Raw genomic sequence first — 115,343 nt, forward strand, 5'->3', positions numbered from 1 at the left:
TGCAGTAGGTGCTATGGTACCCACATCATTGGTTGGTGAACTGGCAGTATAACCACCTTGAATATCACTGGCGGTTAAGCCCCAGCAATTTTCGCCATAACCGTAATTGCCGAGGGGGTTAGCTTTGCAATAATTGTAATTGATTAAGGCATGTGCTTTGGTTTGGCTTTCGTAATTGGCATAGGCATCTGTCAGGCCGGTTGGATTAATACCCATAAAAGAGTAATGTGCAAAAAATAGAGGGCCACCATTTGCTGTTCCTAAAGGGAGTTGAACCCCATAGTAGCTGTTGCCGTTTTTCATGGCTCCGTTTTGCGCCCATCCGGCATCATAAACTGATTTCGGGATAGAGTAGGTAGGAGAGGATGCCGCCATTACATAGGTAATTAAACATTCGTTCCAGCCTTTAATGGGTAAATTCATGTCCCAGTTATAGTTGGGGCTCCAATGCCAATACAGCGTATTGCTATTGTCTTTTCGGTACCAGCTCCATTCTACACCATTGTAAATGGTATTAATGTCGGCTCTTAAAGCAGTTTCGGCAGCGTCAGTTCCATTAAAATATTGTCTGGCTGTTATTAAACCTGCCATTAAGAAAGAGGTTTCTACCAAATCACCACCATTATCTTTAACGCTAAATGGAATTACCTTTCCGGTATTCCCATCGAGCCAATGCGGATAAGCTCCATGAAAGCGATCAGCTGTTTTTAAGAAGGCTACAATTTTTTGCATCTGGGCCAAACCATCGGCTCTGCTGATAAAATTGCGGTTAATGCCGGTGATTAAAGCCATAATACCAAATCCTGATCCACCCGAAGTAACTGTATTGCCAGATGTATTACGCTCCCGGGCTAATCCGCTAACAGGATGACCAAAATCCCAGAAATATTTAAAAGTTTGTTTTTGAACCAGGGTGAGTAGTTCTTCGTCTGTGATGCGGGCAAATTTGTCGGTATCATCTACTGCAGTAATCAGGGTTACGGTTATAGCTGTTTGTAATTTGTTTCCGGATTTTGATAATAGTCCGGTATTGATGTTTAAAATATATTTTGTAATAGGTTGCAAAGCCGAAGGGCTGATTACAACGGTATTATCGTTATTTTCTAAAGCTGAGGTAAATGCTGCCGGGTTTCCGGTGGCATCGGTTAAGGTAATGTTTCCGCTAACAGAAGATAGGTTGATAGGGGAAGAGAAGGTAATTTTAACAACAGGCGTATTGTTTAAACCATAATAGGTAAAGCCGTTGTAAGTGCCATTTACTTTTAAATCGGCAAAGGCATAAGTTGATGGAGGGGCTACCGGGTCGATTACGGGATCGTTACTGCCTCCTTTTTTGCAGGCAAAGAAAAAAATGGAAAGGATTAGAATAAAGCAGTAGTTTTTTTTCATTTCGGGAGATTTTTAAAAAGGGCTGCCAGCCGGCAACCCCTTTTATTTGTGCCTGTTTTAAGGTGGGAATTTTATTTTCCTCTACCTTCTAGCTTAGAAAGCGCACTGATTTCATCTGCTGTTAAAGCTTTATTGTAAATACGAACTTCATCTAATTGACCAACGAGGTAACTTGCCCAATCTTGCTTGCCAGTTGATGTGGTCAAACTTGGTGTAGTTTGGAATTGAACTGTTCCAAAAACCATTTTACCTGCATCCTGGAAAGTTAACTGACCCAGGTTAGCAACAGTTTTTTCACCAATTTTAGATCCGTTGAAGTAAACTTTAAAGGTTGAGGTAGTAGCATCGTATGTGTATGCTATTTGGTTCCACTTGTTCCATGGATCTGTTAATTTTAAGAAATTATCACCTCCATTATTAACAACACCTGTATAAGTTCTTGCAACTAATTTCCCGGTAGTAGCATCGCCACCGTTTTCAAAGAAAAATGTAAGGTTGCCCCAGAAATCAGAAGATTTAGCTACATCAACCAAACCAACAATCCCTTTATCGTTTAAAGGCATTTTCTCCCAAAGGGTAAGCGTAAAACTTTTTAAGTTTTGAACCGCAGCAGGAGTATTAGATACTACGTAACCGTTTAAAGCACCTTGTAAGCCCTGTCCTTTAATCCCTTTGGCAAAAGAAGTTCCGGTATTAACCCCAGCGGTATTAGAAATACTATCAGTATAACCGCCATCAAAGGCCCAGTAAGCTACTAAGCTACTGGTAGCAATTTGCTTTGAGCTGGTGTAACCGCCAATGTTTAGTGGTGGGGCATAGCTTGCCGGATCAAATTCTTTTTGGCAGGATGATAACCCTAGTGTTACTGCCGCCATCAATAAAAAATATTTTGTTTTCATTTTTGTAAAATTTAAAGCGATTAATAACCTGGATTTTGTGTTAAAGTACCTGCACTTTTATCGATCTCGGTAGAAGGAATTGGCCAAACTTCGTTTTTACCAGCTTTCCAACCTTTAGCACCAAAAACTGCAGTACCACGACCTTGACGAATTACATCAAAGTAGCGATCAGATTCCATTGCTAATTCTACTTGTCTTTCTTTCCAGATGGCCTGGCGTAATGCTTCTTTATCGTTTGTGGTAACATCAGGTAAAACACCGGCCACGCCACCACGGGCACGGGCACGAACCCTGTTTAACGAGGTTTTAGCTAAAGTTGTATTGCCTAGCTCATTTGCGGCTTCTGCATTCATTAATAACACATCGGCAAAGCGAAGCACGCGTACATTCTGCTGAGAACCTTCAGTGTAACCAGAAACAATTAAGCTAAATGGCACATAAGATTTTTCATTATACATTGGGTTATCACCTGTTGGAGCAATTGCATCCCCTTGCGGAGTAGTTTCTCCCCTGAAGATAATTGTTCCATTTCTTCTCACATCGCCTGTTTCAAAAGCAGCAGCTAGTGCAGCTGTTGGTACGTTAAAGCCCCAACCTGCAACCGAACCACGAACACCTTGAACCTGGCTATACTGAGAGTTCGAAGCATCTTTATTGTTTAGCAATAATTCGCATTGAATTTCGAATACAGATTCGATATTATTTTCGCGTGTGGTACGGAATCCTTCCTGAAAGTTAGGATATAAATCGTAACCTAAAGTCATAACGGTATTGGTATAAGAAAGCACGGCATCCCATTTACCCAAATACATAGCCACTTTGGCGTGTAAGCCTAAAGCTGCACCTTTTGTTGCTCTACCTAAATCAGCTGCGGGATAAGTTTGAGGCAATACAGCTGCTGCATCATCTAAATCTTTCTCAATTGCGGCATAAACCTGAGCCTTAGGTGTTCTTGGAATGTTAAATTCTGATGCATCCTTTGGAACGTTTAAACGTAGTGGAACATCACCAAATGCACGCACTAGCCTGAAGTAAGAATAGGCACGAACAAATTTTGCTTCAGCAATATAGCGCGCTTTTAAGCTTGCATCCATACTAATAGCCGGAATGTTATCTAATACCTGGTTACACAGGTTGATATTTTGATACTGAGCTTCCCAAAAACCACCAAATTGGCCTTCAGTTGATGAAGCTGTATAGTTATCGAAATTGTTTAAATAACTGGCATCATTTGCAGAGCTTCCTTTCTCAGCGTCATCGCCGGGGATACTCTCAACTGCCAAAGCCGGGAAAGCGGTATTTCCCCAGGTTCTTAAATTGGCATAGATCGAGTTAACTGCTTTAGTTGCATCATCCTGGGTTTTCCAGAATGTTACCGCTGGTTGTTTGGCTTGAGGATCTACATTCAGGAAATCCTTTTTACATGCAGGTATTACTAATGTACTTGCGCATAAAGCAATAAGTCCAAACTTTTGAATATATGTTTTTTTATGATTTAATTTCATCGTCGTATGTATTAGAATTGCACCTGAAGACCTAATCTATAAATAGCAGAAAGTGGATACACGCTGGCATCAATACCTCTTGAGATCGGGCCAGTACCAGCATCATAACCAATTTCTGGTGTAAAACCTTTATAACCGAATAGGTTGATTGCATTTTGAGCATCCAGAAACACCCTTACTTTTTTCATTGTCCATTTGCTCATTAAGCTTGCAGGAAGTGCATAACCTAACTGAACTGTTCTTAAACGGATATATGAACCATCTTCAACATAGAAAGAGTTTGGCGCAGCATTAGTGGTTGAGCCAACGTTAGCTGATGGATAAGTGTTAGAGGTACCAGCTCCATGCCATCTGTTATCGTAAAAATCTTTGCTGAAGTTCTCATTACCGAAACGGTAAGCGATATTGGCATTGTAAACATCTACACCTGCAACACCTTGAATGTCGAATGATAAATCCCATCCTTTATAATTGAAAGTTGTATTTAAACCATAGCTGTATTTAGGATTTGGATTTCCTAAAACAACACGGTCTTTTCCATCAATAACACCGTCACCATTTTGATCTACATAACGGAAATCACCCGGTTTAGCACCCGTTTGTGCTGATGCTGCAACTTCTGCAGGGGTTTGGAAGATACCGGCTACGCTGTACCCATAAAATTCGCCAATAGCACCACCTTGAACAGTTCTGGTTGCCAAAGCTCCGTTAGCAATGCCTTGTCCGCCACCGTAAATTGGGTTTAAACCAGTAACAACCGATAATACTTTGTTGTTGTTAATTCCGATGTTTCCACTGATTGAGTAGCTAAAGTCGCTGTTTGGCTGATCCCTCCAGGTAGCTAAAAATTCAAAGCCACGGTTTTGTAAGTCGGCCTGGTTACCAATCATTTTGCTTGAAGCAGTACCAATTGAGCTTAAGATCGGAATTTCGAAAATAGCCTGTTCAGTTTTCTTATTGTAATAATTAGCTTCAATGTTTAAGCGATTTTTAAGGAAAGCTGCTTCAATACCGATATCAGTACCTGTAGTGCGTTCCCAATTAAGGAATGATGGTACTAATGAAGCAACGTTTGCGCCTGTATACGCTACTCCGTTAAAAATAGCAACATAACCAGCACTTTGAGTTACTGTTAAAGTGGTTGGATTTACAGGAACACCTGCATTACCTACTTTACCCCACGATCCCTTTAATTTTAAATTGTTAAATACAGTTTGGTCTTTCATGAAATCTTCATTCGAAATTACCCAACCAGCACCAATTGCAGGGAAATAACCCCAAAGATCGCCTCCGCCAAAAAATTGTGAAGCAGCATCGGCACGCAATGTAGCGTTCAGTAAGTATTTGTTTTTGAATGAATAATTTGCTCTACCAAAGTAAGACAAGTAAGTTGATAAGCTACCGCCATCAAGTACTTCACGATTTGATGCTGTACCTAAAGCGAGGTACAAATCGCCATCACTTGAATATGGAACATTTAATGCGCTAGAGTTGATGAAATAATTCTTTCTTCTTTGAGCCGTTGTACCAGCCAATAAAGTTAGACTGTGATCACCAAATGTGTTTTTGTAGGTTAAAGTGTTTTCAAGAATCCAGTTTCTGTTTTCATCTCTGTTAACTGTTAACTTACTGATGTCATTTCTCTGACCTTGAGTTGCCTGATAAGCAGGGGTATAGCCTCTTACTTCATTTTGACCGAAGTCGCCACCTGCACTTGTTCTAAAAGTAAAATTTTTGGCAAAAGTCAACTCAGCGAAAACATTACCATTAATACGGTAGTTTTTAGATTTTTGATTGAAGAAATCTAAAGTCACCTGAGGGTTGAAGTTGTTACCACCTCCTAAACTGAAATCATTTGCATCACCATAAGTTCCATCAGCATAGTAAACCGGTACAACCGGACCTGCAGCATATAACTGACGGAAAATACCACCATTGATATCATTTGAGTTAATAGCGGTACCTGAGATAGAATAGCCTAGTTTTAAAGATTTTAATACTTGAAAATCATTTGAAAATTTAGCGGTATAACGTTTCCAGTTTTGCGTTTTAACAATACCGTCTTCATCTGTATAACCGAGTGAGAAATTATAGGATGTTTTTTCCGTACCACCATTTATTGAAATCTGGTGATTGGTTTGCAATGCATTTCTAAAAGCCTGATTATACCAGTTGGTACCTTCGCCATAGCTAGAAGGGTTTGCAAATAATGCCGGAGCAGCGTTTGATGCAGACAATTCGTTAATAATTGTTGCATATTCCGTTGCATTAGCCATTTCAATTTGATTGGTTACTTTTTTGTACCCAACAGAACCGTTATAGTTAATTACAGGATTGCCGGTTTTACCTTTATTGGTAGTTACCAGGATAACACCGTTAGCCGCACGGATACCATAAATAGATTGAGATGATGCGTCTTTTAAGATACTCATATCAGCAATATCTGCAGGATTTAGAAAGCTGATATCGTCATACCACACACCATCTACAACATACAACACGCCGAGGTTACCATAAATTGTACCTGTACCGCGGATGGTTATTTGTGGAGTTGAACCTGGAGTACCAGAGTTGGTAATGTTAACGCCGGCAACTTTACCTTGTAATGCACTAACGGCATTTACTGAAGCTTGCTTTGAAATATCTTCACCTTTAACTGAAGCTACAGATCCGGTTACATCAATTTTTCTTTGTGTACCATAACCTACAACCACAACCTGCTCTAATTGTTGTGTTGATGAAGCTAATGATACATTGATTGTAGTTTGATTATTTACAGCCTGCTCTTGTGCTGTATAGCCAACAAAGTTGAATACCAGTGTGGCATTGGCCGGCACACTAATAGAGTAGTTGCCGTTTACATCTGTTTGTGTACCATTTTGTGTGCCCTTAATTAAGATAGATACGCCTGGCAGCGGAGTTTTATCACCGCCATCAATTACCTTACCTTTTACAGTAATGTTTTGCGCAAATGCTACGTTAATTGCGAGTAAACAAAATACGGCCAGAACAGAAATTCTCGTAAAGATTCTTTTCATGCTTATTAAAATTTAGTTTAATTGTTAGTTAAATGTGAGGTTGTTTTTGTGGATGTGCAAGTGGTTTTACCTCTACATTAATACATCAACAGGGGCTGTAAGGTTTCACAACCAAATAAACCGAATGCGATTTCAGGTCAAAAACGCAGTTTTTTTGAATTTTAACAAAACATTAACACTGAGGCAAGTGTATAAAGTACACCAAGTGTTTTGTGGGGTTTTAAAAAGTGCTATGAGAGGTAATGATGTAGTGCCTGATGGGGAAGAAAGTTCAAAAAAGCAATAAAAACCATTTTTTACGCAAACGTTTCCGTAATGATGATGTGATGATTTTACTCTGTAAATAGGGAAGCACGGAACCCTAAAGCTCCATCAAAAATTCGGTTAAATTTTTATCGTGTGGTACTTCCAGTTTTTTGCGCAAACGGTATCTGCGGATTTCTACACCTCGTAAACTGATGTTCAGTAACGACGACATTTCCTTACTGCTCATGTTCATCCTTAAATAGGCGCACAGCTTTAAATCGTTCGGAACCAAATCAGGATGTTGTGCCTTTAACTTTTTAAAGAAACTCTCGTGTGCTTCGTTAAAACTGTTTTCGAACAGGTGCCAGTCACGCTCATCGTTCATACCATCGTTAATAACCTTCTGTATTTTGCGGGTCTGCTCATCCGAAAGTTTTTTCCCGTTTTCGTCTTTTAACTTGGTAATATCATCTGCCAGTTTTTGAAGCAGCTCATTCTTGTAAACTAATGTCATCGCCGAATTAGCCAGCTCTCTGTTTTTTGATGCCAGTTCGGCCTGAAGTTTCTCGGTTTGCAACTTGATAATTTGCTTTTCGCTGATTTCGGCTTCCTGTCTTAGTTTTTCCTGTTGTTCGGCTTTTAAACGATCGGTAATCTTCTGACTATCGCGCTGCAATTTCCGTTCGTATATCTTTTTACCTAAAATTAAAACCACCACAAATAGAATGGTATAAAATAAAATGGCCCAATTGTTCAAATACCAGGGGCGCAGGACGGTAAAATTGTAAACTGTTTCCGCACTTACTGTACTGTCATCAATTTTTGCCCTCACTTTAAAAGTATAGGTGCCGGCGCTAAGGTTCGTGAAATCTTTTTGAGTGGCGTAAGTCCAGTCAGACCAGGTTCTGGAGTATCCTTCCAGGTAAAACTGATACTTCACCTTAGCTTGCCTGTAATAAGGAAGTGCGTAAGAAATGCGGATGTTATTCCTGCTGTTCTGTATTTCAGTAGCCTCTTCGCCATTGCCGGTTTCACTTATCAGCGAGAATTTGTCGGTAATATCTTCAACTCGTCTGATCAGCACTGCAGGTAACTTTTCTTTTTGGATATTCAGCGCTGCAGTAGGATTGTAAATTACGAAGCCATCATCAACACTAATCAGGTAAATAGAATCGCTTATACGGCTAATATTTTCATAATACTGTACCATCCGGCCATCCAGAATGCTGAACTGGTTCGAATCGATTTCAACCTTACCAGGCTCGCTAAAGTTAACCAATGCGGTTTTGCCATGGTTAATGAACCAGTATTTTTTACTGCCTGCAGGAATAATCTTATTAGAGGTTTCGAAAGAGCCCAGGCTTTTATTGAGTACCTCGTATTTGGTAAATTTATTGCTCAGCTCATCGTAGGTATAAAAACCCGCATCTGAAGAAAAGACAATCTTATTCTCCAGATTGAAGATGTTAATATTGTAATTACCCGGCAAACCGTTTTTCTCGTCGAAATATTTGGTGCTCGTTACTTTGGTATAATCCGGGTTAAGGCTCAATTTATATAATCCCTTGTAGGCGTGGCCAACCCAGATATCGCCTCTGTTATCCTGCTCAACATATCTTGATGGTGCATTAAAACCAGCTATTTTGGTCGCAAACTTTAATCCAGCACCCGGCGTTTTGGTAAATAAAGATAAACCCGTGTAAGTTCCCTGAACAAGATAATTTGGGTTAGAATTTAATTTCTTAATGGTCCAGCCACCAGATGATCTCGATATCCATTCTATTTGATCGCCCAGAACCTTAAAGGTACCGCTGTTATGACCGCAAATTAACTCGTTATCGATAATTGCCAGCTCCCAAACCTGCCCCTGCGAATTGGGTATTAAACGGAAATTGAATGGAAGGAGGTTGTAGGGCGACCATTCACTATAAAATAAACCCTGGTTAGTACCGAGGTAAATTTTGTTGTTAAAAATAATACTGGAATACACCGTACCAAACTGGCCAGTTTTATCAAAGTAAAAATAAAGCGGCGAATTAAGCTCAATTCGATCTATTCCATTGTCCAGTCCCGTCCAAAGGTTTTGCTCATTATCGGCGTATAAACTTAAAATGGTATTGTTTTGCAGCCCGCTCGATTTATTAATACGCTGCACAACTTTGCCGTTTTCATCGATAATGATTAAACCATTTAGAATAGTACCATAAGCATAATATTTACCTAACAAATTAACCCCATTGTTAAGCTGATAGGTTTTCAGGTAACTGTTTGCAGGAGTATTTAGCGGAGTGAAGCTTTTACCGTCATAAGTAAAAAGACCGTTTTTACTGGTTCCGATAATCAGTCCGTTGCCCCTGTAAGGCAAGATAGAAAGTATTCCTTCTTTGCCCATTTGCTCGCTTTGAGGAAGGTGTACCAGTTTATTGCCTATGAGTTCAAACAGACCCTGCTCCAATACTTCTATAAAATACCGTTGATTAACCTTATGCAGAAACAAAAAGGAAGATGGCGATTTTACGACTTCAATTTTATTGTTTTTGTAGATAAAGATTTTGGAAAAAGACTGGAAAATTACCCGATCGCGATCTACATAAATTTTCCAGACTTCATCATCTATTTTTATACCTTTCGGTAACAAATTTGTAAGTGAGTTATAGCTTAACTTGTTGTTTTTAATTGCCCAATAGCCAAATTCGCCAAAGCTACCGGTATAAACTCTTCCATTGTTATCAGTAGCAACTGCCCTCACAATCTGGCGGTTAGGCATCCGGTATTTCTGCCAGTAACGGCCATCAAAAGTGAGCAGACCTTCGGCATTGCCAAAGTACATTACACCATTTTTGTCTTTTGCTATGCTCCAGTTCTGGTTACCCGAAGCGTAAACAGATTTGGGGTAATTTTCAATATAAGGTACCCCGATGCTTTTGATATCGGCAGCATAGGTGTTTATGGTAAAGCATAGCAGCAGTAAAAGCAAGCGGGGATAGTTTAGCATAAAATGGATTTGGGATGAAGCCCTTGATACACAAAGTAAATGAAAAAAATTAAGAAGAGGCAATTGTTGATAGCTAGCAGCTAATAGTCAATGGTTAATAGCTTATTGTGCAAAAGCAATGAACGGCCAATTTGCTATAATGTACTTTTTAGCTTGGAAATCATTTTGCAAAGTTGCTCATATTCGGAATATAATCTTTTAAACTCTGGCTCGGTTATATGATTTCTTGATGAAGCCATGAATAAACAGCTTACAACCTCTAATCCAGAACGTACAGAATAAGTTAGAAATCGTGAAAATTCTGCTTTTGATTGACCAATACAGCCTTCAGCAATATTAAGATTTACTGAATCTGCTGCTTTTTTAATTTGATTGGCTAAACTGAAAAGCTCAATGCTGGGGAATTTTTTCGCGATGATGTCTATTTCATTGCTGAGTTTTAATGAAATCTGCCAGATCTTAAGTTCCTCAAATTTGAAAGCCATAACTTTGAATTTGAAATAAATATACTCATCTCTATTTCATTTTGTAGCGGTTATGTTTAAAACTTAGCCAATAGTCAATTTACCTTTATGTTAATCAACTATTGACTATCGACCGAATTACCCTTTCACCGCAACCGGCTGCGGTACCTTAACATAGTAACCCGTACCATCATACGGGCGTTTACGCGGATTGGTAGTGCATGCTTCAGAGCAACAACCTTGAAGCTGCTCGCCACAGGAATCACATTGTGTTACGTGTTCATTGCACTCCGGATTAGCACAGTTAATCATTTTTGGGGTAGTAACACCGCAATTGTAGCAAACTGACACTACTGTTGGGTTAACCTCGTTTACATCAACCGCAATCCTGTTATCAAACACATAACACTTGCCTTCAAAATCTTTTCCGCCAGCTTCTTTACCATATTTAATAATACCGCCATGCAATTGGTACACATCGTTAAAACCATGATGTAGCAATAGGGCAGATGCCTTTTCGCATTTAATACCACCAGTACAATAGGTTAAAATCTTCTTGTCTTTATATTGGGCAAGCTGGTTAATTTGCTCAGGGAAATCGCGGAAATTCTCGATATCAAGGGTTACTGCATTTTTAAATTTACCCAGGTTGTGCTCATAATTAGAACGTACATCCAGAATCACCACATCTTCATCATCTTTCATTTTCATGAAATCAACTGGTTCTAAGTGCTTGCCAGTTCTTTCGTTCGGATTGATGATCGAAGTATCTCTTAAACCTGAGTGTACAATTTCTGATTTGTAACGGCAGTGCATTTTCAAAAACGAAAGCTCTTCCACATCATCAATCTTAAACTCTGTTTTGGCAAACCTTTCATCGGCATGTATGGCTTTCATGTAAGCTTCGCAAGCTTCAGGAGTACCCGAAATGGTACCGTTTAAACCTTCATCGGCAACAATAATACGTCCAACAAGGTTTAAAGATTTACAAAATTTAAGGTGATCGGCAGCAAATTGTTCTGCCTCCGCTATGTAACTATAGCAATAGTAAAGTAGTGTCTGATATTTTTTCATAACGCTGTTGATACCGTTGCAAACGGCGTTTAAAGCGGTGCAAAAATAGGGAAATTATGTAAGATGTAAAAATGGAAAATGGATAGTGTGTTCTACCGGCCATCTTACATCAAACAGCTTCCATCCTAAAATCCGTATGATATCCTGAAACCTTGTGTCAGCTTGCGGCCGCCATCGTAGGCAAAACCATAGCTGGCCCTTAAAACCAAACGTTGTAAGCCAAAGTAAAACTCCTTGTAATTTCTTTTCTCGGGCGACGAAAGGTAACCACCACCAATAAACTCTTCCAGTTTGGCTTTACGGAGTAAAGGGATTTTATTCATGAAAAAGCCAGCAAAATTATGCTCCAGATGTGCTTCGAAATATTGCTGATTGGTGCTAAATTGGTAAAAATCCAGATATTGGAATTTCCTGATGTTGGGTGGAAAAATGGTAGATATGTTACCCGAAAAGTGTTTGAAATCGGGATAGTACATTTTTTTGTTGTTGACAAATTTGCCTACTCCTGCCAAAAATGAGGTATAGCCCAACAAACCTAATCCAATTCGCTCCTGAAACACCTCAGCTTTTATAAAGTCATAATCGATATCGCTGCTTAACACATTATTAAATCCTTTTTTATACAAAACGGTAATCTTTGGGTATTTCGATTCAGTATAAAATTTACCATCCGGACGGGTAATGTATTTTTGTCCGATGGTATAGGTTAAACTTGCTGTAGCACTAAACGAATTGTAGGTTGGGAAAAGTGGTACTTCTTCTGCCGGATTGAAAGGGTTGTTAGATGTAAATTCCCGGTCTTTGGCATCAATAAATTTAAAATTGCTATTGTTGGTAAGGCTTTTGTTTCTGCTGTAATCAACACTTACACTGCCCTGTAACCCGGTAGCCAGTTCTCTTGTGGTATTGATATTGGCAAAACTCTTTTCATAAAATTTCGGGAAATTCTTTTCGTAAAAGAGCGAGTTAATACTGTTACCCAATGCGGTCATTGATCCCAGGTTATTCAGATCGAAAATACCATTTCCGAATGAAGCACCAACACTTGCGCTTTTTAGCGGGTTGTAATAATAGCTTCCGGTTAAACTTCCGGTTAGTTTCTTGTTGGCAAAACCATATCTCAGTTCCGGACGGATGGAGTATGATCTCCTGTTTTCGAAAGTTTTGCGGTAAGTAACCCCATATTTTATGGCGAAGCCTTCTACCGTATTGTAAAAAATAGCCCGTAGTACCGGGTCAAAATACCAGTATTCTTTATCGTAACGATCGTTAATGCTGTGCCCGCGGAGTAATAGCTTGCCAATGCCGAATTTGTTATTGTCTTTTTCTAACGAATCGAGATATTTTTTCGATTCTTTTAGCTTGGCTATACTATCTTTCTTAATGTAATTTATCTTTTCGTCTTCTGTTAAAGGTATAGGCCGGTTGTTAGCCCAATAGGCAGAATCTTTTTTGTTAACCATTTCGGTTACTTTTAATATCTCTCCGCTAAAGAAGTTTTTAGAAAATTTAGGATCGATATTGTAATTGCTGTACACGCCTACATAATAACCGGCAATTTTAAACCCCAGTACATTACCGGCAAACTGGAAATTAATTGAGGTTGGCATGTACACCTCTTTTACCTTGGTAAACTGCTGATTGATGTTTAACGTATCGATGAAATTGATCCCTGCATTTTTGGTCAGGAAGAGATCGGTATTGTAAATCCGCCAGCTATTATCTATGATGTAAATTATGCCTCTGAATACCGGATCGTTTTCGCGGCGCGGAATTACCTGTATCTTGTGGATCAGTTCCCCGTTTTCGTTGCTTTCGCCAAGCAGTTTGTATTTGTAATAAAACAAGGCATTGTCGGCAATAGGAGATATAAAACCCCTTGCACTTAATTTATTTTCAAGCAGGTAATTGTCGTAAAAATTGATAATCAGATCTGAAGCTTTATTAAAGCTGAAAGCATTATTGCGCCCGGCCACTTTCGATGAAATCATTTCCTCATGGATATCGTTAGGGCGGCTGAAGTTAAATTTACTCTGAGATTCTGAAAGATAAATTATCCCTTTGCGGTTCGTATCAAGCTCTAAGACTTTTTGAATATCCTGTCCGAAAAACTTTTTGGGTGCACCTTTTAAACGCTGAACTCCTTTGATATAAACATCGCAACTAAAGCTTTTAACTTCGTTTAAATGTGTTTTACGCTCCTTAATGGCTTTACGAATGATGGCATAAGCGGGATCTTCGGCATTTGCCCTGATATTTATATTCTCTAAAGTATAACTTTCTGCTGTCAGCGTTACATTCAGGCTAATATCATCGCTAAGGTTAATAATGTGGTCTTGTTGCTTGTAGCCCACAGCCCTGAAACTCAGGGTTTGTTCGCCATTTTTTAATTTAATTGAATACTTACCATCTATATTGGCTGATGTGCCTGTAGTAGTGTTTTTTAAATATACTGATGCAAAGGGAACCGGCTGTCCGTTGGTGTCTTTAACTGTACCGGTTACCGAGAATTGCTGGGCGAATACGATGTTGGTTAGACCACAAAATAACAGGAGCGCGCAAATTCTTATCATATTTAGATTAGTAAACTATAAATATCGAATAACTTTTAAGACTATACACATAGGTATGTGTTAAAGTTTGTTAAGTTGATAAAAAAATAATAACAACACTAATTTTTATAAAAGAATACATTGCTGAGGTAATGGTTTCGCTTTATATCAAACGTTTGTCTCTTTAATGAAGGCGTTGAAATTGCGTTTTTGGTTCTGTAAGGCTTTTTTTTATAACTTTGGAGCCAACAATCAACCATATTAAAGGCCATGTATAAAACATTACAACCGGTTCTTCAAAAAGAACTAGAAGAAATTGAGAACGCTGGATTATTTAAGCGCGAACGGATTATTATTACCCCTCAGGGTGCCGACATTCAGGTAAGTGGCGGAACTGAAGTGGTTAACTTTTGTGCAAATAACTATTTGGGACTTTCTTCACACCCAAAGGTGATAGAAGCGGCTAAAAAAGCGATCGATGATCATGGTTATGGAATGTCGTCTGTTCGTTTCATCTGCGGAACACAAGATGTACATAAAGAGCTTGAAGCTAAAATTTCTAAGTTTTTAGGTACTGAAGATACCATTTTATATGCTGCTGCCTTTGATGCCAATGGTGGGGTTTTTGAGCCTTTGTTCAATGCAGAAGATGCTATTATTTCGGATGAGCTGAACCATGCTTCAATTATTGATGGGGTTCGTTTGTGTAAAGCACAACGTTTCCGTTATAAAAACGCCGATATGGAAGATCTGGAAAAGCAATTAATTGCAGCTAAAGATTGCAGGCACCGCATTATTGTTACCGATGGAGCTTTTTCTATGGATGGTTCTGTTGCGCCTTTAGATAAAATTGCCGATCTGGCCGATAAGTACGAAGCATTGATTATGATCGATGAATCGCACTGTACAGGTTTTATTGGTAAAAATGGTCGCGGAACACACGAACATTTTGATGTGATGGATCGTATCGATATCATTACCGGTACTTTAGGTAAAGCTTTAGGTGGTGCATCAGGTGGTTTTACTTCAGGTAAGAAAGAAATTATCGATATGTTGCGCCAGCGTTCACGTCCGTACCTATTCTCTAATACTTTGGCTCCGGCTATTGCAGGTGCCTCAATTGCTGTGTTGGATATGTTGAGCGAAACTACAGCCTTGAGAGATAAATTGGAATCAAATACAAAATATTTTCGCGAAAAAATGACAGCGGCAGGTTTCGATATCAAACCTGGTTTCCATCCAATCGTACCGGTTATGCTTTACGATGCCAAAATTGCACAAGAGTTTGCAGCTAAAATGCTTAACGAAGGTATTTATGTAATTGGGTTCTTCTATCCGGTTGTACCTCAGGGTAAAGCCAGGATCAGGGTGCAGTTATCGGCAGGTCATGAGCAACATCACCTAGATAAAGCAATTGCTGCCTTTACCAAAGTTGGCAAAGAATTGGGCGTAATTTAGTACAACTTAAATATTATATCATTCAAAAGCCGCTTCCTGCGGCTTTTTTTGTTTCGGGTTCATTTTCTTTTATAATGCTAGTGTAAACTCATTATTTGAACCCTGCAAGCATAAAAATATTAGATAATTTGCTGTATATTTGGAGCCATGTTACAGGATAAAATAACACAATATACCGAAAAAATCAATGCTTTTGTAACTGAAAAAGCAGATGAGTTAGAGCAGTTCCGTATTAAATATTTAGGAAGCAAAGGCATCATTAAAGAGATTTTCGAAGAATTTAAAACAGTTTCTGTCGAAGAAAAAAGATCTTTAGGTAAGGTGCTTAACGAATTTAAGCAACTTGCCGAATCGAAATATCAGGTGTTGAAAGAATCGACAGAAAGTTCGGAGCAGAAAACAGACAGCGCTCAGCTGGATATGACTTTGCCTGGAGAAGGTTTCGAGATTGGTTCCCGTCACCCACTGGCTTTGGTACGCAGAGAGATTGTGGAGATTTTCGCCAAGCTGGGCTTTACCGTTGCCGAAGGACCCGAAATTGAAGACGACTGGCATAACTTCTCGGCGTTGAACTTCCCTGAAGAGCACCCGGCAAGAGATATGCAGGATACTTTCTTCATTAAAAAAGGTGGCGAAAAAGGTGATATTGCCTTACGTACGCATACCTCTTCGGTACAGGTGCGTATGATGGAGCAGGGGCAGCCGCCTTTCAGGGCCATTATGCCGGGCCGTGTATATCGTAACGAAGCCATTTCGGCAAGAGCACATTGCTTTTTCCACCAGATAGAAGGTTTATATGTTGATGAAAATGTTTCATTTGCAGATTTAAAACAAACCCTTTTTTACTTTGTGCAGGAATTATATGGCGAAGGTACTAAGGTGCGTTTCCGTCCTTCATATTTCCCTTTTACAGAGCCTTCTGCAGAAATGGATATTTCTTGTACCATTTGTAAAGGTTCAGGTTGCCAGCTTTGTAAACACAGCGGATGGGTAGAGATTTTGGGTTGCGGTATGGTAGATCCGAATGTGTTGGAAAACTGTGGTATTGATTCGAAAAAATACAGTGGATTTGCCTTTGGAATGGGTATTGAACGCATTGCCAACCTGAAATACGTAATTAAAGATTTACGTTTATTTTCAGAAAACGATGCCCGTTTTTTAAAGCAGTTTAAATCAGCTTTAATCTAAACCATGAGGTACCTGTTCAGCATATTGTTCGTTTTGATCCTGACCACAGGTTGTGGTAAAGATCAGGGCTACATTCCTGAAGTTCCGGTGAACTACAATGTAACATTAACTGAATTTAGTATTAAGGCTGTTAATAACGTTTTGGTTGTATCTGGCTATGGCGTTGGTGGATTACTTGTTGTTAAAACACCACTGGGCACTTATGTTGCCTTTGATCGCTGTAGTACGGTAAATCCGGAGAAGATTTGTAAAGTAGCACCCGATGATAGTGGTGTAACGGCAACAGATCCTTGCTCTGGAGCAAAGTTTTCATTGCTCGATGGCAGCCCGCAAAAAGCCCCTGCTGAAAGAAGCTTAAAAAGCTACAATGTTTCGGTACAGGGTAATACATTAATACACGTAAGCAATTAGAATGGAAGCTGAAAAAATAAAAGAAACAGTAAAAAAGGCGGCCAAAGAACTTTTCAGAAAATACGGTTATCATAAAACCAGTGTAAACGAAATTGCTAAAAAAGCACGTATAGCTAAAGCAACCATTTATAAATATTTTGAAAGTAAAGAACAGGTTTTAGATAGTATCCTGATGGATTATCTGGATCAAAACCTTTACGAAATATTAAATAATAAAGTAAGTTACACTACTGAAGAAGAGCATTTAAAAGCCCTGGTAATGAAAACCAGCCGATTGTCTTTTACGGCTTGTAACGAGTTTATCGGTTGGGATTTTGTACGCGAAAATGCAAACTCGCAAGAGTTTTTAAAGCACTTGTCTGATCAGCTGGAGGCTTTATTACTAGCCGCTTACCTGCAGTTAGATAACTTTAAAAACAACCCAGCCCGCCGCGAAGGATTAGCTTTCTTGCTTAAAGCAAGTAAAAGCATTGTATTTTCGTTCGCTTTCACATCTGTTAGCGATTCGGATGTGCGCAAGAACTTCGTAAGTTTTCAAAAAGAAATATTGCCATTTTTGGTAAAAGCAGCACTTTAATGCTTAAAACCGTGCATAAATTCAGTGTTTATTGGTTGTAATAATCTTTAAACTTAAATTTTTGCACGGTTTTTTTCATCTTTCCATCAACCAGTTTTTGGGTAATTACAGTAACATAATCTGCAATGCTCGAATCTTCGATAACCGAAGAATCTTCATAAAGCCCCTGCTTTGCATCATATTTATAGTTGATAGTTTTATCAAAGCAACAGCCATTTTTGATATGAATAGAAAGCTGTTTGTTTTTCTTGTCAACATCAAACAATCCAAGATTTTCGCTGGCCAGTTTGGTTAAAGGCGCATTCAAAACAAATTTGTTGTTTACCGACAAATAAACATCGTATGACGGGCTGGCATAAGCACCGTTATTACCGTTTCTGATGGCAAGATCTTCGATGCCGTCAAAATTAAAGTCTCCAAAAATTAATGGTGTTTGGTATTTGCCCAGGTCGAGCCAACCCAGCTGGGCATTTTGCATTTCGGTTAAGCCGAAATCCAGGTCTTTTGAAGTAAAAGTTTGCATTTCCTGGTCTGTAATTTTATCGTACAAAATGATGGTCGCCTTTCCATTGCAATGCCCTGTGGTGCAGTTTTCTACAAATATTTTAGCTTTAAAATTGTTAGAGCTGTTATTTGCCGTAAATTTAAATTGCGCCTTTGCATAATGGCTAATCAATAAAAAAGCGCAAGCGAATATTAAGTTCTTCATTCAAAAAATTTCGATAAAATTACAGCAATATCCGCTCGCTAAAAGTTAAAAAAGGTTAACGTTTCCTTTTGCGGTTGGTTATGTACGATTTTACCGCTGATTTGGTAGTTAGCCAGTCTTTCCCTTCTTTATAGGCATCAATTTTACCCTGACGGGCCAGTAGGCTTACATATTCCTGGCCGTATGGTATATCAGGTTCAGAAACGATAAACGATATGGGTTCGTAATCCCCATAACTGTTTCCCGGCAGGGCATTAATGTACATATTTAAGGAACGCTCTAAAGCTTGCAGCATGAGCAGGCAGAGTTTACTGTAATTCCCCTTGTTGGCCTGGTTTAATGCTTCATAATACTTTTTACGATCTGCTTTTAAAATAATAGCAGGGGGAAAGCCTTTTCGCATTAACAGCAGATTCATAGCAAGCCTTACCGTACGCCCGTTCCCATCAAAAAATGGGTGGATCCAAACCAGTTTATGGTGGAAAATGGTACTCAATACAATATCATTTAAACCTAATGGGTTATCATTTACAAAGATGATCAGTTCATCCAATAAATCCGAAACTTTGTTTGCATTCGGAGGAGTAAAATTAGCCCCAACAATGCGTACTCCTCCGTTTCTTAAACGACCTGCGTAATCATCTTCTATGCTGCGCAATACAAGGCCATGAAGCGAAAGGATATCGATGCTTCTAAGGATATAATTTTCTTTTACCAGGGTGTAGAGGTAATCGATGGCTTTTTCGTGGTTAAATGCTTCGAAATGTTCCCGTAGCGATTTGCCTTTAACAGTAATGCCTTCCTGTAACACCATTTGGGTTTCTTGCAGGGTAAGGGTGTTCCCTTCAATACTGTTAGAGTTGTATGTCCACTCGAGGCTTAAATCTGTTTTAATGCGGTGTAGCGCGCTAGAGGGTAAGGGCCTTGATGAATCAAGCCTTGCTTTTTTCTCGTACAACCGATCTATAGTAGGTTGGAGTTCCGCTAAATTTTCTAAATTTAAATTCCACACAACCAAATTTACTAATATCGTTTCGGATTAAAAAGTATTTAATCCGATATTAAAAATTTTCTAAAAAAATACCGGATAATTTGTGGTTATCCGGTAGTTGATTATTTTTTTCTGATTATTCCCATTTGAAAACCTTTACGGCAACGGCATAAATACCTATTCCCCAGATTAACAGGATCATGATCTGGAATTTCACGTCCCAAAGTCCCAGGCCTTCAAAGGCTACTTTACGCATTGCATCGTTTAAATAGGTGAGTGGTAAAGCTCTGCTGATAGGCTGTAACCAGTTCGGGAAGGCTTCGATTGAAAAGAAGGTTCCCGATAATAAGAATTGCGGAAGGGTTACAATATTTGAAATAGGAGGGATCATGCTTTCGTTTTTTGCAATACCCGAAATAATGAAGCCGAAGCCCATAAAAACAATTACCCCTAATGTTGCCAACAGCAACATGTTGACGACCGTGACTGCCCCATGAATAAGCGTAAAACCAAAAAAGAAATGACCTAATAAGATGATAAACAAAGCGCCTATCAATGCAAAACCTATCCGTGCAATACCCTCGCCAATTACTATGCTCGATCGTTTTACGGGTGTAGCAAAAAAGCGTTTAATCACCAGTGTTTGGCGCAAGCTTAAAAACACAAAAGCTGTTCCGAATACGCCGGTACTTAGTAATGAGAAGCCTAACTGACCCGGCAGGATAAAATCGATCGTTTTATACTCGCGGCCGGTTATGGTACTTTCCCGTATTTCGGCAACAGAAGGTTTTAAGGTTTTATCGTAAAACAGGTTGTTTAATACCGATTTTAAAATGCCGCCTTTATCTCTTGATGCCGAAGTGTAAACTACATTTACCGAATAGGCTGGCGCATTTACTTTCCGGTGCACATCAATCATTGCATCAACATTTCCTTTTTCAAGGAGCTTATCAAACTCCGCTTTGGTTTTATCCTTTACCAAACGAATCATGCCTGTTTTCTCCATCATGCCAATAACCGGATTGTTAACATCCGATCCTGGAGTAATACCCACATCAATATGGGTACCGCCACCACCTAAAAAGCCGAAAACTAAAATGAATATCAAGGGGAAGGCAAGTGTAAAAACCACAGCCGAAGGGCTGCGCATAATTGAACGGAAGCTGGCTTTTGCCAAAGCCAGGGTAGCTGTGGTATTGCTGTATCCGTTTGCTCCTGATGGAGCATTTGAATTTTGTATATCTTTTTGCATATCTTTTTACTGGATGCTGTTTCGAATCAAATATTGTATTATAAGTTCCCATTTAAGGGGTGGAGGGTTATTCTCGCCATTCTTTTCCTGTTAGGTTGATGAAAACATCCTCCAGATTGGCTTTTTTAACCTCTTTTTTGCGCTCAAAGCCGCTGTTTACCAACTGATCGATCAGGTTATCGGGGGTGTCAAGCGCAATAATTTCACCGCGCTCTACAAAGGCTACACGATCGCAAAGCTGTTCGGCCTCATCCATGTAATGTGTGGTGATTACCACAGTTGTACCAGCATTACGGATTTCAGTAATCAAATCCCATAAATTTCTCCTGGCCTGTGGATCTAAGCCTGTTGTTGGCTCGTCAAGAAAGATAATTTTAGGCTGGTTAATAAGCGTGGTAGCAATAGAAAAGCGTTGTTTCTGTCCACCCGAAAGGGCTTTGTATTTGGCTTTGGCTTTATCCTGAAGGTTTACTTTCTCCAGCATTTCCATAGGCTTAATGTCTGCGCCATATAAACCCGCAAAAAGCTCAATAAGTTCTACAAGGTTAAGGTTAGGGTAATAGCCTGCAGCCTGCAGTTGTACGCCAATAATTTGTTTTATTTCCTGTGCCTGTTTATCTACCGAAAAGCCATCAACTGTAATTTCGCCCGATGTTTTATCTCTTAAAGTTTCAATAATTTCGAGGGTAGTGGTTTTGCCGGCACCATTTGGACCAAGCAGACCAAAAATTTCATGCTCGTAAACGTCAAAACTAAGGCCCTGAACGGCCACAAAATCATCGTACTTTTTCACCAGGTTTTTAACACTGATAATAGCTTTGGGTGTTTCCATGCTGCGAATGTAAGGAGCTTTAAATGAATTGAAAATGAATTTTATCAGTTATGACTTAAAATGTCGGTAAAATGATGTTTTATTCAGGTGAAACAGGTTAAAAAAAGAAATCTGCGGATCTCCAGCTTAAAATTTGCCGTAGATCCGCAGATTGTAAATATGGTGCTTTGGACTTTAGTCTTTAAGCTTTGGTCTGTTCTACCTTAATATTACCAGGTTAATTCGCCTTTAATTACTGATACGAAATCATCGAATAAATAGCGAGAATCGTGCGGACCCGGAGAAGATTCAGGGTGGTATTGAACCGAAAATGCTTTTTTACCTTTAACACGGATACCTTCAATTGATTTATCATTTAGGTTTACGTGGGTAACCTCAACTTTATCCGATTTCATTACTTCTTCTGGTACAACACCGAAACCATGGTTTTGAGAAGTTACTTCGCAGTGGTTTTTGATGATATTTTTAACCGGGTGGTTTAAACCGCGGTGACCGTTAAACATTTTCATGGTGCCAATGCCGTTAGCTTCGGCCAATAACTGGTGACCTAAGCAGATCCCGAATAAAGGTTTATCTGCAGCCAGGATTGCATTAATGGTTTCTACAGCGTAAGGCATAACCGATGGATCGCCAGGACCATTTGAAATAAAATAACCATCAGGGTTAAATTTTTCCATTTCAGCAAATGTAGTTTTGGCAGGGAAAACCTGAACGTAAATATCGCGGCTTTCGAAATTGCGCAAAATGTTTTTCTTGATACCCAAATCTAAAGCAGCGACTTTTAAGCTTGCTTCAGGGTTGCCATAAAAATAAGGCTCGGTAGTGCTCACTTTCGATGAAAGCTCTAAGCCCTCCATCGATGGAACTTCAGCCAATTTTTGCTTTAATTCTTCTAAATCAGTAATTTCTGAAGAGATGATCGCGTTCATTGCGCCTTTATCTCTGATGTGGCGAACCAAAGCGCGGGTATCGATATCAGAAATAGCAACCAGATTATCATTCTGGAAATAATCCTGAATGGATTCGGTAGCTTGTTTACGGCTATAAATGATGTTGTAATTTTTACAAACTAAACCGGCAATTTTAATCGAACCTGATTCGATTTCGTCTTTATGGATACCATAATTACCAATGTGCGAATTGGTAGTAACCATTATCTGTCCAAAATAACTTGGATCGGTAAAAATTTCCTGGTAACCTGTCATCCCGGTATTAAAACAAATTTCGCCAGTTGTGGTACCAATTTTTCCGGCCGCTTTGCCGTAAAAAACTGTGCCGTCGGCCAGTAATAAAATCGCAGGTAACTTGGTGTAGTTAGTCATGGTAATTACAATATGGATTTTGATTTAAAAAAGAGTTGAAAAAAGGGTTGCTCTCAGCATTAAAGCTGTATTTGCGGGCTGCAAAAAAAGATGAATATATCCCTTCCATTTCGGGGTACAAAGATAGGATTTTAGATTTATAATTTAAAGAGAAAAGTGAAATAACATTAGAGCGGAAAGCAAAAAGACTAAAGCAGAAAGCAATGAAACAGGATTTAAGCAAAAAATGATTTTAGCTTGAGATTGCTTTGGTCTTTTAGCTTTGGTCTTTTCGGCTTAATTAAATAAAAAACAATACTTTTGGCAACACAAAACAAATCCCATGTCGGTACATAAAGAAATTAAACGGATCACCACACATACGCTACAGGAAATGAAGCAACGTGGTGAAAAAATATCTATGCTAACGGCCTACGATTATTCTATGGCAACCATTCTGGATGACGCAGGTTTGGACGTTTTACTGGTTGGCGATTCGGCCTCGAATGTAATGGCTGGACACGAAACTACTTTGCCCATTACTTTAGATCAGATGATTTACCACGCGGCTTCGGTTATCCGGGCAGTTAAACGTGCTTTTGTTGTTGTCGATTTACCATTTGGTTCTTACCAGGGCAATTCGAAAGAGGCACTGAACTCAGCCATCAGGATTATGAAAGAATCGGGTGCGCATGGGGTTAAGTTAGAAGGAGGCGAGGAAATTATAGAATCGGTGCAGCGTATTATTACTGCCGGAATACCGGTTATGGGGCACCTGGGTTTAACGCCGCAATCTATTTATAAATTTGGTACCTATACCGTACGCGCAAAAGAAGAGGCTGAAGCCAATAAACTGAAAACCGATGTCCTAGCCTTGCAAGCTGCAGGGTGTTTTGGTATTGTTCTAGAAAAAATTCCGGCGGCCTTGGGTAAAGAAGTTACCGAAAGCCTAAATATTCCAACCATTGGTATTGGTGCCGGCCCGCATTGCGATGGCCAGGTGCTTGTAGTAAACGATATGATTGGGCTTACCAAAGGTTTTAAACCCCGTTTCTTACGCCAGTATATTAATTTGTACGATGAAATTTTGGGAGCTGCACAATCGTATATCCGCGATGTGAAAGCAAACGATTTTCCAAACGAAAAAGAACAATATTAACCTTAACCTCATAAAGGAGCTTTATGAGATGAGGTTAATATTTTAAATAATAAACAATTTTTAAATAATTTGAGTCCCCTCTAGGGGCGGAGGGTTAAATGCCAATTACCGATAACGACATACTTTTTGAAGATAACCACCTGATTGCCATAAACAAAAGGGCAGGAGATATTGTGCAGGTTGATGAAACCGGCGATGAGCCGCTGGACGAGCAGGTAAAAAAGTACATCGCTAAAAAGTACAACAAACCCAATGGTGCTTTTTTAGGGGTGGTACACCGTTTAGACCGGCCGGTTAGTGGAGTGATCCTTTTTGCTAAAACCAGCAAGGCCCTGGAGCGGATGAATGCTGTTTTCAAAAACAGGGAAGTAAAGAAAACCTACTGGGCAGTGGTTAAAAACAAACCAGAAAAAGAATCGGCTACACTGGTTCACTGGTTGGTTAAAAATCCGCAAAAAAATGTGGTTTCTTATTACAATACCGAAGTTACGGGCAGCCAGCGGGCAGAACTTTCTTATAAAGTAAAAGCTAAGGTTGGTGATTACTATTTACTGGAAGTTGATCCTTTAACAGGACGGTCGCACCAGATTAGAGTACAGCTTTCATCAATGGGTTGCCCCATTATGGGCGATAACAAATATGGTTACCCGCGCGGAAGCAGAAAAGGAAGTATTTGTTTACATGCACGCCGCCTGCAGTTTATTCATCCGGTTAAAAAAGAACCCGTAAATATTTTTGCCAAATTACCTGTTGATGGTTTCTGGGAAAGATTCGAAAATCTTTAATTTTATTTTGCTTTTTTCTGGTTTTGAAAGGATTAAGATTTTTTGGCACAATCTTTAATCATTATCCGATAAAAACCAAAGAACAATGAAAAATACCATCTGCGCTGTTACTGCAATAGCTTTATTTGCTGTAACACTTGTTTCGTGCGAAAATACCCGGAAAACGGAGACGACTAAAGATTCGAGTATCGTTTCTGCTAATGGAGACACGACTACAAAGGTTACTACAAAAACAACCGAAATTGTCAAAACCGATGCCCCGTCTTTTTCGAGTGAAGAAGTGAACAAAAGTTTAGCCGAATATGCTAAACTAAAGGATGATTACATGGCGGCATTAAAAACAAAAAACGCTGCCGAAATTAAGGCTGTTAGTGAGAAATATACTGCGTGGGCCAACCAGGCAACAACGTGGGCTAGTAAGCTCAAGCCTGATGAAATACAAAAGTATTCAGACTATGTGCTAAAGCTAAGTGAAGAATGGTCGAAAGCAGCAAAAGAAGCAATCAAGTAATTAAATTACTCAAAAAATCGTCATTGCTAGAAGGAACGACGAAGCAATCTTTCATGCCGGTAATTCTTGCTATAAAGATTGCTTCGTCGGCAGAAAAAGCCTTCTCGCAATGACGACATTCTTTTATTTGCAATCTATTTTGCTGAATACTATTGAATTGTCGAATTTCAGTTTACTAATGTCTTTAAATTTGATATTTCCTTTAATTTCCTCCACATCCCCAAAACCCTCAATAAACTGATCACCTTGTTTGAGTAAGGCAATTTCCCGCACCGAGATTTTACCTTCTGAGTGGAAAGTGTAATCGGCAATTAATGTATCGCCTTTTACATGTCCGCTAAAAGTGCCCGAATTTTTGTCCTTTTCGTAAAGATTGTAACCTAAACTTCCGCTAACCTCATTTCCTGCTGTTTTTACAGTTAAGGTAGCTGTATCGCGATTTTTAATGTATTGATAACAGGTTACGGCATTCTCAGGAGTTGAAGCATTGCTTACAATTGCTGAATCTATTTTGGCCTGTGTCTTTTTGGCTGTACCACCCTGGCACGATGCAAACAGGGCTATAGCTAATATTACAAAGATGTTTTTCATTTTTTTTACGGTTTGATTTTTATATTAAGCAAAGGCTTTGCCAAAATATATCACAAACGGTAGGTAAATTAATCAGCGCTGTTTTTCAGGTTAGATATGCCTTTATCCGATTGCGTCCCTTTTAAAAAGAAGAGAGATACGGGTACCTTTGTGCTCTTCTGATTGGATATCTATATCAATTTTATGGAATTTTGCTATACTCTGAACAATGGCAAGTCCTAAACCAAATCCATTTTCTTCGCTGTTTCCTCTTTTAAAACGGTCGAAAGCATCTTCAACCAAAGCCGGGCTCATGCCTTGTCCGGTATCGCCTATAGTAAGGATATATTGCCCCTGTTCTGTTTTATCTGAAATATCAATTGAACCGCCGGTTACATTATATTTTATAGCGTTGTTAATAATGTTTACCAAAAGCGTATGTATCAGTGCTTTATTTCCCGTAAAATGAAAATCTTTTAACAGGTTAACCTTGAAAATAATTTTTTTATCGATAATCCGGTCTTCCAGATCTTCATAAATATCTTCAATTTCTTGTTTTAAGCTAATCTCTTCTGTTTTCAGGTATTGATTGTTCTCTACCTTCGAAATTAAAAGCAGGCTATTGATGATTACTCGTAAGCGATTCAGGGTTTTTAAAGAAGCATATATTTTATTTTCGTGCTCAACCGGAATACCGGGCGTGCTGAGCATATTTTCGAAACGCGTACTTAAAATAGAGATAGGGGTGAGCAACTCGTGCGAAACATTGGCTATAAACTGTTTTTCTAGGGCGAAAAGGGTGTTTATTTTGCGCATTAAGGAGTTGATACTGTTATCAAGAATCTTAAAATCGTCGGTATTAGTAGGGATATTCTGGTAATTGAAATGGGTTGGGTCATCTACCCGGTTAATTTTCTTATCGATAATGAGATAAAAGGGTTTTAGCAGAAAGTTGGAAAAAGTATAATCGGCTACCAGGGTAACCAGTAAAGCAGCCACCAATACCACCAGCATGTAAAAACGGATGGAGTTTTTAATCGACTGGAGCGCTGTCATGGTTTCCCCAATTTCGAGGTTATACCAATTGGTATGGTAAGAAAATTTATAGTTTAAAATCCGGTAAACCTCAATATCTCCTTCAATTTCCCTTTTTTCGGTAAAAACCTTAGCACTGGAGTCGGTTTGATTATCTGGAATATCGGTTAAAACAATAAATTCTTCCTTTAATATGTTGTAATCTGTAAATGATTGTTCCTTGTTTAACAGGCTGTCAATTTCATTATCCGTAAGATTTCTGATGATTTTGTTCTTCTTTTTAATTAGCCGGTTATCGAACTGGTTGTAGGCAAGTTTATCCAGCGAAAATATAATGATAGCCCCCAAAACCAGGATAATGGCAATTTTGGTGATCGCATTATATAAAGAAAACTTAACCTGTAACTTCATTTTTATTTAAGATGTTTGAGGTAGAATGGCATTAGGTTAATTGTTTGAATTGGTTAACTGAAAATTGCCCATTGTAAACTGAAAACCTATTGGTTAGCAATTAATCCGGTAGCCAATACTTCTTACCGTTTCGAACCAATCAATCGGTGTGATATTGGCCAGTTTTTTTCTCAAATTTTTAACGTGCACATCAACAAAGTTCGAATCGGAGTTTACCTCCAAAATATCGCCCCAAACATGCTCCGTTAAGCTCATTCTCGATACTACACGATTTTTATTCAATACCAGGTAGTTAAATATCTCGAATTCTTTTTTCGTTAAGTTTAGTCGTTCCTCGCCAAAAGAAACCGTTCTGTTTTGAATGTTTAATAAAAAGTTGTGGATGTTGATTTCATTTTTCTCAAGCTTGTGCTTGCGGCGGGTAATGGCGTGCATGCGTGCCAAAAGCTCATTTAACGAAAATGGTTTGGGTAAATAATCATCAGCACCTTCATCCAGGCCTTTAATTCGGTCGTCTACAGCGCTGCGGGCGGTTAAAATAATAACGGCATCATCACGGTCTTTAATGGCTTTAAGTTGTTTTAATACTTCAAATCCATCACCATCGGGCAAGCCCAGGTCCAATAAAATGAAATCGTAATTGTTTACAAAGATTTTTTCTTCGGCCGATGATTTTTTCCAGGCATGCTCCACAATAAAGCCTTCCTTGCTTAAAAATTCGTCCATTTCGAGCGCAAGGCTCTTTTCATCTTCAACTATGAGTACGTTCATTTTATATCGCTAAATTGTTTTATTATTCAATTGTTTGTAAACTGAAAATTGATCACTGTGAACTGAAAACTGAATTTACATTTTTAAGAATGATTGTGCAAGCTTCTTCAATTTCTTCTTTGGTGATAATTAAAGGCGGAGCAATGCGCATGGAATTGCTGCAATGTAGGAACCAATCAGATAAAATACCATCAAGGATACAGGCGTCGATAATTTTTTTGTTGATTTCGAAATTTTCGAATTCAACCGCCAGCATTAGTCCTTTTCCTCTAATTTCGTTAATCGCCGGATGTTGAAGCAGCTGTTTAAACAATTGTCCTTTTTCTTCTACTTCAGCTACAATGCCATTATCAACGAGGGTGCGTAATGTGGCCAATCCTGCAGCACAGCAAACCGGATGGCCACCAAAAGTAGTCATGTGACCTAAAATCGGGCTGTGCGAGAGTACCGACATAATTTCCAGCGAACTGATAAAGGCTCCGATAGGCATACCCCCACCAATACCTTTTGCCAAAAGCAATACATCGGGCACTATATTATAATGCTCAAATGCAAACATTTTGCCACTTCGGCCAAAGCCCGATTGTATTTCATCGAAGATAAGTAATGTTCCGGTTTCCTGGCATTTGGCTTTTAAAGCCTGCATATAGCTGAGATCTGCCACGCGTATGCCTGCCTCGCCCTGTATAGGTTCGATAAAAACTGCAGCTATATCAGTTGTTATTTTATCAAGATCAGCAACATTATTATGCTCCATAAAGCTTACGTTGGGTAGAAAGGGACCGTATCCTGATGAATAAAAATCGCTTTCCATTAAGCTTTCGGCTCCCTGAGTACTGCCATGGTATGCATTTTTACAGGCAATAAAACCTTTCCGGCCAGTATAACGTTTGGCCAGTTTCATAGCGCCTTCTACAGCTTCGGTACCTGAATTTAAAAAATAGGTGCAATTTAAGCTTGTAGGTAAAATATCGGCCAATGCCTTAGCGAAATTTACCTGGGGGCTTTGCACGTATTCACCGTAAACCATTAAGTGCATGTAGGTTTCTACCTGCTCCTTTATGGCCTTAACCACGTTTGGATGGCAATGGCCAACATTACTTACACCGATGCCTGCAATCAGGTCGATGTGTTTCTTATCTTGTGCATCGTAAATGTAAATTCCCTGTGCCCTTACAAATTCGAGCATTAAAGGTTCCGGAGAGGTTTGCGCATTGTGTTGTAAAAACAACTGACGTTGGGTAAGCATACCGCAAAAGTAAGCATTTACAGAAAATTCTGGTCTTTCCTGGATAGCTTGTGATAAAAACTGAGATACTTCCTCCCAATATTAAGTTTGGTATCGTTGTTTAAAATAACATACGACCTTTCGAGCGTTTTAATTTGATTTTCAGCGATAATAAATGACCTGTGGATTTGCGAAAAACCTTTTTCGGGAGGTAATAAAGTTAAAGCTTCTGCAAAACTTGAATTGGAGAAAATAATCTCTTGCTCTAAATGAACTTTGATTTCGTGCTGCTGGGCTTCAACAGCATAAATCTTATCCAGTTTAATTTTGATAAACCTATTTCTTTGCTCTGAACTTTTTAAAAGGACAAAATCTTCAGTTTTATTCGTTTGTGAAGGGGTAGGTAATGAGAATATTTTCTTAATTGTCTGATCAAATTTTAGTTGTGAAAATGGTTTCAATAAAAATGCATCGGCTTCCAGTTCATACGAATCAATAGCATAATTGGCGTGAGCAGTAGTAAAAACAAGTTTTCTTGTTTTATGTTTGATCAGTTTGGCGAGATCAATGCCGTTTATGCCCGGCATTTCGATATCGAGAAAAATTACATCAACCGTCTTTGTTATATGCTCAATTTCTTTGCCTGCAGTTTCTGCAATGCTGTAGGATTTCAGGAGTTTTAATTGTGAATGTGCCGCAACATAATCGGTAATAATTTCTAAGGCTGATGGTTCATCATCGATAATAAGACAGGTATACATATTCCCTAAATATTTAAGACAACAATTAATTAATTCAGGGATGTTAACAACTAAGTTAATCGTTCGATTTCAAATTACCAAATGGAGAAAATCTTCAAAAAACCTTAGACGGTCGTTCATGTCTACTGGATGGTTGTTCGTGTCGATTAGGTGGTAATCGGTGCAGAAAATTTTATTTTAGATTTTTATCAATGAGGTTTGAGGTATAATTAATCAAATAAATTAACCTTAAAACTTAAAAAAATGAAGAAATTATTATTTGTTGGAATGATGTGTCTGATGAACTTAACTACGTTTGCTGAAAAAAACTCTTCAAACTTAAAGGAATGTACAGTGCATTATACCGTTGTAAATGAAGATGGCGGGGTAATCTGGGGACCAGCTGATGTGACAGCTGACACATGTGAACATGCATTAGGACTTGCGAGGACGTTTTACCATATCGCTACTGGTGATAGCTCAGTTTTTCCGCAGTAAATGAAGATGCCAGGAACTAATTGGGTGTCAGCTAACATACCTGAAAATATAACAGTAGATGTGAAGTATTTTTATTTCAAAGCCACATGTAATGGCTCTGTTTTTTTATTGTGAAATTAAGTCTAAAGTAATTAGTTCGTTTATGTTTCAATTTACTATGAAGGTTTACCATAGACTAGAATATAGTTGATTGTGATGTAGCGAATTAAATTTGGCTATCAAATCTTAAATGATGTATTGTGCTTAGAAAATATTTATTAATTTTTTTCCCTCTAATTTTTGTTCTTCATTCGTTCTGTGCAAACGCGCAAAGAGGTACTGTTAGTTATAAACTAATCGTTAATGAGAAAAATCTCGGCAAAAAGATGCAACAGAATTTAATTATCTATTTTGATAAATTGAATTCTGTGGAATTGAGGATTAAGCCAAAAAATCCAGGTGGCAATATTCCTGTCGATGATTTAAATCAAGTTCGGATACTTAAATCAGGAAAACCAACTTTTGTTTATAAAGATTTTTCAAAGAAAAAAATGTTGCTATCTGATTATATTGGTACTAAAAAAGTAATCTTAACAGATACTTTAAATAATTTTAAGTGGAAGATATTAAAGGAAAAGAAGAAAATAGGGAATCTTAATTGTAGAAAAGCAGAAACCGCATTTAGAGGAAGATTATATGAAGCTTGGTATGCTGAAGAAGTTCCTATTCAAAATGGTCCATGGAAATTTTGTGGTTTACCTGGCTTAATCGTTATGATTAAAGACACAGAATCTGATTTTTTATACGAATTAACTGGTATTGATTTGAAAGCAAGATTTGAAAATAAAATAATTGACATTCCCTTAGCTTATGAAAAAGATAAAGCTGTTACATATAAGGAATTTAGAATTTTGTATAATAAAAAAATTGAGGATTATATTAGACTATCGAGAGTTGAACAAGCCACACATGAAGGTATTACCGGAAAGATAAACATACATATGCCCGAAAAACAAGAAAAATTTTAATGAGCAAATTTTTCATCTTTTTGTTTGTTATTTTTATCCATCATCTATCTCTAGCACAATCTGTACAGTTAACCGGTTCTGTAATATCTGGAACTGAGAAACTTCCCTCTGCTTCGATCCAACTTAAAATTTTTGGAAACGAAGACCTCTTTACTTACGGCTTTTCTGACGAAGAAGGAAATTATAAACTTAGCTGCGAAATAAGCCAATCCGATAAATTCCTTTTAATTGCTGCCTATATCGGTTATCAAAGAGATACATTGATTGTAAGTAGGACTGATCTTTTAAAACAAGCTATTTTTCAGCATAATTTCAATTTAAAGGAAGATAAAAAACAGCTTGATGAAATTTATATTAAAGCGCCTAATGCCGTTGAGGTAAATAACGACACTACAAAATACAATGTATTGCGTTTTACGAGTCCTGAAGATAGAAATCTGGAAAGTGTTCTAAAAAAAATGCCTGGCATGGAGGTAAATAAAGATGGAACCATCTTTTTTAAAGGTAAGAAAATTAGCAAGGTATTATTGGAAGGTGATGATTTAACAGGTGAGGGGTATAAGGCCATTACCAAAAATCTAAAGCCTGAATTTGTTGAGGAAGTACAGGCATTGGAGCATTATGTTGAAGATAATTTACTTAAAGGTATTATCAATAGCGACGATATTGTTTTGAACCTGAAGATAAAGGATAAGGGAGTAAAGAAAATAGTAGGAAGTATTGATGCAGGCTTGGGAACGAACCAACGAAGAATGTTGTCTACTAACCTGATTTCTTTCATTAACAGAACGAAAGCCTTCGCCTTTGCTAACCATAATAATTTAAGTAGCAGCTAATAATAACACTCTGGAACTTGTAGACGAGAATAGGGCATTTACCGGCAATAATCAAATCATTCGTCATGAAGTAGGTACTTATAATCCTTTCGATGGAAGTTCATATACATTGAATAATACTACTCAAGGCAGTGTAAATGCAATAACCAGATTTAGCGATAAATTTAAAATCAGTTACTCCTTATATTATGTATGGAATAAGCTGTACGGCCAGACCAGTATGCAGCGTACTTATTTTTCACCAAACTATGTACATATCGAAGATAATGACAATAGAACCAGTTTAAACAAAACGCTTAAAGCAGACTTTAGTTCCGATTATCTGGTAAAAAGCAATGCCCGTTTGTGGGCAAAACTATCTTACAGGCAAATACCTGAAAAATTTAACAGTACAGCTTTTTCTTTATTCAATAATGTTGCTGGCGATAGTATTTTGCAAGATCAGGTTGATTTAAACAGGAATATAAATGCCCAGTTAAAATATACCGTCAAGGTGAACCAAACAACGGCTTATTTACTTTCGGCCCGAGTTTTGGCCGATGATGTTGATCAAAATTATCAAACCAACTCACTGCTTTACCAACATATTCCGGTTTTTAGGGGAACACAAAACCTAAATCAGCTTGTAAACAATACCAATTTTAAGTTGAAACTGGACTTTGAAGGATTAAAACGCTACAATACAAATTTCTTATATTTAAACCTTGGCAATGAGCTGAATCATTTTAATATTAAATCGAACTTGTTTGGCGAGTATAATGGCAACAAGCAATCCATTGGTGGCAATTTCAGGAATGATAATTTCTTTAGGCTAAATCAAAGTTATATTACCGGTAAATACGTATATGATAAGGATCCTGTTAAAATACAGGTACAGTTAAAATCGACTTTGCAATTGCTAAAAAATATGGGGAAGGATAGTAAATATCTTATTTTAGAGCCAAGTTTGGCTTTTTCTTATAAATTATCTGATATACAGCTAATTTCCTTAAACTATCAGTATAAAAACATAAATCCTCAACCAATTGAGTATTATGAAAATAGTATCCTTACCGATCTCCGTAGTTTTAACAATGGTTTAACGCAATTTTATAATTACAACATGCACAATTTAAGCATGAATTATAATTTTAATGATTTTGCCAACAGCTATTTTACCTTCAATTTGGGTATAAACGGGAGCTATAGTTCCAATGGTTTTCTGTATACCAACTTATTTGCAAATACTTTAAATTACACCAGGAAAGAAGCCTATAAAGGGGTGAAAACAATAACAACTAACCTCAATGCAAAGAAATTTTTTCCAGTTTTATCCATGTCTGTTACTGCAAATTACGCTCCCACTTTTTTAACCTATTTCAGTAAAGCGGTTAATGAAATAAATGAATATCATACTTTTAATCAAACTGCACTGCTAAAAATTAATACAGGGTTTAATTTGCCGATAAATTTTGGATTGGGTGCAGAGCTGCAAATCAATACAACCAAAAGTAGAGGAGAGCAGGTTGCACAAAATAAGGCTTATCATTATATACTGGAATACAGGTATAAAATAAGTGATCGAATTTTTAATATTTTATCTTATAACTACTACAGGATGAATCATCAAAAATTTAACTTAATTGATGCTGAGCTGCAGTACAACCCTACTAAAGGAAATTTTAAATACAGTATTCAAGGGAAAAATCTCGCTAATCTTAAAGCTTTTACCAATTTAAATATTAATGAAATCTCTGCTTCGAGTTATTCATCATCTATTTTAGGCAGATATGTTAGTTTTAATATTTCAATGTCTATCAAATAAGCTTTAAACAAAAAAGACCTACATCGCTGTAAGTCTTATTTCTTTAGGGCCTTTGGCCGCCTCTAAATCTGTTAAGCAGTTCGCGCTTAAATGCTTCCTGCGCCCGGTAAAATTTACCAACAACTTTAATCGGTAGCGAAGATTTAAGCTTGTTGTAATATTTTTTATCGAGATTAAGATCCCTTTGTTTAAAATCAAATTCGCTGGTGATTAAGGTCTGAACCTGTGCATCGCTTAAATTATCTATTTCATCTACTTTTCTGAACGAGATCATTTTTTGCATGCGCTCTTTACGTAAAGCGTTTTGTTCGGCCTGCATATCGTTATAAATTGGCCAGAAAATCTTCGCCTCTTCGGGTGATAAATCTAGTTTTTGGGTAAAAAACGCAATTTTAAGCGATTCTATTTCTTCTCCTTTTGGTTTTTGTGCCAAAACTGTAGCGGGTAATAGAAACATTAAAGCAACAAAAAGTAAATTCTTCATTTCTTAATTAATTATTTAGTTCCTGTGATAAATCATTTGATGAAAAATGATTCAGGATATAGTTTTCCATTTCTGTATCTGACGCAGCATTCGTTTTTGATGAGTTGGTATTCTGAGCCTCTAAATGCTCAATAATGGTATTCTCATCAATATCATAAAGCAATTGCTCATTGGCAAGATCGGCTGTTGGTGTTTTTGCTACCGGTACCGATGGATTATTTTGATAAAAATAAGCCCCAAATGTTGCCATTAAAACAAAACAGGCCGCGCTTGCATATTTAACTATGTTTCTTCTCCATAGCGGAACAATCTTAGCTGCCTTTTTAGGTGTTTCTGCTGCAATTTTACTATTAATTCTACTTTGTAAAGTATCAAAGTAGTTTTCCGGTACAGCAAACGGTTGTGCTTTTGGCATTTCCGACAGGCTGATCCGCATTTCAATGCGTTCCGTTAAATCTTCAAAATAATTTTGCGGAACCTCAAAACTATTCTGGTTTGTTTTATCCTTCAGGCCATCTAAAAAAACAGCAGTAAGAACTTGCTCTTCAACACCTTCGAAATATCCATCCGGAACGGCAAAAGGATTCCGTTTGCCCATTGCTGCAAGGGTAGGGGCTTCGTTTATCCAATCGTTATTTTCTAAATTCTCGTTCATCACAGATATATGATACAATTCAGGTGAAAAGGTTTAATATTCAATTTCATCATTTGTAATAAAAGCTTCAATTTTTTTTGCCGCAATATGAAACGATGCTTTTAAAGCACCTACAGAAGTGCCAAGTACCTCCGAAATTTCTTCATATTTCATATCATCAAAATATTTCATATTGAAGATAATGCGTTGTTTTTCAGGCAAAGTGAGGATGGCTTTTTGCAGTTTTAATTCGAGTTTATCGCCGTTGAAATACGATGAAGCAACCAGATTATCGGCTAGCTCAGATGAAACTTCATCTAAAGGAGTATTGTTTTTCTGCTTTTGCTTGTTTAAAAAAGTGATCGATTCGTTGGTAGCAATGCGGTAGATCCAGGTGTACAGTTGTGAATCACTTCTGAATTTATCGAGGTTTTTCCAAACTTTAACAAATACTTCCTGCAAAAGATCGTCGCAGTCGTCGTGATTGAGTACCAATCTCCTGATGTGCCAGTAAATTTTTTGCTGATATTTTTTTAAAAGCAGGTTAAAGGCTTCATTACGGGTCTTCTCGACGGCAAACATTTCAAGAATTTCTGAATCTTCAACTTGTCTCATTTATGATAATTATAAAACCACAAAGACACTAAGAACACAAAGGTTTGGTTATGCTCGGTGCTCCTGGTGTCTTTGCAGTTAAATTTTAACTCTATTTTTTTCTGCCGATTACTTTTTGCACAGCTTCAACAATGTTAACGGCATCTAATCCGTATTTAGCCATTAATTGATCCGGTGTTCCGCTTTCGCCGAAAGTATCGTTAGTGGCTACAAACTCTTGCGGAGTTGGCAATTCAGTAGTTAACAAACGGGCAACGCTTTCGCCTAAACCACCAAATTTGTTATGCTCTTCGCAGGTTACTACACAACCAGTTTTTTTCACTGACTTTAAGATTGCTTCGTCATCTAAAGGTTTAATGGTGTGGATATTTATAATTTCCGCATCAATACCCAGTTCTGCCAGTTTTTCCCCGGCTTCGATTGCTTTCCAAACCATGTGACCGGTTGCAATAATGGTTACATCGGTACCTTCGTTAACCATCCAGGCTTTACCAATCTCGAATTTTTGATCAGGATCTGTAAATACAGGGATAACTGGACGACCAAAACGCAGGTAAACTGGTCCTTCGTATTCGGCAATGGCCATAGTTGCTGCTTTGGTTTGGTTATAATCGCAAGGATTAATTACCACCATACCCGGCAACATTTTCATTAAACCAATATCTTCTAAAATCTGGTGTGTTGCACCATCTTCGCCAAGGGTTAAACCCGCATGCGAAGCACAGATTTTTACGTTTTTGTTTGAGTAAGCTACAGACTGACGAATCTGATCGTAAACACGGCCTGTAGAAAAGTTGGCAAAAGTACCGGTGAAAGGAATTTTACCGCCAATAGTCATACCGGCTGCAATACCAATCATGTTCGCTTCGGCAATACCAACCTGTGTAAAACGCTCTGGAAAATCTTTAATAAAAGCATCCATTTTAAGCGATCCAACTAAATCGGCACATAAGGCAACCACATTTTCGTTTTTCTTGCCTGCTTCATGTAAGCCAGCGCCAAATCCCGAACGTGTATCTTTTTTTTCTGTATATGTGTATTTTTTCATTATTTCTTTGATATCAGATTTTAGATATTAGATATGAGACTCAAATCCCATATCTCACATCCCAATCTGGTTTTAGTAGTCCCCTAAAGTTTCTGGTAATTGAGCTAAAGCAGCAGCCAACTGTTCGTCGTTTGGTGCTGTACCGTGCCATTTATGCGTACCCATCATATAATCTACGCCTGCACCCATTTGTGTGCTCATTAAATTTAAGATTGGTTTACCTTTTCCTGTTAAAGTTTTAGCATAGTGTAAACCTTCAACAATTGATTGCATATCGTTACCATCGGTATTGATTACATGCCATCCGAAAGCTTCGAATTTAGCTTGTAAATCATCTAAAGCAAGTACTTTGCTTGTAGGGCCATCAATTTGCTGACCGTTATAATCAACAGAAGCAATTAAGTGGTCTACTTTATTAAATGGAGCAAACATTGCTGCTTCCCAGTTTTGGCCTTCCTGTAATTCTCCATCACCCAATAATGCAAAGATGATAGATTTATCGCCGTTTAATTTTTTGGCTAAAGCTGCACCAATAGCAACAGATAAGCCCTGGCCTAGTGAGCCTGAAGCTACACGGATTCCTGGTAAATGTTCGTGTGTAGTTGGGTGACCTTGCAATCTAGAGTCTAGTTTACGGAAAGTTGCCAATTCACTTTTGTCAAAATAGCCTGCATGAGCCAAAGTACTGTACCAAACCGGAGAAATGTGACCGTTAGATAAGAAAAACAAATCTTCGCCTGCACCTTCCATGGTGAAGTCGGTTTTGTGGTTCATTACTTCGAAGTATAAAGCGGTAAAAAAGTCTGTGCATCCAAGTGAGGCACCAGGGTGGCCAGACTGACATCCGTGAACCATTCTAACGATATCTCGTCTGATCTGAGAGGCAATATCTTCTAGCTCTTTAATTGTATGTTTCATTAAAATTAGAGGTTGTTGTTACATAGCAAAGTTAATATTTTACTTGCTATATCATAATTAGTTATTGATTAAATCGAGTACTTGCTGTGTTGAATTTTTAGTGTCAACTTTATTAATGATGTGAGCAATTTTGCCTTCGCCATCAATAATAAAAGTTGTACGTACGGTACCCATATACTTTTTGCCGTACATGTTTTTCTCGGCCCAAACGCCATAATCGTTTACGATTTTCTGATCGGTATCGGCCAATAGGGTAAAAGGTAAATTGTGTTTGGTTACAAACTTCTGGTGCGATTTTTCGTCATCAACACTAACCCCCAAAACCAAAATGCCTTTAGCCTGTAAGCCCTGATAGTTATCTCTAAAATCACAAGCTTCGGCGGTGCAGCCTGGAGTATCGTCTTTCGGGTAAAAATAAAGCACAACTGTTTTTCCTTTATAATCGCTTAACGATACCTCAATGCCATTTTGATCTTTTGATGTAATTGCAGGTGCCTGATCACCTTCTTTTAACTCTGCCATATTATAAATGATTGAATTTTTGACTGATAAAATGATTGAATGTTGCAAGTTAAACAGTTTAAACCATTATCGTGTTCAATATATGTTAAAAGATGACTTTACATTAATTAATAACCGATATTTAAATGATCAATAACCAAGTACCAATAACCAAGCACCAATATTCAATTATCAAATGCCAATAACCAATTATCAAAGTTTCTGTTAACAGAACTAACCAATTAAAGGTTTGTGCCAGGTTTGATAATTTGTGCTTGTAATTTGATTATTATGTAATAACGGATTTGTGCCCGGTTTGATAATTGGTGCTTGTGATTTGATTATTTAGTAATAAAGGGTTTGTACCAGGTTTGATAATTGGTGCTTGTGATTTGATTATTTCAGGCTTACCTCGAAAAGCCCACGCTATAATGCCTGGTGTTTTCTTTCATATCAGTTACCACCAGTTCGAGGCTGTGTTTACCACTGCTTGTCCGTTCGTCGAAACTGTGCCAAAGTGTAGCGGTTTTGGCATCAAATTCCATTAAAACCCATTTGCCATCTATATAACCGTTAAAACTTTTAATTCCGGATAAATTATCGCTGATTTTGAAAGTCATTTTCGATAAACCAGCCATATTACGGCCCTCGGAAATATTGACTGTTACAATTCTCGGCGCAATAGTATCAACAGCAATGTAAAAGCTGCCAAAGTTTTTTGGGGTGGCTTTCACAAAACCGTTATCGAAACTACCGCCCTGCGATGAACCATTTGTATTTACAATCAGGGCCTTGCTCCTTAAATTTTCTGGCAGATTATCTGCTTTGATCCATAAATCGAAGCCAATATGAAGCGGGGTGTAACGGTTATGGATCTGGTGTATAGCCGACCAGGCATTGCCAGCTGGTTTAGGTAGTTTTTTGTAGCTGAAATTGAGGTCGTTGTATAAAGTGCCCATCGGGAAAACCACCTTAATATCTTCATTATTAAACTCGTTAACCTTATTGTATGGATAAATGATACCAGGCGGAATAGTTGGTGCTGCTACAGGTGCTGTTCCTGCATTTACTGTAAAGGGTAAAACAGATGAATTCCCTTTCGAATCGGTAATGATATAACGCAACTGGTGGGGAGCACTATCGTTAAAATTGATTCTGCCGTTATTTACCAAACCGCTGTATATTTTTAATGGATTACCAGGGTCAACAAAGCTTTTTTGAATGCTTCTCTTCGTATTGATATAAGTTGGATAATCGATATGGGAATTAATGGCTTTACTGTCTTCAAAGGCGAAACGTTCTAATGCCGAAGTGTAAATTTTCTTGCCATCGAGTTCCAGTTGGATAGAGTAAACACCATTGGTGCCCGATAAACCATTGTGCCTGTCGGTTACTACAATGCCAAAGCCCACCTCGCCGGTTAAACTGATTGGTGCTGTTGTTTTGTACTGGCCACTTCCACCCGAAATGGCGATGGCTTGTTTTGGGGTAAATTCGTTAAAGGTTTTTCCGTTTAGGCGGTAAACGTAAAGCCCATGGATAACCGGGGGGATATTATCGGGAATAATAATGCCAAAAAACTGTGGATTGATGGTTTCTTCAGTCTTGGTATCCCTGATTTCGAAATGTAAATGCGGTCCGCCAGAGCTGCCACGGTTGCCCGACCAGGCAATAATTTCGCCTTTGTGTACCGGGATTAAGGTTGCATCAGGAAATTCATCAATTTCGAACGATTTCTTTTCGTATTCGAGGTTTTTAACCACGGTTGCAATTTTAGGTGCAAAACGCTGCAAATGACCATAAACTGTGGTGAAACCATTGGGGTGGTTAATGTAAAGTGCCTGACCAAAGCCACTGTTTTGTACCCTTAGCCGCGAAATATAACCATCGGCAACGGCGTATACCGGATAACCTTCCCGCTGGTTGGTTCTGAAATCGATACCAGAGTGGAAATGGTTTCCCCTGATTTCGCCAAAAGAACCTGCGAGGGCAGGAGGGGTAATATCTAACGGTTGCCTGAAATCGGTAATAGGGTATTTATTGGTGCTGAAAATCTGTTGTGCCTGTGCGAAATTAAAAGCTGATAAAAATAAGAGCGCAAGTTTACTGAAAAGGAGGATCGGATTTTTAGTCATTCGTTACTTTACATCAAAATTTAGTAGTTGTTTGCCTTCCAGCCAGGCTTCTAATTTATCGCCTTTGTTTATTTTACCCACACCTTCGGGGGTTCCGGTAAAAATTAAATCGCCTTTTTTTAAAGTAATGTATTGCGAAACAAAGCTGATTATCTTCTCGAACGAGAAGAGCAGGTCTTTAGTATGGCCAACCTGACGGCTTTCTCCGTTTATTTTTAACTCGAAATTTAAATTGTAAAGGTCTTCGAAATCGCTTTTGGGGGTAAAAAGGCTGATGGGGGCAGAGTTATCGAACGCTTTGGCCAGTTCCCAGGGTAATCCTTTTTCTTTGTGTTTGCTCTGGATATCGCGCGCAGTAAAGTCGATACCTAAGCCCACTTCGTCATAGTAATTGGCGGCAAATTTTTCGGCAATGTGTTTTCCTTCCTTACAGATTTTTAAAACTACTTCGAGCTCGTAATGTACGTCATCGGAAAAATCGGGCAGGTAAAAAGGTTTGTTGTCTTTTAGTACAGCAGTATCGGGTTTCAAAAAAATTACCGGTGTAGTTGGAATCGGATTGTTCAGTTCTTTGGCATGTTCGGCGTAGTTGCGGCCAATGGCTATGATTTTCATCTTTAAAAATTGTGGTGTAAGCAAATAGACTGGGTTAAACCCGGGTCAAATTCAAAAATAGAAAAGAAAATGGTGTTATAAAACTGAGATGCGTTTTACCTGGCTTTCTGTTCCGGCAATAACTCTTAAAAAATAGATACCCGCATTAATTCTGCTCGGGATGGTAAAGGATTTGGTTTGCTCGCCGGCGTTTAAGCGCTCATTTGATAAAGTAGCTACTTCGTTACCCAGTAAATCGATAATTTTTATGGTAGTTTGTGTACCATCTTTACCAATAGAAAGAATAATATTTAGCTGATCTTCAACTGGATTGGGGTATATTTTTACAATCGTCAGTAATTTATCTTTTGGGGTAACGGTTGCAGCCCTGGGGGTAGTAGAATAAGAATTGAATAAACCACTGCCACCAATTGACATGTAAAGCGGTTTATAAGGGGTAATATTGGCTTTAATTTCGGGGATTCTGCTTACTTTTTTGGCTCTGTTTTTAAGGCTAATCTTAATGCTATCAGCCTGTTGCGACCAAGAATTTACGCTGCATAACAAAACCATGCACAATGTGCAGGCTAGTTTGGTGAGCAACGTTGTCTTAGTGTAGAGTTTCATCAAATTGGTAATGCAAATGTATTAATTTAAAACAAAGAAATTAAACATTTTGTTTAAAAGCCATAATTTAACACAATTTAACAATAATATTTAAATTTCAAAGTGTTGAAAATACACAATAATTTGGTTGTTAAATTGTTATAGTTAGATTACTTTTGCCCCACTTAAATAATCAACGAAGTGTCAAATCATAAAAATGTCAACGCGTTAACCGCTGGTGGGGTTCTAATTAGTTTGGGAATTGTATTCGGCGATATTGGTACATCACCATTGTATACCCTCAACGCAATTTTCACCAGTATTTTAGGCGTAAAAGATGGCGTGGCTTCACATCCGGGAACAATTACCAACGATATTGTACTCGGGGTACTTTCCTGTATCATCTGGACGCTAACTTTACAAACAACTGTTAAATATGTTATTATAACCCTGAGGGCCGATAACAAGGGTGAGGGAGGAATATTTTCGCTGTTCTCATTGGTGCGTAAAAAGGCCAAATGGTTAATTTTACCCGCCATAGTGGGTGGTTGTGCCTTGCTTGCCGATGGGGTTATTACTCCCAGTATTACGGTAACTTCGGCCATTGAGGGATTAACCAATAAGTTCGATATTCCTGTTGTACCGGTGGTAATCGCCATTTTAACCGTGCTTTTTGTAATCCAGCAATTTGGTACCAACCTGGTTGGAAAACTGTTTGGACCGGTAATGTTTGTGTGGTTTACCGTTTTGGGGGTTGCCGGATTACTGTTTATTGTTAAAGATTTCAGCATTTTACGAGCGCTTAATCCTTATTATGCTGTGCACCTGCTGGCTACTAACAGTAAAGCTTTTATTATTCTGGGAGGCGTTTTTCTATGTACAACCGGAGCCGAGGCACTTTACTCGGATTTGGGGCATTGCGGTCGCAATAACATCAGGATCAGCTGGATTTTTGTTAAAATTACACTCATTTTAAACTACCTGGGACAAGGGGTATGGATTTTACAGAACGAAGGTACTTTCGTACCCAGCTCTAAAATGAACCCGTTTTTCCAGATCATATCGAGTCATTTCCAGGTACCGATGGTAATATTGGCCACTATGGCTGCGGTGATTGCCAGTCAGGCGTTGATTAGTGGCTCTTTTACGCTGATTTCGGAAGCTGTACGTTTAAACCTTTGGCCGAAGATTAAAATCGTTTATCCATCTGTTTCAAAAGGACAGTTGTATGTACCTTCGATTAACTGGATGCTCTGGTTAGGCTGTTGCAGTATCGTGTTCTTCTGGGAAGAATCGTCTAAAATGGATGCCGCATACGGGCTTTCTATCACCATAGCAATGTTAATGACCACCATTTTGGTTAGTGTATATTTGAGGAGCAAGCGATTCCCGAAATACCTTATCGCTATTTTTATTTCAGTTTATGTATTGATTGAAGGTACCTTCCTTTTTAGTAACCTGCATAAGTTCTCTGATGGTGGTTGGCTTACTGTACTTATTGGTTCGGCACTCTTTACCGTAATGTGGAGCTGGTTTGTAGCCCGTAAAATCAAAAACAGATTTGTAAAATACGTAGAAATAGAAGATTACTATCAGATTTTGAGTGAGTTGAGTAGTGATGAATCTGTACCGAAATATTCTTCACAACTGGTGTACTTAACCAGCGCCAATTTCAAAACCGAAATTGAATCGAAAATCATCTATTCTATTATTCAAAAAGAGCCCAAACGTGCCGATGTGTATTGGTTGGTGCATGTTGATGTGATGGACGAACCTTATACTTTAGATTATAAAGTAGAGTTCCTGATTCCTGGTAAACTGATCAGGATCGACTTTAAATTAGGTTTCAGAATTGAGCAACGTGTTAACTTACTTTATCGTAAAGTAGTTGAAGAACTGGTAAAAAACGGTGAAATTGACATCACGAGTCAATACACCTCGCTAAACAAACATAAAATTGCCGGCGATTTCAGGTTTGTGCTTTTAGAAAAACACTTATCTAAATTTACCAAACTGAGTTTCTATGAACGTACAATTATGGATTATTACTTTATCCTGAAACGTTTAAGTTTATCAGAAGAGCGGAGTTTTGGTTTGGATAGCAGTTACGTAGATGTGGAGAAAGTGCCGCTGATTTTTGTTACGCCAGATGATATTGAATTGAACAGATTACCGGTTTAATGGGTAGGAATCTAATTATTTTGCTTGCGATAGTTTTATTTATTGCAGGTCCTGCAGCAAAAGTAAATGGCTTGCCGCATAGCGAATACTACCTCATCCTTTCGGGAATTGGTTTGGTTATTTTGACGACTTTTCTTTTTAAGAAAAAGTCTTCGTAGAACCTCAAACTACTTTGGTTGGTGAGGACACCACCATTAGATATTCTATCGGTCGGTGTCTTCACCGACCGAAATAAATTACTCCATAAAGTGTGTAAGGAAGCCAAATTCATCAACTCCCGTTTCATAGAAGTTTGCGCTACTCCATCTATAATCTTCTGGCTGTGCCGATAAATTCCATTTCTCCTGAATGGGATTATCATGGATATAATCTAATTTCTGAATTAGAATACTTTCACGACTCAGTGGGATAGCCAGCGGATCTCTTTTCCAAAACTGGTAGGATCTGTCATTCTTTTCAGAATGGTATTGATTTAATAGGAGGGGATTGTTGGCCGCTAGATATTTCTTAAATTCGTGTGCAGTAAATTTTGTAAAACTTGCAGCAGGGCTTTCCTTTCCATTTATTTTTAGCATATTCCAGATTACATGGATATGGTTGGGCATGATTACGTAGCCATAAACCTCAATAACTTTTCGAAAAACTAAAAATTTCAATGAATTGATAACGATCATTTTTAAATGGTCATCAACTAATAAATGAGCAAAATTACAGATCGTATCTGTATAAAAATATGGATAATTGTAATCCATTTGCCCCTGTCTTTTGTGGTAGATGTACATAGTTTCAAATTAGCTGCAGGGACAACTTTTGATACAAGATACAAAAAAGCGGGTAAATAAGTTGGTCGGTGAGAAAGCGAACTACAGAATAAGGTAAAAGAAGTGCGGGGATCAAATTAATGGATCAAATCAGTTGGTCGGTGAGGACACCGACCAATAGAAAGATGATCTATCGGTTGGTGTCTTCACCGACCGATTAGTGAATTGTTAAATTACTCCCTTACCCTTAGGTATTTACTCATCGTATTGGTGTAATTATCATCAAAAGAAACAGCTGAAATTTCTTTATATTTTATCTTTGTTGGCTCCTCATCCAAATAGCCTGCAGGGTCGAAATTCAAAATTTTTAAGCTTCTTTCTTTTACTTTTGTAATTTCTCCGATTCTAAAAAAGAACAGGTCATCATTTTCATTTTCTATGGCACAATTTAAATTAGTTTGCTTTATAGAAGTGAAGATCGTTTTCCAATTCTCGAGATCAATATGATGGGGGATTGTAATCAGTTTTTTCTGACCTTCCTGCTCCATAATCCCGTCAAAAAACTGATCATAATCGTTGTTTCTAATTTTGGCTATAGAGGCAATTGGGAATATCTGAAATCCGTTAAAAACAAAATCATCATTTTCAATAATCAGTATAAAATCAAATGAGTGATCTAAAATATAGCCATGTGAAAGCTTGTACGACTTGTTGCCAACGTCTCTTTTAATTTTGACGTAATTTCTCTCTGCCTGATGCTTTTCTATTTTTTCAAAAATAGTCATATCGATCTTTTAAACCTCCTGACTTGCCAATTTACTATGCTTATACCCATAAGCAAAATACACAACCAGGCCTACAACCAGCCAGATGCCGAAGCCAATCCAGTTCGAGATGCCCAGTTCGCACATCATGTACAAGCAACTGATCAATCCTAAAACCGGGATTAATGACAGGTTTTTAGTGATGCAATAAAAGGTAATGATTACGCAGATAATCAGGAAAATCCACATAGGTATTTTGTGTTTAAAGAGGCTCCAGCCGCTTTCATATTTCTTTTCAACGCTAACCTTCGATGCAGCGATAAACTGCTCGTAACGATCACCAGGTAATGCACTTAGGTAAGATTCTGCATCTACTTTTTCGGCAAGGATGATCTGCGGAGCTGAATTTTTTACAATTTCTTCCTTAACAATTTTAAGTTCTTCGCCATTTAATGAAGTGACAAAATTTACAGTTTCAACCGTTTTAGGGGAATTAAAGAAGAAAGCTTTGGTTTCCTTTCCATATTGTGTAAAGGCAAATACAATGCTTCCGATAAAAATAACAGGAACGATAAATTTACTGTTTACATAAGGGATTTTGAATTTTCCACGTTGTACATCTGGTCTGTTCTGCAAGACCAATACACCAGCACATACGAGTACGAAAGCGAAAAGCGTTCCGATAGAGCAAAGGTCGGTAACGATGGTGAGGTTCATGAATAACGATGGAACAGCAACCACAAAGCCTACCACAATTGTGGCAAACGAAGGTGTTTTGTATTTTGGGTGGATTTTTGAAAAAGATTTCGGTAACAATCCATCCCTGCTCATACTCATCCATATACGAGGTTGACCCATCTGGAAAACCAAAAGTACACTGGCCATAGCAAAAACAGCACTCACGGCAATAATTCCACTCATTAATTTGAGATCAATCTGATCGAAAACAAAGGCTAATGGATCGCCAACGGCTAAAGTATCAGACTTTACAATACCTGTTAAAACCAGCGCTATAGCTACGTAAAGCAGTGTACAGATGATAATGGCCCACATCATCCCGCGCGGTAAATCGCGCTGTGGGTTTTTACATTCTTCGGCTGTGGTAGAAATAGCATCGAAGCCGATATAAGCAAAAAATACCGCCGAAACACCTTTTAATATACCCGAAACGCCATTTGGTGCAAAGGGATTCCAGTTTTTAGTATCTACGTAAAATATACCTACAGCCAGTACCAGTAAAATTACAGCCAGTTTAACCACTACCATCGCATTGCTGGCGTTACGGCTTTCTTTCATTCCGCGGTAAATTAACCAGGTAATTAAAATGATAATCGCTAAAGCCGGGATATCGGCTACCAGGTGGAAACCACCAATTTTAGGTGCAGTAAGCCAGGCATTGTTAGCAAGGGCTGTGGCAGAATCTAAATCGGCTAAATTTTTGCCTGCCGCCAATAAAGCTTCGGCATGTTTATGGCCATTGTAAGCGCTCAGGTAATCCATGGTCATCCAATCGGGTACATGGATACCATCAATGCCCAAAGGTGGTATTTTGATGGTAGAGAGTAAACCTGTAAAATAATCAGACCAGGATATGGCTACGGTAATGTTTCCGATGGAATATTCCATAATGAGCGACCAGCCAATAATCCAGGCGATTAATTCGCCGAAAGCCACGTAAGAATAGGTATAGGCACTGCCCGAAACCGGTACCATTGAGGCAAATTCGGCATAGGCGAAAGCTGCAAAACTACAGGCAACAGCTGTAAAAATGAACAGAAAAATTACCGCCGGACCACCATCGGCACTGGCTTTACCAATCGTACTAAAAATACCAGCACCAATAATAGCTGCAATACCAAAGGCGGTTAAATCGCGTACACCGAGGGTTTTATGTAAAGTGTTTTCGTGGTCGCCATAGCCTTTTGCTGCATCTTGTAATATCTTGGAAATGGATTTCTTTCTGAATAGCTTTTCGAACATTTGTTGCTTGATTGTTTCTTCAAACTTATAAAAAGTTTGGTTAAAAACGTTTAAAGCAGGATATAAATTTCATTACACGCGTGGAGAGATGAGAATGCAATGTAACTTAATCGCTGGTGTTTTATGAAATTAATGTCAAAAAGTTCGATTATTTGCTCGTCATAAGCCTTTATTTGATTTGCATAATTTTAAGCGCTACGAAAGCATTAATTTTGCCTCATCCAATATAAACAGAGAATATGCGGGCATAAAATCCTGTTTGATTGGAATATAAACAACTACATTTTTTATATTTATGAATACGGGCACTTTAGACATTAAATACATCAAAGAACGTCATCAGGGAATAGCCACAATATTGGCTTTTGCCCTAATTCCCTTATCGGGTTTTGCTACCGATATTTACATTCCTTCATTGCCCACAATGGCTGGCGAAATGCAGGTTAGCAACGTTCAGGTTCAGCTTACGTTAAGTATATTTTTGATTAGTTATGGCGTTGCACAATTGTTTATCGGGAGTGTGCTCGATAGCTTTGGCCGTTATAAAATTGGCTTGTATTCGCTGTTGATTTTTGCTGCAGCGAGTATTGTCATTGCCACCACGCGTAACATTTACCTCATTTATTTAATGCGTATCATACATGGGCTCACCGTTGGGGCTATTGTGGTGGCTAAACGCGCCTATTTTGTCGATCTTTTCGAGGGCGATCAGCTTAAGCATTACCTCAGTTTGTTTTCCATTATCTGGTCAACCGGACCTATTGTAGCACCTTTTATTGGGGGCTACCTGCAAACGGTTTTTGGCTGGGAGTCTAACTTCTATTTTTTGGGTGGTTTTGCTTTGGTTTTTGCCTTACTCGAGTTTATGTTCAGTGGCGAAACCTTAAAACATTTTACCGATTTTCAGTTGAAGAAAATAGCCAATATTTATGCTACAATGATTAAAACCACCAGTTTTACGCTGGGTATTGTAATGTTGGGGTTGGCTTATTGTATGGTAATGGTTTACAACATGACGGGGCCGTTTATCATCGAACACCATTTGCACCTCTCGCCCGTTATTGCAGGTTATAGCTCACTGGTATTGGGTTTTGCCTGGATGGTAGGTGGCTTTATAGGTAAGGCAACTATTAACCGTCCTTTTTTCAGGCGATTGGCCATTAACTCGGTTTTACAGCTGGTATTTGTGATATTGATGATGCTGAGCCTTAATTTTATCAGTAATCTTTACTCGCTAATCTTTTTTGCCTTTATCATTCACATTGGGGCTGGTTTTACCTTTAACAACTACTTTACTTTCTGTTTGAGCAAATTTCCGAAAAATGCGGGTATTGCCGGAGGTTTAACAGGCGGTATTACTTATGTTATTGTATCGTTTTTGAGTTATGCAGTGGTAAGCCTTGTACCGGCAAAAGATGAGCGCAATCTGAGCTACAGCTATCTGATCATGATCGTTATATCGTTAATAGTAATGTTTATGATTTTAAGGGTAAGAAAAAGGGAACAGGTAAATTAAAACAGCTTGTTTTTTCGGATTTAAACATCAAAAAAAAGTCGTAGCATTTTGCTACGACTTTTTTTATTTTTTCAGTGAAAAACCTTCCACCGTTAAACCTGTGGCCTTATGTTATCCCAGTTTGTCGAGTTCTCCTTTTACAAAGCTGGCAAGCTCTTTAACATATTCGGCGCTGAAATCGAATTTAATGCCGGCAGTTTCATAAATCTCGTTCATGGGTTTGGTGTAACCCAAAGCAAGGGCTGCCAGGTATTGGTCTAATGCTTTTTCAGGGTTTTCCTTGTAGTTTTTCCATACGGCAATGGCACCCAATTGGGCAATTGCATATTCGATATAGTAAAAAGGAACTTCGAATAAATGCAGCTGTTTTTGCCAAACATTGCCAAATTGTTGTTCCTGACCATCCCAGTTGGCAAAGCCTGCACCAAAACGGTTGTAAATTTGTTTAAAGGTTTCTTCGCGGTCTGCAGCAGTATGGTTCGGGTTGGTATAAATCCAGTGTTGAAACTGATCAATTACCGCTACCCAAGGCAATGTTTTTAACACATCGGCCAGTTGTTCTTTTTTAGCACGAAGTAAATCTTCTTCATTATCGAAATAAACATCCCATTTATCCATGGAAATCAATTCCATACTCATAGAGGCTAATTCGGCAACTTCTGACGGGCAGTGTTTAAAATCGTTCAATTCTAAATTTGCTGTTAAAAAAGTATGCACAGCATGACCGCCCTCATGTACCATTGTAGTTAAATCACGGAGTGAGTTGGCCGAGTTCATGAAAATAAACGGGGCTCCGGTTTCGGCCAAAGGATAGTTATAGCCTCCCGGCGCTTTGCCTTTTCTGCTTTCTACATCAAAAAGGTTATTGGCTTTCATAGTTGCCAGTTTCTCTCCCAGTTTTGGGTCAATAGCATTGAAACAGGTAATACTCTTATCAATCAGTTCTGCGCCATTGTTGAAAGGTTTTAATGCAGGTTTACCGCTTACACTTACTTCTAAATCCCATGGTTTTACAGCCTCTAAACCCAGTGCTTCCCTGCGTTTTTCGGCCTGTTCTTTCAAAATCGGCACAATTTCCTTTTCTATGGCATTGGCAAAATCGTAGCAATCTTGAGGGGTATAATCAAAACGGCCCAAAGCCTGAAACATATAATCGCGGTAGTTTTCGAAACCTGCGTTTAAGGCTACCTGATTGCGCAATTTAATCAGTTCATCAAAAAGGATATTTAAATCGTCTTTATCAACCAGGCGGCGTTGCTGGATCGTTTTCCAGGCATTTTCGCGGACTTCGCGGTTCAAATCCTTTACCAGGATAGAAGCCTGCTCCATGGTGTATTCCTGACCGTTAATGGTTACGCTCATGGCGCCGGTAACACTCTGGTATTTTTGTTGCTTAACCTGAAGTTCGGTAAACAATTCGATATTTTCTTCGCGGAAAAGTTCCAGTGCTTTTTTAACCGACCTGTTGTAAACGAAATATTTTTCCTTATCCAGCTCATCCAGGTATGGACTTTCTACAAATTTCTTGTTTAGCTCATTAGATAGCGGAGAGATTTTAGGCGAAATTTCGGTCGCGAAATACTGGAAACTTTTAACCAGCTCTTCGTTAGCCGTATCGCAGGTCATTTTAATGTAGCGCCAGGCAAAATCTTCTTCTAAAGCAGCTTCCAGCTCCGAGCGGTCTTTTAGCCATTGCTCTATGGCTGCTTTATTTTCAATGCCGCGGTTTTGGAGCTCGTCAAAAATAGGGGCTAGGCTTTCCCAGGTAATGGTCAAATCCTGCGGAATATATGTTCTTGGTTTTTTGGTGATGATCATGTTTAGTTTAATTATGGAATGATGGTATGACTGATTGTGGTAAGCTTAAGGCTAAGCATTCAATCCTTCAAAACTCAAATTCATTCATTTTTATTTATGTCTCAAATATGCGTCTATTAAAAAGCAAATGGCAAAAACCACCGAAGCATAACCATTTAAGGTTTGAAATGCGCGGTTTACCTTGCTAATATCGTTTGGTTTTACAAGCAGGTGCTGATAAATTAACATCGAGCAGAAAAATACAATCCCAACATAATACACCCAGCTAAATTCGGTAAAGAACACGGGTAAGATTACGCAGGCTGCCGAAAATACATGCAATAAAACCGAAACGTTCAGTGCATTTTTTATGCCAAGAGCCGACGGAATGGAATGTAAATTTTCTTCACGGTCGAAATCTTCATCCTGCAAGGCATAAATAATATCGAAACCGCTTACCCAAAACAATACGGTTAACGAATACAAAACCGGCACCAAAGCAAACTGACCGGTTACAGCAATATATGCACCTATGGGCGCCAATGATAAGCCAAGACCTAATACCAGGTGACAAAGTGCGGTAAACCTTTTGGTGTAACTGTAAAATAATACCACAAAAAGGGCAACGGGCGATAAATAAAAACAAAGTGGATTAATAAAATAGGTGGCAATGGCAAATAATACGCAATTGATGATCACAAAAGTGAGCGCTTCGCTTGCCGAAACTTTTCCTGCCGGGATATCGCGCATTTTAGTGCGCGGATTTTTGGCATCAATATTCCGGTCCAAATAGCGGTTAAAGGCCATGGCCGAGTTACGTGCAAAAACCATACACAACAAAACCAATATCAGTTTATACCACGAAAAAGGATTATCGGTAGTGGTTACGCCCAGAAAAAAACCGATCATGGCAAAGGGCAATGCAAAAACCGAGTGTGCAAATAATACGAGTGAAAAGTATTTTTTCATGAATTGGTAATGGTTAACTGTTCTGTTTGCTGATGGTTAATAGTTGATGGTTAATGGCCGATTGCCGATACTGATGAAACCAATGACTAATGAACTATTGAACATCAAATATTAAAACCGCTTATAATCGGTCGGTACTACAAAATCTTTATTTACTTCAGAGATGAAATTCAAAACTTCATCTTTACCCAGGGCTTTTTCGGCCGAAGTAATAAAAGTTGCCGGGATTTCTTCAAAAAACTCACTCAATTTCCGCTTAAAACCAGCAACATTTTTTTGTGTAGTGGTCATACCTTGTTTATCGGCTTTAGTAAAAATCAGTGAGAAAGGAATTTGCTTTTCGCCCAACCAATAACAAAATTCAATATCAATTTGCTGGGGTTCCAAACGGCTGTCAATCAAAACAAAAACACATTGTAAACTTTCTCTTTTGGTGATGTAAGCACGGATAAATTTCTCCCATTTTTCGCGACTTGTTTTCGAAACTTTTGCATAACCGTAACCCGGCAAATCGACAATATACCAGGCCTCATTAACCAAAAAGTGGTTAATAAGCTGTGTTTTTCCCGGACGTTGAGATGTTTTTGCCAAACCATGCTGATTAACCAACATGTTGATTAAAGAAGATTTACCCACATTAGAGCGGCCAATAAAAGCGTACTCGGGCATTGTTGGTGGCGGCAAAGCCGAAACCTGGGTGTTGCTGCATATAAATGCTGCTGTTTTGATAACCATAGGGCAAAGGTAACAATTAGTTTTGAGTTGGGGGGTTGGAGTTGGGAGTCGAAATTTAATGAGGTCAGCAATTCGTAAAGTTTAGAGGAATAACTAAACTGCAAACTCTAAACTCCCAACTGCAAACTCTTTTCTTTATCTTTGCCACATATCATGAATCAGAATATCACTCCATACCAGGTAGCAGATGCAACCAAAAAAGAACAGGTTGCAACCATGTTCAATAATATTTCGGGCACTTACGATTTTTTAAACCATTTTCTTTCTTTGGGTATTGATGTGCTTTGGCGCAAAAAAGCCATTAAAGAACTGGTTCCGATCCATCCCAGAACGATGTTGGATGTAGCTACCGGAACCGGCGATTTTGCTTTTGAAGCCATTAAAAAATTGCATCCCGAAAAGGTAATTGGTGTAGATATTTCTGAAGGGATGCTCGAAGTAGCCAAAAAGAAAATCAACGAACGCAGTTTGAACGAAGTATTTTCGGTTCAGGTTGGCGATTCGGAAGGTTTGCATTTTGAAAACGACACCTTTGATGCGATTACCTGTGCCTATGGTGTGCGTAATTTCGAAAATTTAGAAAAAGGCCTGACCGATATGTACCGGGTATTAAAGCCTAATGGAAAAATGGTGATCCTCGAATTTTCTAAACCTAAGGTTTTTCCGGTTAAGCAGCTTTACAGTTTTTATTTTAAACAGGTAACGCCTTTTTTCGGTAAGCTGTTTTCTAAAGATCACCGGGCCTATACTTATCTGCCCGAATCGGTAGCGGCTTTCCCTGATGGAGAAGATTTTACAACCCTGATGCAAAAAGTTGGTTTTAAAAGTACCAAACACAAAAGTTTAACGTTTGGAATAAGTTCGATATACACCGGAACTAAATGATAAAAAAATTAAGCCTCATTCTTTCACTCTTTACCATTTCTACAGCTGCTCTTGCTCAAAACTGGGGTGGTGGTATAGATGATGAGGACTGGAGTTTTGGTTTTAATTTTCAATACATTTCGGCAGAATACAAAATCCTTAAAAAACAGAACTGGCGTTCGCCATTTTACGAGGTGCCCAACAGCAATGGCGTATCTTACGATCCTGCTTCGGGTACCATGGTTACCAATTCGCTAAATTCGATTTCGAGTAAACCTTCACAGGGTTTTGGTTTAGGTTTTGTAATGAACAGGAATATTTCCGAGAATTTCGATATCCGTTCTACCCCTTCACTCATTTTTAGCGATAGGGTAGTGAGTTACGAATATGTGCCAACCGATCCGGTAAATGTGGGCAATGGGCAAACCAAAAACTATCAAACCCTGGTTGATAAGAAGGTGCAGGCTACCATGTTCGAGTTTCCGCTGGGTATTAAAGTCAAATCGAACCGCTTAAATAATTTCAGGGCCTACTGGTTAGGTGGGATGAAGTATTCAATCGATATTGCTTCAAAAAAGAAAACTTTTGATGAAGGTGAAACTGCAGTAAACAAATTGCTCAAAAACGATCGCAATTACTTTTCATACGAAACGGGAATTGGTTTTGACCTTTATTTCGAGTACTTCAAAATGTCGCCCGAAATTAAACTCTCGTATTCTACCAGCGATATTCTGAAACACGACGATACCGCTTATGCCAATCCGATCGATAAGTTGAAATTGCGTCAATTCACGTTCAGTTTGATTTTTCAATAGCCCATACCATTCAAAAAAACTTATCTTTGTCTACCCAGGTAGATTAAACAGGTTTTTATCTGAAATATTACCTTGACTTAAAATTCATAAACATGTCTAAAATCGCATTAATTACAGGTGCAACTTCTGGTATTGGCGAAGCTTGCGCACATACATTTGCCCAACAAGGCTATCAATTAATACTTTTGGCTCGCAGGGAAGAAAGACTGGCCAAAATAGCCCATCATTTGGCAGATAAATATGCGATTGAAATTAAACAGGTTATTGCCGATGTACGTGACAGGGAAAGCTTAACTGCTGCCTTAGAAGTTTTACCTGCCGACTGGAAAAAGGTTGACGTGTTGGTAAACAATGCAGGGTTAAGCCAGGGCCTGGACCCGATTGATAAAGGCAATACCGACGATTGGGATACCATGATCGATACCAATGTTAAAGGATTGCTTTATGTAACCAAAATTGTTTCCAACTGGATGATCGCTAACCAATCGGGGCATATTATCAACATTGGTTCTATTGCCGGAAAAGAAGTTTATCCAAACGGAAACGTATATTGTGCCAGCAAACACGCCGTTGATGCACTGAGCAAAGGGATGCGGATTGATCTTTTGCCCCACGGCATCAAGGTTACGGAGATTAATCCGGGCATGGTTGAAACCGAATTTTCGGTGGTGCGTTTTAAAGGTGATGAAGACCGGGCTAAAAAGGTCTACGAAAATCTGGAACCATTAATTGCAGATGATATTGCCGATGCCATTTGGTATGTAGTAAGCAGGCCTAAGCATGTAAACATTAACGATATGCTGATTATGCCAAGTGTACAGGCAACGGCAACGATTATAAATAGAGGATAGTTAGGTTAACTGTTTAAATTGTATAAACTGCTTAACTGTAACTGGTTCGCAGTTGACAATTTGCAGTTAACAATTAACAATTTCGCAATTAAACAATTGTACTTATCGAACAGTTAACCGATTTGAACAATTAACCAATTAAACAGTTAACCGATTAACCATTTTAAAAAAACAATGATATCAACAACAATAGATCAGGAAATAAAAAAAGCCATGTTGGCTAAAAACAATGCACAGTTAAGGGGTTTAAGGGCAATAAAAGCTGCTTTACTTTTGGCTAAAACCGAAAAAGGTTCTTCAGAAGAAATTACAGAAGAAGCAGAGCTTAAAATCCTTCAGAAACTGATTAAACAACGTCGCGAGTCGGCCGATATTTACAGACAGCAAAACCGCGAAGATTTGTTTCAGGTAGAGGAAGAAGAAATTGAAGTAATTAACCAGTTTTTGCCTAAGCAATTGGATAGGACGGAGGTTGCGGCAATTATCGAAACAGTAATCAAACAATCTGGCGCTACATCGGTTAAGGATATGGGGAAAGTAATGGGCATGGCTAACAAAGAACTTGCCGGTAAAGCCGATGGTAAATTAATTGCCGAAATTGTTAAAGAAAAACTAGCTTAGTTTAAAGCTAAAAGCGGAAAGACTAAAGCTTAAAGCGTATTTATCGCTAACCGCTTGCCGCTTCACGCTTTGCAAAAGACGTTTTTAGACCGTTTTCGATTTTATTTCAGAAAAATGGCAAAGAAATGCAAAAATTTAATTTTACTCTACTAACTTAGTAGCACAGTACCATCTATTTATATATATGACATACCAGGTAATAGAAGAAGACGGATTTAAATACATCGAAGCTGGAAAAGGCGAAACGCTGGTATTGCTACACGGCTTAATGGGCGAACTGAGCAATTGGGAGCCGGTTATCGATCATTTTAAAGATCGTTACCATGTGGTAATCCCTATTTTGCCGATATACGATTTACCCATTTTAACACTGGGCGTAAAAGCCCTTTCGCGCTACCTGCACAGATTTTTAAAATTCAAGAACTTAAGTCAGGTGGTGCTGGTAGGTAACTCGCTTGGTGGCCATGTTGGTTTGGTATTTACCGTGGCCCATCAAGAGTTTGTTAAAGCTTTGGTTTTAACAGGGAGTTCTGGTTTATACGAAAATGCTTTTGGTGGTTCTTTCCCGCGTAGAGAGAGTTATGATTATATTAAAGAGAAAGTAGAATTTACATTTTATGATCCGGCTACGGCAACCAAAGAGCTGGTTGACGACGTATTTAAAACAGTTAACGACAGATCGCGCGTAATTCGTATCTTAACCATGGCAAAATCGGCTATACGCCATAACATGGCTAAAGAATTATCGAAAATTACCATACCGGTTTCGTTAATCTGGGGTAAAAACGATAAAGTTACGCCACCAGAAGTGGCCGAAGAATTTCACGAACTGTTGCCCAATTCTGAATTGAACTGGGTAGATAAATGCGGGCATGCACCAATGATGGAGCATCCCGAAATATTTAATGCTTTTTTAGAGAAATTTTTAGACAGAATATTGTTAAAATAATGTTTGCTCAGGAAATCATATCGAATGTTATACCCACACTAAGCAGCGATGACACGGTGCAAAAGGCTTTAGATCGGATGAACGATTTTAAACTAAAGCATTTGCCAGTTGTTAACGAAAGTGCTTTTGTTGGGCTCGTAGCCGAAGATGATTTGTTGAGCATTCTAGATCACGATACCCTTTTAAATAACGAGTCGGTACATCTGCTGAACGTTTTCGTACAGAGTGATACACATACTTACGACGTAATCAGGCTGTTGAGCCAGTTAAAGCTTACCGCTGTTCCGGTTTTGGATCAGCAGAAAAATTATGCAGGCATCATTCCCATCGGCAATATGGTTGATGCGGTGGCACAACAGTATGCCGTAAACGAGCCTGGAGGCATTATTGTACTCGAAATCAGTAACCGCGATAATTCGCTGGCACACATTTCGCAGATTGTAGAAGCCGATAATGCACAGATTCTTTCTTCTTACGTGAGTTCTTTTGCAGATTCTACACGTTTAGAAGTCACATTAAAAGTAAATAAAACTGAAATTACTTCATTGGTAGCTTCTTTCGAAAGGTATGATTATCAGGTAAAAGAAGTATACAACAACACACAGATTGATGATGGGTCGCAGGAGCGTTACGATTCGTTCATGAATTATTTAAATGTATAAACCTACTTTATGAGGATTGCAATTTACGGGAGAGATTTTAACGATACGGTTTTACCATACGTTCAGGAGGTCTTTAACCATCTGGCCAGCCATCATATCCAACCCGTTTTATATTCGAAATTCAAAACTTCACTTCAGGGCAAAATTAAACTGCCCGAAAACACGGTTGTTTTCCATAACCATAGCGAGTTAAAAGAGCGGGCAGACGTATTACTGAGCTTGGGAGGCGATGGTACGCTTTTAGATACCTTGTCGCTGATCCGAAATTCCGGTATTCCCGTAATCGGGATTAATTTTGGCCGTTTAGGCTTCCTGGCCAGCATCAACAAAAATGAAATCGGCGAGGCATTACACGCCCTGATTAATAAAGAATATACCTTAGATACCCGCTCATTGCTTACTCTCGAGTCGGAAAACGGTTTGTTCGGCGAAGAAAACTTCGCATTGAACGATATTACCATTCACCGTCGCGATAATTCGGCGATGATGATCATCCATGCCTCAATGAACGATGAGTTTATCAACTCTTATTGGGCCGATGGATTGATTATTGCCACGCCGACAGGCTCTACAGCCTATTCTTTAAGCTGCGGTGGTCCTATTATTTATCCCGATTCAGAAAATTTTGTGATTACACCTATTGCACCGCACAATTTAAATGTAAGGCCGGTAGTGGTGCCTGATGATAATAAACTCTCTTTTGAGGTCGAAGCCAGGGAATCTAAGTTTTTGGTTTCGTGCGATAGCCGTACCGTAACCGTAGAACGTTCGGTAAAAATTACCATCAAAAAAGCCGATTTTTGTGTAAATCTTATCCGCCTCAACAATGAAACGTATTTAAACACGTTAAGGAATAAATTATTATGGGGAATAGATACCCGTAACTACTAGATATGACGCCAAATAAACTACGCTTCTTAATCCTCTTTTTTCTTTTGGGCGGACAGCTTGTTCGTGCGCAGGAGATGGGAGAGCCATCATGGGAGGTGGGTTTAATGGCAGGCGGTGCAGGTTATATGGGCGATTTGAACCAGAATAATCCTTTGCAAATCAGTGGACTTTCTGGTGGAGCTTATGTTAAACGCAATTTTAACCAGTATCTGGGGGTGCGTTTAAATTATACCCTGGGGCAGGTACAGGCAGATGATGCCAATTCAAGTAATGAGCAGTTTCGCGAAAGGAACCTGCGTTTTAAAACTACCCTGAACGAATTTAGCGGAATCATAGATTTTAATTTCTTCAATTTTAACCTTGGAGGCGGAACCCGTCAGTTTACGCCATATTTGTATGCAGGTGCTGGCTTAGTGGTTTTTAAACCCACTGTAAAGGTTGATGGCGAAAAATACCGTTTAGACCGCCTGGCTACCGAAGGTCAGGAAAATGGCTATAACAATGTGGCCCTAACCATTCCATATGGCCTGGGCTTAAGGTATAACTACAAAGATACTTGGAGTGTTTTTACCGAACTGGGCTATAGAACCCCCATGACAGATTATATTGATGATGTGAGTGGCCGCTATCCCGTTAACCCCGTTTTAGTGAGAAGTGGCCAGAATTGGGTGAATTTATCCGATCCTTCCGCTAATCAAATCGGATATCCCGGTACCCAAAGAGGCGATTTTAGAAAAAGGGATACTTATCTATTTGTTAGTGTTGGCATATCTTTTACCTTTGTATCCTCAAAATGCTATTCCTTTTAAGCTGATTTTGACATAATTAATGGGATTTAAAGAACAAATAGACTATAGCCGCCTGCCAAAGCACATTGCTGTAATTATGGATGGCAATGGAAGATGGGCAAAAGGCCAGGGAAAAGTGCGGGTTTTCGGACATGAGCAAGGTGTACTTTCTGTAAAAGATATTGTAGAAGGTTGCGTAGAGGTAGGTATTGAATACCTTACCCTTTATGCTTTTTCTACCGAAAACTGGAACAGGCCGAAAGAAGAGGTTGATGCTTTAATGCAGATTCTGATTTCGACCATCAACAACGAAACCGAAACACTTAATAAAAACAATATTAAGCTTAATGCCATTGGCAATATCGAATCATTACCGCAAGCCTGCATCAACGATTTGAAAGAAGCTATGGAGAAAACGGCCCACAATGAAAAATGTACGCTAACCTTAGCGTTGAGCTACAGTGCCAAGTGGGAAATTTTAGAAGCAGCCAAAAAAATTGCTGCCGAAGTTAAAAACGATACCATTTCTTTAGCAGACATAGACGAAGACCTGTTTTCGTCTAAATTAACAACAGTAAATATCCCCGATCCGGAGCTGATGATCAGGACAAGTGGCGAGCACCGGATTAGCAATTACCTGCTTTGGCAGATGGCTTATACCGAGTTTTATTTTACTGATGTTTTATGGCCGGATTTCCGTCGCGAAGATCTTTTCGAGGCCATTGTTGACTATCAAAAACGCGAACGCCGTTTTGGTAAAATTAGCGAACAATTAAACTAATTTTTCTTTTAACACTTTTTAACAAGCGTTTAAACTAACTTAGCACCACTTTTATACGATAAATGAAACCATAACGGGGTAACGGTTCAAAGAAAATTTGCTAGAAAAAACATCGTTGCCTTAGTGGCCATTACTGAACAAATTATTTTAATGAAAAGAATATTTCAAGTTTTAATCCTACTAGTTTTAGCCGCTCCGGCCTTCGCTCAAATACGTCCACAAGGTCAGGCGCCGGCAACCCCCTCTTTAAAGGTTGGTGGCTTAGATCTCGATTATTTTAGTCCAAAAGAATATATCATTGGTGGTACCACAGTAACCGGAACCCAATACTTAGATAAGGAGGTTTTAATTACCCTTTCTAAATTAACCAAAGGCGATAAAATTGTACTTCCGGGCGAAGCTACTTCTGATGCGATTAAAACGCTTTGGGCACAGGGCTTGTTTGATGATGTAAAACTCAATATCGAAAAGTTTGTTCAGGATTCAGTTTTTTTTGAAATTGAAGTGGTTGAGCGTCCGCGTTTAAGCTCTATCGATTTAAAAGGAATCAGCAAATCGCAAAGAACTGCTATTCAGGAAAAGCTGAACGATAAAACCGGTAAAATTGTAAACGATAACTTATACAATACCACTTCGGCTATCGTAAAAAAATACATGCTGGATAAAGGCTTTTTCTTTACCACTATCGATTATAAAACCCGTAAAGATCCGAATGCCGAAAACAGTGTGGTTTTAGAAGCTAACATTAACAAAGGGAGCCGTGTAAAAGTACAGCATATCGATTTTACCGGAAATACAGAGTTTAAATCGGCCAAGCTTAGAAAATTCCTTAAAAACCCTAAGCAATTTGCCTGGTGGCGTTTCTGGGGCTCAGGAAAATTCTCAAAAGAGAAATACGAAGAGAACAAGATCAAAATGATCGGCAAAATGCAGGAAAAGGGTTATCTGGATGCTACGCTTTTAAAAGATACCATTTTTCAGCACAACAGCAAAAGGGTAAATATCCGCATGGACCTTTACGAAGGAAAAAAATACTATGTGGGTAGCGTAACCTGGGCCGGTAATGCCATTTATCCGGATAGTATTTTAAATAAAGTATTAACCATCGAAAGAGGTGATGTATTTAGCGAAGAGCGCTTAAACAAAAAACTAAACGGTGGTGGCGAAAACGGTGGTGACATTAACAGTTTGTATACCGATAATGGTTATTTAACTTTCAACATCGATCCGGTTAAAACCATCCGTGGCGATACAGTTGATGTAGAGCTGCGCATGTACGAAGGTCCGCAGTATACCAACAACCGCATTACTTTAAAAGGTAACACCATTACCAACGATAAAGTAGTATTGCGCGAGATCCGTACCAAGCCGGGACAAAAATTTAACAAAAGTGATTTAATCCGTACCATTCGTGAGATTGGTCAGCTGGGTAACTTCGATGAGTCTAAAACCGTTCCAACCCCGCGCCCTAACCCGGCCGATGGTACAGTAGATATCGAATATGCCGTTGAAGAAAAACCTTCAGATCAGATTGAGCTTTCAGGTGGTTTTGGCGGTGGCCGTATTATCGGTACCCTGGGTTTAACCTTCAACAACTTCTCGTTGCGTAACCTGTTTAACTTAAAGGCTTACAAACCACTTCCAAAAGGGGATGGACAGAAATTAAGTTTACGTGGACAAACCAACGGTAAATATTACCAATCATACAGTTTCTCATTCTCTCAACCCTGGTTTGGTGGCGAGAAACCGGTAAGCTTCGGTGTAAGTGCATTTACTTCACTACAATCAAACGGTTTAAGCTCTGATAATGCTTCATTCCAGAAAATCCGTTTAAATGGTGTAACCGTAAGTTTGGGTAGAAGGTTAAATTGGCCTGATAACTATTTCCAGTTAAGCCATGCCATTAACTTGCAGCAGTACATCTTAAATAACTATGCAGGTTATTTGTTCAGCACCGGTACCTCTTATAACTTAAACTTATCACAAGAGATAAGCCGCGATTCAAGAGATTCGCCTATTTTCCCGAAATCAGGTTCGTTCCTGCGTTTCACTATTCAGGCTACGCCACCGTACTCGTTGTTTAACAAAACCAACTATGCAACGGCATCTGATAAAGAAAAATACCGCTTTACGGAATATCACAAATGGAAATTCGATTCGCAGTGGTATCAACGCGTAGTAGGCAATTTGGTTATCAAGGCTCAGGCACAGTTTGGTTTCTTAGGTCAGTATAACAAAGCCGTAGGTCAATCAGCGTTCGAGCGTTTTAAACTGGGTGGTGATGGTATGCAAGGTTTCGATTTCTTACAGGGATCTGAGCTGATTGCCATGCGTGGTTATTCGAACAATACCGTTATCCCGGTAGGTTCTGATCCAAACATTGCACAGCAATCTGGTAGCCCGATTTATACCAAGTATGTATTAGAGGCGCGTTATCCGGTTATTGCTAGTCAGCAGGCAACAGCTTTTGTTTTAGCCTTTGCTGAGGGTGGTAACACCTGGAACAGGTTCAGCGATTTTAACCCGTTCAATATCCGCAGATCGGTAGGTGTGGGTGCACGTATCTTCTTACCGATATTTGGTTTATTGGGTATTGATTATGGTTATGGTTTCGATGCGATCCCTGGATTGCCAGATGCGAACAAAGGACAGTTCCACTTCAGTATCGCACAACAATTAGGTGGATTTTAATTGATAAAGAGTAAAAAAATAACTAATTATGCAATAAATCGTTGCAAGTTGAGTTTAAACAAAACTTAGGTTATTAAAGATCATTAAAACACAAACACTTACAAATGAAAAAGTATCTTTTTATCGCATTCCTGCTTTGCACATCATTCGGTGCTTTTGCACAGAAGTTTGCTTATGTAGACACGGAGTATATTTTAAAACATTTACCGGAATATAAATCCGCATTAAGCCAGTTGGAAGTAGCTTCTAAACAATGGCAACAGCAGGTTGATCAGAACTTTTCTGAAATAGACCGCATGTACAAAGCTTACCAGGCCGATCAGGTTTTATTAACCGACGATATGCGCAAGCGCCGTGAGAATGAAATTATTGAAAAAGAAAAGCAGGCTAAAGAATTTCAACGTTCTAAATTTGGACCTGACGGAGAGCTTTTTCAGAGCAGAAGCAAACTGATTAAACCCATACAGGATAAAGTAGCGGATGCCATTAAACAAATTGCTAAAGCTAAATATCTGGATTTCATTTTCGATAAGAGCAGCGAAGCAACGATGATGATTTATGCCAGCAGCAGTTACGATGTAAGTAATGATGTAGTGGTAAAATTAGGTTACAAACCAGGGACTGTAAATAATTAGTATATTCGGCCCTTTGAATTTTAAGGAACAAACAATTAGAAAAAATAAAAAAAGTAAAATAGAACGATGAGAAAGTTAATTAACGTATTCTTTGTAGCAGCAGGTTTATTGTTTACAGCGAATATGGCAAGTGCACAACAAAAATTAGGGCACATTAATTCTGAAGAGGTATTTGCAAATTTACCTGATGCTAAAGCAGCTCAAACGACTTTAGAAACCTTGGGTAAACAAAAACAAGCTGATATTGATGCAATGATCAAAGAATATCAGACTAAATTGAAAAACGCACAAGACAAAGAAAAAACTTTAAGCGAGGCAAACAAAGAAACTGTAGGTAAAGAATTGCAGGCTGCTGGTGTTGAATTGCAGGATTTAGAGAAACGTATCACTGATGCCCGTACAAAAGCTTCACAAGATATCGGTACTAAACAAGGCGAATTGTTCCAGCCAATCCAGGCTAAAGTAGCAACTGCAATTTCGGCAGTAGCTAAAGAAAAAGGTTTAGCTTATGTTTTCGATATCGCAAACGGACAAGGTGGTAACAACTTAGTTTTCTGGGATGGTGGTGATGATATCACAGCTGCAGTTAAAACTAAATTAGGTATTTCGGCAACTGCTGCAAAACCAGCTGCACCTAAAAAGTAGTCCTGAGTCTGGAGTTCGGAGTCCAAAGTCTCCTTCCCGGTTCAAAATATAAAGCGGAATTAAGTTTAACTTAGTTCCGCTTTTTTGTTTTAGCCCATCTGGCGCCGTCCTGCTGAACTTGTTTCAGCATCTCAAATGAAATCATTATTTCTATGGTAATACTCTTTAGGGAATGCGCACTAATAGTGTGTCATCCTGAGCCTGTCGAAGGACTTTCTTAACTATTATTACATGACTTAGGAAGGTTTTAAAACGGGGAAATTTCCCTGAACACTTAAACCTCCCAACGTTTTAACTTTCCAACCCCCAGAGGCTGTAAGGTTCTGCTCCCTGAACATTACAACCTTCCAATGTTTTGAACTTTCCAACATTTAGATGTTGTAAGGCTCTGCTCCCTGAACATTCAAACCTTTCAACCTTCTAACTTTCCAACATTTAGATGTTGCAAGGCTCAGCTCCCTGAACATTTAAACGTTTCAACTTTCCAACATTTAACTTCTAAATTAAAACTACCTTTACAACCAGAATAAACAATTAACCCTAAATAAGCATGCAAGGTAGCGCCCCGATAGGTATTTTCGATTCAGGTTATGGAGGTTTAACGGTATTCCGCTCAATTGCCGATAAATTACCCGATTACAATTATATTTATTTAGGCGATAATGCCCGTTCGCCTTATGGCGATCATGCTTTCGATACCATTTACAAGTATACTTTAGAATGCGTTGAATGGCTTTTTGCCAAAGGTTGTCATTTGGTGATCCTGGCCTGCAATACCGCTTCGGCTAAGGCGCTTAGAACCATTCAGCAGCGCGATTTACCAGCTAAGTATCCCGATAGGCGTGTACTCGGCGTAATCAGGCCTACAGCCGAAGTAATAGATCAGTATACAACCACCAAACAAGTAGGAGTAATGGGGACCAGGGGAACGGTTAATTCGCAATCCTACCTGTTAGAAATCAATAAATTTTTCCCCGAAATACAAGTATATCAGCAGAGTTGCCCGATGTGGGTACCGCTGATTGAAAACAACGAACACCTGGAACCCGGAGCAGATTTTTTTATTAACGAATACTGCAATCAACTCTTGAATCAGTCGGCCGATATAGACTGTGTGCTGCTGGCCTGTACACATTACCCTTTATTAATGCCTAAACTGAAAAAGGTATTTCCTGATCATATCAACGTTCTGGCGCAGGGCGATATCGTAGCCAATAGTTTGGTTGATTATTTGACAAGGCATCCTGAAATCGAAGCAAAACTAGGTAAGCAAGGCGAAAGACATTTTTATACCAGTGGAGATCCGGCTGCATTTGATGCGCATGCCTCTATCTTTTTCGGCGAAGCATTGAAATCGGGTAAGATGTAATTTTTTTGGTTCATTGGTTCAATAGTCATTTGTTCATTGGTACTGTAAACTGCCCATTGAAAACTGTAATGAGGTTAATTGTTTAAATTGGTTAACTGAGAACCGCCAACTGTCAATTGCAAACTGGAACGGTTAACTGGTTAATTGTTTAAATTGGTTAATCGACTGCAAACTTCAAAAGAATATCGTCATTGCTAGGCTGGATTAGTGCGAGCCTGAGCAATCTTTTTTATAGGTTCTTCAGGTTTAATTGATTAAAACACGCCCAACGCTAAACTCCAGACTTTTTACTTTGATTTGTCGCTGCACACTGCAGGAAGGTTTCAAAGTAACTTTAATCTGTCGCTGCACGCTGCAGGAAGGTTTCAAAGTAACTTTGATTTGTCGCTGCACACTGCAGGAAGGTTTCAAAGTAACTTTGATTTGTTGCTGCACACTGCAGGAAGCTTTCAAAGTAAAATATGGATTTAGGCTATTTCGTTAGCTCACTCCAAGCTCCAAACTTCCAACTCCCAACTAAATGGTTAACTGGTTAATTGTTTAAATTGGTTAACTGAGAACCGCCAACTATCAATTGCAAACTGGAACGGTTAACTGGTTAATTGTTTAAATCGGTTAATCGACTGCAAACTGATAACTCCAAACTGCCAACTAACTACTGCGGCAACTGCTCAACCCTCACCAACACCGTTGGCGATGACAATGCATCTAAAAAAGCAACAACAGCATCTTTTTCGGCAATGCTTAGCTTTAAACCTTTTAGCAGCTTATCATTTTTAGGTAAAAGCGGATCGTTTACCTGCTCGGTTTTTACCCTTTGTACCGGCATGCCCACATTGTACATGTTCATTACACCATCCATATCGGGGAATAAACCGTTGTGAAACCATGGGGCGGTTTTCATCACGTTCCTTAAGCCCGGGGTTTTAAACTTACCCACATCTTCGGCCTTTTTAGTCACGTTGTACAAGCCTAAATCTTCGTATTTACGGCCATAATAAGTTAAACCATCGTTATGGAACTCGTTATCGGTAAAAAACGGACCGTTATGGCAATTGATACAACGTGCCTTGGTGCGAAACAAATTTAAACCCACCAATTGCTGATCGGTAAGTGCTTTTTTATCTTTGGCCAAAAAACGGTCGAAAGGCGTTCTGCGACTCACAATGCTGCGTTGAAAGGTAGCCAGACTTTCGAAAATGCGTTTATTGGTAATTTCCTTTGAGCCAAATGCGGCCATAAAGTAAGGTTGGTAACCTTTAATCTTACTCAGCTTTTTAGGCAAAATTTTCATGTCCTGGTGCATCTCGTTATGTGCCGCCACCGGACTACCGGCCTGCTCCTCGAGGCTGTTGGCCCGGCCATCCCAAAACAGTCGCTTGTAAAACCAAACATTCTCTAAAGAAGGGGCATTGCGGATATTGGCCAAATGATCGTGACCAATGGATACCTGACGACCGTCTGTCCAGTGCAAATCTGGCGCATGACAGCTCGAGCACGAAATCTGGTTGGAACCCGATAAACGCGGATCGAAAAATAAAATCTTACCCAGTTCAACCACCTTTTTTACTGAATCATTTTTTAAATCAACCGGAGAGGGTGGAAGTTCGCCCAGTTCCTGAAATACCGCTCCTGCATCTACGGTAGGCTTTGGCCATTGGCTGGTAGGTTTTGAATAAACTTTGCGCAGACTATCAATACTCAACTCATCGTCGTCATTAAAATTAGCCGATTGAAAAGAAAATAGGATTAATCCGGTGAGGGCAAGAGCAAGAATGGCAAAAATTTTATTCATGGGTTAAAAATACAGGTTTAAGCTGATATTAGAAGAAAAACGGTCTTTGCCTGGGGTATAGGTTAATACCCGGCCAAAATCTTTTAAATCTTCTCTTCTCCAGTAAGTAAGGGCAACTTTAATACCTGCCTGAATTTGTTTAAACATAGGGATACTGTAATCTCCAGATAGGTTAGCGCCAAATTTCGAGGTTGTGTTGTAAGCGTAATCGTAGTAAATTACATTTCTGGTGAATACGCCCTCATTAGCTAAAAGCACGCTGAAATCAGAATCAAGATATTGATTGTATAAGCCAGTTAAACTCAAACCCCAATTATGGTTGTTTTTATTCTGGTGGTTTATGCCATAGCTAAGTGAGTAATTCAACTGGTTAAATCCAATATCATTTCCGGCAATACCATCTTGCTTGCGTTCTTTGTATTTACTTAAACTTAAGCCAAAATTATGGGTGATTTGATTCTTAATTAACGAGAAATAGCCTTTTGCTGTGATAGTATTGTTTTTATACAAATAGCTATTAGCGAGATAAACATTTAAATAATTATAGCCATTATTTTTAGTGTAACTTAAGTCTGCGCTAAATCTGTTTGAAGCATTCTTTTTTAACCAAAAAAGTCGATAATTTTCACGTACTAAATTAAAACTAATATATTCTAAAATCCCTGATGAAGTTCGATAATCAAACTTTTGCTTTTCTTTTGATGTTTGAAAAGTGAAATTAAAGCTTCCCATCTTTTCATTCTCAAAAGTTAAATAAGCATCGAGTCCATCTCTTGTTTGGCTATTCTGAAAGGTCCTTCTCTCATTATATTCTTCTCCCTCTCCATAACCATTTATCAAATAATTGGTAAACTCCGGAATTACTTTGCCTTGAGATAGGCTATTATTTTTATAGGCAACATTTACTTTTTCTAAACCATAACCATGCCTGTAAGCCGCTCCTATAGCTAATTCTTTCGTAATATTATAACCAATTGATGCAACCAGATTTAGTTGATAATCGCTAATTTCTCCGCGAGGATCATTAGTAGAATAATGGTTGCCTATCCTGTAATCGGCACCTAAGCCAAAAGGCAAATTCTCATTTAGTAAATTTTTACTAGCTAAAGCTTTTAGGTTGTAAACTGTTCTTTGATAATTTAGATTTTTAACAGAACCAAAATAGTATGGATTTGCTAAATTGTTTCTGGTTTGGTGTGAAAATGATGTACTATCTTCTACAGATCTATTGTATGAAAACAAACCCCATAATGTGATAGATTTAAGTTGTGAAATTCCTTCTGTGCTTAAAGCTGTTGTGTTAACTTGTGTCGCATCCTGGGCTTTCATCAAATGTCCCTTCTCGAAAATTTGATTAATACTTAAGCTATTAAAAGTTAAAGGCATTAACTTTTTAATAAAAAAAGGACTCGTTTTTGCAAAGTCATAGGCGCTGAATTGAGCTGAATCTGCAGAGAATTGTCTGTTATTTGTTGCTGTATTTAAAGCATCATTAACCTGAGCTGACCCGGTAAATGCGATGCCAAAAAATAAGAATATAGATAGAAAGGTATGCTTCATTTTAATTTTATGAGATATTTTGACCATGGATAATTATTTAAATCCTCTCGGATTGGCAAGCGGCAGGTAGTCAAAATCCTCTGCTGAATTATTGGTATCTTTTAAAATTATCCTTCCATTTACGATAGCTTCCGTTTTTCTGATTACAGATTGGGAGGAATATATTCCGTTGGGAACATACGTATACAAGGCATCCAGGCTTGCAACAAGCTTTTTAGGTACTCGTGATGTCGCTACGTTGGTTTGAGTCTCCACGGCATCGATAATTAAGGAGAGTGGAATCTGATAATATTTATCAGCACTTGCGCTTGGTGGAGCAATGGTTGGATATGGATATTTAGGTAAATCTTTAATAGGCGTTGTACCTGTGTTTTTAAAAATAACATAACCCATTCTACCACTAGTTTCCAAAATTAGATCGGTTCCATTGTAAGATAAAACGTCAACATTGGGTACTAAAGGATTGTCGATATCTGAAGCAAGAGGGCGTGGCAGGAAAGGGGCATAATAGGCTTCGAAATCTGCACCACTCAAATCAATTGTTAAAGATGGGTCTCGTGCCGTAATTACTTTCCCATCAGAGCCAGTAAAAGGGGCTTTATGGTTTACAGCAGTTTGTGCCAATACAATACTCTTGCCTGGTTGCACCGGATATTGCTTTCCGGTTCCAGGGATCATCAATAAGGCTCTGGTATAGACATAATCATTATTGGCATCAACATCCGTAGGCATTCCCTGGGCTTTACTCCAATCATACTGGCTGTTCGTTTGTCTGTAAATATTCACAGCAGTAAAGTTTTGGATGCCTAATGCTTCGCCGATATATAAACTATCGGCATACAATACAGAATCTGAGTTGTTATAAATTTCAATAAATTGATCTCTAAAACTAGCGCCTGTTGTAGTGTTAGATCCAGCAAAATAGATTTGCTTAATTACCCATGGGCCAGTTGGGCCAGCAATAAGTTTTAAATTGATACTTTGGCCGTTTTCAATGGTGATGATTCTTGCTTTTTCTGATGCATTAAAAACCACATTTTTAGTCACTGTTTCTCCTGTAAGGGCAGAATATTCAGAAGCTGAAATTTCTATCGAGGCTGAAATATCATAGGTTCCTGGTGAAATAGAATCTAGAGAAAATGTACCATCAGCTTTAGTGTCATAAATGTTTTCTTTATTGTTCTTGTTGTTCTTAAATGTAAGTTTAACTTTTGCAATTGGTAAAATCTTTGCAAGATCAGCAGAAGCATATGATGCGATAACTTTGAATTGTACCGGATGGATTTCTGGCGTATTCCCCTGGTATTTTTTACAGGCTGTGAACAGAAATATAATAGCAGTTGCTACGAATATTATTTTTTTCATCATCTTATAGTTTAATCGATAATTCGGCACCAAATGTTGGGCTGGTATTTGGATATTTATATGTACCAGCTGGGGTAACATAATAAGGCTGGTAATTAAATACATTGTATACATTAAAAGCGAATTTGAAACGCTTCTTAATCTCCTTTGCAATGCTCATGTGGTAATTTGAGAATATACGAGGAAGATTTGCTTCGGCCTGTTGCTCTGGAGTTTTATATAAATGACCATAGGAAGTATTATTCTTATCGAAATTTGTAATGGCTATATATTGATTGGTGCTTGTGTAATAACCAAGCGGAATTCTTGAGCTTTCTGGGCTGATAACTTTATCTAATAATTGGAATTCTGCAATAAAAGAAACCACAAGGCTTAGCTTTGGGATATGGGTTAAACTGGTAATTCTTCCTGTGCTGAAATACGCTCTCGTATTTTTTGGTTCATAAACACCAATATATGCGTAGTTTGGATCATTAGGTACAGTGGTTGGGATTTCACTACTTAATGAATTATAGAGCGAACGTGATTTAGTTTTAAAAAGCCCACCACTAATGTTAAATGAAGTTTTGATCTGTTTAATCTCCGGGGTGTTTAAAATCAGTTCAAAACCTTGATTATCAGATAAAAGATCATTTTTGAATACTGAATAATTAATGGCATATGCTTTTGTGCCTGTTTGATTAATTGTTGGTTTTGCACCACTATTAATCGTTGCAGTATAGGTTGGTAGAAAAATGCTCTGTAAATTTTGAACGGTAGATATGCCACCCCGCGATTTTTTATTGAAAGCAGTTAAGGAAAGGTTAAATTTATCAATTTTTAATTGTGCAGATAATTCAATGCTTTCGCTCCTTGATGGTTTTAACCCTACACTAGTAGGTTCGTAACGCTCTACATAAACCAGATAGGTGCTTTCATTTACCTTGCCATTATAGGCATTTAACAATGGCACTTCAAAAAACGTTGGCCCTGGAAAACGTTGTGCTAGGCCAGGCGATTTATACGATAAACCATAAGCTACACCAAATCTAAGGTTTTTATTTACTTCGTAATTGATATTTGTTCTTGGTGATATTGAAGTATATCCATTTTGTATATCAGATCTTATTCCGGCACGGATATTTAAGGGTCTACCCATTACAGTTGCGGTAAAAAGATCTTCAATATAAAAACCAAGGTCTTTCTGAGCAAGTGCTAGCCTGAAGTCGTAATAGCGTTCTGAACTTTTTGTACCTAAAGAAGTACTTGCAATTCTTGTTGTACCCCTCGGCTCATTCGGATCAATGGTTTGGCCCAACCCTTTGTTTGCGCTATAGCTAAAGCTGGTACCAAAAGACAGGTTGTGTACCAAATTTCCTGTTGCAAACCCTCCCGTGAAATCCAAATTAGCTGATGCGGTAATCGGACGGCCATCTATCAGCGATTTTGCAGTATAAACTCCTGAATCATAATATCCTTCATGTATTCCTGTGGTAGTTGCTGTACTATATAATACATACGCATCATTTACTAACTCTTCTTTATAACTAACCTGATGTCCTTCCGCATATCTTAAATTTAGGCCCACATTTTTTAGGAAGCCGTTGTTGAAACGATAATTGCTTCTGTTTGCAATACTAAAATTCCAGCTGTCAAATTTGGTTCTCGTACTTTTTTCATCATCCGGATCGAATTTAATCCCATCTAGATTCCTGCCATAATCTAAACTAAAAGTATTCTTTAGTTGTTTACTTTTTCCAAAAGAATTTGTCCACATGGTGTTGGTGGTTACCCTCCGGTAAGCTTTTAATTTATCGCGGTTATCTTGAAACGAATTAACGTAATTTACCCCAACATTTATTGATCCATATTTTGGACTGATTTCAAAACCCTTGGAGAAACTATATGAAGTGGCATTATCGCGCAACTGCATGCGTACATAAGCAGGCGATTTACCGGCCTGGCGTTCAATAATGATCGCTCCATCTGTTAAATCGCCATATTTTACTGGTGCCACACCTGGAATAACCTCAATACTTTCAATATTATCGGCAGGGATTTGACGTAAGTCTGTTCCGCCAAAGGTGTAATCTCCGGTGTAGCCTGTTCTGTCCTGCTCGCCAGTTCCTCTTATCCCGTATGATCCACTTTTTACAAATGATAAGCCTACTCCACCTGCTCTACCAGCATTAAAACTTTGCATGTTGGCATTATTGCTAATGGTGTTTCCATCCATAATAATGGCAATACCGAATGCATTATTGAGCTCGAATGCGCCTTTCCCATCAGTAGTAGGTGCATAGGCAGCCCTTAAATTAATATTTTGAACATTTTGTAGTGAAGGTGGCTGGATTTTCCTATTCGGAATCTGATTCAGCAAATCGTTTACGCTCAATGCCGGAGTTTGTTCAATCATATCTCTGGTAATAATCAGCGAGGAGTTGGTTGAACCCGAATAATTCCGCTTGGCGTTGATCTCGATATTCTCCAGACTTAGATCTAAAACCTTTAACTGAATATTTCCAAGATTAGTTTCTCCGGCTTTAACAGTTACGGGGACGCTTAACTTCTGGTAGCCGATGTAAGAAAACTCGAGGGTTAAAACGTTGTTCGTTTCCGAACCGTTAACCCTGAACATGCCATACTTATCGGTAATGGCATATTGGTTGGTTTCTACAATTTTAATGTTAACAAGCTCCAATGGCTTATTTTGCGGGTCGACCACTTTTCCGGTAACCACGTTCTTGATTTGCGCCAGCGCAGTGTAACAAATAAAGAAGAATAATAGGGATGTGTAAAGTTTTTTCAATTTAGACTAAATCTTAATAACGTTGCAAAGGTGTGAATTCTACACTAACTATGCAAATTATTTAGAAAGATTCTAATTAATAATACGAATTGTAGGGAAATAAAGGATCTTTAAGCTGTCTGTCAGCCTAAACTCATCATAATAAAAGAAAGCATTTTTGTTTAGGTTCTGATGATTTAAAAAGATAACTTTGCCGCTTCAAACCCACACAATGAGTGATCAGATAAAACACGAATGCGGAATCGCTTTCATTCGCCTGTTAAAACCACTTTCTTACTACCAGCAAAAGTACGGTACAGCACTTTACGGCCTTAACAAATTATACCTTTTAATGGAAAAACAGCATAACCGGGGCCAGGATGGCGCAGGTATTGCTACCATTAAGCTGGATATGAAACCTGGAAGCAGGTACATTAGCCGATACCGGAGCATGGCCTCTAATGCGGTAGCGGATATTTTCGAATATGTGCAGAACAAATTTGTCGATATCCAGGAAAACACGCCTGAATTAATGCAGGATACAGAATGGCTCAAAAACAACGTAAGCTTTATTGGCGAGGTGTTATTGGGTCATTTGCGTTATGGTACACATGGTAAAAACAGTATTGAAAATTGCCACCCCTTTTTAAGGCAAAACAACTGGATGACCCGTAACCTGGTAATTGCCGGTAACTTTAACATGACTAATGTTGACGAGTTATTGGAACAATTATACGAATTGGGACAACATCCGAAAGAAAAGGCAGATACGGTTACAGTACTGGAAAAAATCGGTCACTTTTTAGATGACGAGAACCAGGAGCTTTTCGATCAGTACAAAAAAGAAGGACATGACAATGTTGCGATTACGCAAAAAATTGCCGAACACTTAGACATTGCCAACATCCTTCGCCGCTCGGCTAAAACCTGGGATGGTGGTTACTCGATTTGTGGTATGGTTGGTAATGGCGATTCGTTCATCATGCGCGATCCTGCAGGTATCCGCCCGGCATATTACTATTACGATGATGAAATTGTGGTTGCAGCTTCTGAGCGTCCTGCATTACAAACTGCATTCAACATTCAGTTCAAAGATGTTAAAGAGATTGATCCAGGTCATGCTTTAATTATCAAGAAAAACGGCGAGGTAAGCATGGAGCAGTTCCGCGAGCCTACCGAAAGATTATCTTGCTCATTTGAGCGCATTTATTTCTCGAAAGGAAGTGATGTTGAAATTTACCGCGAACGTAAACAGCTAGGTCGTTTATTGAGCGATAAAATTTTGAAAGCCGTTAACTACGATTTAAAAAACACGGTATTTTCTTTCATCCCGAATACTGCCGAAGTGGCCTTTTTCGGTATGGTTGATGGCGTACAGCGTTATGTACGTAACCTTCAGAAAGAAACACTTTTACATAAAAAGGAGCAGCTAAACGACGAGCAGTTAGACGAGTTGTTATCGCTGGCGCCAAGGGTAGAAAAATTGGCGGTTAAAGATGTGAAGCTACGTACTTTTATTACGCAGGATGCGGATAGAAGCGAAATGGTAGCTCACGTGTACGATACTACTTATGGTATTATCAACAACCACCAGGATACTTTGGTAGCTTTAGACGATTCGATTGTTCGGGGTACTACACTTAAGCAAAGTATCATTAAAATTGTAGATCGTTTACATCCTAAGAAAATTATCATTGTTTCTTCGGCACCTCAAATCCGTTACCCTGATTGTTATGGTATAGATATGAGCCGTATGGGACAGTTTGTAGCTTTTGATGCAGCGATACAATTGCTTACCGAGCGCGGTATGTGGCAGGTAATTGAAGATGTTTACACCAAATGTAAAGCTTCGTTATTATTGCCTAAAGAGGAGATTGTAAACCATGTTAAAGATATTTACAAGCCTTTTACACCAGAAGAAATTTCGGCCAAAATTGCGCAGATTATTACCCCAAAAGGTACTGTTGCTGAGGTTGAAGTAATTTACCAAAGTTTGGAGAACCTGCACGAAGCTTGTCCGAAAAACAAAGGTGACTGGTATTTCTCTGGAAATTACCCTACCCCGGGTGGTAACAAAGTGGTTAACAAAGCTTTTGTTAACTGGAAAGAAGGAAATAACCAAAGGGCTTACTAGGCCCCTAAATCCCCTAAAGGGGACTTGAATAACGAATAGCTCATATCGCAGATATGGGCTATTTTTTTTGTTTTTTACCACAGAGAACATGAAGCTTGCACAGAGAAATAGAGAGTAGTATTCCACTCGAAACGACGATCCTGTAGGCGATTTTTACCACTAAGGCACAAGGGTACAAAGCAGATTTCCAACATTTGCTCCGGTGATATTCCGTTAATGTATTACCTTTTCGTACCTAAACCTGACATTCGCGGAAAGCCCGGAGGCCGGTTTTTCACCGGGCGAGGACTTGCAGCATTGGCAGGACTAACGTTTAACAGCAGCACAGGCATTGCTTTTCAAAAAAAAATACACAACTAAAACACAAGGGCACCAAATGGCATTTAATACGCGGAGGCTAATAAATTGTGGTAAATTTTATGCGTAAAACTTAAGGTAGGTTTTAATAATGAGCCAGAAAGCGAAAAAGATGATTACCACACCAGCAATTTTATTCAGCTTTTTAAGGGCATCTTCCTTTATTTTATAACGGAGTTTACTGGAGTAAAAACTCTTGGCGCCATCGATACTGAGTTGGGTGGCCATGGCAATGAAAAAGCAAACCAGCTTTTCGTTAAGCATGTTGTTAAGCTTAACCGATATAATACCGCTCACAATAATCCAGAACATGAGGGTAGAAGGGGTGAGGATGCACATTAAAAAACCTTTGAGCACATAACCCCGTTTGCTTACTTTTTGAAGGGTGGTACTATCGTAATGCACAGTGATTTTAGAAACCAGGTAATATATGCCGACAGCAAGCAGAAACACCCCACCAATACTCCCTACATATTTATCGAATTCGGCTTTATAATCGAAAAACTGACTGCCGAAAAGTACTAAGCCAATGAGGATAACATCACTGATAATCACCCCAACTGCTAAAGAAAAACCTGCTTTGAAGCCCCTTTCTATGCTGGTTTTAATCATTGCGAAAAATACCGGCCCTGTTAAAAACGACGAAATAATCCCTGCTCCTATACCTAGTAATATGGCTTCAAACATGCATTGTGTTGTTTAGAATATGCGAATATGCAATTTTATACCTAAACATATAACATTTATTTTTGTTGCACAGGTTGCATAAAAAATACTGGTTATTAATTTTTTTTATTTATGTTTAGACCCACTAAAACTAAATTTATAATATGAATTCAGAACAAACACAAACCAAGTGGGGGCAGTTTATCCCGCTGGTCACTGTATTCTTCTTTTGGGGCTTTGTAGCCGCCAGTAACGACATTCTCATCCCGGTATTTAAAAAGGCTTTTGATTTATCGCAAGCCGAAAGTCAGTTAGTTTCTTTGGCATTTTACATTGCATATACGGTGGGTGCAGTAATCTACAATGTAATCTCCGTTATTATGGGACAAGATATTGTAAATAAACTGGGCTATAAAAATTCATTGTCACTCGGTTTGGTTATCTCTGCAGCAGGTACCTTACTTTTTTACCCGGCTGCTAATCTTCACTCTTTCCCATTAATGCTTTCGGGCTTGTTTATTGTAGCTTTGGGTTTCTCTTTACAGCAAACTGTTGCCAATCCGCTGGCCATTGCTTTGGGGCCAATTAAAACAGGTTCACAACGTTTAACATTAGCTGGCGGTATTAATAACTTTGGTACTACCATTGGACCGCTTATTGTAAGTTTTGCCATTTTTGGTTCGGCTGCAAATGCAAACACCAACATTAGTGTAGAAAGTGTTAAAATTCCTTATTTGATTTTGGGAGTAGCTTTTATTGCAGTGGCGATTTTCTTAAAAATGTCATCGTTGCCTGATCGACCTGCTTTAGTGGAAGCCTCGGCAGAAGATACTAAATCGATTAAGGGGTCAGCATTGAACTATCCACAACTTGTTTTGGGTATGATTGCCATCTTCGTTTATGTAGGTGTTGAGGTTTCGACGGCGAGTAACTTGCCAGCCTACATGGAGAAAGATTTAGGTTTCGAAATTAAAGATATTGCACCCTATATTTCGTTATACTGGGCCAGCATGATGATTGGTCGTTGGACCGGTGCTGTTGAAGCTTTTACCGATAATGTGAGCACGCAAAAAGTATTGCGTTTTATTGCACCTTATTTAGCCTTTGGTATTTTCCTGGTAGTAAACGCAATTGCAAAACATGATTTAGCTCCTTTTTACGTTTATGCAGCTATTATTCTGGTATTAATTGTAGCAGATATGGCCAGTAAAGGTAACCCGGCCCGGATGTTATTGATTTTCTCGGGTATCGGTATTACTGCTTTATTAATCGGTATGTTTACTACAGGTATGACGAGTGTTTATGCCATTACAAGCGTTGGTTTGTTCTGCAGTACGTTATGGCCATGTATTTTTACTTTAGCTGTTAGTGGCTTAGGTAAACATACCAGTCAGGGTAGTAGCTTCTTAATCATGATGATTATGGGCGGTGGTATCATCAGCTGGTTGCAAGGTTATGTTTCTGAGTTTACAGGTATTCAGTATAGCTATATTGTAGGAATTATCTGCTTTGCTTACCTGGCATTTTATGCCTGGAGAGTAGCAGCGATATTAAGATCACAAGGAATTAACTTCGATCAGAAAATTTCTGGCGGACATTAATTTTTAATCAACTAATTTAGCAGCCACAAAGATGCATTTCTTTGTGGCTTTTTTATTTCAACAAATGACAGATAAACCGAGTTTCGATTCTATTTTTATGAACCTGGCCACCGATTTGGCCGCCCGCTCACATTGTGTGCGTGCGCATGTAGGTGCAGTTTTAACAAAAGATACACGCATTATTTCTATCGGTTACAACGGGCCGCCGGCAGGCACCCATAATTGTGATGAGGAATGGCCGGAGCATGGTTGTGCCCGCGACAGTAAAGGAAGCTGTTCTCTGGCTCTGCATGCCGAAGAAAATGCAATCCTTTACGCCTCTAAAAACGGAGCGAAGATTGAAGGTTGTACGCTGTATACTACTTTATCGCCTTGCATTGCCTGCGCGCGGCTTATTTTATCATCAGGTATCAAACTGGTTTATTATTCTAAATCTTATGCAACCTACAAAGGCTTACCAAGTGATGAAGGTGTTGACTTTTTGAGAAAGTTTGGTGTGGAAGTGATTTTGCTGGAATCGTAGGTGTTCATTAGTTCATTTGCCATTGGTAACTGCAAGTTGTATACAGGTTAACCGGTTAATTGTTTAAACCGGTTAATTGAGGAAACTAATTAGCAATTTATCTGTCCATTTTTAACTTCGGACTTCGGACTACCGACTCCTGACTTTTCTCGTAAAAATCTCAAATCTACCGTCTCAAATCTCATATCTAATTGGTACCTTTGCGGATGCAAGAAAAAATCATTATCGTCGATTTTGGTTCGCAGTTTACACAACTCATTGCCCGCAGGGTTCGCGAACTAAATATTTACTGTGAAATATATCCATACAACAATCTTCCTGAGATTAGCCCCGATGTAAAAGGGATCATTTTTTCAGGTAGTCCATACTCTGTTCGTCAGGAAGATGCCCCTCAAATCGATCTATCGAAATACCATTTAAAATACCCTTTACTGGCTGTTTGTTATGGTGCACAATACATTGCCCAACACTTAGGTGGCGATGTACAGCCTTCTTCAACACGCGAGTATGGTCGTGCAAACCTTAACTTCGTTAACCAGGAAAACAAATTATTTAAAGGCATTAACATCGATTCGCAGGTATGGATGAGCCATGGCGATACGATTACCAGCATTCCTGATAATTTTGAACTGATTGCCAGTACGGATAGCGTAAGGGTTGCTGCTTACCACATTAAAGATTCTGATACCTATGCCATTCAGTTTCACCCGGAGGTAACGCACAGTATCGATGGAAAGATTCTTTTAGAAAACTTCCTGGTAGATATTTGTGGTTGCAGCCAGGACTGGACATCGGCAGCTTTTGTTGAAACTACCATTGCCGATATTAAAGCTACTGTGGGTAACGATAAGGTTGTTTTAGCCCTTTCGGGTGGTGTAGATAGCAGCGTGGCCGCGGTATTATTGCATAAAGCAATTGGAACCAACTTGCACTGCATATTTGTAGATAATGGTTTATTGCGTAAAAACGAATACGAAAGTGTTTTAGAACAATACAAAGATTTTGGACTGAACATTAAAGGTGTTGATGCAAAAGATAAATTTTTAAGCCAGTTGGCTGGTGTAGAAGATCCGGAGCAAAAACGCAAAATCATTGGTCGTGTATTTATCGAAGTATTCGATGAAGAATCGCACTTAATACAAGATGTAAAATGGCTTGCTCAAGGTACTATTTATCCTGATATCATCGAATCGGTATCGGTAAAAGGCCCGTCGGCTACAATTAAGTCGCACCACAACGTGGGTGGCTTGCCAGATTTCATGAAACTTAAAGTAGTAGAGCCACTTAAAACTTTGTTTAAAGACGAAGTAAGAAGAGTTGGTACTGCCTTAGGTTTAGAATCGTTTATTTTAGGCCGTCACCCTTTCCCTGGACCAGGCTTAGGTATTCGTATTATTGGTGAAGTGACTGCCGAAAAAGTGGCTATTTTACAGGATGCCGATAAAATTTATATCGATAACCTCAAAGAAGCAGGCTTATACGATAAAGTTTGGCAGGCAGGAGCAATCTTTTTGCCGGTAAGATCTGTTGGTGTAATGGGCGATGAGCGTACTTACGAAAACGTAATTGCTTTAAGAGCGGTAGAATCGCTTGATGGTATGACTGCCGATTGGTGTCACTTACCTTATCCGGTATTGGCTAAAATTTCTAACGAGATCATCAACAAGGTGAAAGGTATTAACAGGGTGGTATATGATATCAGCTCTAAACCACCGGCAACTATTGAGTGGGAATAGCTTCCAGTTTGGAGTTGTGAGTTTTTGGTTTGGAGTTTTTAGTCCAAACAACATAAATAATAGGCTTATGCTGGCAAGGTGGAATAAACTTTGCTGGCATATTTTGTTAAAAACGATAGGTATGAATTTCAAAAAGGTTTATGGATTACTGGTTTGGTCTGCGTTGGTTTTAGCGGCATGTTCGCCTAAAATTAGGACGCCTAAACCCGAAGCAGCTAAACCTGTTGAGAAAGAAAAACCTGTTGAGAAAAAACCGGTTAAAAAGTTTGCGCAGGGTGCCAGTGTTTCCTTACTGGTTCCGTTTAAGTTAAGCGAGCTGAATTTAAAAACGGCTACCAAAGCAGAAATTGAAAAGTATGCCATGCCCATCGATTTTTATCAGGGTTTTAAACTGGGTTTAGATTCGGCAGCTGCTCAAGGTCTAAATTTCAAGCTCAATGTTTTCGATACTGACGATGACAATGCACATATTGCTACCTTGTTTAAGAACGATCGTTTTAAGCAAAGCAATTTAATTATAGGTCCTGTTTTTCCGGATGGCTTGAAATTTATTTCCAACTATTCGAAAGAAAACAATGCACTGGTGGTATCGCCCCTAGCAGCATCGCAACCTGCCGATTTTAACAACCCGAACCTAATTTCTATTGTAAACAATATCGATTTGCACGCGAAAAAGATCGGGGCCTACATTGCTAAAAACTTTAATCCAGCCAATACAATTGTGGTGCTTATCAATCCGCGAAAAACGGAAGATGAGCAATTTGCAGCACCAATCCGCACTTATTTTCAAGGCAATACAAAATTCATTGTGCAGGAATATACTTCCGCCTATGCTTTCGAAACCAAAATGATCAAAGGGAAACAATACGCGGTGGTGGTAACTTCATCCGATCGTGCTTTTGTGCTGCCTACCATCGAAAAACTGTACAAATTAAAACATCTTCCGTCAGGAGGTTATAATATTTCACTTTTCGGGCATCCAAATTGGGTAAAACAAAACTACCCGACTGATAAAATGCAGGATTTGAATACCATTATCAGCTCATCTTACAAAATCGATTATAAAAATAGCGCGGTTACTACCTTTATTAAAAAATACCGCTATCAATATGGTTTCGAACCGGGCGAATATGCCTTTAAGGGTTTCGATATTGGCTATTACTTTGGCCGCTTGTTAAGCACTTATGGCGAAGATTATAAAGATTATCTGGTAAAAGACCGCTATAAAGGTTTACACAATAATTTTTCGTTCATCCATGATGAAAAATTAGGTTATATTAACACCAGCTTAATGTTGTTAAAGTTTAAGAACTTTGCCTTAAACATTGTTGAGTAAACGATAAATTTCTTCCATCCCAATTATACATGAGAGTAGACCATCAGATCAGGGCTTTTGAACAGATTTTAAACAGTTACGACGGAAGTTTGCCTTTACATCGCTTTCTGCCCGCTTATTTTAAGCAGCATAAGCAGATGGGATCCTCAGACAGGAGATGGGCTACCCGCCACATTTATAGTTTTTTTCGCTTAGGAAAGGCCTTGCCGGCACTCAATAACGAAGAACGTTTAAGTATTGCCGATTTTTTGTGTCACGATACGCTTAGCCTGATTGTAGAGAAGAACCTGCCTGATTTATCAAGTGATGTTGCTTTGCCGCTTGAAGAAAAGCTCTTGCGGATTAAGACAAAATATCCTGATTTCGATTTAACACAGGTATATCCTTTTCATGCGGCGCTTTCTGAAAATGTAGATAAAGAGCAGTTTTTTGCTTCCTTTTTTCAACAGCCTGATTTATTTATCCGTGTGGCTGAGGCCGATTCAGCCGCTATTGTAGCTAAGTTGCAAGGTGAAAATATTGCTGTAAAAGCCATTTCTAATACCGCTTTGGCATTGCCCAATGGAACTAAACTCGAAACTATTTTAGCAGAAGGCAGTTACCAGGTGCAAGACCTTTCGTCGCAGCATACAGGCGAGTACTTTAAGCCCAATAAATGGGATAAGTGGTGGGATTGTTGTGCCGCATCGGGTGGGAAGACCTTGCTCTTACATAGCTTTGAGCCTGTAATTGAGCTTCTGGTAACCGATCTGAGAGAAAGTGTACTCCAGAACCTGGATGAACGTTTCCGTTTGGCAGGAATTAAAAAATACCACAAAAAAGAACTCGATCTGTTGCAGAACAACGATCAGGTTTTACACCACTACCAGTTTGACGGGATAATTTTAGATGCACCATGTACCGGATCGGGCACCTGGGGGCGTACACCCGAAATGCTGACCTTTTTCGATGAACGCAAAATCAATCAGTTTGCAACGATACAGAAGGGGATAGCTCAAAACGTAGTAAAATACCTTAAACCGGGCAAACCTTTAATTTATATTACCTGTTCGGCCTGTGCAGCAGAAAATGAAGCAGTGGTTAAACACCTTACCGATACACTACCGCTCGAATTGGAAAAAATGGAATTGATAAAGGGTTATGAAAATCAGGCCGATACGATGTTTGTGGCAAGGCTGATCAAAACCTAGCCATGTTCAAACCAGGATCTGAAATTCTTTTTGAAGTATTTTACCGCTTCGATTAAAACGGCTATTGCTCCAATAATTAAGGTATATTCTTCAAAGCTGTTCATAATGTAATGAGCTTTCTGTTTAGATGAATATACGGAATTTTTGTTACATATTGATGTAGGAATTCCAATTTATTCAGAGGAAAAACTTTTTTCGTCATGCTGAACTTGTTTCAGCATCTCCCGCTTTAGAGAAAGCCTATATTCTACAACCCCGTATTATTCCTGAACAGCTTAATCGCAATAGCCAATAGAATTACTCCAAATGCCTTACGAAGTATATTTAACCCTGTTTTGCCGAATAGCTTCTCTAAACGGTTAGTATTCTTTAAAACGAAGTACACGAACAGCATATTCAGCAAAATACCAACGAGAATATTTTGTGTATGGTATTCGGTTTTTAACGAAAGCAGCGTAGTCATGGTTCCGGCACCGGCAATTAAAGGGAAGGCGAGGGGCACGATCGAAACCGTTTCAGGTGCTTCTTCTTTAAAAATGGTTAGTCCTAAAACCATTTCCATGGCAATAAAAAAGATTACAAATGAACCTGCAATAGCGAAAGATTCTACATCCAAACCAATTACTTTGAGTAACGATTCGCCCAGGAAAAGAAAGAGGATCATTAAGCCTGCGGCTACTAGCGAAGCCTTTTCCGATTCGATATGACCAGCCTTTCTGCGCAACTCGATCACTACCGGGATGGCACCCAAAATATCGATTATGGCAAACAGTACCATCGTTGTCGATAATATCTGGCTTAAGTTGAACGTCATAAAATCAGCTTTCATAGCAGGGCAATTTTAAGCAAAGGTAGCGGAATTTGTATCAATTCCTCAATCAGTATATTATTTATTAGAAATAGAACTGGGTACGCAACGTAAGCACATTGTCTTTTCTATCAGCTGTATAACCAGAAATCTGGGTTGATTCATTTTTAATGATATCGTAATACAATACAGCTTTAAAATGTGGATTAAAATGGTGTAAAAAACCAAAGCCAAAAGTATCAAAACGAACATCGGCAGGCGAGAGGCCTTTATCGGCCGAAATGTCCATCCCCTTAACTTTAGCATTCGGATCGTACCAGTCGTATTTTAAAATCAGTTGATTATCGGTACTGTTTAAGGTTTGTACAAAGGTAAAGTAAGCACCGTTAAAAGTACGGGTATAAAAAGGTAGCGCTATAGCCTTATTGTCTACAGGATAAGAGCCAGGCGTAGTTGATGTAGTTGAAGTACCGGTTTGTAAGCCTGATATTACTTCGGCCCTAAGCTCCGATTTCCAGCTATTGGTTTTGGTTGCCAGTTGTATATCGGCACCATAATACCTTCTCGGGGCCACCTTATTTACGGTAGCAGCTGATGAATCTTTAACCATTTTCCAGACATTGTTGGTTTGTTCCATTTTGTAGCTCACCGGCAAACGATGATCTAAGCCGCCCTGCAATGTGCTTACCCCGCCTGCAATGGTAAAGTTTTTAAAGGCGTAAGTTTTATGGCTTAACCTTAAAATATAATCCTTGCTATTATCAAACTCTCCGTTACCAGCTAAGCCCTGCCCGTTATAAACACCAAAATCGAGTACAAAATTTTTGAGTTTGGCATCTTTCCAGCGTGGGTTTAAAGTAAAGGTCACCCCAAGATCACGTTCGGTTTTCATTAAAATCTGCGACATTCTGCCACGTTCCGGAGCTTCTCTAACCGATGATGACAATTGGAGCTCATTACCAAAAGGTCGGCCCGATAAACCCAGCGTTACGGCCAATATTTTCCATTTGTTTTCGTAATAACGCCCCCAGAAATCGCGTATTGCAACGCCTTGTTCGGTACCATCAAATTGAAGTACAAAATAAGTAGATGGTGCGCCATCTTCGGTTAACATCATATAATCGGCCCTTAAGCGGCCTCTTCTCAACCTGAACCGGTTATTGGTAAAATCGCCAAAATTTCCACCCTGAAACTCAGCCTGTGTACCTTTCGATTGTGCCAGCTGAAACTGAGGCTGTAAATAACCGCTAAAAGACAATGAACCATATTTCTTCGAGATAATTAACAAGTGATTTACGGTTGTCGAATCCATTACATCGTTAATTGTTCTTTGCGCATAACCTTTTGAGGAAATAAAAAGCAATAATATCGTTGCAAAAATGAAAATGTGCTTAACAGAAGCAGAATAACGGTTCATGTAATGATTTTTTTGCAAAGGTAATTTATTAACAATAATTTAACACAAAAAAAGCCCCGACTTTTGATCGGGGCTTATGGAAAATATCATTTTTGATTATAATTCTGGTTTGGGAGGATCAACAGGATCAACTGTTTTGCCAGTATTTGCTAAAACCGAATGTTTACGGCTGTAACCAAAGTAAATGATGAAGCCTAATGCTAACCAGCCGAATAACCTTAACCAGTTAGTCCAGTGTAAGCCTAATATCATTAACGTACAGGCAATAATACCTAAAATAGGCAATAAAGGCACAAATGGGGTTTTAAACTCTCTGTGCAAATCCGGATCTGTTTTTCTCAGTACAATTACCGCAGCACACACTAAAATGAAGGCAAATAAAGTACCGATTGAAGTCATATCACCTACCACATCACCAGGTACAAAGGCTGCAAATAAAGCACAGATTACAAAAATAATCATGTTGGCTTTGTATGGCGTTTTAAATTTAGGGTGCAAATCGCTGAAAACTCTAGGCAATAAACCGTCTTTACTCATCGAATAGAATACACGGCTCTGACCTAATAACATTACCAGAATTACTGAAGAAAAACCTGCAAGAATAGCTACTGTTACTAATTTGGCTAACCAGCCATAACCCGGCATGTAATCAATAATGGCTGCTACAACAGAAGCTTCGCCACCTTTGGTTCTGAAGAACTCGATAGGTGCCATACCGGTTAAAACGTGAGCAAATAAGATGTATAAAACCGTACATACTGCAAGTGAACCTAAAATACCAATTGGCATGGCTGTTTTAGGGTTTTTAGTTTCCTGTGCTGCGGTACTTACTGCATCAAAACCAATAAAGGCAAAGAATACCGTACCTGCGGCACCCACAATACCCCAAAAACCACCGAAGTTATGGGTTAAGCCTTCTTTATCAACATATTTTGTAGCTTCAGGGATGTATGGTGTATGGTTAACCGGGTTAATGAACGACCAGCCGAAAGCAATGATTAACAATACAATGGCTACTTTGGTAATTACAATTAATCCGTTTACAAATGCCGATTCTTGTGTGCCTTTTATCAATAAAAGACTTAATAAGAAGATAATGAATAAGGCGGGTACGTTCATGATCCCGTTTACGCCACCTTCACTTTGGAATGGAGAGTGACACCATTCGTAGGGTATGGGACTGACGTGTATAACTTCTGTGAGTAATTTATTAAGATACTCGCTCCAGGCGATACCCACTGTAGCAGCACCCACTGCATATTCTAAAACCAAATCCCATCCGATAATCCAGGCCATAAATTCACCCATAGTGGCATAAGTGTAAGTGTAGGCACTACCAGAGATTGGAATAGATGATGATAATTCTGCATAGCAAAGACCCGCAAGTGCGCAACCAATGGCAGCTAAAATAAACCCGAAAGTTACTGATGGACCAGCACTTTGGGCAGCTGCATTTGCAGTACGAACAAAAAGGCCTGCGCCTATAATTGCTCCGATACCTAGCGCAACTAACGAACCCGCTGATAGGGTGCGTTTTAAGCTTTTCTCAGATTCGGACGAATCTGCTAAAAGTTGAGTAATTGATTTCTTAAGAAATAAACTCATAAAAGTTAGTTGTTGTTTTGATTTATTTGTGAATATAAATTTTTCAGCCCCAAACGTAATTAAAAATTACGGAAAAGTAAAAGGGATCCTGTTTAAAAATCCCTTTTACACTTTTTCTATCTAGGTTTTTACAACTAACGTTGCAAAGTATCTGTTGTATTGGTAATAGTGTCCGTTATTGTATGCCCTGCACTATCCGTTTTTTGCTCTATTCTGATTTCTTTGCGAACTTCTGTGCGGTGTTCGCCTGCAATTGCCTTAACTGCGATGTAAGGAGCAATAACCAGTGAAACGATAGACATTAATTTGATCAAAATATTCATCGAAGGGCCCGATGTATCTTTAAAAGGATCACCAACTGTATCTCCGGTAACCGAAGCCTTGTGTGGTTCTGATTTTTTGTAGTGTGTTTCGCCATTAATGATTACACCTTGCTCGAAGGATTTTTTGGCATTATCCCAGGCACCACCGGCATTGCTCTGAAAAATTCCCATCAATACACCAGTTACGGTAACGCCAGCCAGTAAACCACCCAAAACTTCAGGACCAAAGGTAAAGCCCACAATAACAGGGGTGATTAAGGCAATGGCACCCGGCATTAACATTTCGCGGATAGAGGCTTTGGTAGAAATGGCCACACATTTTTCGTACTCAGGTTTGGCTTTGTATTCCATAATGCCAGGTATTTCGCGAAACTGGCGACGTACTTCCTGTACCATATCCATAGCCGCTTTACCTACCGCCTGTATACATAAAGCTGAGAAAATGAACGGAATCATTCCGCCAACAAATAAACCAGCTAAAACCGGTGCTTTATAGATATCAATGGCCGAAATACCCGCAATGCCTACAAAAGCTGCAAATAAAGCCAATGAAGTAAGTGCAGCCGAAGCAATGGCGAAACCTTTTCCGGTAGCTGCGGTAGTATTTCCAACCGCATCCAAATTATCGGTACGTTCGCGTACTTCTGGTGGCAATTGGCTCATTTCGGCAATGCCGCCAGCGTTATCGGCAATTGGTCCAAAAGCATCAATAGCCAGCTGCATGGCGGTAGTGGCCATCATTCCGGCTGCAGCAATGGCTACACCATATAAACCTGCAAAATGATAAGAAGCCATAATACCACCTGCTAATACCAGGATCGGAACCACTGTCGATTTCATCCCAACCGATAAACCTGCAATAATATTGGTAGCATGACCGGTAGATGATTGCTGGATGATAGAATTAACCGGCTTTTTGCCCATGGCAGTAAAATATTCGGTAACCACACTCATAATGGTACCCACTACTAAGCCTACAATAATGGCATAAAACACATTAATGCTCGAAAACTCGTAGCCGCGCAGGTTCAAAGTTTCTGGCAACATCCATTTAACTATAAAGAAAGAAGCTACTGCGGTAATTACAATAGACGACCAGTTACCCAGGTTCAGGGCATTTTGAACGTTCGATTTTTCGTCTTTAATCGTTACAAACCAGGTTCCGATAATGGAGAATATAATACCCAGACCACAAATTACCATCGGTAAAAGAATTGGCGACATGCCGCCAAAGTTATCGGTTACATTAATTTCCTGTCCTAAAACCATGGTCGCTAATATAGTCGCTACATACGAGCCGAATAAATCGGCGCCCATGCCGGCAACATCGCCCACATTGTCGCCTACGTTATCGGCAATGGTTGCAGGGTTACGCACATCATCCTCAGGTATACCAGCCTCAACCTTACCAACTAAATCGGCACCCACATCGGCTGCTTTGGTGTAAATACCCCCGCCCACACGTGCAAATAGGGCAATAGATTCGGCTCCTAAAGAGAAACCAGTTAAAACCTCTATGGCTGTTTTCATTTCGGTGCTGTTAACCGAAACAACATTGAAATGCTTTAGAAAAACAATAAATAAACCACCTAAACCCAAAACTGCTAAGCCGGCAACGCCCAGTCCCATAACTGTACCGCCTGTAAACGAAACTTTTAAAGCTTGTTTTAAACTGGTTCTTGCTGCCTGTGTGGTACGTACATTGGCTTTGGTAGCCGCTTTCATCCCAATATAACCAGCAGTTGCCGAAAATACAGCTCCAATAATAAAGGAAATTGAGATGATCCAGCTCGAATGCAAGGGAATACCTTTAATTTCTGTAACCGTACCCGAATAAGCCAGTAAGGCTGCTGTAAAAACAGCAAAAATACTCAAAACCCGCCATTCGGCTTTTAAAAAGGCCATTGCGCCATCAGCAATATAGCCGGCAAGCTCCTGCATGTTTTTTTCACCGGCATCCTGTTTGCTTACCCAGGCACTTTTAATTAGCATAACTATAATACCGACAAGGCCCAGGGCCGGAATACAGTAAATTAAATTGTTTTGTAAAAAATCCATAGTTAATAATTGGTTTATATTTGGTTATTTGTTTTTCTGGTGATTAATTGTTTAAACTGTTAATTGTAAACTGCCAACTGAAAACGGTTATATCTAGCAAGTTAATAAAATATTTATCATCCGTATATAAATGTAGTAGCGAATAAAAAATTGTTCAGTAAAATAATACATAGATTGTCGTTTTTTTCAAATAAATTAGCCCCTAAACTAAATCAAACTGAACTGAACAATATGAAAATTCAAAACGAAGAAGGGGCTTCCAAACGGAAATTAACCCTTTTTGATGCCACCATGCTGGTTATGGGCTCCATGATTGGAAGCGGTATCTTTATTGTGAGTGCCGATATTATGCGAAATCTGGGCTCCGGATACTGGCTAATTGTGGTGTGGGTAATTACCGGGGTAATGACTGTTGCTGCAGCCATTTCTTACGGCGAACTTTCATCTATGTTTCCCAAAGCCGGAGGGCAATATACTTACCTGAAAGAGATTTTTGGTAAAATGATGGGCTTCCTGTATGGCTGGGGGCTCTTTACGGTAATCCAAACTGGTACCATTGCAGCCGTTGCGGTGGCTTTCGGTAAATTTACAGCTTATTTAATTCCTGCGCTAAACGATGCAGCTCCGATTTTTCAAAGTGGCAGTTATAAAATTACCTGGATACAAATTTTAGCCATTGGCGTAATTATGCTCCTTACCTATATTAATACCAAAGGTGTGGAGAGTGGTAAGTTGCTGCAGAATATCTTCACCGGATCTAAAATTGTAGCTTTAATAGGTTTAATCATCTTAGGTTTCCTCTTGGTTAAAAATAATTTCTGGGGCGATAACATGAGTTTCGGTTGGGCGGCTTTTAATAACCTCAAAACCGATCCGAGCGGTAATTTTCTTAAATCAGGCTGGGAATCTATTTCAGGAATGACCATTGTAGGCGGCATTGCTGCTGCCATGGTTGGCTCGGTGTTTTCGAGTGTGGCCTGGGAGAATGTAACTTTCGTTTCGGGCGAAATTGAAAATCCAAAGAAAAACGTAGTGCGCTCAATGGTTTTGGGTACTACCGCGGTAATGATTCTGTATTTATTGGTGAATTTCATATATCTCAACACATTAAACAGAGGTAGTATTGCTTTTGCGCCAAACGATAGGGTGGCCGTAGTAGCTTCCGAGCAGATTTTTGGCAGCGGCCTTGGTACCATTGTTATTGCAGTTTTGGTAATGATTTCTACCTTCGGTTGCGTTAACGGGATCGTGCTGGCAGGGGCAAGGGTTTTTCAAAGCATGGCGCAAGATGGTATGTTTTTTAAAGCAGCACTCCACAACAATAAAAACGGTGTTCCCGAAAAATCACTTTGGATGCAGGGCATCTGGGCTTCAGTTTTATGTTTAAGCGGGCAGTACGGCAATCTTTTAGATATGATTTCTTTTGTAATTGTACTCTTTTACATGATTACCGTTGCCGGTGTAATTTATTTAAGGTTTAAAAAGCCCGATTTAGAAAGACCTTACAAAACCTGGTTATATCCCGTTACCCCAGTTATTTATTTATTAATCGGTGCGGCATTTTGCATCTTACTCCTTATTTATAAACAACAATACACCTGGCCGGGCTTATTAATCGTATTATTAGGCGTTCCCGTTTACTTTTTCATAAACAAGAAAGAATCATAAGGCTAGTTTAACGCCTAAACTTCATATCAAACCTCGCAGTGTTTAAAACTGCGGGGTTTTTTGTTTCTTAAGTTTCTCTATGTGAAGCGCACGTCTCATATCTAACATCTCAAATCTCACGTCTCTTGTCTCCAGTCTCCTTTTTGCATTTTGAAAAGCAGGCTCCGGCATCAATCGGTTCCGATAGTCCCGTTATCCGCTTTACTTCGTGCCGCTGCTACCGGGTTTAGTTTACCCGGGCTTATGCAATATACATCCGTTTACTAACCTGCCCTATAAATTGGGGCTTAATCATTAGCAGTTATTAATGAAACTAACAGTGTTTAATTGGCCTGATATTTGGACTGGTTAGCGCCGGCAGTTAAGGCTGCATTAATCAATAATATCTCCCACCTTAATATATATATACATGTTGCGTTCAATAGTTAACCTTAAAGTACTTTCAGTAAGCCTTGGTATTCTTATGCTTGCTACCTTTATAAGCTGTAACAATGCAAAGCAAGAACAGAAAGTTGTTAACCAATCTAAGGCTTCAGGTACTCAGCAAGTTTCAAGGGTGCAAATGTTTATGAGCTATATCGATGAAATAGCTAAATTGCCTTTAACTGATTTTGATCAAAGCCATATTGAAGCGTTAAACCAGGCAGCGCCAGCCTCCTTGCAACTGGTTGTTTTTGCCGGCGAACAGGCCAACGAGGCCAGTATCATTATGCAGCCTTATCGAAATAACGATACCGCCAACCCAATTAAAGCCGGCGCCATTTTTCTCCTGCCCAAATCGCTTTCAGATTCTGCCCGCGTGGCCGATTTTACCCATCATTTTGGAGAAGTTAAAAAAGAAGATGCTGCTATTGCAGCAACCGGGCAGCCGTTGCCGGTGAACTTAAAAGTTGATGAGGCAACCGCATTAAAGCTAACCGTTAACCATAACAGGCAGTTAAGCCAGGCAAATGTAATTACAGTAGAGGTGCTAAAGTATAAATAAAGGATAAATCGGCTGGTAAATATTAAAGCACTTGATGTATAACATAGTGGTATATAAGTTAATGTAGCCGTACTTTACTGCTCAATTTTCATCCTTTTCACATCTTCTTTTCCGTAAAACGGCATTGTAAAACTAATTGCGTATTTTTGCAGCCAATGGGAACACAGGTAGATTTAGGTATAAAAGGATATAAAAATTACGGCACGCACCTGCGCGAGAAATATAAAGGGCAACGTGTATTTAAAGTAATTGTTGATGGCGGTTTTACCTGCCCTAACCGCGATGGGAGCAAGGGCTACGGCGGCTGCACCTATTGTAATGTCGATTCCTTTACGCCTGAGCCTTCGCGTAAAAACCCTAACATCAAAGATCAGTTGGTTGAAGGGATGTTCAGGGCTAAAAATTCTTATAGGGCAGATAAATATATTGTCTATTTTCAGCCCAACACCAATACCTATGCACCTGTACATTATTTAAAGATGATGTACGATGAAGCTTTATCCATCAATACCGAAGATATTGTAGGCTTTGCAGTAGGTACACGGCCAGATTGTATCGATGCAGAAAAGGTAGCCTTACTCGAGAGTTATACCGATCGTTTTGATGTCGACCTCGAAATGGGTATGGAATCTATTTACGATGAAACCCTCGATCAGATTAACCGGGGCTGCAGTCATGGCGAGTTTGTTGCTGCGGTCGAATTGTTAAAAGATAGCAAGCTCGATCTGTGCGTGCATACCATTTTTGGCTTCCCATGGGAAACCAGAGAGCAGATGCGGGGTTATATTCATGAGATTAACCGTTTTCCGCAGATTAAATTCGTTAAATTCCACCATTTGCATGTAGTAGATGGTTCTATTATGGGCGCTAAATACAAAAAAGAGCCCTTTAAGCTATTTACTCTCGAAGAATATACCGATTTACTTTGCGAACTCATTCCATTGCTGCGTCCGGATATTGTTATTCAACGTCTTTTTGGTATTTCAGACTGGGATTTACTAATTGCGCCGAATTGGGGGCTTAATAAATCGGCAATTCAAACTTATATGGATAAAGAAATCGAAAAACGCGGGATTATTCAGGGTTCTGAATATTTTTGTTAAAATCTGATATTTTTTATAAATTTTTGGAAAAACACATGAAATTTCATGTGTTTTTTTGTTTTTGTATGATTTTATTCACTTCTTTTTGGTGTATTTTGATTAAATATCGATAAAAGTGCTGTATGTGGTGTTTTTGTTTTTATTAAAAACTCATATCTAAAATGCCTGTTTTTTTTGCTATTTTCATTTTTGAGCTATTTTTTTGTTGTGTTTTATAAAAATCGCGTGTTTTTGTTAGAAAAATTCAATTTTATGGTGTTAAAATTGCAATATGTCGTATTTTTATAAAAATAAATGACAGCATTTTCAAATATTTAAACAATACAAACTAATTAAACTAAAAACTATGAGTAGATTCTCCTTTAAACAGTATGCGCCCTTCGCGATATTGATGATTGTCGCAATTTTAGCTCTATTTACTCCACTTCTACCTAATTTTGATGAAGGCAAGTACAGCGCAGCTGATACAGCTTTTATTTTAATCGCTGCTGCACTGGTATTTTTAATGACCCCAGGTCTTGCATTTTTCTATGGCGGTATGGTTCATCGTAAAAACATTCTCTCTACCATGATTAAAAGTGTGGTAGCAGCAGGTGTAATTACCGTTTTATGGACAGTTGTTGGTTTTAGTTTAGCTTTTGGCGATACCATTGGCGGTTTCATCGGTAATCCTTCAACTTTCCTTTTCTTTAAAGGGGTTAACTCTGGTGCTCCGCATTTACAGGGAGGTGCCGATTTAACAATCCCACTTTCACTATTTGCAGTTTTCCAGTTAATGTTCGCCATCATTACACCAGGTTTGGTTGTAGGTGCCGTTGCAGAACGTATCCGTTTTACTTCTTATATCCTGTTTATTGTATTATTCGCCGTATTCGTTTACTCGCCATTGGCACACTGGACCTGGCATCCACAAGGTTTCTTGTTTAAAATGGGTGTATTAGATTTTGCTGGTGGTACCGTAGTTCACATTTCTGCTGGTATGGCTGCATTAGCTGGTGCATTGGTTTTAAAACGTAGAAAATCACACTTAGAGCACAAAGAAGTGCCACCTGCAAATATTCCTTACGTACTAATTGGTACCGGTTTATTGTGGTTCGGTTGGTTCGGTTTTAACGCGGGCTCGGCTTTAAGCGCAGGTAGCTTAGCTGTTTCGGCATTCTTAACCACAAATACCGCTGCTGGTGCTGCAGGTTTAGCCTGGATGTTCTTCGATGTAGCACGCGGTAAAAAACCTTCGGTATTAGGTTTCTGTATCGGTGCAGTTGTAGGTTTGGTAGCCATTACTCCGGGTGCAGGTTTTGTAAGCATTCCTTCAAGTATTTTTATCGGTGCAATTGCAGCTGTAATTTCTAACCTTGCCGTTTCATGGAAACAAAAAACCAGCTTAGACGATACTTTAGATGTTTTCCCTTGCCATGGTGTGGGTGGTATCGTTGGTATGTTATTAACTGGCGTTTTTGCAACCAAAACAGTTAATGCTGCCGGAGCCGATGGTTTATTTTACGGTAACCCTGCCTTCTTTATTACACAATTAAAAGGCGCTGTTATTGTAATCGCATTCAGTTTCATCGTATCCTTCGTAATTTTCAAACTGGTTAACTTAATCAATCCAATCAGGGTTTCTGACGAAGAAGAAGAAATCGGTCTTGATGAATCTCAACACGATGAAAAATACTCACAAGGTACTTTATTGGTCGAAGAAAGAGCCATTTATATCGAAAAAAACAGTCCGATAACCGAAGCAATTTCTTAAGGATTTTTAATATCTAAACTCAAAAACAAGCTCAAACATGAAGAAAATTTTAACCGCTATTTTCGCGATGGCCAGCGCAAGCTGTGCCATGGCTCAGGAAACCACTACATCACCACTTGAAATTTCAGGGTCGGTTGATACCTATTTTAAATACGACTTTGCCAAAAAACCAAACAATATTACCACTTCTTTTGCCAGCGACCACAACTCGGTTTCATTAGGAATGATTGATATTGCATTGAAGAAGAAAACAGGTAAAGCATCATTTGTTGGCGAACTTTCTTTCGGACCGAGAGGACAGTCGCAGTCTATTCCTGATGCTGCTGCCGGCGGTTCATCTTTTCACATTCAGAACTTATATGTAAACTACGATTTTACCGATCAGTTTTCAATGACTGCAGGTTACATGGGAACCTTTATTGGTTATGAGGTAATTTCGCCGGTTGGTAACTTTAACTACTCTACATCGTATTTATTTACCAATGGCCCGTTCCAGAATGCTGGTATTAAAGCCACCTATAAATTCTCTGATAAAGTGAGTTTAATGGCTGGTGTATTTAACGACTGGAATCTTTACAGTGCAACCCGCGGCGTTTCTGCAGTTGGTGGTCAGTTAATGGTTGCTCCGGTTGAAGGCTGGACCGCCTACCTGAACGTATTATCAGGCGCTGGTGCAGGCGGTTATGGTACCATCGAAGATTTAACTACTTCTTACCAGATCACCGAGAAGTTTAAATTAGGTTTAAATGCGGCCAACTACGATATCGATAACGATGGTGGTGGTTATGCCGGTGCTGCACTTTATCCTCAATATGCTGTTGCCGATGGTGTAACATTAGGATTAAGAGGGGAGTACTTTAAGTATAAAAATGTAGGTGCTGTGCAGGGATTGAAATATACTGCGGTAACTTTTACGGCAAATATTAAATCTGGTGGGTTAACCTTTATCCCTGAGGTAAGGTTAGACCACAGCGGCGATAAACCATTCTTTAAAGAAAGTGGCGCAGCAGCTCCAAACGCAGGTCAGTTCTCTTTAGCCGCAGTTTACGCGTTCTAAGAAAATAAAACAGATTAAATATTAAGCCGTCCCGGTTAAAATCGGGACGGCTTTTTAGTAACTTTACCTATTCAGCTTAATTGTTTAACCCATTTGCATGAAATATATCCTTTTTATTGTACTCGCCACTTTTTCGATCAGCTTAGCCGCTCAGCAAAAACAGTTTTCGAAAGATGATTCAGGAAAATTTATTTACTATCAGGTTGTCGATTCGCAAGCTGTAGCTAAAGATACTTTGCTGCAAAGGGCTAAAACTTTTGTGAATGTGTTGTATAAAAAAACGATGAAGCCGGAAAGCGTTAGCGATTCATCTATTTCGGCAAAAGGCAGGATGGTTATCGATAAAACCATTCTCGTAGCTGGTCACCCAAGTGGTGAAGTAAGCTATCAGTTTGTTTGCGAAGTACGAAATGGAAAGTATCGATTTTGGTTAACCGACATGCAGTTTATTCCATACCAGCGCGACCGTTATGGAAATTTTGTGGCCACAACCCAAATAGGTACCCCTTTAGAACGTACACCTGGTAAATTGAGTGCCGGTGCATGGAAAGATATTTTAAACAGTACTTATACTAAAGTAGAGAAGTTTGGCGCAGAGTTTAAAAAGTTTATGGCCACCAGCAGGGTAGCAGTACCTGCTAAAAAGAAACCCGAAACCATCTCTACCAAAAAGTGGTAATAAGCAAAGGGCTATAAGGTGCCAAATAAACCGGCCACTTTCTGGTAACGGAATTTAAAAATTTCGTTTACTCTTTTATTTACGATAAGTGCATTGGCAATACCACCAATTGGGCCCCAGCCAATAGCATAGTGCAGGATATCGTGCATCAAAACCCCGTCTGCAATTTTTTCGAAATGGTGCTGGTGATGCCAGAATGCAAATGGGCCGAATCGCTGTTCGTCTATAAAATATTCCTGGTCTTTTACGTGCGTAATTTCGGTCACCCAGTTTAATTTAATGCCGGCTATTGGCGCAACTTTATAGGTAATAATCAGGCCCGGATACATTTTGGTGCCCTCCATATTGGGCGAAGTTACATCGAAAGTCATATCCGTTGGCGTAATTTCGGCCAGGTTCATTGGCGAAGAGAAAAAATCCCAGGCCGTGGCCAGGTCAACAGGAAGTTTTTGTGTAAATTCTAATCTATAAGTCTTCACGGCTATTGTTTTAAAAAGACAACAGCAAAGATGCGGTTTTGTTGGTAATAACCGCAATTACGTGACGAAAGATCTTCATCTCGACTGGAACGCAGTGGCATGCCTGCCCAAACAGGCGGGGAGAGATCTGCCTTGACGGATTTAGCTCCGCTGAGCACTTAGTGGTTCCCGACTTTATTGCACTTGGCCCGAAATGACGGTTTTGAAGACCTCGCAGGTTTTAAAAACCTGCGAGGTCTGATTTATTAATGCACCATTTTATCGGCACAGGTAGAGCTGGCAAATGCCTCTGGCTTCGCTTTAAAAATAAAACCCATGCTTAAAATGTAGCCCATGGCATCGTTAAGTGCCTTGTTCGATTTAAATGATGGATTGGTGTTAATATCGGCATGTACCTCCAAAGCCACATCGTAAATATCAAGCAAATCGCAAATAGAATAGGCCGTTTCAATCGATTTTTGCACTTCCATTAACATTCTTTCCTTAATCGTTACCTGAGCCGAGTTTTTTTCCTGGTGGATGTACATAAAACCACCATGATGCTCTCTTAACAGCACAATAACTGTTGCAAAATCGGTTATAGCACCTTTAACCTGCGAGTCGGTACCGATGCAAACTTTTAGCTTAAAGCCATTTTCTGTTTCTCTGATAATTGCTTTTTCAATTTCTTCGAGGATCGAAGATTGGATCACTTCACCACTAAATTTTTTCCACGTCATACATTGTAGTTTTTTGAGGTTAATAAATGGTAATCAGGTTTTTAATAAAAATAGGCGCTAAAAATTAAATATGTGTTAAGGCTTGATTGTTTATTTGCTAACAAAAAGTTAGTTATCAACAAGTTAGTAAAAATAGTCCGTTTTAAGCCGCTAATTTTTGAAACAAATGCAATTAAGAGTCGTTATATTTACATTAATCAACAACAATTCTTTATTATGAAAGCAGAATTAATTCAGGAATTACAGTTATTACAAAACAGTAGGGCCAATAAATTTGCCGATGAATTGACCGACAGGATTTTATCATCAGTTGATGCAGTAAACGAGAAACTCACTTCGTCGGTGTCGCTGCGTGGCCGGATGCTGATGCTGTTAGATAAAAGATTAAATTTTGAGACGCTCCGTAAACTGCGGACCAGATTTTTTAAGCGGTAAGCGCTTATCTCGGTTTAGCCGTAAACAGAAATGCTTACCTTTATGGCCGAATGATAGCAAACACCTTAAAAAAACTAAATATTACTGCGCTTAACCAAATGCAGGAGTCGGCCGTACAGGCGGCCAGAACCGGCAAAGATGTGGTATTAATTGCGCCAACCGGTTCGGGCAAAACGCTTGCCTTTTTATTGCCTGTGCTGGCTAATTTAAAGCAAGGTGTTAAAGGTGTGCAGGCTTTGGTTCTGGTTCCCTCGCGCGAGCTTGCCTTGCAGATTGAGCAGGTATTTAAGCAAATGGGTACCTCTTTTAAGGTAAACTGCTGCTATGGCGGGCATGCTGTACGCGTAGAAAAGAATAATCTTGCGCATCCGCCGGCCATACTTATTGGTACCCCAGGCAGGATTGCTTATCACCTCGATAACCAGAACTTCGACGAATCTTTTATCGAAACGCTTGTTTTGGATGAATTTGATAAATCGCTCGAATTTGGCTTCGAAAGCGATATGTCTTATATCATCGGTTCATTATTATCATTAAAGCAACGTATCCTTACTTCGGCTACCAAAATGGAAGAAATTCCAGCCTTTGTAAAAATTAATGCACCTGCCGAAGTAGATTTTTCGCAAAACGTTGCTGTTAAGCCGGCCTTAAAACTGAAAAAAATCACTGCACCTGCAGCCGATAAACTCGATTACCTGTTCAGATTGCTGAGTAAAATAGGAAATAAAAACACACTCGTTTTTTGTAACCATCGCGAAACTGTCGATCGCATTAGTGATCTGCTGTTTGAGCATGGCCTCGGGCATGATGTTTTTCATGGGGGTATGGAGCAGTTCGACAGGGAAAAAGCACTGCTAAAATTCAGGAACGGGAGTCATAAAATTTTAATTACTACCGATCTGGCTGCCCGTGGTTTAGATATTCCAGAAGTTGAGCACATTGTACACTACCAATTGCCTTATACCGAAGATGCATACATTCACCGCAACGGTCGTACGGCACGTATGCATGCAAAAGGAACAGCCTACGCTATTTTAACCAGCGAAGAAAACTATAAATACCTGCCCGATGATATTGAGGAGGAAATTTTGGAAGACCGCTATGCTTTACCTGAGGCGAGTGATTGGGTAACCTTATACCTGGCCCATGGTAAGAAAGATAAAATTAATAAAATCGACATTGTAGGCCTGTTTCTACAAAAAGGAGATTTAGCCAAAGATGATTTGGGCTTGATTGAAGTTAAAGATACCACCAGTTATGTAGCGGTAAAGCGTAGCAAGGTTAACCAATTGTTAAAAAAACTAAACGGCGAAAAAATTAAAGGAAAGAAACTTAAATTAGAGATAGCCAGTTAAAAAAGTCGGGAGTCTGGGGTTAACGGTTCAGTTTTTCATTAGTTCAATAATCATTAGTTTGGATAGGGTAACATTTCAACCTTAAAACTTTCCAACCTTAAAACATTTGGGCATTAAAATTCTCAAATTTTGCAACATTTCAACATTAAAACGTTCTAACATTAAAACATTAAAATTGCATGAGCAACAACGATATATTAAAAAAACTTAGAGTAGCCTTATCACTTAAAACGGAAGATATTATTACCATTTGCGATTTGGTAGGTTTTAAGGTTACCAAGGCAGAGCTGGGCGATATTTTCAGAAATGAAGACCACGAAAATTTTAAGCCTTGCGGCGATCAGATCCTGCGTAATTTTTTAAACGGTCTTGTCATTTATAAAAGGGGCCCAAGAGATGAAAAAAAGCAATAATTTCTGCTTTTTATTATTTTTTGTACTGCTTATTCTCTCTTTTAACGCGCGCGCTCAATCTAAAGTAAATGGTACCGTAATCGATTCACTGAAAAAGCCCATCGAAGGGGTGAGCATTCAGGTAATGACCGATAAGGATACCTTGCGGACCACCACCGATAGTAAGGGAGGTTTTGCCTTCGCCAAAGTAAACAACAATAAGTTTTATCTTGTTGTGAAGGCTTTGGGCTATAAACCTTTTGCTTCCGTTTACGAAATCGAATCCTCTAAAAAAGGGACAGTTTTAGACCCCATTATACTCAAAACCGAACCTATCCATTTAGAAGATGTAGAGGTTAAGGTTAAAGTAGATCCCATTAAAATTAAAAAAGATACCATCGAGTACAATGCCGCGGCCTACACGGTAAGGGAAAACGATAAGGTAGAAGACCTGCTGAAACAGCTCCAGGGTGTTGAGGTTGATGAGAAAGGTGCTGTTACCGCTATGGGCAAAAAAATGACCAAGCTGCGGGTTAACGGCGAAGATTTTTTTACCAGTAATGTAGAAGATTACATCAGGCAGTTGCCAGCTGATATTATTGCCAAACTACAGGTTATTGACGATTATGGAGATGAAGCCAATTTTACCGGCATAAAAATAGGTACCCCACAAAAAATGTTAAACCTGGTTACCAAACCGGGGATGGATAAAGGTGTTTTTGGTGGTGTAAATGTATCATCTGCTACCAATAATGCACATAACCTGGGTACAAATGGCAGCATCTGGAAAAAAACAAAGCAAATTGGCTTTGGCGGCCGGTATGGAATGACCGATAATGAATTTAGTAAGCTATATAATGCCGGTTTAAATGGAAATATAAGAGATAAGATTTCAAAAGAATTTAGTGTTAATGCGAATTACAACTTTAACAATAACCGCAATAACTCCATTCAGAGCACTTATCTTGAAACGTTTAATCCGCAAGGAACCATTTACGATTTAAGGGAAAGTGCCAACAACAGCAGTTCGGTTAACAACAGCATTAACCTGGGACTAAACGGAGCTACCAAAAAGAATTATTTTAATGCAGCGCTTTCAGGAACGTTAGGGAGCAGCCGGAACAATGCTTTTTCTACTTCTGATAAAACCGGGATTATTAAACAAGATCTTATTTCCAATTCCGGTTCGCGAAACAGTAACCCCAACATAGGGGGTAACATCAACTGGTCGCGACGCTTATCAAACAACAGGCGGTCGCTGTCAATGGGGTTTAATTTTAGTAGTAACGGAGGGAAATCGAACAGCAGTATTAACGATATTATCCGTTATTACAACGAAACTACCAACGTATTGGTTAAAGATTCGCTCTTAAACCGGCTGGTCGAAAATGATACCCGGAGTTCCAATGTGGGCGGAAATATCCAGTTTTCCAATTCGCTGAAGAAGGCAAACGATAGTACGGGCTATAGTTTTATCAATTTATCGTACCGCTTTTCGGTAAGCAGGAGCCAGAACACCCAAAATACTACCGTTACCGATAAATTTGGCGCCAGCTTTCTGGTCGATTCGCTTGGGCAGGATTATGTTTCAAATTTCATTAACCAGAACATTAGTATCGGGTTTAATACGAACGCAAAAAAGATCAGTTATAATTTCGGGTTAAATTTCTCGCCCAGTATCATTATTGGTAAATACCAGAATACCGGACAGCAGCTGCGCAATTATCAGTTAAATTTTTCGCCCTCTGGCAACCTGAGCTACCAGATTAAAGAAAACCGGAGTTTAAGTTTCGGTTACAATGGTTATACCAGTTCGCCTGATTTTAATAAACTTCAGCCTATCCGCAATAATAACGATGTACAAAACCTCATTATCGGAAATCCCGATCTGAAAGCCACCACCAGTCATTCGGCCGATTTAAGCTATAACCAGTTCGGGGCTAAATCGGGCTGGAGTATTATGGCTGGCCTATCAGGCTCTTTTGCATTTAACAGTGTGGTGAGCAATACCATATTTTTGCGCGATACTTTAAACAGTTTAAAGCAGCAAACTACCTACGAGAACGTAAACGGTATTTACAACATGGGGGGCAATTACTCGTTAAACAGGCGGCTAATGACCAACAAACTTTCTCTGTCATTAAATGGAAATGTGGGCTATAGCCATAATGTATTTTACACCGATAACGTTTTAAACAGAAGTAGCGGAATTAATCTTTCCAATGCTTTCAGGTTTAATCTTAATGAAAAGAAATTTTCGGTAAACAGCAGTGTATCTTATAGTTTTAGCTCAAATACCTACTCTGTTTTGAACCAGAACATTAAAAATGTACAGATTTTAGCCTTAAATGGCGGTGCCAGCTGGATTCCGGGCAAACGTTTCAGATTGAATGCTTCGGCCTCTAAAAGCCTTAATTTTGGCTACAATTTAAATTCAGGTAACCCATTACTGGTAAACATGGGTATGAATGCCAATTTCTTAAAAGATAACCGGCTTAGTTTTGCAGTGCAGGCGAACGATCTTTTTAACCAGGGTTCGCTGTTTCAAACCAGCATTAGCAATAACTCCATTTCTGAAAACAGAACGCGGTTCATCAGCAGGTTTGTGCAAGCCACGCTTACCTACAACATCAGCACCTTCGGCGATAAGAGAGTCCGTACCCGGGTTAACAACTTTAATACAGGAGAATTGAATTAAAGCAGAAATTAAATTTTAGTTTAGCGCTTCTGTTGTAACCCTAAAACGTCCCATGAAAAGTTATATCCTGGTTTTCCTTCTATTCATTATTACAGGCAGTGTATCAGCACAAGATGCTAATGCCGATTCGTTAAAAACTAAACCTAAAAAAGAAAATTTCGCTGATGATTGGGCTGCGCTAACCAAATACCGTAAAGAAAATGCTGCTTTAATACCGCTAAAAAGAAAAGAGAAGCGGGTGGTATTTTTGGGAAGTTCGATTTTTGAGTTTTGGAAGCAGAAAGATCCCGAATACTTTAATAATGGAAGATACCTGGATAGAGGCATTAGCGGTCAGATTTCTCCTCAACTGTTAATCCGCTTCAGGCAGGATGTAATTAACCTCAAACCGAAGGTGGTGATTATTTTAGCTGGTAGTAACGATATTGCCGGAAATACCGGGCATGTTACGCTCGAAAAGATTATGGATAACATTAAATCTATGGCCGAGCTTGCCAAACTGCATCACATTAAGGTTATCCTCTGCAAATACTTACCTGTTTACCAGTATCCGTGGAATAAAAGTGTGCCTGCTGCCGAACAAATTATGGCCCTGAATGAGCTGATTGTAGCTTATGCCAAACAAAAACATTTTACTGTTTTAGATTACTGGACACCATTGGTTGACGAACGCAATGGCCAGCGTGCAGAACTTACGGTTGACGGGGTACACCCCAATTTAGCAGGCTACAAAATAATGGAAACTGTTACCGAAGTAGCGATTAAAAAGGCACTTAAAAGCTGGCACTAGTGTAAAGTTTTCTGAGCTTTAGTGATTAATCTAATACAATCGATCGTCATTGCGAAGCCAATTTTTCATTGGATGAAGCAATCTTAATGCGGTGGCTATTCGCTTCTAGTTAGATTGCTTCGATGGCTAAAAAGCCCTCTCGCAATGACGATTTTTTATTGTAATGTCAGTCTAAGTAGGAGTTAGTAAATATTTTTAAAATAAACTTTCAATAATATTTGAAATTTCAATAATATTATTTTATGTTTACATCATCAAAAGCGAGAAAGAAAATCGGTTGAAACAGTAGGGGAAGCACCCCTAAATTTTTTAATCCATATTTTCAATTTTTTCTGAAAGTTTAATTTATTGGTGTTAAATCAGCTTATCATGGATTACAATATACTTGGCTATGGCATTTTTATTTCGATCATCGTATTCATCATTGTGGTGGTGGGAAAAATATGTTATCGCAATGGAAATATATTTGTAGCCGAATTGATTCCCGAACATCTGGAGCTTTGCCAGCAGATTAATAAATCTTTGTTGGTAGCTTATTATCTGGTCAATATTGGCTATGCCAGTATGACATTAATAGGTTGGGAGACTATCACCTCATCGCTACAGCTTATTGAAATTATGGCCGTAAAAGTGGCTACTATCATTTGCCTCCTCTCGGTGCTTCATTACTTAAATATCTTTTTGCTCACCAATACCATTCATAAATTAATTAAATAACAATCTAAAAATCCGGATTATGGAAACGACAAAAATTTTAATCGGCTACGCAGTTTATTTACCTGTTGCACTTTTCTTAACTTTTTATGTTTCAAAAACCTTGTTTAAAAATAGTAAGGTGTATATGCTTGATATTTTTAAAGGGAGGGAAGAAATAGCCTTTGCCACGAACAAACTGTTTGAAACAGGCTTTTATCTCTTAAATATCGGTTTTGCGTTGAGGATTATGAAGATCGAAATTAGTGTTAATGATTACAGGAATATCATTGAGGCCTTAAGTTCTAAAATTGGTGGGTTTTCTATTTACCTCGGTATAATGCTTTTTATTAATCTGTACTTCTTTTTCAGAGGTAAACGCAAAGCGAAAGAGAGTTTAAGACCGAATCCTTTTACTGCTTCTATGTAATCGCTATAAGAGAAGTCAAGTTTTAATGTGCACCGTACTATTAAAACTTGACTTCTCTAAGGAAAACTTCCCAAGTATCTGGTTTTAAACTTCGGGAATTTATAATGCTTTTCAAATTGCGCTTCTCAAACAAAAAGTCCCGATTTTTGGTCGGGACTTTGCTTTAACTTAATTTTTTATACCTGATGCGTTTCGGCGTTACATCTCCTAAACGTTTCTTGCGGTTTTCTTCGTAATCAGAATAGTTACCTTCAAAGAAATACACTTCTGAGTTGCCTTCAAAGGCCAGGATATGTGTACAGATCCGGTCTAAAAACCACCTGTCGTGACTAATCACCACTGCGCAACCACCAAAGTTTTCTAATGCTTCTTCCAGTGCACGTAAAGTGTTTACGTCGATATCGTTGGTAGGCTCATCGAGTAACAATACGTTGGCTCCTTTTTTCAATGTAATGGCCAAATGCACGCGGTTACGTTCACCACCAGATAAAATACCTACTTTTTTCTGCTGATCGCCACCGTTAAAGTTGAATTTAGAAACATAAGCACGTCCGTTAACGGCTTTATTACCTAACTGGATATTATCTAAGCCATCGGTAATGTTTTCGTAAACAGTTTTATCTGCATCTAAATCGTTGTGCATCTGATCTACATAACCCAGTTCAACCGTTTCGCCCACGCGGAAAGTTCCGGCATCGGCTTCTTCCTGTCCTGTAATTAAACGGAATAAAGTGGTTTTACCGGCACCATTCGGACCGATAATGCCCACAATACCTGCCGGTGGGAGCGAGAAGTTCAGGTTATCGAACAATACCTTATCGCCATAAGCTTTGGTTACATTGGTTGCTTCGATTACTACGTTACCCAAACGTGGTCCGGCAGGGATGAAAAGCTCCAATTTATCTTCTCTTTCTCTGCCATCTTCAGAGGCTAATTTGTCATAGTTGGCAATACGTGCTTTTGATTTGGCATGACGGGCTTTCGGTGCCATACGTACCCATTCCAGCTCACGCTCCAAGGTTTTCTGGCGTTTGCTTTCGGTTTTCTCTTCCTGAGCCAAACGTTTCGCTTTCTGATCTAACCAGCTGCTGTAATTTCCTTTCCACGGAATACCTTCGCCACGGTCTAACTCTAAAATCCATCCGGCCACATTGTCAAGGAAGTACCTGTCGTGAGTTACTGCAATAACAGTTCCTTCGTAATTTTGTAAAAACTGCTCTAACCAGTCGATACTTTCTGCATCCAGGTGGTTGGTAGGCTCATCCAATAACAATACGTCTGGGTGCTGCAGCAATAAACGGCACATGGCCACGCGGCGGCGCTCACCACCTGAAAGTACAGCAATTTTAGTATCCGGATCAGGGCAACGCAAAGCATCCATCGCTCTTTCCAATTTCGAGTCGATTTCCCATGCACCCAACGAATCTATTTTATCCTGAAGCTCGCCCTGTCTAGCCATTAACTTATCCATTTTATCTGGATCAGAATAATTTTCCTCCAAACCGAAAGCTTCGTTTACTTCTTCGTACTCTTTTAAAATAGCAGTAACTTCTGCGACACCTTCTTCTACCACCTCACGAACGGTTTTTTCGGGATCAAGAATTGGCTCTTGTGCCAGATAACCAACCGAATAGCCTGGCGAGAAAACAACTTCGCCCTGGTAAGATTTATCTAAACCTGCAATGATTTTTAAAAGTGATGACTTACCAGAACCATTTAAACCGATAACGCCGATTTTGGCACCGTAAAAGAAAGAAAGATAGATATTTTTTAAAACCTGTTTTTGTGGAGGGTAAATTTTATTTACACCTGCCATAGAAAAGATTATTTTTTCGTCTGACATCGTATTTATGTTGTTTTTATAATGTTAAACCTTGTGTTTTATCCTTGGAGGACGTTTAGATTTGAGATCCGTTTTACGCTTTAAATGCCAGGGTAAATTCAAATCGCTACAAAGATAGAAACAACAGGGCTATTACAAAGGACTTTATTGGGTAAAATTGGCTTTGGTCTGGTTTAAATACCGTTCGGTCAAAAGCCGATAATTTTGTATTATTGACGTTAATTTCGCCGCCTATGAAAACTAAAAGTCTGCTGCTCTTCCTTTTGTTCCTGTTTGTTTCGAATCTGGTGCCGGCGCAAGGCACAGATACTTTAAAAGCTAAGCAGGCTGCCGATAGCTTAAAGCGAAATTTTGTAGCCAAAATGCAGGATTTTGCCAAAAGTTCGGCAAAAAAAAGCAAAGCAGAGCTGGAAGCCGATAAGGCGGTTATCGATCAGATCAGGATATTTGAGCAGGTACGCAAAGCCATGCAAAAAGCCAAGAACTACCTCAGTAATGGCTTAGATACGCCGGGCATAAAAACCGAATTAAAAGCGATTGATGATGACTTTACCCGCGCAAGTGATGGGGTTTTTATCAATAAAGGCACTGCCCAAACTTTTCGAAACCTTACAGCAACAGCTAAAATATTAACCGAATTACTCAATAAGGCCAATACCCGTAAAATCAATCTGGATGCCAACCAGCAACAGCTGAATAATTTTCGCTATCAGCTCGATTCTTTGTCGGGCGAGCCGGCTCTTTTTAAGTTTCCGCAAGATTCTGTTTCGCTAACCAAATACCTCCAAAAGGTGGTATTGGTGGCCTACGAAATTAAACCGGTTGATAGCATGCTGAAAATTGCCAATACCAATATCCAAAGCCTGTTGGCACAGGTAAATGTGACGGTGTTTAAGCTACAAAACCATTTGGATGAAATAGCTGCCTACCAGCAAGCAATGGCCGATAATAGTTTTAAACGCGAATTTGGTGATCTTTCAAGCCCTGAAGGGCATTACAGGCCTTTTGGTGATATATTGTCGCACTCCTGGGTAAAGGGTGGCATGACACTCGGTTTTTATGCCGAAAACAATTACGGGAAGCTGTTTACCTTGTTGCTATTGGTGTTTTTATCTTACACTTATCTTAAATCGCTTAAGGGCATTTATACCGAATCAAACCTGCTGCGGCCGGATATGGAAGGACAGCTGGTAATCAGATATCCTTTTCTATCTGCCCTGCTCATCGTAATCAGTATATTTCAGTTCATTTTCAGATCGCCACCCTTTGTACTCAATGTCATCTTCTGGCTCATATCCTGTGTATCACTCAGTATCATTTTCAGCAAGTTCATCAATAAGTACTGGATGCGGGTATGGACTTTCATGGTGATACTTTTTATGCTTGCTGCGGTCGATAACCTGGTGCTGCAGGCATCGAGAACCGAAAGATGGCTCATTCTGATCATTTCGGCGGTTGGAGTTGTTTTTGGTTTATTTACTTTGTTGAAAGGCAAAAGGGATACTTTGAGAGAGAAGTGGATCGTATATTCGATAGGCTTTATGGTATTGCTGGAAGCATTTTCGATGCTGGCCAACATCCTCGGTAGGTATAACATGGCCAAAACACTGTTTATCAGCGGCTATTTAAATGTAGTGGTAGCCATTCTGTTCCTTTGGACGGTAAGGCTCATTAACGAAGGATTGTTTCTGGCTTTCAATATTTACTCGGGGCAGGATAAAAAACTGTTTTACCTTAATTTTTCTAAAGTTGGTAAACGGGCACCGCTATTATTTTATGGTTTGCTGGTTGCAGGTTGGTTAGTATTGTTCGGGCGCAATTTTCCGGCCTATAATTATTTTTCGAAACCCTTAAAAGAATTTTTTAGCGCCGACAGGACTATTGGCGATTACACCTTTAGCATCAATACCGTTTTACTGTTCATTGTCATTATTGTGATCTCGCTAATCGTTTCGAAAGTAGTTTCGTTCTTTGCTACCGATAAGCATTTGGAGCATAAAGACGATCAAAAGCGGTATGGCATTGGCAGTTGGTTGCTTTTGGTGCGTATTGCCATTTTGGCCATTGGTTTGTTCTTGGCCATCGCCGCTGCGGGCATTCCTGTCGATAGGATTACGATTATATTGGGGGCATTGGGAGTAGGTATTGGTTTTGGTTTGCAAACATTGGTAAATAATCTGGTAAGCGGTTTAATTATTGCTTTCGAAAAACCGGTAAATGTGGGTGATATTGTTGATGTTGACGGGCAGGGGGGAACCATGAAATCGATAGGTTTCAGGAGTAGTGTCATCTCTACCTGGGATGGCGCGGATGTGGTAATGCCCAACGGCGATTTACTCAACGCACACCTCATTAACTGGTCGCTGGGTGGTAACCGTAAACGGTTATCAATCATAGTTGGGGTTGCCTATGAAACCGATCTTGAAAAAGCCAGACGGGTTTTAATGGAGGTATTGGGTAATGAAGACCGGATAGCCAAAAACCCAGGCCCGGTAGTACAGTTCGAACAGTTTGCAAGCAGTGCTATTGATATTAAGGTTTATTTCTGGAGCAGGCACATTGGACAGGCACTGGCCACCAAAAGCGATTTAATTGTAGCCATTAACGAGGCTTTTAAAGCTAACGATATTAACATTCCTTTTCAGCAGCAGGAAATTACTGTACGCTATCCGAAAGCATAAAAGCATTTCTAACCTGGTTTTAATGTAATTATCAGCATATTTTCATAATAAAATACAAAACAGCGTAAGCAGTATAAATGTTATACTTTTAACGTACGGATTAGTTCTTAGTAGATACCGTAAACGTTAGTAAACTCAAAAAGCCTTTCAGGATTGAAAGGCTTTTTGTTTAGGTTATATCTAAATCTAACCTTGTTTTTTACTAAACAAAAACAACCAATTTTATGTTAATTCCGTATAGTAGTTTAGATAGGTGTTTTAGAGGAGTGATTAGATTGTTGACTTTTGTCTCAATAAAATGTTAAATGATGGCATGTTCCTTTTATTTTTCTGTCAAAACTTGTAAATTGCCTATATAAATAGATACAATTTGTCAGTTTTTAAGTGTTGGGAAATACTTACAATAAACCGACAATAGAATTATTTTAAGCGGATGTTTTTGGCAAAAATCCCTTTAAAACCTTTATAACACTTAATACGTAGATAAATAGGAATAAAATATTATTTATCACGACGACATTCTTACATTAATTTTAGGGCTTTCAGGCGTGTATAGGCCTCTTTATCCACCCGGATGGCGCAATTGTTGATAAAATAAAGAAAACAGCACCTACTCTTTTTATAATTTATTTTATAGTTTAGGGACGTAGCTGTTAAGAAAGGTATTATGGAAGCAAAATTTTCACCACAGGTTAAAGATGTAATCTCTTTTAGTAGGGAGGAAGCGCTCCGCTTAGGGCACGATTACATCGGAACCGAGCATTTATTATTAGGCCTCATCCGCGAAGGCGATGGTATGGCAATAAAAATTTTACGATCGTTAGGAGTTGATACTGGTAAATTGCGCCGCTCAATTGAAGATGCCGTTCGCGGTACGTCGAGTGTTACAGTAAACTTAGGCAATATTCCGTTGACGAAACAGGCCGAAAAAGTTTTAAAGATTACTTACTTAGAAGCTAAAATATTTAAAAGCGATTTAATTGGCACCGAACATTTATTGTTGTCGGTTTTGAGAGATGATGATAACATCGCCTCACAAATCTTATTACAATACGGCGTTACTTACGATGTTTTTAAACAAGAGGTAGAAGTAAATAAGAACGGCTTCAGAGACGATATTTCAAACAGCGCCTCTACAGGTGGCGACGATGATTATCGCGAAGAAGAAAGCTTTAGTACACCTAAAAAGGTTTCAGATATCAAATCTAAAACACCTGTTTTGGATAATTTCGGTCGCGATTTAACCAAGGCTGCAGAAGAGGGCCGTTTAGACCCGATTGTAGGCCGCGAGAAAGAAATTGAGCGTGTATCGCAGATTTTATCCCGCAGGAAAAAGAACAACCCGATTTTAATTGGTGAGCCAGGAGTTGGTAAATCGGCAATTGCAGAAGGCCTGGCCTTGCGCATTGTACAACGTAAAGTTTCGCGTGTGCTTTTTGGCAAACGTGTAGTTACGTTAGATTTAGCTTCGTTGGTAGCTGGTACCAAATATCGTGGTCAGTTCGAAGAGCGTATGAAAGCGGTAATGAACGAGCTTGAAAAATCTACAGATGTAATTCTGTTTATTGATGAGATTCATACCATTGTTGGCGCGGGAGGTGCATCTGGTTCGCTTGATGCCTCAAACATGTTCAAACCGGCTTTGGCCAGGGGCGAAATTCAATGTATCGGTGCCACTACTTTAGATGAATACCGTCAGTATATCGAAAAAGATGGTGCTTTAGACCGCCGTTTCCAAAAAGTGATGGTTGAGCCGGCTACTCCTGATGAAACCATCGAGATTTTAAGCCGCATTAAAGATAAGTATGAAGAACACCACGGTGTAACGTATACCCAGGAAGCAATTGAGGCTTGCGTTACGTTAACTTCACGCTATATTTCTGATCGTTTCTTACCCGATAAAGCCATTGATGCTTTAGATGAAGCAGGATCGAGGGTACACTTAACCAACATCCATGTTCCGCAGAACATTATTGATATTGAAGCTAAAATTGAAGATATCAAGTTAGAGAAAAATAAGGTTGTACGTAGCCAGAAATATGAAGAAGCTGCAAAACTCCGCGATACTGAGAAAAATTTAATTGAAGAATTAGATAAAGCCAAAGCAGAGTGGGAAGCCGAAACCAAAACCAAACGTTACGAAGTATCAGAAGATAACGTAGCAGAAGTGGTAGCCATGATGACTGGTATTCCGGTGCAACGTGTTGGCCAAACTGATAGCCAGAAATTGTTGAACATGTACGATAAAGTGGCTGAGAAAATTATCGGTCAGGATGATGCGATTAAGAAATTAACCAAAGCCATCCAACGTACAAGAGCTGGATTAAAAGATCCTAAAAAACCAATTGGTTCGTTCATTTTCTTAGGGCCAACCGGTGTAGGTAAAACTGAATTGGCCAAAGAACTGGCTCGTTTCATGTTTGATAGCGATGATGCTTTGATTCAAATTGATATGAGCGAGTACATGGAGAAATTCGCTGTATCACGTCTGGTAGGAGCGCCTCCGGGATATGTGGGTTACGAAGAAGGTGGACAGTTAACTGAAAAAGTTAGAAGAAAACCTTATGCGGTAATCTTATTGGATGAAATTGAGAAAGCGCACCCTGATGTATTTAATATCTTATTGCAGGTATTAGACGAAGGACAATTAACTGATAGCTTAGGCCGTAAAGTTGATTTTAGAAATACGATCATCATCATGACATCGAATATTGGTGCACGCCAATTGAAAGATTTTGGACAAGGTGTTGGTTTCTCTACTTCAGCTAAAAACAACCAGGCAGAAGCACACAGCCGTGGTGTGATTGAGAGCGCTTTAAAACGTGCTTTTGCACCAGAGTTCTTAAACCGTGTAGATGACGTGGTTGTATTTAACAGCTTAGGTAAAGAAGAAATCTTCAAAATTATCGATATCGAATTAAAAGCATTATTCGGTCGCGTACATACTTTGGGATACGATATTGCCTTAACTGAAAACGCAAAAGAATATATTGCCGAAAAAGGTTTCGATAGTAACTTCGGTGCCCGCCCGTTAAAGAGGGCCATCCAGAAATATCTGGAAGATCCGATTGCCGAAGAAATCCTTAAAGGTGAATTAACTGAAGGAGATGTGTTGGAAATCGATTACGATAAAACAACAGATGTAATTTCGGTAAATCACAAAAAAGGCGAAAAGAAGAAAGAACAATCCGCCGAAGAAGATTCTTCAGCTAAATAATTTAAAACTCCCGGTCAAAAACCGGGAGTTTTTTGTTTCAATGCAGTTGTGGATAGCTGTGTAAGGAGTATGAAATTGATTCGGGAATAGTTCTTTTTATAAAAAACATAGTATCTTTCGATGAACAAACTATAGTCATGAAATCTATCGTCCCCAAATTAATGTGCGTAGCGCTATGCTGTGCGTTTTTGTCTTGTAAAAAAGGAACCGATTCTACCTCGCCTGAGACCCCTACAACCTTAAAAATAGAAGCTTCTGCTACTACAAATATCAATAACGATGTGCTTTTAAAGCTGGTTAACGATATCCGTTTGGCAGGATGCAATTGTGGCAGCACTAAAATGCCACCGGTAGCAGCCTTAACCTGGAATGCTAACCTGGCCTCAGCTGCGATTTATCAAAGTAAATACATGGCGTCGATCAAAAGCATGGTACATACCTCTGCAAATGGCGAAACAGTTGGTACGAGGGTTACCGCATCAGGTTACAACTGGACCACTGTAGGCGAAAATATTGCTACCGGACAAACTACCGAACTGCAGGTTTTTAATGATTGGATGGCAAGTGAAAGCCACTGCAAAAACATCATGACGGCATCTTTTAAAGAAATGGGCGCTGCCCGCGCCGATAACTACTGGACACAGGTTTTTGGTGCAAAATAAAAATACGGGTATCATCGCGGTGAAGTCAGATGTTACCATCTGACTTTAGATATAAAATTTATAGATTCAACCCAATTGTCAGGTAGCAATATCTGACAACACGGGGTTATTGTAGTGAAGTCAGATGTTCCCATCTGACTTTAGATATAAAATTTATAGATTGAACTCAATTGTCAGGTAGCAATACCTGACAACACGTGACATAAATAAAAGCTAATAGCATACGCTTTAAGATTGCTTCCCCGAGAAGTCGGGGCCGGCTGTCGTTCCTCCTCGCAATGACGATTATCTTCACATCAACTCCTGTAAAGCTTTATAATAGCGTTCATAATTTTGCGGGTCGGTATTTAAAAATAAAAATGGTTCAATAAGTTCCAGTTCCATCAGTAAAAACTCGCCGTTTACGAAAGTGCCATCTACTCGTGCATAAAGGCAGTTATTGGCAAATGAATCTATATATTGCTGTGCCGTGGCAATCTGTTCTTCACCAGGGGTTTGCGGATGTACAGAACCGCCGTGTGCGGGCTGCACTCTAAAATCGCCTGGTTTTGCTTGCTTAACCAAAGAATGACTGTATACGCCGTTAAAGAAGATAAACGACCATTCACCATTTTCGAGGATCTCGGGTAAAAAAGGTTGTACAATAAAATCTTCTTCCTGCAGCAGGTTGTTTAGCTTCTGGTTTACTTCAGCCACATTATCAGCTGTAACCTTAAATGTATTTTTGGCACCACCACTTACGCAGGGTTTTACAATCAGTTTATCTACTCCATATTTTCCGAAAAATTCGTTCAGATTAGCACTTTCCTGTTTGCGGATGAAAGTACTGGGGGTAATTTTCAAGCCTGCTGCTTCAATTTCCTGCAGGTAAAGTTTATTGGAATTCCATTTTACAGTTTCAACTGGATTAAGTAGCCTAACTTTTAAATTTTCCAATTGATCTAGCCATTGGTAAAAATCATTAATCAGGTCGAAATAATCCCATGGCGATTTTAGAATAGCCAAATCATAGCTTTTCCAGTTCACATTGGGATCGTTCCAGATTACAGTTTCTATCTTCAGCCCTTTTTCCTTTAAAAAAATTAAGAGTTTATCATCTTCGCTTTCAACAGTGGCACTATCGTAAGCGCCTTTATCAAGGTAGGTAACTAATGCAATATTCATGGTGCTAAAACTAAGTTATATCCCAATGGATTGCAAATCCACAATCCCTGCAGTCCGGAAAACATTTCCGGACCAACACATATTATTGGTTAAAACAAACTGATCTGATCACTTGGGATTTTAAACAGGCTGTGGTCTAAAATAATATCCTTTACGTTTAGGCCATTTAAGCGGCAATGCAGTCTGAAATTATCTCTTATCATTTGCGAAATGTTGCCATCTCCACGCATGCGGTCGCCAAAGCGGCTGTCGTTTACCTGGCCGCCATGGCAGCTCTGGATCATGTGCCAGACTTTATCAAAACGATCGGGGAAATTTTTACGCAGCCAGTCTTCAAATATCTGCCCAATGGCACCATTTAAGCGTACAACAGTATAGCCTGCCTTTATGGCACCAGCACTGGCAATGGCTTTTAATATTTTGGGGATTTCATGATCGCTTAAACCGGGCACCAGCGGCGCTACCATCACGCCCATGGGGATGCCGGCTTTGCTCAGTTCTTCAACTACCCTTAATCGCTGCTTCGCTGTGGCGGTACGCGGCTCCATCACCTGCCTCAAATCTTCATTTAAACTGTTAATAGAAACATAAACCATGCAAAGATTGAGCCTGGCCATTTCCTGTAAAATATCTTTATCGCGCAGGATTAACGAATTTTTGGTAATCATGCCAATAGGTTGTTTATAAGCCAGGGCAATTTCGAGTAGTTGCCGGGTTAACTTAAATTTTCTTTCTGCAGGCTGGTAGCAATCTGTATTGCCCGAAAGGGAAATGGTAGTAGCATCCCATCCTTTTTTCTCTAAAAATTTTTTAAATAGGGCAGGAGCATCCTGTTTCACAATAATCTTCCGCTCAAATTCAATACCTGCACTATAGCCCCAATATTGATGAGAATTACGGGCATAACAGTAAGTGCAACCATGTTCGCAGCCCTGATAAGGATTTAAGGAATAAGCCATGCCTACATCCGGACTATCAACCTTATTGACAATGGTTTTGGAATGCTCAAAAATAAACGAAGTTTTGCGGTCGCTTTCTTCCCAGTCATCTATCCCTTCGTCGTGTTCTTTTACGTAAACATCTTTCAAAAAGCGATTGTGCGGGTTAACATGAGCGCCCCTGCCCTTAAAATACTGTTTTTCATCTCCACTAGTCATAGTATAAAATTACTAAAAATATTAGCAATTTTAAATTTTAGTGAATGCTACTTTTCCACAATAAACCTGCTGATTTTACTTTTTAGGAAGCGGAATATAATCCATCGGCACCATATCGGCTACTTTTTCGTAAGCCCAGTAACCTTCATACAGCAACGACCTGGAATCGTAAATGCCGCCATTTTCATAAAAACGAACACCTTCTCCGGTTAAATTGGCAACCGAGATTTCATTTTCGGGTACATCCAGTGGCCTGAAAATCCAGAAACCGGTTTTGGAATAAGCCAACGACTCTTTTTCTTTGGTGTACTGAATCAGTAAGGCATCGGTATAACTCAGGTATTTTAAGTTTTGATTGTAGTAATGTACCAAAGTATCGGTAAGCACATCAGCCCGCGAAAATCTATCAATGGTACGCGGCATTTCTTTTTGCTTGGTCCAGAACGCGAGCAGGGCTGTATCTACTTTGCCTTTGGTTTGCCTGATCCCCGTTTTCTCAGGCACAGCTTTTATTTTCTCGAGATTAGTATTAATTACATATTCCGGATAACGGTTTGGATTAGGTACTTTGATCATTTTGTTGATGATAAAGCCTTCCTCCTGGGCCTTGTTGGCATACAACGAACGGAAGAAATGTTGGGATGACCCATAGTAAGCCACTTCTCGTGCTGTAATGTATTTCTTCTTTTTTGAGGCTGATGCTTTGAGCTCTTCGAAAAACGGGTGACCAGAATAATAAATAATATGCGTACGCGAGTTATACTCAAAACGATCGAGCATATATTTCAGGCGGTAACCCAAAGCCTTATTTTCAACCACCAGAAACTCAGTGGTAGAAACGGTTAAGGTACTTTTAGTTATATCGAAATCAACATTTAAAACCTGCGGATTTAGTATTTTGCATTGCAGTGCATTGGGCGTTTTGCCGATAAAAAACTCTTTAAACTGGTTAATGTATTTTTGACGGTTGGGGTCGGCCCTGACGGTTACCTCATCCAGCTGGGCAACATTTTCTTTTAAAACCAGCTCAACTTGTACCGATTTATCAGATATGATTACGCTTTTGGAATAGGGGAGGTAGCCTACAATCTGAACCAGCAAATCGT

96 protein-coding genes (2 of these 96 cut by a window edge) are annotated in these 115,343 nt (G+C 39.1%); 48 read left to right on the forward strand and 48 right to left on the reverse strand.

Annotation, left to right across the window (positions count from 1 at the left end; genetic code table 11):
* From BLR37_RS20055 to BLR37_RS20095, 8 genes are all read right to left on the reverse strand, one after another.
* Nucleotides 1-1,389 carry the 5' portion of a glucoamylase family protein gene (locus BLR37_RS20055; RefSeq protein ID WP_090771744.1) on the reverse strand. It extends 279 nt beyond the left edge of the window, so 1,389 of the gene's 1,668 nt are visible here — the first part of the coding sequence; its start codon is at nucleotides 1,387-1,389; its stop codon lies off the left edge, out of view.
* Between the two features lie 71 nt (nucleotides 1,390-1,460).
* Nucleotides 1,461-2,288, reverse strand: a complete 828-nt coding sequence (locus tag BLR37_RS20060) for a LamG domain-containing protein (protein ID WP_090771746.1) — start codon at nucleotides 2,286-2,288, stop codon at nucleotides 1,461-1,463.
* A gap of 20 nt (nucleotides 2,289-2,308) precedes the next feature.
* Nucleotides 2,309-3,793 carry a RagB/SusD family nutrient uptake outer membrane protein gene (locus tag BLR37_RS20065; protein ID WP_090771748.1) on the reverse strand — a complete coding sequence of 495 codons (1,485 nt, stop codon included), beginning with the start codon at nucleotides 3,791-3,793 and terminating at the stop codon, nucleotides 2,309-2,311.
* Between the two features lie 11 nt (nucleotides 3,794-3,804).
* The gene (locus BLR37_RS20070; protein ID WP_090771750.1) at nucleotides 3,805-6,831 is read right to left on the reverse strand and encodes a SusC/RagA family TonB-linked outer membrane protein; all 3,027 of its coding nucleotides are present in this window, start codon (nucleotides 6,829-6,831) and stop codon (nucleotides 3,805-3,807) included.
* Nucleotides 6,832-7,192: 361 nt separating this feature from the next.
* The gene (locus BLR37_RS20080; RefSeq protein WP_090771754.1) at nucleotides 7,193-10,072 is read right to left on the reverse strand and encodes a ligand-binding sensor domain-containing protein; all 2,880 of its coding nucleotides are present in this window, start codon (nucleotides 10,070-10,072) and stop codon (nucleotides 7,193-7,195) included.
* 134 nt (nucleotides 10,073-10,206) lie between these two features.
* A complete protein-coding gene (locus BLR37_RS20085; protein WP_090771756.1) occupies nucleotides 10,207-10,557 on the reverse strand; it encodes a four helix bundle protein in 351 nt (116 codons plus the stop codon).
* A gap of 117 nt (nucleotides 10,558-10,674) precedes the next feature.
* Nucleotides 10,675-11,610: an oxygen-dependent tRNA uridine(34) hydroxylase TrhO gene (trhO, locus tag BLR37_RS20090; RefSeq protein ID WP_090771758.1), complete on the reverse strand. Its 936-nt coding sequence runs from the start codon at nucleotides 11,608-11,610 to the stop codon at nucleotides 10,675-10,677.
* 125 nt (nucleotides 11,611-11,735) lie between these two features.
* Complete coding sequence (locus tag BLR37_RS20095; protein WP_090771760.1) at nucleotides 11,736-14,183, reverse strand: DUF5686 and carboxypeptidase regulatory-like domain-containing protein; 2,448 nt, start codon at nucleotides 14,181-14,183, stop codon at nucleotides 11,736-11,738.
* 249 nt (nucleotides 14,184-14,432) lie between these two features.
* On the opposite strand from BLR37_RS20095, the gene kbl reads away from it, so the two are divergent.
* The 4 genes from kbl (at nucleotide 14,433) to BLR37_RS20115 (ending at nucleotide 17,796) form a co-directional block, all read left to right on the forward strand.
* Nucleotides 14,433-15,620, forward strand: coding sequence for a glycine C-acetyltransferase (gene kbl, locus BLR37_RS20100; protein ID WP_039477419.1), 1,188 nt, complete (start codon nucleotides 14,433-14,435; stop codon nucleotides 15,618-15,620).
* A 147-nt stretch (nucleotides 15,621-15,767) separates the two neighbouring features.
* Entirely contained in the window at nucleotides 15,768-16,808 is a 1,041-nt protein-coding gene (gene pheS / locus BLR37_RS20105; protein WP_090771762.1) for a phenylalanine--tRNA ligase subunit alpha, read from the forward strand.
* A gap of 3 nt (nucleotides 16,809-16,811) precedes the next feature.
* Complete coding sequence (locus BLR37_RS20110; RefSeq protein ID WP_090771764.1) at nucleotides 16,812-17,219, forward strand: Rieske (2Fe-2S) protein; 408 nt, start codon at nucleotides 16,812-16,814, stop codon at nucleotides 17,217-17,219.
* A 1-nt stretch (nucleotide 17,220) separates the two neighbouring features.
* Nucleotides 17,221-17,796, forward strand: coding sequence for a TetR/AcrR family transcriptional regulator (locus tag BLR37_RS20115; RefSeq protein WP_039477424.1), 576 nt, complete (start codon nucleotides 17,221-17,223; stop codon nucleotides 17,794-17,796).
* Between the two features lie 28 nt (nucleotides 17,797-17,824).
* Here the strand turns inward: BLR37_RS20115 and BLR37_RS20120 are convergent, their stop codons facing one another.
* From BLR37_RS20120 to carA, 5 genes are all read right to left on the reverse strand, one after another.
* Nucleotides 17,825-18,505 carry an XAC2610-related protein gene (locus BLR37_RS20120; protein ID WP_090771766.1) on the reverse strand — a complete coding sequence of 227 codons (681 nt, stop codon included), beginning with the start codon at nucleotides 18,503-18,505 and terminating at the stop codon, nucleotides 17,825-17,827.
* Between the two features lie 55 nt (nucleotides 18,506-18,560).
* Nucleotides 18,561-19,463, reverse strand: a complete 903-nt coding sequence (locus tag BLR37_RS20125) for a Fic family protein (protein WP_208599700.1) — start codon at nucleotides 19,461-19,463, stop codon at nucleotides 18,561-18,563.
* Nucleotides 19,464-19,632: 169 nt separating this feature from the next.
* Nucleotides 19,633-20,748: an ABC transporter permease gene (locus BLR37_RS20130; protein WP_052266227.1), complete on the reverse strand. Its 1,116-nt coding sequence runs from the start codon at nucleotides 20,746-20,748 to the stop codon at nucleotides 19,633-19,635.
* Nucleotides 20,749-20,815: 67 nt separating this feature from the next.
* The gene (locus BLR37_RS20135; protein WP_090771768.1) at nucleotides 20,816-21,580 is read right to left on the reverse strand and encodes an ABC transporter ATP-binding protein; all 765 of its coding nucleotides are present in this window, start codon (nucleotides 21,578-21,580) and stop codon (nucleotides 20,816-20,818) included.
* Nucleotides 21,581-21,789: 209 nt separating this feature from the next.
* Complete coding sequence (gene carA / locus BLR37_RS20140; protein ID WP_039477431.1) at nucleotides 21,790-22,902, reverse strand: glutamine-hydrolyzing carbamoyl-phosphate synthase small subunit; 1,113 nt, start codon at nucleotides 22,900-22,902, stop codon at nucleotides 21,790-21,792.
* Nucleotides 22,903-23,224: 322 nt separating this feature from the next.
* Between carA and panB the strand changes: the two genes are divergently transcribed.
* The 3 genes from panB (at nucleotide 23,225) to BLR37_RS20155 (ending at nucleotide 25,336) form a co-directional block, all read left to right on the forward strand.
* On the forward strand, nucleotides 23,225-24,040 hold the full coding sequence (gene panB / locus BLR37_RS20145) for a 3-methyl-2-oxobutanoate hydroxymethyltransferase (RefSeq protein WP_090771770.1): 816 nt from the start codon (nucleotides 23,225-23,227) through the stop codon (nucleotides 24,038-24,040).
* A 98-nt stretch (nucleotides 24,041-24,138) separates the two neighbouring features.
* Entirely contained in the window at nucleotides 24,139-24,825 is a 687-nt protein-coding gene (locus BLR37_RS20150; RefSeq protein WP_039477435.1) for an RluA family pseudouridine synthase, read from the forward strand.
* An 85-nt stretch (nucleotides 24,826-24,910) separates the two neighbouring features.
* Nucleotides 24,911-25,336 carry a hypothetical protein gene (locus tag BLR37_RS20155; RefSeq protein WP_090771773.1) on the forward strand — a complete coding sequence of 142 codons (426 nt, stop codon included), beginning with the start codon at nucleotides 24,911-24,913 and terminating at the stop codon, nucleotides 25,334-25,336.
* Nucleotides 25,337-25,459: 123 nt separating this feature from the next.
* Here the strand turns inward: BLR37_RS20155 and BLR37_RS20160 are convergent, their stop codons facing one another.
* The 5 genes from BLR37_RS20160 to BLR37_RS20180 form a co-directional block, all read right to left on the reverse strand.
* Nucleotides 25,460-25,927 carry a hypothetical protein gene (locus BLR37_RS20160; RefSeq protein WP_090771775.1) on the reverse strand — a complete coding sequence of 156 codons (468 nt, stop codon included), beginning with the start codon at nucleotides 25,925-25,927 and terminating at the stop codon, nucleotides 25,460-25,462.
* Nucleotides 25,928-26,029: 102 nt separating this feature from the next.
* Entirely contained in the window at nucleotides 26,030-27,352 is a 1,323-nt protein-coding gene (locus BLR37_RS20165; protein ID WP_090771777.1) for a sensor histidine kinase, read from the reverse strand.
* Between the two features lie 93 nt (nucleotides 27,353-27,445).
* Nucleotides 27,446-28,123, reverse strand: coding sequence for a response regulator transcription factor (locus tag BLR37_RS20170; RefSeq protein WP_090771779.1), 678 nt, complete (start codon nucleotides 28,121-28,123; stop codon nucleotides 27,446-27,448).
* 52 nt (nucleotides 28,124-28,175) lie between these two features.
* On the reverse strand, nucleotides 28,176-29,372 hold the full coding sequence (locus BLR37_RS20175; protein WP_167356651.1) for an aspartate aminotransferase family protein: 1,197 nt from the start codon (nucleotides 29,370-29,372) through the stop codon (nucleotides 28,176-28,178).
* A gap of 17 nt (nucleotides 29,373-29,389) precedes the next feature.
* Complete coding sequence (locus tag BLR37_RS20180; RefSeq protein WP_090771781.1) at nucleotides 29,390-30,112, reverse strand: LytR/AlgR family response regulator transcription factor; 723 nt, start codon at nucleotides 30,110-30,112, stop codon at nucleotides 29,390-29,392.
* 243 nt (nucleotides 30,113-30,355) lie between these two features.
* On the opposite strand from BLR37_RS20180, the gene BLR37_RS20185 reads away from it, so the two are divergent.
* The 4 genes from BLR37_RS20185 to BLR37_RS20200 all read left to right on the forward strand — a co-directional run bounded on the left by BLR37_RS20185 (nucleotide 30,356) and on the right by BLR37_RS20200 (nucleotide 34,236).
* A complete protein-coding gene (locus BLR37_RS20185; protein WP_090771783.1) occupies nucleotides 30,356-30,589 on the forward strand; it encodes a hypothetical protein in 234 nt (77 codons plus the stop codon).
* 239 nt (nucleotides 30,590-30,828) lie between these two features.
* Nucleotides 30,829-31,596 carry a GLPGLI family protein gene (locus BLR37_RS20190; RefSeq protein WP_167356652.1) on the forward strand — a complete coding sequence of 256 codons (768 nt, stop codon included), beginning with the start codon at nucleotides 30,829-30,831 and terminating at the stop codon, nucleotides 31,594-31,596.
* Complete coding sequence (locus BLR37_RS20195; RefSeq protein ID WP_090771787.1) at nucleotides 31,596-32,432, forward strand: peptidase associated/transthyretin-like domain-containing protein; 837 nt, start codon at nucleotides 31,596-31,598, stop codon at nucleotides 32,430-32,432. Before BLR37_RS20190 ends, BLR37_RS20195 begins: the two co-directional genes overlap by 1 nt.
* Nucleotides 32,433-32,541: 109 nt before the next feature.
* On the forward strand, nucleotides 32,542-34,236 hold the full coding sequence (locus BLR37_RS20200; protein WP_090771789.1) for a hypothetical protein: 1,695 nt from the start codon (nucleotides 32,542-32,544) through the stop codon (nucleotides 34,234-34,236).
* A 43-nt stretch (nucleotides 34,237-34,279) separates the two neighbouring features.
* Here the strand turns inward: BLR37_RS20200 and BLR37_RS20205 are convergent, their stop codons facing one another.
* From BLR37_RS20205 to BLR37_RS20245, 9 genes are all read right to left on the reverse strand, one after another.
* Entirely contained in the window at nucleotides 34,280-34,720 is a 441-nt protein-coding gene (locus BLR37_RS20205) for a hypothetical protein (RefSeq protein ID WP_039477451.1), read from the reverse strand.
* A 7-nt stretch (nucleotides 34,721-34,727) separates the two neighbouring features.
* Nucleotides 34,728-35,375 carry a hypothetical protein gene (locus BLR37_RS20210; RefSeq protein ID WP_090771791.1) on the reverse strand — a complete coding sequence of 216 codons (648 nt, stop codon included), beginning with the start codon at nucleotides 35,373-35,375 and terminating at the stop codon, nucleotides 34,728-34,730.
* Between the two features lie 33 nt (nucleotides 35,376-35,408).
* Nucleotides 35,409-35,969, reverse strand: coding sequence for an RNA polymerase sigma factor (locus BLR37_RS20215; protein WP_090771792.1), 561 nt, complete (start codon nucleotides 35,967-35,969; stop codon nucleotides 35,409-35,411).
* Between the two features lie 91 nt (nucleotides 35,970-36,060).
* Nucleotides 36,061-37,017, reverse strand: a complete 957-nt coding sequence (locus BLR37_RS20220) for a transketolase family protein (protein ID WP_039477453.1) — start codon at nucleotides 37,015-37,017, stop codon at nucleotides 36,061-36,063.
* A gap of 72 nt (nucleotides 37,018-37,089) precedes the next feature.
* Nucleotides 37,090-37,935, reverse strand: a complete 846-nt coding sequence (locus BLR37_RS20225; protein WP_039477455.1) for a transketolase — start codon at nucleotides 37,933-37,935, stop codon at nucleotides 37,090-37,092.
* Between the two features lie 57 nt (nucleotides 37,936-37,992).
* Complete coding sequence (gene bcp, locus BLR37_RS20230; protein WP_090771794.1) at nucleotides 37,993-38,457, reverse strand: thioredoxin-dependent thiol peroxidase; 465 nt, start codon at nucleotides 38,455-38,457, stop codon at nucleotides 37,993-37,995.
* A gap of 386 nt (nucleotides 38,458-38,843) precedes the next feature.
* Complete coding sequence (locus BLR37_RS20235) at nucleotides 38,844-40,571, reverse strand: M23 family metallopeptidase (RefSeq protein ID WP_090771796.1); 1,728 nt, start codon at nucleotides 40,569-40,571, stop codon at nucleotides 38,844-38,846.
* A 3-nt stretch (nucleotides 40,572-40,574) separates the two neighbouring features.
* Nucleotides 40,575-41,186 (reverse strand): fumarylacetoacetate hydrolase family protein, encoded by a 612-nt coding sequence (locus tag BLR37_RS20240; RefSeq protein ID WP_090771798.1) that lies wholly within the window; start codon nucleotides 41,184-41,186, stop codon nucleotides 40,575-40,577.
* A gap of 75 nt (nucleotides 41,187-41,261) precedes the next feature.
* Complete coding sequence (locus tag BLR37_RS20245; RefSeq protein ID WP_244154715.1) at nucleotides 41,262-41,792, reverse strand: T9SS type A sorting domain-containing protein; 531 nt, start codon at nucleotides 41,790-41,792, stop codon at nucleotides 41,262-41,264.
* 180 nt (nucleotides 41,793-41,972) lie between these two features.
* Here BLR37_RS20245 and BLR37_RS20250 point away from each other — a divergent pair, with 180 nt between their 5' ends.
* The gene (locus BLR37_RS20250) at nucleotides 41,973-43,952 is read left to right on the forward strand and encodes a KUP/HAK/KT family potassium transporter (protein ID WP_090771801.1); all 1,980 of its coding nucleotides are present in this window, start codon (nucleotides 41,973-41,975) and stop codon (nucleotides 43,950-43,952) included.
* 236 nt (nucleotides 43,953-44,188) lie between these two features.
* On the opposite strand, the gene BLR37_RS20255 is transcribed toward BLR37_RS20250, so the two are convergent.
* From BLR37_RS20255 to BLR37_RS20265, 3 genes are all read right to left on the reverse strand, one after another.
* Complete coding sequence (locus BLR37_RS20255; protein ID WP_208599701.1) at nucleotides 44,189-44,626, reverse strand: transposase; 438 nt, start codon at nucleotides 44,624-44,626, stop codon at nucleotides 44,189-44,191.
* A 320-nt stretch (nucleotides 44,627-44,946) separates the two neighbouring features.
* Nucleotides 44,947-45,498, reverse strand: a complete 552-nt coding sequence (locus BLR37_RS20260) for a hypothetical protein (RefSeq protein WP_090771802.1) — start codon at nucleotides 45,496-45,498, stop codon at nucleotides 44,947-44,949.
* Nucleotides 45,499-45,507: 9 nt separating this feature from the next.
* Nucleotides 45,508-47,457: an amino acid permease gene (locus BLR37_RS20265; protein WP_090771803.1), complete on the reverse strand. Its 1,950-nt coding sequence runs from the start codon at nucleotides 47,455-47,457 to the stop codon at nucleotides 45,508-45,510.
* A gap of 295 nt (nucleotides 47,458-47,752) precedes the next feature.
* On the opposite strand from BLR37_RS20265, the gene BLR37_RS20270 reads away from it, so the two are divergent.
* Nucleotides 47,753-48,973, forward strand: coding sequence for an MFS transporter (locus BLR37_RS20270; RefSeq protein ID WP_090771805.1), 1,221 nt, complete (start codon nucleotides 47,753-47,755; stop codon nucleotides 48,971-48,973).
* A gap of 111 nt (nucleotides 48,974-49,084) precedes the next feature.
* On the opposite strand, the gene BLR37_RS20275 is transcribed toward BLR37_RS20270, so the two are convergent.
* From BLR37_RS20275 to yihA, 3 genes are all read right to left on the reverse strand, one after another.
* Nucleotides 49,085-50,791: a M3 family oligoendopeptidase gene (locus BLR37_RS20275; RefSeq protein ID WP_090771807.1), complete on the reverse strand. Its 1,707-nt coding sequence runs from the start codon at nucleotides 50,789-50,791 to the stop codon at nucleotides 49,085-49,087.
* Between the two features lie 90 nt (nucleotides 50,792-50,881).
* The gene (locus tag BLR37_RS20280) at nucleotides 50,882-51,739 is read right to left on the reverse strand and encodes a UbiA-like polyprenyltransferase (protein ID WP_039477471.1); all 858 of its coding nucleotides are present in this window, start codon (nucleotides 51,737-51,739) and stop codon (nucleotides 50,882-50,884) included.
* A gap of 111 nt (nucleotides 51,740-51,850) precedes the next feature.
* Nucleotides 51,851-52,474 (reverse strand): ribosome biogenesis GTP-binding protein YihA/YsxC, encoded by a 624-nt coding sequence (yihA, locus tag BLR37_RS20285; RefSeq protein ID WP_090771809.1) that lies wholly within the window; start codon nucleotides 52,472-52,474, stop codon nucleotides 51,851-51,853.
* A gap of 153 nt (nucleotides 52,475-52,627) precedes the next feature.
* On the opposite strand from yihA, the gene ubiE reads away from it, so the two are divergent.
* The 13 genes from ubiE (at nucleotide 52,628) to murI (ending at nucleotide 65,036) form a co-directional block, all read left to right on the forward strand.
* Nucleotides 52,628-53,359, forward strand: a complete 732-nt coding sequence (ubiE, locus tag BLR37_RS20290) for a bifunctional demethylmenaquinone methyltransferase/2-methoxy-6-polyprenyl-1,4-benzoquinol methylase UbiE (RefSeq protein WP_208599702.1) — start codon at nucleotides 52,628-52,630, stop codon at nucleotides 53,357-53,359.
* Nucleotides 53,356-54,153 (forward strand): type IX secretion/gliding motility protein PorT/SprT, encoded by a 798-nt coding sequence (gene porT / locus BLR37_RS20295; RefSeq protein WP_090771811.1) that lies wholly within the window; start codon nucleotides 53,356-53,358, stop codon nucleotides 54,151-54,153. The genes ubiE and porT overlap by 4 nt, the downstream gene beginning before the upstream one ends.
* A gap of 92 nt (nucleotides 54,154-54,245) precedes the next feature.
* Nucleotides 54,246-55,004 carry an SDR family oxidoreductase gene (locus BLR37_RS20300; protein ID WP_090771813.1) on the forward strand — a complete coding sequence of 253 codons (759 nt, stop codon included), beginning with the start codon at nucleotides 54,246-54,248 and terminating at the stop codon, nucleotides 55,002-55,004.
* A gap of 174 nt (nucleotides 55,005-55,178) precedes the next feature.
* Entirely contained in the window at nucleotides 55,179-55,625 is a 447-nt protein-coding gene (locus tag BLR37_RS20305) for a GatB/YqeY domain-containing protein (RefSeq protein WP_090771815.1), read from the forward strand.
* Between the two features lie 184 nt (nucleotides 55,626-55,809).
* Nucleotides 55,810-56,574 carry an alpha/beta fold hydrolase gene (locus tag BLR37_RS20310; protein ID WP_090771817.1) on the forward strand — a complete coding sequence of 255 codons (765 nt, stop codon included), beginning with the start codon at nucleotides 55,810-55,812 and terminating at the stop codon, nucleotides 56,572-56,574.
* A complete protein-coding gene (locus BLR37_RS20315) occupies nucleotides 56,574-57,236 on the forward strand; it encodes a CBS domain-containing protein (RefSeq protein ID WP_090771819.1) in 663 nt (220 codons plus the stop codon). The genes BLR37_RS20310 and BLR37_RS20315 overlap by 1 nt, the downstream gene beginning before the upstream one ends.
* 9 nt (nucleotides 57,237-57,245) lie before the next feature.
* Entirely contained in the window at nucleotides 57,246-58,127 is an 882-nt protein-coding gene (locus BLR37_RS20320; protein ID WP_039477489.1) for an NAD kinase, read from the forward strand.
* A gap of 2 nt (nucleotides 58,128-58,129) precedes the next feature.
* A complete protein-coding gene (gene porG, locus BLR37_RS20325) occupies nucleotides 58,130-58,936 on the forward strand; it encodes a type IX secretion system protein PorG (RefSeq protein WP_090771821.1) in 807 nt (268 codons plus the stop codon).
* A gap of 19 nt (nucleotides 58,937-58,955) precedes the next feature.
* Nucleotides 58,956-59,696: an isoprenyl transferase gene (locus BLR37_RS20330; protein ID WP_090771823.1), complete on the forward strand. Its 741-nt coding sequence runs from the start codon at nucleotides 58,956-58,958 to the stop codon at nucleotides 59,694-59,696.
* Between the two features lie 150 nt (nucleotides 59,697-59,846).
* The gene (gene bamA / locus BLR37_RS20335; protein WP_090771908.1) at nucleotides 59,847-62,387 is read left to right on the forward strand and encodes an outer membrane protein assembly factor BamA; all 2,541 of its coding nucleotides are present in this window, start codon (nucleotides 59,847-59,849) and stop codon (nucleotides 62,385-62,387) included.
* 104 nt (nucleotides 62,388-62,491) lie between these two features.
* Complete coding sequence (locus tag BLR37_RS20340) at nucleotides 62,492-63,022, forward strand: OmpH/Skp family outer membrane protein (protein WP_039477501.1); 531 nt, start codon at nucleotides 62,492-62,494, stop codon at nucleotides 63,020-63,022.
* Between the two features lie 66 nt (nucleotides 63,023-63,088).
* Nucleotides 63,089-63,667 (forward strand): OmpH/Skp family outer membrane protein, encoded by a 579-nt coding sequence (locus BLR37_RS20345; RefSeq protein WP_039477502.1) that lies wholly within the window; start codon nucleotides 63,089-63,091, stop codon nucleotides 63,665-63,667.
* A 550-nt stretch (nucleotides 63,668-64,217) separates the two neighbouring features.
* The gene (gene murI, locus BLR37_RS20350) at nucleotides 64,218-65,036 is read left to right on the forward strand and encodes a glutamate racemase (RefSeq protein WP_090771826.1); all 819 of its coding nucleotides are present in this window, start codon (nucleotides 64,218-64,220) and stop codon (nucleotides 65,034-65,036) included.
* A gap of 655 nt (nucleotides 65,037-65,691) precedes the next feature.
* Here the strand turns inward: murI and BLR37_RS20355 are convergent.
* From BLR37_RS20355 to BLR37_RS20370, 4 genes are read right to left on the reverse strand one after another with little or no spacing between them, the layout of a single operon-like run.
* Nucleotides 65,692-66,831, reverse strand: a complete 1,140-nt coding sequence (locus BLR37_RS20355) for a cytochrome-c peroxidase (RefSeq protein WP_090771828.1) — start codon at nucleotides 66,829-66,831, stop codon at nucleotides 65,692-65,694.
* A 3-nt stretch (nucleotides 66,832-66,834) separates the two neighbouring features.
* On the reverse strand, nucleotides 66,835-68,418 hold the full coding sequence (locus BLR37_RS20360; RefSeq protein WP_143009633.1) for a DUF6850 family outer membrane beta-barrel protein: 1,584 nt from the start codon (nucleotides 68,416-68,418) through the stop codon (nucleotides 66,835-66,837).
* Nucleotides 68,419-68,424: 6 nt separating this feature from the next.
* On the reverse strand, nucleotides 68,425-69,759 hold the full coding sequence (locus BLR37_RS20365) for a DUF4876 domain-containing protein (RefSeq protein WP_167356653.1): 1,335 nt from the start codon (nucleotides 69,757-69,759) through the stop codon (nucleotides 68,425-68,427).
* Nucleotide 69,760: 1 nt separating this feature from the next.
* The gene (locus tag BLR37_RS20370) at nucleotides 69,761-72,544 is read right to left on the reverse strand and encodes a TonB-dependent receptor domain-containing protein (RefSeq protein ID WP_090771834.1); all 2,784 of its coding nucleotides are present in this window, start codon (nucleotides 72,542-72,544) and stop codon (nucleotides 69,761-69,763) included.
* A gap of 211 nt (nucleotides 72,545-72,755) precedes the next feature.
* On the opposite strand from BLR37_RS20370, the gene BLR37_RS20375 reads away from it, so the two are divergent.
* Complete coding sequence (locus BLR37_RS20375; protein ID WP_090771836.1) at nucleotides 72,756-74,657, forward strand: amidophosphoribosyltransferase; 1,902 nt, start codon at nucleotides 72,756-72,758, stop codon at nucleotides 74,655-74,657.
* A 417-nt stretch (nucleotides 74,658-75,074) separates the two neighbouring features.
* Here BLR37_RS20375 and BLR37_RS20380 read toward each other — a convergent pair whose 3' ends face one another.
* A complete protein-coding gene (locus tag BLR37_RS20380) occupies nucleotides 75,075-75,701 on the reverse strand; it encodes a LysE family translocator (RefSeq protein WP_039477510.1) in 627 nt (208 codons plus the stop codon).
* Between the two features lie 143 nt (nucleotides 75,702-75,844).
* On the opposite strand from BLR37_RS20380, the gene BLR37_RS20385 reads away from it, so the two are divergent.
* From BLR37_RS20385 to BLR37_RS20405, 5 genes are all read left to right on the forward strand, one after another.
* Nucleotides 75,845-77,281 (forward strand): MFS transporter, encoded by a 1,437-nt coding sequence (locus BLR37_RS20385; RefSeq protein ID WP_090771838.1) that lies wholly within the window; start codon nucleotides 75,845-75,847, stop codon nucleotides 77,279-77,281.
* A gap of 64 nt (nucleotides 77,282-77,345) precedes the next feature.
* Nucleotides 77,346-77,804, forward strand: coding sequence for a deoxycytidylate deaminase (locus BLR37_RS20390; RefSeq protein ID WP_090771910.1), 459 nt, complete (start codon nucleotides 77,346-77,348; stop codon nucleotides 77,802-77,804).
* Nucleotides 77,805-78,010: 206 nt separating this feature from the next.
* Nucleotides 78,011-79,540 (forward strand): glutamine-hydrolyzing GMP synthase, encoded by a 1,530-nt coding sequence (gene guaA, locus BLR37_RS20395; RefSeq protein WP_090771840.1) that lies wholly within the window; start codon nucleotides 78,011-78,013, stop codon nucleotides 79,538-79,540.
* 121 nt (nucleotides 79,541-79,661) lie between these two features.
* Nucleotides 79,662-80,876 (forward strand): type 1 periplasmic-binding domain-containing protein, encoded by a 1,215-nt coding sequence (locus BLR37_RS20400; RefSeq protein ID WP_090771842.1) that lies wholly within the window; start codon nucleotides 79,662-79,664, stop codon nucleotides 80,874-80,876.
* Between the two features lie 29 nt (nucleotides 80,877-80,905).
* The gene (locus BLR37_RS20405) at nucleotides 80,906-82,066 is read left to right on the forward strand and encodes an RsmB/NOP family class I SAM-dependent RNA methyltransferase (RefSeq protein ID WP_090771844.1); all 1,161 of its coding nucleotides are present in this window, start codon (nucleotides 80,906-80,908) and stop codon (nucleotides 82,064-82,066) included.
* A gap of 247 nt (nucleotides 82,067-82,313) precedes the next feature.
* Here BLR37_RS20405 and BLR37_RS20410 read toward each other — a convergent pair whose 3' ends face one another.
* The 4 genes from BLR37_RS20410 to BLR37_RS20425 form a co-directional block, all read right to left on the reverse strand.
* Nucleotides 82,314-82,880: a MarC family protein gene (locus BLR37_RS20410; RefSeq protein WP_039477650.1), complete on the reverse strand. Its 567-nt coding sequence runs from the start codon at nucleotides 82,878-82,880 to the stop codon at nucleotides 82,314-82,316.
* 79 nt (nucleotides 82,881-82,959) lie between these two features.
* On the reverse strand, nucleotides 82,960-84,291 hold the full coding sequence (locus tag BLR37_RS20415; RefSeq protein WP_090771846.1) for a porin: 1,332 nt from the start codon (nucleotides 84,289-84,291) through the stop codon (nucleotides 82,960-82,962).
* A 96-nt stretch (nucleotides 84,292-84,387) separates the two neighbouring features.
* Nucleotides 84,388-85,896 carry an amino acid permease gene (locus BLR37_RS20420; RefSeq protein WP_090771848.1) on the reverse strand — a complete coding sequence of 503 codons (1,509 nt, stop codon included), beginning with the start codon at nucleotides 85,894-85,896 and terminating at the stop codon, nucleotides 84,388-84,390.
* A gap of 134 nt (nucleotides 85,897-86,030) precedes the next feature.
* Nucleotides 86,031-88,277: a sodium-translocating pyrophosphatase gene (locus tag BLR37_RS20425; RefSeq protein ID WP_090771850.1), complete on the reverse strand. Its 2,247-nt coding sequence runs from the start codon at nucleotides 88,275-88,277 to the stop codon at nucleotides 86,031-86,033.
* A gap of 231 nt (nucleotides 88,278-88,508) precedes the next feature.
* Between BLR37_RS20425 and BLR37_RS20430 the strand changes: the two genes are divergently transcribed.
* From BLR37_RS20430 to BLR37_RS20455, 6 genes are all read left to right on the forward strand, one after another.
* A complete protein-coding gene (locus BLR37_RS20430) occupies nucleotides 88,509-89,945 on the forward strand; it encodes an APC family permease (RefSeq protein ID WP_090771852.1) in 1,437 nt (478 codons plus the stop codon).
* A 409-nt stretch (nucleotides 89,946-90,354) separates the two neighbouring features.
* Nucleotides 90,355-90,930, forward strand: coding sequence for a hypothetical protein (locus BLR37_RS20435; RefSeq protein ID WP_090771855.1), 576 nt, complete (start codon nucleotides 90,355-90,357; stop codon nucleotides 90,928-90,930).
* Between the two features lie 155 nt (nucleotides 90,931-91,085).
* Nucleotides 91,086-92,033, forward strand: coding sequence for a tRNA modification radical SAM protein MnmL/YtqA (gene mnmL / locus BLR37_RS20440; RefSeq protein WP_090771857.1), 948 nt, complete (start codon nucleotides 91,086-91,088; stop codon nucleotides 92,031-92,033).
* 346 nt (nucleotides 92,034-92,379) lie between these two features.
* Nucleotides 92,380-93,786 carry an ammonium transporter gene (locus BLR37_RS20445; RefSeq protein ID WP_090771859.1) on the forward strand — a complete coding sequence of 469 codons (1,407 nt, stop codon included), beginning with the start codon at nucleotides 92,380-92,382 and terminating at the stop codon, nucleotides 93,784-93,786.
* 37 nt (nucleotides 93,787-93,823) lie between these two features.
* Nucleotides 93,824-94,843: a porin gene (locus tag BLR37_RS20450; protein WP_039477536.1), complete on the forward strand. Its 1,020-nt coding sequence runs from the start codon at nucleotides 93,824-93,826 to the stop codon at nucleotides 94,841-94,843.
* Nucleotides 94,844-94,940: 97 nt separating this feature from the next.
* The gene (locus tag BLR37_RS20455) at nucleotides 94,941-95,522 is read left to right on the forward strand and encodes a DUF4468 domain-containing protein (protein ID WP_090771861.1); all 582 of its coding nucleotides are present in this window, start codon (nucleotides 94,941-94,943) and stop codon (nucleotides 95,520-95,522) included.
* An 11-nt stretch (nucleotides 95,523-95,533) separates the two neighbouring features.
* Here BLR37_RS20455 and BLR37_RS20460 read toward each other — a convergent pair whose 3' ends face one another.
* Nucleotides 95,534-96,001: an SRPBCC family protein gene (locus BLR37_RS20460; RefSeq protein WP_244154716.1), complete on the reverse strand. Its 468-nt coding sequence runs from the start codon at nucleotides 95,999-96,001 to the stop codon at nucleotides 95,534-95,536.
* 245 nt (nucleotides 96,002-96,246) lie between these two features.
* Nucleotides 96,247-96,720 carry a ribonuclease H-like YkuK family protein gene (locus tag BLR37_RS20465; protein WP_039477549.1) on the reverse strand — a complete coding sequence of 158 codons (474 nt, stop codon included), beginning with the start codon at nucleotides 96,718-96,720 and terminating at the stop codon, nucleotides 96,247-96,249.
* Nucleotides 96,721-96,936: 216 nt separating this feature from the next.
* Between BLR37_RS20465 and BLR37_RS20470 the strand changes: the two genes are divergently transcribed.
* The 7 genes from BLR37_RS20470 (at nucleotide 96,937) to BLR37_RS20500 (ending at nucleotide 103,513) form a co-directional block, all read left to right on the forward strand.
* Nucleotides 96,937-97,155, forward strand: coding sequence for a hypothetical protein (locus tag BLR37_RS20470; RefSeq protein WP_090771863.1), 219 nt, complete (start codon nucleotides 96,937-96,939; stop codon nucleotides 97,153-97,155).
* A gap of 50 nt (nucleotides 97,156-97,205) precedes the next feature.
* Complete coding sequence (locus BLR37_RS20475) at nucleotides 97,206-98,510, forward strand: DEAD/DEAH box helicase (RefSeq protein ID WP_090771865.1); 1,305 nt, start codon at nucleotides 97,206-97,208, stop codon at nucleotides 98,508-98,510.
* 179 nt (nucleotides 98,511-98,689) lie between these two features.
* Complete coding sequence (locus BLR37_RS20480; protein ID WP_029274124.1) at nucleotides 98,690-98,923, forward strand: DUF1456 family protein; 234 nt, start codon at nucleotides 98,690-98,692, stop codon at nucleotides 98,921-98,923.
* Nucleotides 98,907-101,600 carry a TonB-dependent receptor domain-containing protein gene (locus BLR37_RS20485; protein WP_090771867.1) on the forward strand — a complete coding sequence of 898 codons (2,694 nt, stop codon included), beginning with the start codon at nucleotides 98,907-98,909 and terminating at the stop codon, nucleotides 101,598-101,600. The genes BLR37_RS20480 and BLR37_RS20485 overlap by 17 nt, the downstream gene beginning before the upstream one ends.
* A 52-nt stretch (nucleotides 101,601-101,652) precedes the next feature.
* A complete protein-coding gene (locus BLR37_RS20490) occupies nucleotides 101,653-102,390 on the forward strand; it encodes a GDSL-type esterase/lipase family protein (protein ID WP_090771869.1) in 738 nt (245 codons plus the stop codon).
* A 369-nt stretch (nucleotides 102,391-102,759) separates the two neighbouring features.
* Nucleotides 102,760-103,107 carry a hypothetical protein gene (locus tag BLR37_RS20495; RefSeq protein ID WP_090771870.1) on the forward strand — a complete coding sequence of 116 codons (348 nt, stop codon included), beginning with the start codon at nucleotides 102,760-102,762 and terminating at the stop codon, nucleotides 103,105-103,107.
* A gap of 19 nt (nucleotides 103,108-103,126) precedes the next feature.
* Nucleotides 103,127-103,513: a hypothetical protein gene (locus BLR37_RS20500; RefSeq protein ID WP_090771872.1), complete on the forward strand. Its 387-nt coding sequence runs from the start codon at nucleotides 103,127-103,129 to the stop codon at nucleotides 103,511-103,513.
* Between the two features lie 163 nt (nucleotides 103,514-103,676).
* On the opposite strand, the gene ettA is transcribed toward BLR37_RS20500, so the two are convergent.
* The gene (gene ettA, locus BLR37_RS20505) at nucleotides 103,677-105,356 is read right to left on the reverse strand and encodes an energy-dependent translational throttle protein EttA (protein WP_039477580.1); all 1,680 of its coding nucleotides are present in this window, start codon (nucleotides 105,354-105,356) and stop codon (nucleotides 103,677-103,679) included.
* Nucleotides 105,357-105,589: 233 nt separating this feature from the next.
* On the opposite strand from ettA, the gene BLR37_RS20510 reads away from it, so the two are divergent.
* The 3 genes from BLR37_RS20510 (at nucleotide 105,590) to BLR37_RS20520 (ending at nucleotide 111,916) form a co-directional block, all read left to right on the forward strand.
* Nucleotides 105,590-108,037, forward strand: a complete 2,448-nt coding sequence (locus BLR37_RS20510; protein WP_244154717.1) for a mechanosensitive ion channel domain-containing protein — start codon at nucleotides 105,590-105,592, stop codon at nucleotides 108,035-108,037.
* 667 nt (nucleotides 108,038-108,704) lie between these two features.
* The gene (locus BLR37_RS20515; RefSeq protein WP_039477587.1) at nucleotides 108,705-111,254 is read left to right on the forward strand and encodes an ATP-dependent Clp protease ATP-binding subunit; all 2,550 of its coding nucleotides are present in this window, start codon (nucleotides 108,705-108,707) and stop codon (nucleotides 111,252-111,254) included.
* Between the two features lie 137 nt (nucleotides 111,255-111,391).
* A complete protein-coding gene (locus BLR37_RS20520) occupies nucleotides 111,392-111,916 on the forward strand; it encodes a CAP domain-containing protein (protein ID WP_090771874.1) in 525 nt (174 codons plus the stop codon).
* 291 nt (nucleotides 111,917-112,207) lie between these two features.
* Here BLR37_RS20520 and BLR37_RS20525 read toward each other — a convergent pair whose 3' ends face one another.
* From BLR37_RS20525 to BLR37_RS20535, 3 genes are all read right to left on the reverse strand, one after another.
* Nucleotides 112,208-113,080, reverse strand: a complete 873-nt coding sequence (locus tag BLR37_RS20525; protein WP_090771876.1) for an ATP-grasp domain-containing protein — start codon at nucleotides 113,078-113,080, stop codon at nucleotides 112,208-112,210.
* A gap of 89 nt (nucleotides 113,081-113,169) precedes the next feature.
* A complete protein-coding gene (locus tag BLR37_RS20530) occupies nucleotides 113,170-114,237 on the reverse strand; it encodes a PA0069 family radical SAM protein (RefSeq protein ID WP_090771878.1) in 1,068 nt (355 codons plus the stop codon).
* A 75-nt stretch (nucleotides 114,238-114,312) separates the two neighbouring features.
* Nucleotides 114,313-115,343, reverse strand: partial view of a carboxypeptidase-like regulatory domain-containing protein gene (locus BLR37_RS20535; RefSeq protein WP_244154718.1) — the 3' portion only. Its footprint extends 187 nt past the window's final position; only the last 1,031 of its 1,218 coding nucleotides appear in the window; its start codon lies off the right edge, out of view; the stop codon is at nucleotides 114,313-114,315.

Source organism: Pedobacter soli (genome assembly GCF_900101435.1).
Lineage (GTDB): Bacteria > Bacteroidota > Bacteroidia > Sphingobacteriales > Sphingobacteriaceae > Pedobacter > Pedobacter soli.

Excerpts from the sequence above, each read along its gene's own strand:
- BLR37_RS20320 (WP_039477489.1), top strand. The coding sequence starts at position 57,246 with ATGAGGATTGCAATTTACGGGAGAGATTTTAACGATACGGTTTTACCA.
- BLR37_RS20180 (WP_090771781.1), bottom strand. The coding sequence starts at position 30,112 with ATGTATACCTGTCTTATTATCGATGATGAACCATCAGCCTTAGAAATT.
- BLR37_RS20480 (WP_029274124.1), top strand. The coding sequence starts at position 98,690 with ATGAGCAACAACGATATATTAAAAAAACTTAGAGTAGCCTTATCACTT.
- BLR37_RS20060 (WP_090771746.1), bottom strand. The coding sequence starts at position 2,288 with ATGAAAACAAAATATTTTTTATTGATGGCGGCAGTAACACTAGGGTTA.
- BLR37_RS20500 (WP_090771872.1), top strand. The coding sequence starts at position 103,127 with ATGGAAACGACAAAAATTTTAATCGGCTACGCAGTTTATTTACCTGTT.
- BLR37_RS20085 (WP_090771756.1), bottom strand. The coding sequence starts at position 10,557 with ATGGCTTTCAAATTTGAGGAACTTAAGATCTGGCAGATTTCATTAAAA.
- BLR37_RS20070 (WP_090771750.1), bottom strand. The coding sequence starts at position 6,831 with ATGAAAAGAATCTTTACGAGAATTTCTGTTCTGGCCGTATTTTGTTTA.
- carA (WP_039477431.1), bottom strand. The coding sequence starts at position 22,902 with ATGACTAACTACACCAAGTTACCTGCGATTTTATTACTGGCCGACGGC.
- BLR37_RS20305 (WP_090771815.1), top strand. The coding sequence starts at position 55,179 with ATGATATCAACAACAATAGATCAGGAAATAAAAAAAGCCATGTTGGCT.
- BLR37_RS20465 (WP_039477549.1), bottom strand. The coding sequence starts at position 96,720 with ATGACGTGGAAAAAATTTAGTGGTGAAGTGATCCAATCTTCGATCCTC.
- BLR37_RS20265 (WP_090771803.1), bottom strand. The coding sequence starts at position 47,457 with ATGTTCGAAAAGCTATTCAGAAAGAAATCCATTTCCAAGATATTACAA.
- BLR37_RS20355 (WP_090771828.1), bottom strand. The coding sequence starts at position 66,831 with ATGAATAAAATTTTTGCCATTCTTGCTCTTGCCCTCACCGGATTAATC.
- BLR37_RS20330 (WP_090771823.1), top strand. The coding sequence starts at position 58,956 with ATGGGATTTAAAGAACAAATAGACTATAGCCGCCTGCCAAAGCACATT.
- bamA (WP_090771908.1), top strand. The coding sequence starts at position 59,847 with ATGAAAAGAATATTTCAAGTTTTAATCCTACTAGTTTTAGCCGCTCCG.
- BLR37_RS20175 (WP_167356651.1), bottom strand. The coding sequence starts at position 29,372 with ATGCTTACCCAACGTCAGTTGTTTTTACAACACAATGCGCAAACCTCT.
- pheS (WP_090771762.1), top strand. The coding sequence starts at position 15,768 with ATGTTACAGGATAAAATAACACAATATACCGAAAAAATCAATGCTTTT.
- BLR37_RS20135 (WP_090771768.1), bottom strand. The coding sequence starts at position 21,580 with ATGGAAACACCCAAAGCTATTATCAGTGTTAAAAACCTGGTGAAAAAG.
- BLR37_RS20360 (WP_143009633.1), bottom strand. The coding sequence starts at position 68,418 with ATGGTCAAAATATCTCATAAAATTAAAATGAAGCATACCTTTCTATCT.
- BLR37_RS20510 (WP_244154717.1), top strand. The coding sequence starts at position 105,590 with ATGAAAACTAAAAGTCTGCTGCTCTTCCTTTTGTTCCTGTTTGTTTCG.
- BLR37_RS20425 (WP_090771850.1), bottom strand. The coding sequence starts at position 88,277 with ATGGATTTTTTACAAAACAATTTAATTTACTGTATTCCGGCCCTGGGC.
- BLR37_RS20385 (WP_090771838.1), top strand. The coding sequence starts at position 75,845 with ATGAATTCAGAACAAACACAAACCAAGTGGGGGCAGTTTATCCCGCTG.
- BLR37_RS20390 (WP_090771910.1), top strand. The coding sequence starts at position 77,346 with ATGACAGATAAACCGAGTTTCGATTCTATTTTTATGAACCTGGCCACC.
- BLR37_RS20470 (WP_090771863.1), top strand. The coding sequence starts at position 96,937 with ATGAAAGCAGAATTAATTCAGGAATTACAGTTATTACAAAACAGTAGG.
- BLR37_RS20415 (WP_090771846.1), bottom strand. The coding sequence starts at position 84,291 with ATGAACCGTTATTCTGCTTCTGTTAAGCACATTTTCATTTTTGCAACG.
- BLR37_RS20405 (WP_090771844.1), top strand. The coding sequence starts at position 80,906 with ATGAGAGTAGACCATCAGATCAGGGCTTTTGAACAGATTTTAAACAGT.
- BLR37_RS20225 (WP_039477455.1), bottom strand. The coding sequence starts at position 37,935 with ATGAAACATACAATTAAAGAGCTAGAAGATATTGCCTCTCAGATCAGA.
- BLR37_RS20155 (WP_090771773.1), top strand. The coding sequence starts at position 24,911 with ATGAAAAATACCATCTGCGCTGTTACTGCAATAGCTTTATTTGCTGTA.
- BLR37_RS20255 (WP_208599701.1), bottom strand. The coding sequence starts at position 44,626 with ATGATCGTTATCAATTCATTGAAATTTTTAGTTTTTCGAAAAGTTATT.
- BLR37_RS20455 (WP_090771861.1), top strand. The coding sequence starts at position 94,941 with ATGAAATATATCCTTTTTATTGTACTCGCCACTTTTTCGATCAGCTTA.
- BLR37_RS20110 (WP_090771764.1), top strand. The coding sequence starts at position 16,812 with ATGAGGTACCTGTTCAGCATATTGTTCGTTTTGATCCTGACCACAGGT.
- BLR37_RS20195 (WP_090771787.1), top strand. The coding sequence starts at position 31,596 with ATGAGCAAATTTTTCATCTTTTTGTTTGTTATTTTTATCCATCATCTA.
- BLR37_RS20205 (WP_039477451.1), bottom strand. The coding sequence starts at position 34,720 with ATGAAGAATTTACTTTTTGTTGCTTTAATGTTTCTATTACCCGCTACA.
- BLR37_RS20515 (WP_039477587.1), top strand. The coding sequence starts at position 108,705 with ATGGAAGCAAAATTTTCACCACAGGTTAAAGATGTAATCTCTTTTAGT.
- BLR37_RS20380 (WP_039477510.1), bottom strand. The coding sequence starts at position 75,701 with ATGTTTGAAGCCATATTACTAGGTATAGGAGCAGGGATTATTTCGTCG.
- panB (WP_090771770.1), top strand. The coding sequence starts at position 23,225 with ATGTCGGTACATAAAGAAATTAAACGGATCACCACACATACGCTACAG.
- BLR37_RS20240 (WP_090771798.1), bottom strand. The coding sequence starts at position 41,186 with ATGAAAATCATAGCCATTGGCCGCAACTACGCCGAACATGCCAAAGAA.
- guaA (WP_090771840.1), top strand. The coding sequence starts at position 78,011 with ATGCAAGAAAAAATCATTATCGTCGATTTTGGTTCGCAGTTTACACAA.
- kbl (WP_039477419.1), top strand. The coding sequence starts at position 14,433 with ATGTATAAAACATTACAACCGGTTCTTCAAAAAGAACTAGAAGAAATT.
- BLR37_RS20280 (WP_039477471.1), bottom strand. The coding sequence starts at position 51,739 with ATGAAAAAATACTTTTCACTCGTATTATTTGCACACTCGGTTTTTGCA.
- bcp (WP_090771794.1), bottom strand. The coding sequence starts at position 38,457 with ATGGCAGAGTTAAAAGAAGGTGATCAGGCACCTGCAATTACATCAAAA.
- BLR37_RS20220 (WP_039477453.1), bottom strand. The coding sequence starts at position 37,017 with ATGAAAAAATACACATATACAGAAAAAAAAGATACACGTTCGGGATTT.
- BLR37_RS20215 (WP_090771792.1), bottom strand. The coding sequence starts at position 35,969 with ATGAGACAAGTTGAAGATTCAGAAATTCTTGAAATGTTTGCCGTCGAG.
- BLR37_RS20435 (WP_090771855.1), top strand. The coding sequence starts at position 90,355 with ATGTTGCGTTCAATAGTTAACCTTAAAGTACTTTCAGTAAGCCTTGGT.
- murI (WP_090771826.1), top strand. The coding sequence starts at position 64,218 with ATGCAAGGTAGCGCCCCGATAGGTATTTTCGATTCAGGTTATGGAGGT.
- BLR37_RS20150 (WP_039477435.1), top strand. The coding sequence starts at position 24,139 with ATGCCAATTACCGATAACGACATACTTTTTGAAGATAACCACCTGATT.
- BLR37_RS20520 (WP_090771874.1), top strand. The coding sequence starts at position 111,392 with ATGAAATCTATCGTCCCCAAATTAATGTGCGTAGCGCTATGCTGTGCG.
- BLR37_RS20300 (WP_090771813.1), top strand. The coding sequence starts at position 54,246 with ATGTCTAAAATCGCATTAATTACAGGTGCAACTTCTGGTATTGGCGAA.
- BLR37_RS20270 (WP_090771805.1), top strand. The coding sequence starts at position 47,753 with ATGAATACGGGCACTTTAGACATTAAATACATCAAAGAACGTCATCAG.
- BLR37_RS20260 (WP_090771802.1), bottom strand. The coding sequence starts at position 45,498 with ATGACTATTTTTGAAAAAATAGAAAAGCATCAGGCAGAGAGAAATTAC.
- BLR37_RS20430 (WP_090771852.1), top strand. The coding sequence starts at position 88,509 with ATGAAAATTCAAAACGAAGAAGGGGCTTCCAAACGGAAATTAACCCTT.
- BLR37_RS20160 (WP_090771775.1), bottom strand. The coding sequence starts at position 25,927 with ATGAAAAACATCTTTGTAATATTAGCTATAGCCCTGTTTGCATCGTGC.
- BLR37_RS20275 (WP_090771807.1), bottom strand. The coding sequence starts at position 50,791 with ATGATCATCACCAAAAAACCAAGAACATATATTCCGCAGGATTTGACC.
- BLR37_RS20445 (WP_090771859.1), top strand. The coding sequence starts at position 92,380 with ATGAGTAGATTCTCCTTTAAACAGTATGCGCCCTTCGCGATATTGATG.
- BLR37_RS20095 (WP_090771760.1), bottom strand. The coding sequence starts at position 14,183 with ATGATAAGAATTTGCGCGCTCCTGTTATTTTGTGGTCTAACCAACATC.
- BLR37_RS20475 (WP_090771865.1), top strand. The coding sequence starts at position 97,206 with ATGATAGCAAACACCTTAAAAAAACTAAATATTACTGCGCTTAACCAA.
- BLR37_RS20130 (WP_052266227.1), bottom strand. The coding sequence starts at position 20,748 with ATGCAAAAAGATATACAAAATTCAAATGCTCCATCAGGAGCAAACGGA.
- BLR37_RS20525 (WP_090771876.1), bottom strand. The coding sequence starts at position 113,080 with ATGAATATTGCATTAGTTACCTACCTTGATAAAGGCGCTTACGATAGT.
- BLR37_RS20235 (WP_090771796.1), bottom strand. The coding sequence starts at position 40,571 with ATGACTAAAAATCCGATCCTCCTTTTCAGTAAACTTGCGCTCTTATTT.
- BLR37_RS20410 (WP_039477650.1), bottom strand. The coding sequence starts at position 82,880 with ATGACGTTCAACTTAAGCCAGATATTATCGACAACGATGGTACTGTTT.
- yihA (WP_090771809.1), bottom strand. The coding sequence starts at position 52,474 with ATGGTTATCAAAACAGCAGCATTTATATGCAGCAACACCCAGGTTTCG.
- BLR37_RS20080 (WP_090771754.1), bottom strand. The coding sequence starts at position 10,072 with ATGCTAAACTATCCCCGCTTGCTTTTACTGCTGCTATGCTTTACCATA.
- BLR37_RS20065 (WP_090771748.1), bottom strand. The coding sequence starts at position 3,793 with ATGAAATTAAATCATAAAAAAACATATATTCAAAAGTTTGGACTTATT.
- BLR37_RS20530 (WP_090771878.1), bottom strand. The coding sequence starts at position 114,237 with ATGACTAGTGGAGATGAAAAACAGTATTTTAAGGGCAGGGGCGCTCAT.
- BLR37_RS20490 (WP_090771869.1), top strand. The coding sequence starts at position 101,653 with ATGAAAAGTTATATCCTGGTTTTCCTTCTATTCATTATTACAGGCAGT.
- BLR37_RS20340 (WP_039477501.1), top strand. The coding sequence starts at position 62,492 with ATGAAAAAGTATCTTTTTATCGCATTCCTGCTTTGCACATCATTCGGT.
- BLR37_RS20210 (WP_090771791.1), bottom strand. The coding sequence starts at position 35,375 with ATGAACGAGAATTTAGAAAATAACGATTGGATAAACGAAGCCCCTACC.
- BLR37_RS20310 (WP_090771817.1), top strand. The coding sequence starts at position 55,810 with ATGACATACCAGGTAATAGAAGAAGACGGATTTAAATACATCGAAGCT.
- BLR37_RS20375 (WP_090771836.1), top strand. The coding sequence starts at position 72,756 with ATGAGTGATCAGATAAAACACGAATGCGGAATCGCTTTCATTCGCCTG.
- BLR37_RS20485 (WP_090771867.1), top strand. The coding sequence starts at position 98,907 with ATGAAAAAAAGCAATAATTTCTGCTTTTTATTATTTTTTGTACTGCTT.
- BLR37_RS20170 (WP_090771779.1), bottom strand. The coding sequence starts at position 28,123 with ATGAACGTACTCATAGTTGAAGATGAAAAGAGCCTTGCGCTCGAAATG.
- trhO (WP_090771758.1), bottom strand. The coding sequence starts at position 11,610 with ATGAAAAAATATCAGACACTACTTTACTATTGCTATAGTTACATAGCG.
- BLR37_RS20165 (WP_090771777.1), bottom strand. The coding sequence starts at position 27,352 with ATGAAGTTACAGGTTAAGTTTTCTTTATATAATGCGATCACCAAAATT.
- ettA (WP_039477580.1), bottom strand. The coding sequence starts at position 105,356 with ATGTCAGACGAAAAAATAATCTTTTCTATGGCAGGTGTAAATAAAATT.
- BLR37_RS20120 (WP_090771766.1), bottom strand. The coding sequence starts at position 18,505 with ATGAAGAACTTAATATTCGCTTGCGCTTTTTTATTGATTAGCCATTAT.
- BLR37_RS20400 (WP_090771842.1), top strand. The coding sequence starts at position 79,662 with ATGAATTTCAAAAAGGTTTATGGATTACTGGTTTGGTCTGCGTTGGTT.
- BLR37_RS20115 (WP_039477424.1), top strand. The coding sequence starts at position 17,221 with ATGGAAGCTGAAAAAATAAAAGAAACAGTAAAAAAGGCGGCCAAAGAA.
- mnmL (WP_090771857.1), top strand. The coding sequence starts at position 91,086 with ATGGGAACACAGGTAGATTTAGGTATAAAAGGATATAAAAATTACGGC.
- porT (WP_090771811.1), top strand. The coding sequence starts at position 53,356 with ATGATAAAAAAATTAAGCCTCATTCTTTCACTCTTTACCATTTCTACA.
- ubiE (WP_208599702.1), top strand. The coding sequence starts at position 52,628 with ATGAATCAGAATATCACTCCATACCAGGTAGCAGATGCAACCAAAAAA.
- BLR37_RS20420 (WP_090771848.1), bottom strand. The coding sequence starts at position 85,896 with ATGAGTTTATTTCTTAAGAAATCAATTACTCAACTTTTAGCAGATTCG.
- BLR37_RS20315 (WP_090771819.1), top strand. The coding sequence starts at position 56,574 with ATGTTTGCTCAGGAAATCATATCGAATGTTATACCCACACTAAGCAGC.
- BLR37_RS20185 (WP_090771783.1), top strand. The coding sequence starts at position 30,356 with ATGAAGAAATTATTATTTGTTGGAATGATGTGTCTGATGAACTTAACT.
- BLR37_RS20365 (WP_167356653.1), bottom strand. The coding sequence starts at position 69,759 with ATGATGAAAAAAATAATATTCGTAGCAACTGCTATTATATTTCTGTTC.
- porG (WP_090771821.1), top strand. The coding sequence starts at position 58,130 with ATGACGCCAAATAAACTACGCTTCTTAATCCTCTTTTTTCTTTTGGGC.
- BLR37_RS20495 (WP_090771870.1), top strand. The coding sequence starts at position 102,760 with ATGGATTACAATATACTTGGCTATGGCATTTTTATTTCGATCATCGTA.
- BLR37_RS20345 (WP_039477502.1), top strand. The coding sequence starts at position 63,089 with ATGAGAAAGTTAATTAACGTATTCTTTGTAGCAGCAGGTTTATTGTTT.
- BLR37_RS20245 (WP_244154715.1), bottom strand. The coding sequence starts at position 41,792 with ATGAAACTCTACACTAAGACAACGTTGCTCACCAAACTAGCCTGCACA.
- BLR37_RS20450 (WP_039477536.1), top strand. The coding sequence starts at position 93,824 with ATGAAGAAAATTTTAACCGCTATTTTCGCGATGGCCAGCGCAAGCTGT.